Source organism: Paenibacillus ginsengarvi (genome assembly GCF_003626695.1).
GTDB classification, from domain to species: domain Bacteria; phylum Bacillota; class Bacilli; order Paenibacillales; family NBRC-103111; genus Paenibacillus_AB; species Paenibacillus_AB ginsengarvi.
The window spans coordinates 513,406-628,748 of the sequence record NZ_RBAH01000001.1 but is presented as its reverse complement, the minus strand read 5'-3'; the positions used below and the strand labels follow the sequence as shown (position 1 = coordinate 628,748).

Annotated in this window: 102 protein-coding genes and 1 other RNA gene (2 of these 103 only partly in view); 89 read left to right on the top strand and 14 right to left on the bottom strand. The window is 55.6% G+C overall.

Annotated elements, in window-relative coordinates; genetic code table 11:
- The 3 genes from D7M11_RS03220 to D7M11_RS03210 all read left to right on the top strand — a co-directional run.
- On the top strand, positions 1-121 hold the final stretch of the coding sequence (locus D7M11_RS03220) for a LacI family DNA-binding transcriptional regulator (RefSeq protein ID WP_120745683.1). Its footprint begins 893 nt before the window's first position; 121 of the gene's 1,014 nt are visible here — the last part of the coding sequence; its start codon lies off the left edge, out of view; the stop codon is at positions 119-121.
- A gap of 275 nt (positions 122-396) precedes the next feature.
- The gene (locus tag D7M11_RS03215) at positions 397-837 is read left to right on the top strand and encodes a MarR family winged helix-turn-helix transcriptional regulator (protein ID WP_120745740.1); all 441 of its coding nucleotides are present in this window, start codon (positions 397-399) and stop codon (positions 835-837) included.
- Between the two features lie 7 nt (positions 838-844).
- Positions 845-2,482: an MDR family MFS transporter gene (locus D7M11_RS03210; RefSeq protein ID WP_120745682.1), complete on the top strand. Its 1,638-nt coding sequence runs from the start codon at positions 845-847 to the stop codon at positions 2,480-2,482.
- A gap of 69 nt (positions 2,483-2,551) precedes the next feature.
- Here the strand turns inward: D7M11_RS03210 and D7M11_RS03205 are convergent, their stop codons facing one another.
- Positions 2,552-3,016 (bottom strand): YdeI/OmpD-associated family protein, encoded by a 465-nt coding sequence (locus tag D7M11_RS03205; protein WP_120745681.1) that lies wholly within the window; start codon positions 3,014-3,016, stop codon positions 2,552-2,554.
- A gap of 163 nt (positions 3,017-3,179) precedes the next feature.
- Here D7M11_RS03205 and addB point away from each other — a divergent pair, with 163 nt between their 5' ends.
- Both addB and addA read left to right on the top strand, forming a co-directional pair.
- Positions 3,180-6,743: a helicase-exonuclease AddAB subunit AddB gene (gene addB / locus D7M11_RS03200; RefSeq protein ID WP_240040928.1), complete on the top strand. Its 3,564-nt coding sequence runs from the start codon at positions 3,180-3,182 to the stop codon at positions 6,741-6,743.
- Between the two features lie 42 nt (positions 6,744-6,785).
- Positions 6,786-10,781 (top strand): helicase-exonuclease AddAB subunit AddA, encoded by a 3,996-nt coding sequence (gene addA, locus D7M11_RS03195; RefSeq protein ID WP_120745679.1) that lies wholly within the window; start codon positions 6,786-6,788, stop codon positions 10,779-10,781.
- A gap of 83 nt (positions 10,782-10,864) precedes the next feature.
- On the opposite strand, the gene D7M11_RS03190 is transcribed toward addA, so the two are convergent.
- Together D7M11_RS03190 and D7M11_RS03185 are read right to left on the bottom strand one after the other, a co-directional pair.
- A complete protein-coding gene (locus tag D7M11_RS03190; RefSeq protein WP_120745678.1) occupies positions 10,865-12,664 on the bottom strand; it encodes a putative bifunctional diguanylate cyclase/phosphodiesterase in 1,800 nt (599 codons plus the stop codon).
- A 182-nt stretch (positions 12,665-12,846) separates the two neighbouring features.
- Positions 12,847-13,752, bottom strand: a complete 906-nt coding sequence (locus D7M11_RS03185; RefSeq protein WP_120745677.1) for an AraC family transcriptional regulator — start codon at positions 13,750-13,752, stop codon at positions 12,847-12,849.
- 170 nt (positions 13,753-13,922) lie between these two features.
- On the opposite strand from D7M11_RS03185, the gene D7M11_RS03180 reads away from it, so the two are divergent.
- The 29 genes from D7M11_RS03180 to rnpB all read left to right on the top strand — a co-directional run bounded on the left by D7M11_RS03180 (position 13,923) and on the right by rnpB (position 40,549).
- Complete coding sequence (locus D7M11_RS03180; RefSeq protein ID WP_120745676.1) at positions 13,923-15,695, top strand: glycoside hydrolase family 35 protein; 1,773 nt, start codon at positions 13,923-13,925, stop codon at positions 15,693-15,695.
- A 192-nt stretch (positions 15,696-15,887) separates the two neighbouring features.
- Positions 15,888-16,694, top strand: coding sequence for a class I SAM-dependent methyltransferase (locus tag D7M11_RS03175; protein WP_120745675.1), 807 nt, complete (start codon positions 15,888-15,890; stop codon positions 16,692-16,694).
- Between the two features lie 66 nt (positions 16,695-16,760).
- Entirely contained in the window at positions 16,761-17,855 is a 1,095-nt protein-coding gene (locus D7M11_RS03170; protein ID WP_120745674.1) for a M24 family metallopeptidase, read from the top strand.
- A gap of 258 nt (positions 17,856-18,113) precedes the next feature.
- Positions 18,114-18,701 (top strand): hypothetical protein, encoded by a 588-nt coding sequence (locus D7M11_RS03165; RefSeq protein ID WP_147433383.1) that lies wholly within the window; start codon positions 18,114-18,116, stop codon positions 18,699-18,701.
- Between the two features lie 20 nt (positions 18,702-18,721).
- Positions 18,722-19,069, top strand: a complete 348-nt coding sequence (locus D7M11_RS03160) for a histidine triad nucleotide-binding protein (RefSeq protein WP_120745672.1) — start codon at positions 18,722-18,724, stop codon at positions 19,067-19,069.
- A gap of 128 nt (positions 19,070-19,197) precedes the next feature.
- Positions 19,198-19,371 carry a 30S ribosomal protein S21 gene (rpsU, locus tag D7M11_RS03155; protein WP_010491812.1) on the top strand — a complete coding sequence of 58 codons (174 nt, stop codon included), beginning with the start codon at positions 19,198-19,200 and terminating at the stop codon, positions 19,369-19,371.
- 15 nt (positions 19,372-19,386) lie between these two features.
- On the top strand, positions 19,387-19,830 hold the full coding sequence (locus D7M11_RS03150; RefSeq protein ID WP_120745671.1) for a GatB/YqeY domain-containing protein: 444 nt from the start codon (positions 19,387-19,389) through the stop codon (positions 19,828-19,830).
- Between the two features lie 150 nt (positions 19,831-19,980).
- Positions 19,981-21,369: an NfeD family protein gene (locus D7M11_RS03145; protein WP_120745670.1), complete on the top strand. Its 1,389-nt coding sequence runs from the start codon at positions 19,981-19,983 to the stop codon at positions 21,367-21,369.
- Between the two features lie 14 nt (positions 21,370-21,383).
- Entirely contained in the window at positions 21,384-22,382 is a 999-nt protein-coding gene (gene floA, locus D7M11_RS03140) for a flotillin-like protein FloA (RefSeq protein WP_120745669.1), read from the top strand.
- 40 nt (positions 22,383-22,422) lie between these two features.
- Positions 22,423-22,908, top strand: a complete 486-nt coding sequence (locus tag D7M11_RS03135) for a hypothetical protein (RefSeq protein WP_120745668.1) — start codon at positions 22,423-22,425, stop codon at positions 22,906-22,908.
- Between the two features lie 15 nt (positions 22,909-22,923).
- Complete coding sequence (locus D7M11_RS03130; RefSeq protein WP_120745667.1) at positions 22,924-24,099, top strand: PQQ-dependent sugar dehydrogenase; 1,176 nt, start codon at positions 22,924-22,926, stop codon at positions 24,097-24,099.
- 111 nt (positions 24,100-24,210) lie between these two features.
- Positions 24,211-24,489 (top strand): sporulation protein YqfC, encoded by a 279-nt coding sequence (gene yqfC / locus D7M11_RS03125; RefSeq protein ID WP_120745666.1) that lies wholly within the window; start codon positions 24,211-24,213, stop codon positions 24,487-24,489.
- A 21-nt stretch (positions 24,490-24,510) separates the two neighbouring features.
- On the top strand, positions 24,511-25,695 hold the full coding sequence (gene yqfD / locus D7M11_RS03120) for a sporulation protein YqfD (RefSeq protein WP_120745665.1): 1,185 nt from the start codon (positions 24,511-24,513) through the stop codon (positions 25,693-25,695).
- A 55-nt stretch (positions 25,696-25,750) separates the two neighbouring features.
- Positions 25,751-26,719 (top strand): PhoH family protein, encoded by a 969-nt coding sequence (locus D7M11_RS03115; protein ID WP_120745739.1) that lies wholly within the window; start codon positions 25,751-25,753, stop codon positions 26,717-26,719.
- Positions 26,720-26,754: 35 nt separating this feature from the next.
- A complete protein-coding gene (locus tag D7M11_RS03110; RefSeq protein ID WP_240040927.1) occupies positions 26,755-28,992 on the top strand; it encodes an HD family phosphohydrolase in 2,238 nt (745 codons plus the stop codon).
- Between the two features lie 15 nt (positions 28,993-29,007).
- The gene (gene ybeY, locus D7M11_RS03105) at positions 29,008-29,529 is read left to right on the top strand and encodes an rRNA maturation RNase YbeY (RefSeq protein ID WP_120745664.1); all 522 of its coding nucleotides are present in this window, start codon (positions 29,008-29,010) and stop codon (positions 29,527-29,529) included.
- The gene (locus tag D7M11_RS03100) at positions 29,526-30,227 is read left to right on the top strand and encodes a diacylglycerol kinase family protein (protein WP_120745663.1); all 702 of its coding nucleotides are present in this window, start codon (positions 29,526-29,528) and stop codon (positions 30,225-30,227) included. Before ybeY ends, D7M11_RS03100 begins: the two co-directional genes overlap by 4 nt.
- Before the next feature lie 15 nt (positions 30,228-30,242).
- Positions 30,243-30,689 (top strand): cytidine deaminase, encoded by a 447-nt coding sequence (gene cdd, locus D7M11_RS03095; protein WP_120745662.1) that lies wholly within the window; start codon positions 30,243-30,245, stop codon positions 30,687-30,689.
- 27 nt (positions 30,690-30,716) lie between these two features.
- Positions 30,717-31,610 carry a GTPase Era gene (gene era, locus D7M11_RS03090; protein ID WP_120745661.1) on the top strand — a complete coding sequence of 298 codons (894 nt, stop codon included), beginning with the start codon at positions 30,717-30,719 and terminating at the stop codon, positions 31,608-31,610.
- 149 nt (positions 31,611-31,759) lie between these two features.
- Positions 31,760-31,900 (top strand): YqzL family protein, encoded by a 141-nt coding sequence (locus tag D7M11_RS03085; protein ID WP_120745660.1) that lies wholly within the window; start codon positions 31,760-31,762, stop codon positions 31,898-31,900.
- A 30-nt stretch (positions 31,901-31,930) separates the two neighbouring features.
- Positions 31,931-32,677: a DNA repair protein RecO gene (recO, locus tag D7M11_RS03080; RefSeq protein ID WP_120745659.1), complete on the top strand. Its 747-nt coding sequence runs from the start codon at positions 31,931-31,933 to the stop codon at positions 32,675-32,677.
- Positions 32,678-32,762: 85 nt separating this feature from the next.
- Entirely contained in the window at positions 32,763-33,572 is an 810-nt protein-coding gene (locus tag D7M11_RS03075; RefSeq protein ID WP_120745658.1) for a pyruvate, water dikinase regulatory protein, read from the top strand.
- A 102-nt stretch (positions 33,573-33,674) separates the two neighbouring features.
- Positions 33,675-34,136, top strand: a complete 462-nt coding sequence (locus tag D7M11_RS03070; RefSeq protein ID WP_120745737.1) for a YaiI/YqxD family protein — start codon at positions 33,675-33,677, stop codon at positions 34,134-34,136.
- Between the two features lie 38 nt (positions 34,137-34,174).
- A complete protein-coding gene (gene dnaG / locus D7M11_RS03065; protein ID WP_120745657.1) occupies positions 34,175-36,016 on the top strand; it encodes a DNA primase in 1,842 nt (613 codons plus the stop codon).
- Positions 36,017-36,108: 92 nt separating this feature from the next.
- Positions 36,109-37,227, top strand: coding sequence for an RNA polymerase sigma factor RpoD (gene rpoD, locus D7M11_RS03060; RefSeq protein ID WP_120745656.1), 1,119 nt, complete (start codon positions 36,109-36,111; stop codon positions 37,225-37,227).
- A 124-nt stretch (positions 37,228-37,351) separates the two neighbouring features.
- Positions 37,352-38,176 (top strand): hypothetical protein, encoded by an 825-nt coding sequence (locus D7M11_RS03055; protein WP_120745655.1) that lies wholly within the window; start codon positions 37,352-37,354, stop codon positions 38,174-38,176.
- A 1-nt stretch (position 38,177) separates the two neighbouring features.
- A complete protein-coding gene (locus tag D7M11_RS03050; RefSeq protein WP_120745654.1) occupies positions 38,178-38,942 on the top strand; it encodes a tRNA (adenine(22)-N(1))-methyltransferase in 765 nt (254 codons plus the stop codon).
- A complete protein-coding gene (locus D7M11_RS03045) occupies positions 38,915-40,030 on the top strand; it encodes a Nif3-like dinuclear metal center hexameric protein (protein ID WP_120745653.1) in 1,116 nt (371 codons plus the stop codon). Before D7M11_RS03050 ends, D7M11_RS03045 begins: the two co-directional genes overlap by 28 nt.
- 107 nt (positions 40,031-40,137) lie before the next feature.
- An RNA gene (gene rnpB / locus D7M11_RS03040) (RNase P RNA component class A) lies at positions 40,138-40,549 on the top strand.
- Positions 40,550-40,686: 137 nt separating this feature from the next.
- Here the strand turns inward: rnpB and D7M11_RS03035 are convergent.
- Entirely contained in the window at positions 40,687-42,522 is a 1,836-nt protein-coding gene (locus tag D7M11_RS03035) for a S8 family peptidase (protein ID WP_120745652.1), read from the bottom strand.
- A gap of 672 nt (positions 42,523-43,194) precedes the next feature.
- Between D7M11_RS03035 and D7M11_RS03030 the strand changes: the two genes are divergently transcribed.
- From D7M11_RS03030 to D7M11_RS03020, 3 genes are all read left to right on the top strand, one after another.
- Positions 43,195-43,695, top strand: coding sequence for a YpuI family protein (locus D7M11_RS03030; protein ID WP_120745651.1), 501 nt, complete (start codon positions 43,195-43,197; stop codon positions 43,693-43,695).
- Positions 43,696-43,847: 152 nt separating this feature from the next.
- Positions 43,848-44,060 carry a DUF1540 domain-containing protein gene (locus tag D7M11_RS03025; protein WP_120745650.1) on the top strand — a complete coding sequence of 71 codons (213 nt, stop codon included), beginning with the start codon at positions 43,848-43,850 and terminating at the stop codon, positions 44,058-44,060.
- Between the two features lie 40 nt (positions 44,061-44,100).
- Positions 44,101-44,547: a hypothetical protein gene (locus D7M11_RS03020; protein WP_120745649.1), complete on the top strand. Its 447-nt coding sequence runs from the start codon at positions 44,101-44,103 to the stop codon at positions 44,545-44,547.
- 74 nt (positions 44,548-44,621) lie between these two features.
- Here D7M11_RS03020 and D7M11_RS03015 read toward each other — a convergent pair whose 3' ends face one another.
- The gene (locus D7M11_RS03015; RefSeq protein WP_120745648.1) at positions 44,622-44,816 is read right to left on the bottom strand and encodes a hypothetical protein; all 195 of its coding nucleotides are present in this window, start codon (positions 44,814-44,816) and stop codon (positions 44,622-44,624) included.
- 252 nt (positions 44,817-45,068) lie between these two features.
- Between D7M11_RS03015 and D7M11_RS03010 the strand changes: the two genes are divergently transcribed.
- The 19 genes from D7M11_RS03010 (at position 45,069) to D7M11_RS02920 (ending at position 68,128) form a co-directional block, all read left to right on the top strand.
- Positions 45,069-45,731: a lytic transglycosylase domain-containing protein gene (locus D7M11_RS03010; RefSeq protein WP_240040926.1), complete on the top strand. Its 663-nt coding sequence runs from the start codon at positions 45,069-45,071 to the stop codon at positions 45,729-45,731.
- 155 nt (positions 45,732-45,886) lie between these two features.
- On the top strand, positions 45,887-47,032 hold the full coding sequence (locus D7M11_RS03005) for a cysteine desulfurase family protein (protein ID WP_120745646.1): 1,146 nt from the start codon (positions 45,887-45,889) through the stop codon (positions 47,030-47,032).
- A complete protein-coding gene (gene thiI / locus D7M11_RS03000; protein ID WP_120745645.1) occupies positions 47,029-48,234 on the top strand; it encodes a tRNA uracil 4-sulfurtransferase ThiI in 1,206 nt (401 codons plus the stop codon). Before D7M11_RS03005 ends, thiI begins: the two co-directional genes overlap by 4 nt.
- Before the next feature lie 122 nt (positions 48,235-48,356).
- Positions 48,357-49,031, top strand: a complete 675-nt coding sequence (locus tag D7M11_RS02995; protein WP_120745644.1) for a TerC family protein — start codon at positions 48,357-48,359, stop codon at positions 49,029-49,031.
- A 327-nt stretch (positions 49,032-49,358) separates the two neighbouring features.
- Positions 49,359-51,707 carry a DUF7408 domain-containing protein gene (locus D7M11_RS02990; protein ID WP_193556081.1) on the top strand — a complete coding sequence of 783 codons (2,349 nt, stop codon included), beginning with the start codon at positions 49,359-49,361 and terminating at the stop codon, positions 51,705-51,707.
- The gene (locus tag D7M11_RS02985) at positions 51,704-52,630 is read left to right on the top strand and encodes an ABC transporter ATP-binding protein (protein ID WP_120745642.1); all 927 of its coding nucleotides are present in this window, start codon (positions 51,704-51,706) and stop codon (positions 52,628-52,630) included. Before D7M11_RS02990 ends, D7M11_RS02985 begins: the two co-directional genes overlap by 4 nt.
- Positions 52,627-53,466: an ABC transporter permease gene (locus D7M11_RS02980; protein WP_120745641.1), complete on the top strand. Its 840-nt coding sequence runs from the start codon at positions 52,627-52,629 to the stop codon at positions 53,464-53,466. Before D7M11_RS02985 ends, D7M11_RS02980 begins: the two co-directional genes overlap by 4 nt.
- Before the next feature lie 42 nt (positions 53,467-53,508).
- Entirely contained in the window at positions 53,509-55,227 is a 1,719-nt protein-coding gene (locus tag D7M11_RS36270) for an AAA family ATPase (RefSeq protein ID WP_158606400.1), read from the top strand.
- A 250-nt stretch (positions 55,228-55,477) separates the two neighbouring features.
- Complete coding sequence (locus tag D7M11_RS02970; RefSeq protein WP_120745640.1) at positions 55,478-56,467, top strand: AAA family ATPase; 990 nt, start codon at positions 55,478-55,480, stop codon at positions 56,465-56,467.
- Entirely contained in the window at positions 56,464-57,381 is a 918-nt protein-coding gene (locus D7M11_RS02965; RefSeq protein ID WP_120745639.1) for a DUF58 domain-containing protein, read from the top strand. Before D7M11_RS02970 ends, D7M11_RS02965 begins: the two co-directional genes overlap by 4 nt.
- A gap of 64 nt (positions 57,382-57,445) precedes the next feature.
- Entirely contained in the window at positions 57,446-59,413 is a 1,968-nt protein-coding gene (locus D7M11_RS02960) for a vWA domain-containing protein (protein WP_158606399.1), read from the top strand.
- On the top strand, positions 59,397-62,264 hold the full coding sequence (locus D7M11_RS02955) for a VWA domain-containing protein (protein ID WP_120745637.1): 2,868 nt from the start codon (positions 59,397-59,399) through the stop codon (positions 62,262-62,264). Before D7M11_RS02960 ends, D7M11_RS02955 begins: the two co-directional genes overlap by 17 nt.
- Positions 62,265-62,709: 445 nt before the next feature.
- On the top strand, positions 62,710-63,192 hold the full coding sequence (locus D7M11_RS02950; RefSeq protein WP_120745636.1) for a LiaF transmembrane domain-containing protein: 483 nt from the start codon (positions 62,710-62,712) through the stop codon (positions 63,190-63,192).
- Between the two features lie 413 nt (positions 63,193-63,605).
- Positions 63,606-65,447 carry a translational GTPase TypA gene (gene typA, locus D7M11_RS02945; protein WP_120745736.1) on the top strand — a complete coding sequence of 614 codons (1,842 nt, stop codon included), beginning with the start codon at positions 63,606-63,608 and terminating at the stop codon, positions 65,445-65,447.
- Between the two features lie 47 nt (positions 65,448-65,494).
- Complete coding sequence (locus D7M11_RS02940) at positions 65,495-65,827, top strand: YlaH-like family protein (RefSeq protein WP_120745635.1); 333 nt, start codon at positions 65,495-65,497, stop codon at positions 65,825-65,827.
- A gap of 39 nt (positions 65,828-65,866) precedes the next feature.
- Positions 65,867-66,307, top strand: a complete 441-nt coding sequence (locus tag D7M11_RS02935; RefSeq protein ID WP_120745634.1) for a hypothetical protein — start codon at positions 65,867-65,869, stop codon at positions 66,305-66,307.
- A 1-nt stretch (position 66,308) separates the two neighbouring features.
- Positions 66,309-66,581, top strand: coding sequence for a hypothetical protein (locus tag D7M11_RS02930; protein WP_120745633.1), 273 nt, complete (start codon positions 66,309-66,311; stop codon positions 66,579-66,581).
- Positions 66,582-66,596: 15 nt separating this feature from the next.
- On the top strand, positions 66,597-67,565 hold the full coding sequence (locus D7M11_RS02925; RefSeq protein WP_120745632.1) for an LCP family protein: 969 nt from the start codon (positions 66,597-66,599) through the stop codon (positions 67,563-67,565).
- A gap of 110 nt (positions 67,566-67,675) precedes the next feature.
- Complete coding sequence (locus tag D7M11_RS02920; RefSeq protein WP_120745631.1) at positions 67,676-68,128, top strand: pyridoxamine 5'-phosphate oxidase family protein; 453 nt, start codon at positions 67,676-67,678, stop codon at positions 68,126-68,128.
- Between the two features lie 60 nt (positions 68,129-68,188).
- On the opposite strand, the gene D7M11_RS02915 is transcribed toward D7M11_RS02920, so the two are convergent.
- On the bottom strand, positions 68,189-68,737 hold the full coding sequence (locus D7M11_RS02915; RefSeq protein ID WP_120745630.1) for a YhcN/YlaJ family sporulation lipoprotein: 549 nt from the start codon (positions 68,735-68,737) through the stop codon (positions 68,189-68,191).
- Between the two features lie 111 nt (positions 68,738-68,848).
- On the opposite strand from D7M11_RS02915, the gene D7M11_RS02910 reads away from it, so the two are divergent.
- Together D7M11_RS02910 and D7M11_RS02905 are read left to right on the top strand one after the other, a co-directional pair.
- Positions 68,849-70,180: a PhoH family protein gene (locus D7M11_RS02910; RefSeq protein WP_120745629.1), complete on the top strand. Its 1,332-nt coding sequence runs from the start codon at positions 68,849-68,851 to the stop codon at positions 70,178-70,180.
- Positions 70,181-70,442: 262 nt separating this feature from the next.
- Positions 70,443-71,687 (top strand): S-layer homology domain-containing protein, encoded by a 1,245-nt coding sequence (locus D7M11_RS02905; RefSeq protein ID WP_120745628.1) that lies wholly within the window; start codon positions 70,443-70,445, stop codon positions 71,685-71,687.
- A gap of 78 nt (positions 71,688-71,765) precedes the next feature.
- Here the strand turns inward: D7M11_RS02905 and melA are convergent, their stop codons facing one another.
- Positions 71,766-73,064 carry an alpha-glucosidase/alpha-galactosidase gene (melA, locus tag D7M11_RS02900; RefSeq protein ID WP_120745627.1) on the bottom strand — a complete coding sequence of 433 codons (1,299 nt, stop codon included), beginning with the start codon at positions 73,062-73,064 and terminating at the stop codon, positions 71,766-71,768.
- Positions 73,065-73,307: 243 nt separating this feature from the next.
- Between melA and D7M11_RS02895 the strand changes: the two genes are divergently transcribed.
- Positions 73,308-74,171 (top strand): AraC family transcriptional regulator, encoded by an 864-nt coding sequence (locus D7M11_RS02895; RefSeq protein ID WP_120745626.1) that lies wholly within the window; start codon positions 73,308-73,310, stop codon positions 74,169-74,171.
- On the opposite strand, the gene D7M11_RS02890 is transcribed toward D7M11_RS02895, so the two are convergent.
- Complete coding sequence (locus D7M11_RS02890; RefSeq protein WP_120745625.1) at positions 74,168-74,662, bottom strand: hypothetical protein; 495 nt, start codon at positions 74,660-74,662, stop codon at positions 74,168-74,170. The genes D7M11_RS02895 and D7M11_RS02890 overlap by 4 nt on opposite strands.
- A gap of 134 nt (positions 74,663-74,796) precedes the next feature.
- Between D7M11_RS02890 and D7M11_RS02885 the strand changes: the two genes are divergently transcribed.
- Positions 74,797-76,122: an ABC transporter substrate-binding protein gene (locus D7M11_RS02885; protein WP_120745624.1), complete on the top strand. Its 1,326-nt coding sequence runs from the start codon at positions 74,797-74,799 to the stop codon at positions 76,120-76,122.
- Positions 76,123-76,145: 23 nt separating this feature from the next.
- On the opposite strand, the gene D7M11_RS02880 is transcribed toward D7M11_RS02885, so the two are convergent.
- On the bottom strand, positions 76,146-77,225 hold the full coding sequence (locus D7M11_RS02880; protein WP_120745623.1) for a coiled-coil domain-containing protein: 1,080 nt from the start codon (positions 77,223-77,225) through the stop codon (positions 76,146-76,148).
- 110 nt (positions 77,226-77,335) lie between these two features.
- On the opposite strand from D7M11_RS02880, the gene D7M11_RS02875 reads away from it, so the two are divergent.
- Positions 77,336-78,457, top strand: coding sequence for a class I SAM-dependent methyltransferase (locus D7M11_RS02875; RefSeq protein ID WP_120745622.1), 1,122 nt, complete (start codon positions 77,336-77,338; stop codon positions 78,455-78,457).
- Between the two features lie 98 nt (positions 78,458-78,555).
- Here the strand turns inward: D7M11_RS02875 and D7M11_RS02870 are convergent, their stop codons facing one another.
- Positions 78,556-78,786: a DUF2626 domain-containing protein gene (locus D7M11_RS02870; protein ID WP_120745621.1), complete on the bottom strand. Its 231-nt coding sequence runs from the start codon at positions 78,784-78,786 to the stop codon at positions 78,556-78,558.
- A 285-nt stretch (positions 78,787-79,071) separates the two neighbouring features.
- Between D7M11_RS02870 and D7M11_RS02865 the strand changes: the two genes are divergently transcribed.
- From D7M11_RS02865 to D7M11_RS02820, 10 genes are all read left to right on the top strand, one after another.
- A complete protein-coding gene (locus D7M11_RS02865; RefSeq protein ID WP_120745620.1) occupies positions 79,072-79,725 on the top strand; it encodes an RsfA family transcriptional regulator in 654 nt (217 codons plus the stop codon).
- 111 nt (positions 79,726-79,836) lie between these two features.
- Positions 79,837-80,826, top strand: a complete 990-nt coding sequence (locus tag D7M11_RS02860) for a ketopantoate reductase family protein (RefSeq protein ID WP_120745619.1) — start codon at positions 79,837-79,839, stop codon at positions 80,824-80,826.
- 17 nt (positions 80,827-80,843) lie between these two features.
- Positions 80,844-81,239: a DUF3397 domain-containing protein gene (locus D7M11_RS02855; RefSeq protein WP_120745618.1), complete on the top strand. Its 396-nt coding sequence runs from the start codon at positions 80,844-80,846 to the stop codon at positions 81,237-81,239.
- A 176-nt stretch (positions 81,240-81,415) separates the two neighbouring features.
- Complete coding sequence (locus tag D7M11_RS02850) at positions 81,416-83,071, top strand: peptide ABC transporter substrate-binding protein (protein WP_120745617.1); 1,656 nt, start codon at positions 81,416-81,418, stop codon at positions 83,069-83,071.
- Between the two features lie 91 nt (positions 83,072-83,162).
- Positions 83,163-84,098, top strand: coding sequence for an ABC transporter permease (locus D7M11_RS02845; protein WP_120745616.1), 936 nt, complete (start codon positions 83,163-83,165; stop codon positions 84,096-84,098).
- On the top strand, positions 84,098-85,042 hold the full coding sequence (locus tag D7M11_RS02840; protein WP_120745615.1) for an ABC transporter permease: 945 nt from the start codon (positions 84,098-84,100) through the stop codon (positions 85,040-85,042). The genes D7M11_RS02845 and D7M11_RS02840 overlap by 1 nt, the downstream gene beginning before the upstream one ends.
- A 21-nt stretch (positions 85,043-85,063) precedes the next feature.
- Positions 85,064-86,056, top strand: a complete 993-nt coding sequence (locus D7M11_RS02835; protein ID WP_120745614.1) for an ABC transporter ATP-binding protein — start codon at positions 85,064-85,066, stop codon at positions 86,054-86,056.
- Positions 86,053-87,009, top strand: coding sequence for an ABC transporter ATP-binding protein (locus D7M11_RS02830; protein ID WP_120745613.1), 957 nt, complete (start codon positions 86,053-86,055; stop codon positions 87,007-87,009). Before D7M11_RS02835 ends, D7M11_RS02830 begins: the two co-directional genes overlap by 4 nt.
- Before the next feature lie 234 nt (positions 87,010-87,243).
- A complete protein-coding gene (bshC, locus tag D7M11_RS02825; protein WP_120745612.1) occupies positions 87,244-88,875 on the top strand; it encodes a bacillithiol biosynthesis cysteine-adding enzyme BshC in 1,632 nt (543 codons plus the stop codon).
- A gap of 32 nt (positions 88,876-88,907) precedes the next feature.
- On the top strand, positions 88,908-90,176 hold the full coding sequence (locus tag D7M11_RS02820; protein WP_120745611.1) for an adenosylhomocysteinase: 1,269 nt from the start codon (positions 88,908-88,910) through the stop codon (positions 90,174-90,176).
- Positions 90,177-90,318: 142 nt separating this feature from the next.
- Here the strand turns inward: D7M11_RS02820 and D7M11_RS02815 are convergent, their stop codons facing one another.
- The 4 genes from D7M11_RS02815 to D7M11_RS02800 all read right to left on the bottom strand — a co-directional run bounded on the left by D7M11_RS02815 (position 90,319) and on the right by D7M11_RS02800 (position 92,942).
- On the bottom strand, positions 90,319-91,200 hold the full coding sequence (locus D7M11_RS02815; RefSeq protein ID WP_120745610.1) for a phytanoyl-CoA dioxygenase family protein: 882 nt from the start codon (positions 91,198-91,200) through the stop codon (positions 90,319-90,321).
- 115 nt (positions 91,201-91,315) lie between these two features.
- Positions 91,316-92,179, bottom strand: a complete 864-nt coding sequence (locus D7M11_RS02810) for a helix-turn-helix domain-containing protein (RefSeq protein ID WP_120745609.1) — start codon at positions 92,177-92,179, stop codon at positions 91,316-91,318.
- 177 nt (positions 92,180-92,356) lie between these two features.
- On the bottom strand, positions 92,357-92,704 hold the full coding sequence (locus D7M11_RS02805) for a hypothetical protein (protein WP_193556080.1): 348 nt from the start codon (positions 92,702-92,704) through the stop codon (positions 92,357-92,359).
- Between the two features lie 19 nt (positions 92,705-92,723).
- The gene (locus D7M11_RS02800; RefSeq protein ID WP_120745608.1) at positions 92,724-92,942 is read right to left on the bottom strand and encodes a hypothetical protein; all 219 of its coding nucleotides are present in this window, start codon (positions 92,940-92,942) and stop codon (positions 92,724-92,726) included.
- A 172-nt stretch (positions 92,943-93,114) separates the two neighbouring features.
- Here D7M11_RS02800 and D7M11_RS02795 point away from each other — a divergent pair, with 172 nt between their 5' ends.
- From D7M11_RS02795 to spoIIGA, 18 genes are all read left to right on the top strand, one after another.
- Positions 93,115-94,206 carry a DUF4349 domain-containing protein gene (locus D7M11_RS02795; RefSeq protein WP_120745607.1) on the top strand — a complete coding sequence of 364 codons (1,092 nt, stop codon included), beginning with the start codon at positions 93,115-93,117 and terminating at the stop codon, positions 94,204-94,206.
- Between the two features lie 147 nt (positions 94,207-94,353).
- Positions 94,354-94,791: a division/cell wall cluster transcriptional repressor MraZ gene (mraZ, locus tag D7M11_RS02790; protein WP_120745606.1), complete on the top strand. Its 438-nt coding sequence runs from the start codon at positions 94,354-94,356 to the stop codon at positions 94,789-94,791.
- Positions 94,792-94,887: 96 nt separating this feature from the next.
- Entirely contained in the window at positions 94,888-95,841 is a 954-nt protein-coding gene (rsmH, locus tag D7M11_RS02785) for a 16S rRNA (cytosine(1402)-N(4))-methyltransferase RsmH (protein ID WP_193556079.1), read from the top strand.
- 58 nt (positions 95,842-95,899) lie between these two features.
- Positions 95,900-96,310: a cell division protein FtsL gene (ftsL, locus tag D7M11_RS02780; RefSeq protein WP_158606398.1), complete on the top strand. Its 411-nt coding sequence runs from the start codon at positions 95,900-95,902 to the stop codon at positions 96,308-96,310.
- 14 nt (positions 96,311-96,324) lie between these two features.
- Complete coding sequence (locus D7M11_RS02775) at positions 96,325-98,607, top strand: penicillin-binding transpeptidase domain-containing protein (RefSeq protein ID WP_120745603.1); 2,283 nt, start codon at positions 96,325-96,327, stop codon at positions 98,605-98,607.
- A 124-nt stretch (positions 98,608-98,731) separates the two neighbouring features.
- A complete protein-coding gene (locus tag D7M11_RS02770) occupies positions 98,732-100,657 on the top strand; it encodes a stage V sporulation protein D (protein ID WP_120745602.1) in 1,926 nt (641 codons plus the stop codon).
- Positions 100,658-100,836: 179 nt separating this feature from the next.
- Positions 100,837-102,324 (top strand): UDP-N-acetylmuramoyl-L-alanyl-D-glutamate--2,6-diaminopimelate ligase, encoded by a 1,488-nt coding sequence (locus D7M11_RS02765; protein WP_120745601.1) that lies wholly within the window; start codon positions 100,837-100,839, stop codon positions 102,322-102,324.
- Complete coding sequence (locus D7M11_RS02760; protein ID WP_120745600.1) at positions 102,321-103,712, top strand: UDP-N-acetylmuramoyl-tripeptide--D-alanyl-D-alanine ligase; 1,392 nt, start codon at positions 102,321-102,323, stop codon at positions 103,710-103,712. The genes D7M11_RS02765 and D7M11_RS02760 overlap by 4 nt, the downstream gene beginning before the upstream one ends.
- Before the next feature lie 22 nt (positions 103,713-103,734).
- On the top strand, positions 103,735-104,694 hold the full coding sequence (mraY, locus tag D7M11_RS02755; protein ID WP_120745599.1) for a phospho-N-acetylmuramoyl-pentapeptide-transferase: 960 nt from the start codon (positions 103,735-103,737) through the stop codon (positions 104,692-104,694).
- 29 nt (positions 104,695-104,723) lie between these two features.
- Positions 104,724-106,148, top strand: coding sequence for a UDP-N-acetylmuramoyl-L-alanine--D-glutamate ligase (murD, locus tag D7M11_RS02750; RefSeq protein WP_120745598.1), 1,425 nt, complete (start codon positions 104,724-104,726; stop codon positions 106,146-106,148).
- A 369-nt stretch (positions 106,149-106,517) separates the two neighbouring features.
- A complete protein-coding gene (gene spoVE / locus D7M11_RS02745) occupies positions 106,518-107,615 on the top strand; it encodes a stage V sporulation protein E (RefSeq protein WP_120745597.1) in 1,098 nt (365 codons plus the stop codon).
- Positions 107,616-107,623: 8 nt separating this feature from the next.
- Positions 107,624-108,688 (top strand): undecaprenyldiphospho-muramoylpentapeptide beta-N-acetylglucosaminyltransferase, encoded by a 1,065-nt coding sequence (locus tag D7M11_RS02740; protein WP_120745596.1) that lies wholly within the window; start codon positions 107,624-107,626, stop codon positions 108,686-108,688.
- Between the two features lie 254 nt (positions 108,689-108,942).
- Positions 108,943-109,848, top strand: a complete 906-nt coding sequence (gene murB, locus D7M11_RS02735; RefSeq protein ID WP_120745595.1) for a UDP-N-acetylmuramate dehydrogenase — start codon at positions 108,943-108,945, stop codon at positions 109,846-109,848.
- A gap of 57 nt (positions 109,849-109,905) precedes the next feature.
- On the top strand, positions 109,906-111,183 hold the full coding sequence (gene murA, locus D7M11_RS02730) for a UDP-N-acetylglucosamine 1-carboxyvinyltransferase (RefSeq protein ID WP_120745594.1): 1,278 nt from the start codon (positions 109,906-109,908) through the stop codon (positions 111,181-111,183).
- 102 nt (positions 111,184-111,285) lie between these two features.
- Complete coding sequence (locus D7M11_RS02725) at positions 111,286-112,119, top strand: cell division protein FtsQ/DivIB (protein WP_120745593.1); 834 nt, start codon at positions 111,286-111,288, stop codon at positions 112,117-112,119.
- A 359-nt stretch (positions 112,120-112,478) separates the two neighbouring features.
- A complete protein-coding gene (gene ftsA, locus D7M11_RS02720; protein WP_120745592.1) occupies positions 112,479-113,729 on the top strand; it encodes a cell division protein FtsA in 1,251 nt (416 codons plus the stop codon).
- Between the two features lie 48 nt (positions 113,730-113,777).
- A complete protein-coding gene (gene ftsZ, locus D7M11_RS02715; protein ID WP_120745591.1) occupies positions 113,778-114,908 on the top strand; it encodes a cell division protein FtsZ in 1,131 nt (376 codons plus the stop codon).
- A 292-nt stretch (positions 114,909-115,200) separates the two neighbouring features.
- Positions 115,201-115,343 carry the start of a sigma-E processing peptidase SpoIIGA gene (gene spoIIGA, locus D7M11_RS02710; protein ID WP_120745590.1) on the top strand. Its footprint extends 781 nt past the window's final position, so only the first 143 of its 924 coding nucleotides appear in the window; it begins with the start codon at positions 115,201-115,203; its stop codon lies off the right edge, out of view.

Genomic DNA, 115,343 nt, shown 5'->3' with positions numbered 1-115,343 from the left:
ACGGCGCGTGATGGATCTGATCATTCAGGAGGTACGGGGGGAAAAGAAGGGCAAGACGGCGATCGTCCTGACGCCTGAGCTGGTTGTCAGGCAATCGACCACGTTTCCGCGTAAGGTATGACGGCGAACCGGGCGATTCGCGCCAGAGGCTTTTACCGGAGGGGAAGGGCTTTCTGACGGAATCGGGTTCCATACATACGCAATCGGGAGCATGGATAAAATAATCGCATTATTCGTAAGCTCATTGCAGGTAATGGGCTTATTTTCCTGTATTCGATCGGCATAAGGGTATTGACTGCGACAAGCTACTTGCGATAAGCTAACAATTGCTTTATTAAAAAAACATTTAGTGCTAAATTATTAAGCGCTAAAGTAAGGGGATGCGAAGTGCCGGAGATGAACGGTCAGTTATTGGAACTGACGAATATGTTCAAAAGTCTGATCAAACGAATGTCCCAACTATGGAATGGTCGGATGAACGACAGCTACTCTATTACGCTGACGCAATTCCGAACTTTATACATTTTAAACACGAAGGGGCCGCAAAAGGCGGCGGAGCTGGCCGATATTTTGTGCGTCACCTCGGGCGCGATCACGGGGCTTGCCGACAAGCTGATCGCGAAACAGTTCATTCAGAGGCAGAGGAGTGAAGAAGACCGCAGGGTAGTTTATTTAAGCATTACCGATCAAGGGAAGGAAATGATCGGGCTGCTGCTGGAGGAACAGAAGGAAGTGATGTCTCTCGTATTTAAAGGGATGCACGAAGACGACGTCGCCCATTTGAAGCGATTATTTATGTTTATGCTGGATAATATCGAACAGTTCGAGAAGGAGTAGAGCGAAATTGGAGCATTTATCACATAAGCGCAAAATGACGATCATGGTCGCCATTATTGCCGCAATGTTTTTCGCCGCTATCAACCAAACGATCGTCAGTACGGCGATGCCGAGAATTATAGCGATTTTGGGCGGCATGGATTATTACACTTGGGTCATCACGATCTACATGCTGACATCGACGATTTCTACCGTGCTTGTCGGCAAGTTGTCCGACATTTACGGACGGAAACCGTTTATACTGGCCGGTATCGTATTTTTCATTATCGGCGCCTTTTTGACCGGACTTTCCAAAGATATCTTTCAATTGATAACGTATCGCGGCATTCAAGGGATCGGCGCCGGTATTATTATGGCTTCGGCCTTTACGGCGGTAGGGGACTTGTTCTCGCCGCGCGAGAGAGGCAAATGGACGGGTGTCATGATGGCCGTATTCGGCTTCTCCAGCGTTATCGGCCCTACGCTTGGCGGCTGGATCGTCGATCACATGGACTGGGAATGGGTATTCTGGATCTTCTTGCCGGTCGGCGTAATCGCCTTTATTCTCATTATGGCCTTGTTCCCGCGTGTGGATAAAAAACAGTCGGAATCGATCGACTACTGGGGCTCGCTGTTCCTGACGCTAACGATCGTACCGCTGCTGCTCGGGTTCTCTTGGGCCGGCACGAAATACGCCTGGGGCTCGGCTCAGGTGCTTGGCCTCTTCGGTTCAGCTATCGCCTCACTGCTTATCTTTATCGTTATTGAAACGAAAGTCAAAAGCCCGGTATTACCGCTTTCGCTGTTCCGCAACAGCATCGTTACGTTGTCGAACTCGATCGGATTTTTGATGAACGCGGGCATGATGGGCGCCTTGATTTATTTGCCGTTTTTCGTGCAAGGGGTTGAGGGCGTATCGCCGACATACTCCGGTTATGTGACGATGCCGATGTCGATCAGCATGGTGGTCATCAGCGCCTTCACCGGCCGCTGGATTACGAAGACAGGCAAATACAAGCGGTACGCTTTGCTCGGCATGCCGATTATGATCGCCGGCATGATTTTGATGGCTTTCATGAACAGCATTTGGCTTGCCGTCATCGCCATGATCGTTTTCGGTCTAGGCCTCGGCTTCGGCATGCCGATCTTTTCGCTTACCGTGCAAAATGCCGTCAGACCCGAACAGCTTGGCGTCGCGACCGCTTCGTCGCAGCTGTTCCGCAACTTGGGCGGAACGATCGGGATTGCGGTAATGGGAACGATTATGGCGACAAGCCTGAAACGCAGTTTGACGTCGACCGCGGAAGCGGGAGGGGGACTCGACTTCTCCAAGCTGGACCCGAAAGTGGCCGAGCAGCTCGCCGCCTTCAAAAATCCGGAAATGCTGCTGGACCAGCCGAAGCTGGAGCATCTGAAAACCACGCTGCCTGAAGCGGTTCAGCCGATTTTGACGAAAATGATCGAGGTGCTGCGCGACGCTCTTAGCACATCTCTGACGACCGTTTTCTTGTCGGGTGCGGCATTGCTCGTCGTAGCTCTTGTGCTCGTACTGTTCCTGAAGGAAATTCCGCTGCGGACGTCCAACCGGATGCCGGAGCAGGCGGGCGGAGCCGAGAAAAAAGAGAAGGAAGACGATCTTCCGGGAGCTGTCGCCAAGCAGGTGTAAGACCGGAAGCGAAGCTGGAAGAAATGAACAAGGAAGCCGCCCGAACTGGACGGCTTCCTTTCTTTTTCGTTATTTGGCCCGCTTGCCCAGCTTCAGCATTTCGACTGCTTTGGCGATCCGATTGGCGCGGGTTTCTTCTTTTTTGGCCGAAACGATCCAATCCACATATTCTTTACGGTGGGAATAAGAAAGCTTCGCAAATGCCTGGTCCGCTTCCGCATCGGCTTGAAGCAGAGCAAGGAAATCGCCCGGAACGTCGATAGTCCGCTCCTCCGTATCCGGACCAATAGTCACTTGGACCATGTCCCCTTCCGTTACGCCGGCGCTGTCGCGGATATTTTTGTTCACAACCAGGTAATGCGTACCGTCGCCTCGAGGCATAAGCGAACCTCGGATCGGGCAGCCGTTCACGGTACCGGCGACTTTGAACTGGCCGCGAGTGCCGAATGTCTGCTCGACTGAAAACGGGATCGGCACATATGTCCACGTGCCGGAGCCGGCCGGCCGGACGAGAGCGGCTTCGAATCGTATCATACGAATGCTCCTTTCGGGTTTGTCCTTGTCATGCAAAAGTATATCACAAGGAAAGCCGCGAGCCGATTCGGTATTGTTCTCCAATTGCTGCGTTCGCGCGGACAAACAAACAGAAGTATGCTAAAATGGAATATAAGAACATTTGTTTTCATACAGGAGGTCCATGATGGCGATTCGATACATACTCGGCAGGTCGGGGACAGGCAAGACGGAGCGCTGTTTGGGTGAAATCGGTCAACAGCTGCGCGGGGAGCCGGAGGGAGCCCCGCTTGTGCTGCTTGTGCCCGAGCAGGCAACGTTTCAGGCCGAGCACGCGCTTGTGTCCGCGCCGGGACTTGGCGGGTCGATCCGCGCCCAGGTGTTCAGCTTCCGGCGGCTCGCTTACCGCATCATGCAGGAACTCGGCGGAACGGCGCGCGTCCATATCGATGACAACGGCAAAAAGATGCTGCTGTACGATTTGCTGCACCAGCATGGGGATGAGCTGAAGCAGTTTCGGACTTCCTCCGACCAGGCCGGGTTTATCGACCAGTTGAACCGGATGTACGGCGAGTTTCGGCGGCACTTGATTACGCCGGACAAGCTGGAGTTGTTTTTCCGGCAGGCGGAGCAGCGGCAGGAGCCGGGGGAAGGATCGAACTTGCCGCTGGACAAGCTGCACGATCTGCTGCTTATATACAGGCGGTTCGAGGAGATATTGTCCGAGCACTACTTGGATTCTGAGCATTTGCTTACGCAGGCCGCCGACATGCTGGCGGAATCGTCCTACATACGCGAAGCGCGAGTTTGGATCGACGGTTTTTACAGCTTCAACCCCCAGGAGATGCGGTTTATCGGCGAGCTGATGCGTCATAGCGAACAGACGACGATCAGCCTGTGCGTTGATCGCGATTATGCTTCGTCCGATTCTCCCGACGAGCTCGGCTTGTTTTATCCGGCAGCGAAGACGCTTGTCCGCTTAAAGCGGCTGGCCGAGGAGTTGTCGGCCGAGCAGTCGGCCGAAGTTTTGGCGTGCGATCCGCCGGAGCGTTTTCGCCGCAGCCCGAAGCTCGCTCATTTGGAGAGTGCGCTCGAATATAGAAGCGGGAGAGCGTATCGCGGCCGACAGGCGGCGGATCGCGAGCTGGTGCTGGCTGCTGCGGTCAGCCGGAGAGCGGAGGCCGAAGGGGCGGCCCGCGAACTGGTCAGACTCGTCCGGGACGAAGGCTACCGCTGGCGGGATATGGCGATTATGGTGCGCAATCTCGAGCAGTACGGAGATGTGCTGGCGGTAACGTTTGCGGATTACGGCATTCCCTTTTTCATTGACCAGAGACGATCCGTGCTGCACCATCCCGTCGTCGAGCTGATCCGCTCCTCGCTTGAAGTCGTCGCCGGCAGGTGGCGGACCGACGCTATTTTCCGCTGCGTCAAGACGGAGCTGCTCCTGCCGCCGGAATTGGCCGAGACCGCCGCGCAATCGGCTGCTTTGCGGGATGCGATGTGCAGGTTGGAAAATTACGTGCTGGCCGCCGGCATTCACGGCTCCCGCTTTACGGAAGCGAAGCGTTGGTCGTACCGGGTCGGCTCGATGCTCGACGATGTGCAGGAAGGCGCGGCGGGGACGCCGGACGAGTCGTTTTATACGGAAATGGACGGGTTGCGACGGCTCGTTGCGCGGCCGCTCAAGCAGTTGGATGACGATCTTCGCAAAGCCGGCACCGTCCGCGATATGGCGGAATCGCTGTTTCGTTATCTCGAATCTACGCAAGCTGCGGCGAGGCTGGAGGTATGGAGCCGCGGCTGTCTTGAGGCAGGCGAAGTGGAAAAAGCGCGCGAGCATTCGCAGGTATGGGGCAGCGTCATCGATCTGCTCGATCAGATCGTCGAAATGCTCGGCGGCGAAACGATGACGGTCGACCGCTTTGCCGGAATCGTCGAGACCGGTCTGGAAAGCGCCACGCTTGGGCTCGTGCCGCCGTCGCTCGACCAGGTGCTGATCGGTACGATCGACCGGACCCGCTCCGGCGAGGTTCGCCATTTATTCGTGCTCGGCGCGAATGACGGCGTTATTCCGGCTAGGCCCCAGGAGGACGGCGTATTGTCCGAGCCGGAACGGGAGCGGATGACGGATGCGGGACTGGAGCTGGCGGACGGCAGCCGGCGCAAGCTGCTGGACGAATCGTTCCTCCTCTACAAGGCGCTCACGACCCCTTCCGATTCGCTCTGGATCAGCTATCCACTGGCCGACGAAGAAGGCAAGTCGCTGCTTCCGTCGGAAATCGTCAAGCGGCTCAGAGCGATGTTTCCGGCGCTAAAGGAGCGGCTGCTGCTGATCGATGCGCCGTCCGGCGAGACGGAAACCGCCGGCGGCGATCCTTACGAATATGCGGTACACCCCGGGAAGGCGTTATCCCATTTGGCGGTTCAGCTGCGTCAGTGGATAAGAGGCGTCAAGCCGGACGACGTCTGGTGGGAGATCTATAACTGGTTCGTCTCCCGTCCCGAATGGAGGGGCCAGGTGCAGCGAATACTGCGCTCGCTACTGTATACGAACCGCGAAGATCCGCTGCCGGATTCGATCAGCCGCGAGCTGTACGGAGAGCTGCTGAAGGCCAGCGTGTCGCGGATGGAACGGTTCGTCTCCTGTCCGTTCTCGCAGTTCGCCTCGCATGGACTTAAGCTTGCCGAGCGCCACGTATACCGGCTCGATGCACCCGATATCGGCCAGTTGTTCCACGCTGCGCTGAGCAAGATCGCACTTGAGCTTCAGCGGGAGGGCATCCATTGGGGCGCGCTGACCCCGGAGCAGTGCGACGAACGGGCTTCGCAGGCGGTCCAGGAGCTGGTGCCGCGGCTTCAGGGCGAAATTTTGCTGAGTTCCAAACGGTTCGGCTATATTGCCCGCAAGCTGAAACAAATCGTAAGCCGCGCCTCCGTCGTGCTCGGCGTACATGCCCGGCGCGGGGAGTTCGTGCCGGTCGGGCTCGAGGTCGGCTTCGGACCGGGACAGCCACTGCCGCCTCTCGAATTCGAGCTCGGTAAGGGCCGCCGGATGCAGATCGTTGGCCGGATCGACCGGGTCGATAGGGCCAGCGGCGACAAAGGCGTATTGCTCCGCATTATCGACTACAAATCGAGCGAAACCTCGCTGCGGCTCGCGGATGTGTTTTACGGCTTGTCTCTGCAAATGCTCACATATCTGGACGTCGTCATTACGCATGCGGAGAAGTGGCTCGGCACTCCGGCGATGCCGGCGGGGGTTCTGTACTTCCACGTCCATAATCCGCTGCTGCGGCGCAAAAATACGCTGAGCGAGGAGGCCGCGGAAGCGGAAGCTTTGAAACGGTTCAAAATGAAAGGGCTCGTGCTCGGCGATCCGGAAACGGTCCGGCTGATGGATCATTCGCTTCGCGAACGCAGCGGCCATTCCGAGCTGATTCCGGTCGCCTTGAAGGCGGACGGGAGCTTTTACCAAAACTCGTCCGTCGTCTCCGAGCAGCAGTGGCAAAAGCTGAGCGGTTATGTGCGCACGATGATCGCCCGCATAGGGGAGCAAATTGCCGGAGGCAACGTGGACATAAAACCGATCCGCTCGGGGGCGAAGCTCGCCTGCACCTACTGTCCGTACAAGCCGGTATGCGCGTTTGAGCCGATAACCGAGGAGAGCGGCTACAACCGGCTGCAGCGGATCGAGAAGGAAGCGGTATGGCAAGCGATCGAGAGCGCCGCGGGGGACTTGCGGTAGGCTGGGTTTCGGGTCACTGCACGATGGGGGAGGAAACAAGAGATGACAACGAAATGGGATCGGAATGGAGCGGAAACGCTGCCGGACAGACCACCCAAGCCGCCGGGAAGTACCTGGACGGACGAGCAGTGGGAAGCGATCCGTCTTCGCGGATCGGATATATTGGTGGCGGCGGCGGCCGGCTCCGGCAAAACGGCCGTGCTTGTGGAGCGCATTATTCGGCGCATATCGGATGAACGCGATCCTGTGGACGTGGATCGGCTACTTGTGGCTACCTTCACGAATGCCGCCGCCGGGGAGATGCGCGAACGCATACGCGATGCGCTGGAAAAGCGGCTGATCGAGCAGCCGGAGTCTGACCATTTGCGCAAGCAGATCGCGCTTATTCACCGCGCTTCGATTACGACGCTGCACTCGTTTTGTCTGGATGTCATCCGGCGGCATCATCAGCGCATCCGGCTCGATCCGTCGTTCCGTATCGCGAACGAAATCGAGACGGAGCTGATGCGGCAAGATATACTGTGCGATTTGCTCGAGGAGCAATACGATCAGAGCGGGGAAGACAGCCCGTTCTGGCAGCTTGCCGACGCTTATGGCGGCGAGCGGGGGGATGATGCCCTGTTTCGGCTCATCGGGCGTTTGTACGATTATTCGCGCAGCCACCCTTGGCCGGATCATTGGCTGATGGGTACAGCCTTGGCTTTTGAGCAAGCTTCCTCGGCTTCCTCTCCGGAAGGTTCGCACGGAGAAGACGAAACCGACCGATGGAAGCGGGTGCTAATGGCCGATGTCAGACTGGAGCTGCAGGGGACGGCAAGCTTGCTGGAGGAGGCGCTGCGTCTGTGCGAACAGCCCGGGGGGCCGACTCCGTACGACAGTAATTTGAAGGACGACCTGGCACAAGTCCAGTTGGCAGCGTCCGCCGCCGACCGGTCGTGGGGCGAGCTGTACGACGCGTTTGCGCAAACGGCGTTCGGCAAGTTGAACGCCTGCCGCGGCAAAGATGTGGACAAGTCGCTGCAGGAGAGAGTCAAGCAGCTGCGCGACCGGGCGAAAAAGCAGATCAACGATATGAAGGAAGAGCTGTTCGAGCGTCCGCCGGAGCAGTATGCCGCGGAAATGGCCGAAACGGCGCCGCTCGTTTTGAAGCTGGCGGAGATTGTGATCCAGTTCGGAGAAAGGTACCGGCAGGCGAAGCTGGCGAAAGGACTCGTCGACTTTTCCGACCTCGAGCATTATTGCCTCGATATTTTGCGCCACCCGGACTCGCTGCCGGGTACACTGATTCCGTCCGACGCGGCCGAGCAATACCGGGAGCAGTTTGTAGAAATCCTGCTGGATGAATATCAGGATACGAATACGGTGCAGGAAGCGATCGTCGCGCTGATCGCCCGTCCGGCTCCCGGCAACCGGTTCATGGTTGGGGACGTTAAGCAGAGTATATATCGTTTTCGCCTTGCCGAGCCCGGCCTCTTTATGGACAAATACCGGAGGTTCGAGCCTGCGGAGGAGGAGCGGCCAACCGGAGGCCGCAAAATCGATCTGGCGCGAAATTTCCGCAGCCGCCAGGAAATTGTAGACGGCGTCAACTTTGTGTTCAAGCAGATTATGACCGAACCCGTTGGAGAGATGGAATACGACGACGCGGCCAAGCTCGTTTGCGGCGCCACTTACCCGGAAATCGCCAGCGATCATGCCATCCAGCTTGCGCTGATCGACCGGGGCGGCGCTGGCGGGGAGGACGAATCCTCCGCGAGCGAAAACGAAACGGAGGATGCGGATGGAGCTGCCGATGCGGCGGCGGGCTTACCGGGCGTTAATCTCGAGCAGGAGGAGCAGCAGGCGGAAACGGCGCAGCTCGAAGCGCGGTATATCGCTTCGCAAATTCGCCAACTGATCGACGGCCATGCGCCCTATCAGGTGTATGACCGAAGCGCCGGCGGAGTCAGGCCGGTCGCTTTCCGGGATATCGTTATTTTGCTGCGGGCCACCTCCGGATGGGCGCCGGTTTTTATGGAGGAGCTGCGAACGGCGGGCATTCCCGCCTATGCTGATCTGAACAACGGCTATTTTACGGCGACGGAAGTGGAAGCGATGTACTCGCTGCTGCAGGTGATTGACAATCCGTATCAGGACATCCCTATCGCCGCTGTGCTTCGCTGCCCGATGTTCGGCCTCTCTTCGGCGGAGTTGGCCATTGTCCGCATCCGCGGGACGAAGAAGCCGTTTTATGAGGCGGTTATCGCCTGTTTGGAGGAAAACGAGGAGGAAGCTGATCGCGCGGCAGGCGGTGTTTCCGTCAATCCCGAGCTGCGATCGAAGCTGACCCGCTTCCGTGAGCAACTAGAGGGCTGGCGCGACGAAGCGAAGATGGGTTCGCTTTCCGAGCTGATCTGGCATATTTACCGGCAAACCGGCTATTACGATTATGTCGGCGGCATGCCGGGGGGGCTTCAGCGCCAGGCCAATCTGCGTGCGCTGTACGACCGGGCGCGACAATATGAGTCGACCTCGTTCCGCGGCTTGTTCCGGTTTCTGCGCTTCGTCGAGCGTATGCGCGAGAGCGGGGCCGATCTGGGCGCCGCGCGCGCTCTTGGCGAGCAGGAGGATGTCGTTCGCATCATGTCGATTCACAAAAGCAAAGGGCTCGAATTTCCGGTCGTCTTCGTCGCCGGTCTCGGCAAAACGTTCAATCAGACCGATCTGAACGATTCGTTCCTGCTTCACAAGGAGCTCGGCTTCGGTCCGGTATACGTGGATTCCCGGCTTCGCGTCGCTTGCCCTTCGCTGCCGATGCTGGCGATCCGCAGACGGATGAAGATGGAGATGCTCGCCGAGGAGCTGCGCGTCCTGTACGTGGCGCTTACGCGGCCGAAAGAAAAGCTGGTGCTTGTCGGCACGGTCAAATCGTTCGAGAAAAGCGTGCTCAAATGGGGACGGATGCTGGAGGAAAGCGGCTGGCATCTGCCTGCCCACGAGCTGGCCCGGTCTCGGAACTATCTTGACTGGCTTGGCCCTGCGCTAGTTCGTCACCCGCAAGCGTATCTCCTCAGAGTCGGAGAAGATACGGATCAGCCGTATCGGACACCGCCTGCTTTAGTGGACGACGAGTCGCAATGGAAGGCGGGGGTTGTTCCTTCAGCCGGCTTTGCTCAGGCGGCCGCTACCGTCGAGGTGCGCTTTGCCGATGACCGGATGGAAGCGGTAGCCCAGCTAAGACCGGTTGACAGCGGGAATGTACAGCGGCAAGCGGAGCTTGGCCGGCGATTCGATTGGACGTATCCGCATGAGGAGGCATCCGGCATGTTTTCCAAAACTACGGTTTCCGAGCTGAAACGGCTTGGAGAGCGTTTGTTCAGGGGGGAGGAGTCGCCAGGTCTCGAATGGCCGGATATGGGCGCTGGAACGCCCCGAACAGACCGCAAGGCGGAAGAAAGCGGCGAACAAGGCCGAGGTCGCGCCCAGATGTTTGATCTTGCAAGAAGGCCGAGCTTTCTTGGCAAACGTGGAATGACGGCGGCCGAGCGCGGCTCGATCTATCACGCGGTTATGCAGCATATATCGCTGCAGGGAGAGGTGACCGAGGAAGTCGTACGCTCTACGCTGGACCGGATGGTAGCGAAACAGCTGATTCAAGCCGAGCATCGGGACGAGGTTAGCGCCGCCATGATCGCTTCCTTCTTCCGGGAGCCGATCGGAAGGCGACTTTTGGCGGCTAAGCGGGTGCACCGCGAAGTGCCGTTCAGCTTCGCTCTTCCAGCTGAGGAGGTCATTTTCGACGCCTCTGCCGGGGAGGCCGTGCAGGGAGAGAGTGTGCTCGTGCAGGGGATCATCGACTGTTTGTTCGAGGAGAGCGGGGAGCTCGTGCTGCTCGACTACAAAACAGATGCCATCTATGGAGACCGGCTTGCCGAGCTGACAAGGCGATATGGCATCCAGCTCAGCATTTACGCAAGAGCGATTGAACAAATATGGCGCAGACCGGTTAAGGAAAAGGTGCTCTTTTTCTTCGACGGCAACCATATAACGAACGTGTAAACGAAAATCCCCGAATCGGCTGCTGCCGGCTCGGGGATTTTGTCGATAAAAGCTTCATCGAAAGGCTTCGATAGAAGCTTTTCTTAAAAATCATGCGAAAGCATCAAATCTTTTTCGGTCGTGTTCAGCATGTACCATTCCTCGAATGTTTCCGGAGGCATCGGCTTGCCGAACAAATAACCTTGCGCTTCGTCGCAATGGTGCTGCTGCAAATACAAATATTGCTGCTCCGTTTCCACGCCTTCGGCGGTTACGCGAAGCTTTAACGTTTTGGCGAGCACGATAATGGCGTTGACGATAGCTGCATCGTCGGGGTCTTGGTGGATGCCGCTAATAAAGGAACGGTCGACCTTGAGCGAGTCGATCGGGAACTTTTTCAAATAGCTTAGGGACGAATACCCTGTGCCGAAATCGTCGATCGATATTTTCACGCCCATCTCTTTCAGCTCCCGCAGCATCAGAATGTTACGTCCGACGTTTTGCATCGCTGCGCTTTCCGTAATTTCCAGCTCCAAAAACTCCGGTCTCATACCGGACTGGCGCAAGATGCGGCTAATAATGCCGGGCAGATGCTGCTCCTTGAACTGAAGCGGCGACAGGTTGACGCTGACGGACAGCCCCTTCATGCCTTCGTCCTGCCACTTCTTGATTTGCTTGCAAGCTTTGCGCAGCACCTGCTCGCCGAGCTGGGCGATAAGCCCAATTTCTTCGGCCAGCGGAATGAAGTCTCCCGGCGGAATAATGCCGAGGCTCGGATGGCGCCAGCGGACCAGCGCTTCGACGCAGACGACTTTCTCCGACTTTGTATGGATGCGCGGCTGGTAATAGACGAGCAGCTCATCCTTTTCCAGCGCCTTGCGCAGCATCGCTTCCATGGCGAAACGTTCCATTTGCGCTTCCGTTTTCTCCGGCGGCAAGTAGTACTGGTAATTGTTTCGGCCTTGCTTTTTCGCGCGGTACATCGCGCCTTCGGAGTTTTTCATCAGCGCTTCCGAGGTGGTGCCGTGTTTCGGATATAACGCGATGCCAATGCTTGTCGTGGCGTATATTTCATGAGGGCCGAGCATGATCGATTCGCTCAAGCATTCAAAAACGGCGCTGCAAACCTGGTTAACCTGATCTACATTGGATACTTGCGGGACGAGCATGGCAAACTCGTCGCCACCCATGCGCGCGAGAAAGATATCTTTGTCCAGGCTGGCGCGAAGCCGGTCGGCGACCGTCCGGAGCAGTGCATCCCCCGTATCGTGGCCCATCGTATCGTTTACATGCTTAAACTGATCGAGATCGAGAAACAGGACGGCCAGCCCTTTGCGGCTGCGCTTGGCCACGGCGGACGTGAGCCGGTCCTTGAACATTTCCCGGTTCGGCAGCTTCGTAAGCGTATCGTAATACGCCATCCTTACCAGATTATCCGAGGTGCTTCCTACCATGATGATCATGACGATGATGCCGAGCACGTTCATCATCGTGTTCAGCGAAAAGAAGTTTTGCCCCTGGACAACGGCAAGCAAGGCGATCTCGCCTACCGAGAAGGCGCATATGACGAGAGTTGTTCGGATGCCCAGCTCGGAGGCATAGAGCGGGAGCAGGAATAAGAGCAGCCATGTAGGACTGACGCCGGTATGCCATTCAGGAAGAACGTACACCAGTGTCACGATGGCCATGTCGATGAACACGATGAAAGCCAGATTCGGCATTCTAAGCAATTGGCTCAAATCGCCGACCATATAAGCCCGCTGCACTAAAAACATGGTGAACAAAATGGACATCAGGGCAAGAACGAGCAAAATGAACTGCTTCTGGCTGACAAACATTACAAACAATACCGCAGGAAAAATAAAATGCCCGAGAGCAAATACTTTTGCGTTTTTTTGGTTCATGCGATTTGGCCAGCACCTCTCGCAAAATATGGAATCCGACTGCGCCAAATAAAGGCGGAATTGGCGATCGCGTTATGTACGTATCTCCAAAACAGTATACATTATTTTCATATAATGTTCTATGAAATCGTCAAATTTTGTCGAAAAACGCGGGAAACGCCGCCCGATTCGGCTGCCACCGCTTATTCGCGTTTCGGTCTGTACTGCATCGGCGAGACACCTGTCCAGCGTCGAAATTGCCGGGAGAAATGGCTTAGCGACCGAAAGCCGAGTTCGAGCGATATATCTTCGACGGACATGCTGGTCGTTACGAGCAAAAGTTTGGCCCGGTTTTCGATCAGTCGGCTGACGTAGCGGCGGGGCGAAACGCCGTATACTTTCGTAAATGTTTTCGTGCACTGGCTGCGGCTGATATGAAGCTGATCGGCGATTTGCGTGATCGTTTGCTCTGCCGGGGCGAGTGCCATTTGCTGCAAGCGTTCCTCGACCGCATGGGCGATATCCGTCTCCAGCGCCGAAGCCGCTGACACTGGCTGCATATGCTGCGCCGGGAGAGGCTCGCGCTCCGCGACATAGCCGGTTATTTGATGAATGAGGAGCAATATGCAAGCCTGCAGCTCGATTTTCGTTGCGGGTCCGAGCCGAAGCGGGGGCAGCTTGCCGGAATGCTGCTGCGGCTCCTTCGTCATGCCGTCGCTCATCAACTGCTCGATCCGCTCCATATAACCCGGCAGCTTGGTCCGCTTCGCCTCAGACCCGGTCAGTAGACCGTAGTCTCTCGCGCTTAACGTTTTTCTCAGCTCCGGGTCGTCGATATCGAAGTGGACGTTGAAAAACGAATAGGGCGCGTCGGACGCGTTTTCCATTCGATGTTTTACTCCGGATTTGATCCAGATCCAATCTCCCTCGCGCAACGGAGTCGCCATTCCGTTCGTGTAATGGACCGCTTCGCCGCCGAAGCAGTATAACAGCTCGAATAGATGATGATGATGGTTCGGGTACGACCAGCCCGGCGGCTTGACGCCGAATCCGCAGCCCGAAATTTGCAGGGTGCTTGTCATGTTCGGGAAATACAGCTCCATGTCCATACAGCCTGTTCACCGCCGTTCGCAGTATGCTATGTCTGTATTATAGGACTGCGAGCAGTGATTGCACAAATGGTCAAAAAAACGGACGAAATGCACATGGTGCCAAACGGGACGGGCGACTATTATAACAAGAGAGAACATTTTCGAATGCGAAAGGTCGGGACGAAAACATGGCGCTTCTTGAAACGTTAAACGGACAATTTCTATATGAAGGTAAACCGCTGCAGATTTTAGCCGGCGCGATTCATTATTTCCGAACGGTGCCGGAATATTGGCGGGATCGTCTGATCAAGCTGAAAGCTTGCGGTTTCAATACGGTGGAAACGTATGTGGCTTGGAACCTGCACGAGCCGAAGCCGGGTGTCTTCAATTTCCAGGGAATCGCCGATATCGAGCGGTTTATCCGGACCGCCGGAGAGCTCGGGCTGTATGTCATCGTCAGGCCGAGCCCGTACATTTGCGCGGAATGGGAGTTCGGCGGTTTGCCGGCATGGTTGCTGGCCGACTCCGACATGCGGCTGCGCTGCTTCCATAAGCCTTTTCTGGACCGGGTAGACGCTTATTACGATGTGTTGATGCCGAAGCTGAAGCCGCTGCTGTCGACAAACGGGGGTCCGATCATCGCGGTTCAGATCGAGAACGAATACGGCAGCTACGGCAACGATACGAAGTATTTGGACTATTTACGGCAAAGTATGATAACTCGCGGCATCGATGTGCTGCTGTTCACCTCAGACGGACCTACTGACGCGATGCTGCAGGGCGGAACGGTGCCCGGCGTGCTTGCGACGGTTAATTTCGGCTCGCGGCCCGGCGAAGCGTTTGCGAAGCTAAGGGACTATCAGCCGGACGGCCCGGTCATGTGCATGGAATTTTGGAACGGCTGGTTCGATCATTGGGGCGAGCATCACCATACGCGGAATGGCGGCGATGTGGCTGCTGTACTTGAAGAGATGCTCAAGGAAAACGGCTCCGTCAATTTCTACATGTTCCACGGAGGAACGAATTTCGGTTTCTTCAGCGGAGCGAACTGCCCGTCTCCGGACGTCTATCAGCCGACCATTACGAGCTACGATTACGATGTGCTGCTATCGGAAGCGGGAGATCCGACAGACAAGTATTATGCGGTGCGCGAGGTGTTGGCCCGTTATACGGATGTGCCCGAGCTTAAGCTCCCCGAGCCGTCTGCAAAGCTGGCATACGGACGTGTCCAGATGGCGGCGAAAGCCGGATTGTTCGCCAACCTGAACGCCTTGTCGGAGCCGGTGGATTCCGTTTATCCGGTGCCGATGGAGAAGCTTGGGCAGAATGACGGCTTTATTTTGTACGAAACCCGTATATCGGGGCCGCGCCCGGCTCACGAGCTTCATTTGCAGGACGTTCGCGACCGTGCGCTTATATTCGTGGACGGCCGTTATATGGGCGTGATCGAGCGGTGGAATCCGCAAGCGAAGGTAAGCTTCGAGGTACCGAAGGAAGGCGTGAAGCTGCAAATTTTGGTGGAAAATATGGGCCGGATCAATTACGGCGCTTATTTGAAGGATGCCAAAGGGATTACGGAGGGTGTTCGCTTCGGCTACCAGTTTTTGTTTGACTGGACGATTCGTACGCTGCCGCTTGACGAACTCGGACGCCTCGACTTTACCGGAAGCGAGGATGGCGAAACGCCGGTCTTTTACAAGGGCGCCCTTCACGCGGAACAGGCTGCGGATACGTTCCTATACCTGGAAGGATGGACGAAGGGCGTCGTGTGGGTGAACGGCTTCAATCTGGGTCGTTATTGGAACCGCGGACCGCAGAAAAGCTTGTACGTTCCCGCTCCGCTGCTTCGTCCCGGGGCAAACGAAATCGTCGTATTCGAGCTGCACGGAACCGAATCGGGAGAGGTCGAGTTTAAGGCTGAGCCGGACCTGGGCAGCACGGAACCGCCGCAAAAAAACTGAACTTTATCGAATCGCTGTCACATGGCATCATCTTCCGCTTCGCTGCGGAGGGTGAGGCTTTGTGCGTTTTTTTGCGTTATTCGGTGTTTGCAGCAGTTACATTTCATCAAGGATGATGTATACTGAGTATGTGGTTCGTTATATGAAATTAAGTTTCGTTAGATGAAACAATTGTTAGGGAGAGTGCTATAAATGCCCATCGATTTTCACGACTCTCGTAACCGTTACTCCTATTCGTCCCGGAACGCCGATGAAAGCTGGGGCGAGCTTGTAAACCGTCTGGTGCCGGTTCAAGGCAAAATGGTAGCTGATATCGGATGCGGCGGAGGCATCTACTCGAAAAAAATCGCGGAGATGGGAGCTGCGGAAGTAGTCGGCGTCGATTTTTCCGCTTCGCTGCTGACGTCGGCTGCAGATAATTGCGCCGGGCTGGAGCAAGTCCGGTTTATGCAAGGCGACGCCCGGGCTGTGCCGCTGCCGGACGAATCGTTCGACATGGTCGTCGAACGGGCGCTTATTCATCATCTGAACGATCTGCAAGGGTGCTTTGCCGAAGCCTGGAGAGTTCTCCGGCCGGGCGGACTGCTGTTCGTCCAGGACCGTACGCCGGACGATTGCTTGCTGCCTGCCGGCGAGGCTCCGATTCGCGGCGCTTTCTTCGAACTGTATCCGCGACTGGCCGCTATCGAGACATCGCGGCGGCATCGTTCCGAAACGGTTATTAGCGCTATGAACGAAGCCGGATTCGGGTCCGTTGGAGAACAAAAATGGTGGGAGACGAGAAGGCGGTACGCTTCGTTTCGCGAGCTCGCGGACGACTTGACAAGCCGGCTCGGCCGCTCGATTTTGCATGAACTGACGGACGACGAGCTTGAGGCTCTAGTGCTCCACCTGCAGCAGAAGCTGCCGCACAGCGACATCGTAGAAGCGGACCGCTGGACCATATGGATCGCTCGAAAGGGAGACAACAGTTCCACATCTGAATCGGTGGTGATATAGAGGAGATTCGGGCGACGGCACCGAATACTCGAAGCAGGACGATGATCTAGGGGAGGAGCGAAAGAAATGAACGAGAACTTTTATAAGCAGCGGCTCAGTAAACTGCAAAGCTTGCTCGGGAGCACCGGGAACGATGCGATTGTCGTTGCGTCCGCAGCCAATCTATTTTACTTTACCGGCGTCTGGATCGAAGCTCATGAGAGACTGCTGGCACTGGTGGTGCGCAGCAGCGGGGAGACATGTCTCCTTGCGCCGGATCTGCACCGTGGCGAGCTGGCGGATGTCGGCTTCGACACCGTTTTTTGGCGTGACGGAGAAGATGCTTCGAAACTGCTTGCAGCCCGGTTAGAATCGTGCACGAACGTCGCCGTGGATGGGGCGTGGTCCAGCCGTCATCTGCTCGGGCTTATGAAGCATCGGCCTAATGTGCGCTGGAGCGACGGGGCTCCCTTGCTCGGAACGCTTCGTCAAGTGAAGGACGAACGCGAGCTGGAGCTGATCCGGCGATCGGCGGAAACGTTAAACCGCGTCATGAGCGCGTTTGCCCCTCGTATTCGTGCGGGCCGCAGCGAATCGGAGCTGCTGGATGAGCTGCTGGAGTTGTGGAAGCGGGAAGGCATTCGCGATTTGTCGTTCGACCCGACCGTCGCGACGGGAGCGAACGGCGCGAACCCGCACCATACGCCGGGAGATTCCGTCGTCCGCGAAGGGGATTTGATTATTATCGATACGGGCGGCGTGCTTGACAGGTATTGCTCGGATATGACCCGAACGTTTTGCGTCGGGGAACCTTCCGAGGAGCAGCGCGCCGTCTACGAGCTTGTGAAGGAAGCGCATCTAGCAGGCATACGTGCGGTGCGTCCAGGGGCGACGCTAGCGGATGTGGACCGGGCTGCCCGTTCCGTTATCGAGGCGGGCGGATACGGAGCTTACTTTGTTCACCGGACCGGTCACGGGCTCGGCATTGACGTTCACGAGGAGCCGGCCGTTCAGGCCGATAACGATGAACTTATCGTACCCGGGATGGTGTTCAGCATCGAGCCCGGCGTTTATTTGCCCGGCAAATTCGGAGTGCGGATCGAAGATATCGTTATCGTTACGGAGAACGGCTGCGAATCGGTAAACGCTGCGGTAAGCAAGGAGTTGACCGTCCTTCGCTAAGCTTTTTGGCGAACGGGCTTATTTCTGGTATGATGGATGTTAGCAATCAATACATTTTGGAGGGAGTCTCCGACTTCAATGGCTAACATTACGTATACAAATCCTTACGACACTAATGGTATAGTGGACTACTTTATGGAGAATGATGAACATCTAATAAATAATCCTGTTTTTACTGATTTTAATAATATTGTTATTTTGAAAAATAGTCTTTTTTCCGTTCTATCCCAAATCAACACCGAAAAAGAATTTCACGACATGTTAAATTACAAAAACCTGCTGTACAAGCAGCTCGTACATTACTCCGATTCGATCGAGCAGAGCGAGGAACTGAAGGAAGATTACCACGAGCTGATCGTGCATCGCATTTATATTGGGACGGAAGTCAAAATACTGAGCTGGATTTATCAGGAGATGTACGGGGGGGAGCCCGATCTCAGCAATCCGGAAAACAATTCCCCGCAAGGTTTTTTACGTTACTTGAAGCTGAACTGCAAGCCGGATGTGACGGCGCATTTTATCGGTCTTGCGCTGCGGCAGTATGTGGTTACGAAATACCCGGAAGAGGCGTTTTACGCAGATGAAGCGGCTTTTACCGGAAGCTACAACTTTTTGGCCGAGTTCGTGCTGGAAACCGATGATGTCGACCGGATCGTAAAGACGGTTGCGGAGCAGCAGGAGGAGCTTGTATGGCTTCGAGACCAGCTAATCGCCTCAGAGGAGAAGCTCCAGCAAACGCCCGATGACTCGGCAACGGCCGAAGAGCAGCAAAAGCATATCGTCAACTTCATGACGGAGCGGCTGGAGATGGAGTTTTTGTCCCAGATCGTCATCCGCTTATTTTAAGCGAAAGCAGGGGAGAGCGAGTGGATTGCATTTTTTGTAAAATCGTCAAGGGAGAAATTCCTTCCCGCAAAGTGTTCGAGAACGATCGTGTACTCGCCTTCCACGATATTCAGCCGGCTGCTCCCGTTCACGCGCTCGTCATCCCGAAGAAGCATATCGCTTCGATGAACGAGGCGGAGGAAGAGGACCAAGAGGTGCTCGGAGAGCTGCTGCTGACGGCCAAACAGGTCGCGAGGGAGCTTGGCATCGCGGATAGCGGCTACCGCCTGATCAACAACGTAGGAGCCGACGGCGGCCAAGTCGTATATCATATCCACGTCCACGTGCTCGGCGGCGACAAATTAGGCGGGTTAAACGTTAAAAATTAACCCGAACGGCCTTTGTCAAAAAGGTCATTTCGCAGGCAGGTTGACACTACGTTTCCGTATCACTTATAATGTAGTTTGATAAACCGTGTTTTCGTCTTGGACGGTCTGTTCGGAGGGAGGGAAAACTAGTGTCCGAAACTCGAGTTCGCAAAAATGAAACAATCGATGCTGCACTTCGTCGTTTTAAACGTTCCATTGCCAAAGACGGCGTCTTGGCTGAGGTGAAGAAGCGCAAACACTATGAGAAGCCTAGCGTCAAGCGTAAGAAAAAGTCGGAGGCTGCTCGGAAGAGAAAGTTCTAGGAGGATTTTGCTTTCATGAGCCTAAGCGAACGCTTGAATGAAGATATGAAGCAAGCGATGAAGAATCAAGACAAATTCAGACTCTCCGTCATCCGAATGATTCGATCGGCGATTAAAAACGTTGAGATAGATCAAAAGAAGACATTGAGCGACGAAGAGGTTCTCGATATTCTGAATCGCGAAATCAAACAACGCAAAGACTCCCTCCAAGAATTTGAAAAAGCGGGTCGGGACGATCTCGCCGAAACCGTCAAGGAAGAAATAGAAGTCATTGCCGTATATATGCCGCAGCAGTTTACTGAGGAAGAAATTCATGCTATCGTACAGCAGACCATCCAAGAAACCGGTGCATCTTCCAAAGCGGACATAGGCAAATTGATGGGCGCGTTGATGCCGAAGGTAAAAGGTCGTGCCGACGGCAAGCTGGTCAACCAGCTCGTGCAGAAGCTTCTTTCTTGAGAAATCGGACGAGCAAGCCCGATTTCGTCATTTCACCGCAAAAACAACACTCCTTTTCGGAGTGTTTTTTTGTTTGCTGAAACATGATTCCCTTTTCTGCGTAGAACAATAAGAAGATCAATAACGACTATATTGCCAAAAGGAGGAGCCATGCGAAACGTAGTTACCTCGTCTAAAAGGAGGTCCGTGCTCGTCTGGGGACTTATCGCACTCGTGCTCGCTTGCGGGGTGATGCTCGGAATCGGCGTACAGGCCGCTTCTTCGTCCGGACAGCAGACGCAAGGCGCAGCGGTCTCCGGGAAGCTCGTTTATGTTATTCCCGTGCACCAGACGGTAGAGAGCGGCTTGTACAGCTTTTTGGAGAGAGCGTTTGCAGAAGCGGCGAGCTCAGGTGCGGCCGCGATCGTGCTCGATATCGACACGCTTGGGGGCAGACTCGACTCGGCGGATCGGATCGGGAAGCTGATTCGCGGCAGCGTCGTGCCAACGACGGCGTTTGTTCACGGGCGGGCCGTATCGGCGGGCAGTTACATCGCCTTAAATGCGAATAAGATCGTGATGGAGCCGGGCGGCACGATCGGTTCGGCGGCGGTTATCCATCAGAGCGGAAAGGAAATCGATTCGGCGAAAATCATCTCCCGCTGGTCGAGCGAGATGAGGTCGGCTGCGGAGCTGCGCGGTAGGAATCCGGACATTGCCGAGGGCATGGTGAACAAACAGGTAAACGTGGACATGCCGCAGATCGGTAAAAAAGGCGGAAACGGAACGATCGTTTCGCTTACGGCGGAGGAAGCGCTTAAGGTTGGGTATGCGGATTATATGGCCGGCAGCCTGGACGAGACGCTTTCCTGGATGGGATTAAGCGGCGCTCAGAAGATCTCGTTCGAGCCCTCATTTGCCGAGAATTTGGCGAGATGGCTCGTAAATCCAGTGGTGATGACTGTGCTGCTGCTAATCGGCTTGGTTGGGATAGCCATCGAACTGCTGCTGCCCGGCTTCACGTTGCCGGGAGTCGTAGGCGCTCTGGCATTTGCGTTATATTTTTTCGGCCATTATGTGGCCGGTTTTGCCGGAATCGAGCATGTAATACTGTTTATTGCGGGCATCGTGCTGCTTGTTCTCGAAATTTTCGTGCCGAGCTTCGGGATTATGGGCATACTTGGAATTGCGGCCATTATGGCCGGAGTCGTGCTGGCGGCGTTTGATACGAAAAATGCGCTGCTGTCGCTGGGCATCGCCACCGTTCTGGCAGCCATAACCGTGACGATTGTCGCGGTCGTGTTCAAACGTTATGGCGTATGGAACAAATTCATTTTGCGGGATGAGTTGAGCGCTGACCAAGGATACGTATCGTTCGAATCGAAACATCATCTGTTCGGCGCACTCGGTGTCGCCGTCACGCCGCTGCGTCCAGCCGGTATCGTCGATATCGAGGGAGAGAAAGTGGATGTCGTCACCGAAGGCGAATACATCGAAGCGAATCGTTCCGTCATGGTGATCAAGATTGAAGGCGGCCGCGTAGTCGTCAAACAAGTATAAGGAGTTGGATGTGGATGGAGGAGTATTCCATCATTTTCGTATTGCTGATCGTGGCGCTTGCTGTAATCGTGTTATCGCTTTTCTTCAGTTTCGTTCCGATCATGCTGTGGATATCCGCACTCGCCTCCGGCGTACGCGTCGGTATTTTCACCCTGGTCGCGATGCGGCTGCGCCGTGTCATCCCAAGCCGTATCGTCAATCCGATGATCAAGGCGCATAAAGCCGGTTTGCCGATCACGGTGAACCAGTTAGAGAGCCATTACTTGGCGGGCGGCAATGTGGACCGCGTCGTAAACGCACTGATAGCCGCACAGCGGGCGCAAATCCCGCTTCCGTTCGAAAGGGCGGCTGCCATCGATCTGGCCGGCAGAGACGTGCTGCAAGCGGTGCAGATGAGCGTTAATCCGAAAGTAATCGAAACGCCGATGGTTTCGGCGGTGGCGAAGGACGGCATCGAAGTGAAAGTGCGAGCCAGGGTGACCGTGCGAGCCGATATCGATCGTCTGGTCGGCGGGGCAGGCGAAGAAACGGTCATCGCCCGGATCGGCGAAGGCATCGTTACGTCCGTTGGCTCAAGCGACACGCATAAGCAGGTTTTGGAAAATCCGGATATGATCTCGCGCACCGTACTCGGCAAAGGGCTCGACGCCGGCACGGCGTTTCAAATTTTGTCGATCGATATCGCCGACGTCGACATCGGCAAAAATATCGGCGCCCATCTGCAAACCGAGCAAGCCGAAGCGGATAAACGGATCGCCCAGGCGAAGGCGGAGGAACGCCGGGCTATGGCGGTAGCGCAGGAGCAGGAAATGAAGGCGCGTGTCGTCGAGATGCGGGCTCGGGTCGTGGAATCCGAGTCGCAGGTGCCGCTTGCGATGTCCGAGGCGCTGCGGGAAGGCAAGCTCGGCGTCATGGATTATATGAATATGAAAAATATCGATGCCGACACCGAGATGCGCTCCTCGTTCGGTAAAATGGGGCATACGGACAAAAACGACAAGGACTCCATTTAAGTAGCCCGTCAGTCATGTGGAACCGGGAGGTGAAGAGCGTATGAAGGATTTTATCGATTTTTTGTTGAAAAATATGGGGTTTATCGTAGTGGTCGGCGGCATTCTGATATCCTTACTGGCCAAAAGGACCCGGGAGATGCAGCGGCGGCAGGGAGAGTCTGGCGAGGGCGGGAAAAAAGTGAACCCGATGATGCCACCGTTCGGCGGCGGTCCCGGTCCATCAAGAGATGGCCGGCAGCTCGCTGCCGGCGATAAGGAACGCGAAAGTCGGACCGCAAGGGAGCGAGAACAGCCGAGAATCACAGTGGGACAAGCTGCTCCGTCTCCTGCCGTCGATGACAGGTTGCATCCCGCTGAACCGCTCAAGCCTTCCGCAGCAGCCGCGCATGAACCGGAAACGGGACATGGTTCCGGGGAACGGGCGGAGCTGGAGCTGAGACGGGAGGACGCGGTACGCGGAATGATCTGGGCGGAATTAATCGGTCCGCCCCGCTCGAAGAAACCTTACAGACCGAGAAACCGGTAGAGAGGACGAGCCTAGATGATACGACTGCGACAAATATCCGGCAGCATCGCGATAGCGGCGCTGCTTTTTTTTCTCACCGCTTGCGAAGCGAACAAGCCGCCTGAGGCGCAGGCCCCGAATACGCCGGTAAGCGGCAGCTCCGGGCAAACGGAAGCGTTCCCGTACAAGCCGGCCGAAGTGGTGGCGGAGAAGCTGAACGTGCCGTGGGATTTGGCCTTTGCTCCGGACGGAAGGCTGCTGTTCACGGAAAGGCCGGGGACGATTCGCGTTATTGCGGGCGGGAAGCTGCTGCCCGATCCGATGTTTACGCTCGCCCCTCCCTTTGTGAGCAAGGGAGAAAGCGGCTTGCTCGGACTGGCGCTTGACCCTTTATTTGCCGAGAACGGCTACTTGTATACGTACCATACCTACGAGTCCGACGGGGCTATGAAAAACCGTCTGCTGCGGCTAAGCGTCAAAGGCAACAAGGCCGAGCTGGATCGCGTGCTGCTCTCCGAGCTTCCAGGCCAGCAAACGCACGATGGCGGGCGAATCCGCTTTGGCCCCGACGGTAATCTGTATGTGACGGTCGGCGATGCCCAGCAGCGGGAGCTGTCGCAAAGCAAGGATAGTATGGCCGGCAAAATATTGCGTATCCGCTCCGACGGCTCGATCCCGGCGGACAATCCCGATCCCCGGTCGCCGGTGTACAGCATGGGGCACCGGAACCCGCAAGGGCTGGCGTGGCAGCCCGGCACCGGCAAGCTGTTCAGTTCCGAGCACGGCCAAACGGCCAAGGACGAGATCAATGTAATCGAGAAGGGCGGCAATTATGGCTGGCCGCTGATTGAAGGCGATCTGACCGAGGCGAAGCAGCCGCAACCCGCCGGGATCGTGCTGCGGAAACCGCTTCTCCATTCGGGCGAGACGACATGGGCACCCTCCGGCATGACGTTCGTGACGCAGGGGCCGTGGAAGGGAAAGCTGCTGGTCGCCGGTTTGCGCGGGACTCAGGTGCTGAAGCTGACGCTCACAGGCGGAGCAGACGTCCGGATAGACGCGATGGAAGCGCTGTGGAAAGGCGAATTCGGCCGGATTCGCCACGTGGCCGAAGGGCCGGACGGTTCGTTATACGTGCTCACGAATAACCGGGACGGCCGCGGCACTCCGAAACAGGACGACGACGTCATCCTGCAGTTCAAACCGAAATAAAACAAAGTCAGCTCCCGCCTCGGGCAATCCCGCCCCAGGCGGGTCTTTTTTTGCCCGAAGCCGCATATGGTGGTAAAAGCTACGGTTATATGGCAAGGAGGATCGCGATACATGCGGCAATGGAACCGGCGCTTGAGCAAATTAACGGCCAAACTTCTCGATCTCCCCCAGGATGTCGTGCTCGATCTTCCGCGATTCACGATGATCGGCAACCGCCAGCTTTATATCGAGAACCATCGCGGCGTGCTCCATTTCTCAAGCGATACGCTGAAGCTCGGACTTTCGCAAGGAAAGCTTGAGATTATCGGCAAGGAGCTCGTCATCCGCGCCATTTTGCCGGAGGAAGTATTTATCGAAGGAATTATATCGGATATCCGTTACTCGGACTGATCGAAGTAGGAGGGGTTCGCGGTGAAATCGACGCTATTCAACCGGCTGCGCGGCTACGTCCGCATCGAGCTGCGCGGCGGCCAATTGGAGAGGCTGCTGAACCGTTTGATCGAGCAACGGTTTGCTATATGGGATATACGCCGAATCGGCGGCGAAGCGGTAGAACTGCATATTTTGATCCGGGATTTTTTCAGGCTGCGTCCTTTTCTCAAGCAAACGGCAACCAAGCTGCGCATTCGCGGGCGTTTCGGCTTTCCGTTCATGCTGGACAGGCTGGGGCGGCGCAAAGCGTTTCTGATCGGCATCGTCTGCTTCTTTGTGGCGATCTTCGTGTTGTCTATGCTTGTATGGCGAATCGACGTAGAAGGCAACGAGAAAATCGCAAGAAGCGATATCGTGCAGGCAGCCAAAGAGCAGGGCATTTACCGTTTCCAATGGAAGTTTCGGCTTCCCGATTCGGACAAGCTGTCGCGGGAGCTGCTGAACAAGCTGCCGGGAACGGCCTGGGTCGGCGTCGATGTGCAAGGAACGCGCATCCGCATCAAGGTTGTGGAGTCGGCCCGCCCGGAGGACAGGCCGCTAATGAGTCCGCGTCATCTCGTCGCTTCGAAAAACGCGCTCGTTACGCAAATTTTGGCCGAAAGAGGGAAGCCGCTCGTCAAGGTGAACAGCAACGTGAACAAAGGCGACATCCTCATCTCGGGATATGTCGGCGACGACGTGAACCGGCAAACAGTCGTAGCTCAGGGGACGGTGCGAGGAATCGTATGGGAGGAAGCGAATGTGGAAATCCCGCTGACGCTGACGAGAAAGGTATACACAGGGGAAACGAAGAAACGCTCTTATGTCGTGATCGGCAATAAAGCATTGCAGGTGAGCGGCTTCGGCGAGCCTTCCTTCGCCCAGTTCGAAACGATTCCGCTGCTGCGGACGCTGCAATGGCGCAAATGGTCGCTTCCAATCGGAATGTTGAACGAAAAGTTGCTCGAATCGCGGATCGAGGAAATTCCGCTGGACCCCGAGGATGCGAAAAAAATCGCGCTGGAGCAGGCGAGGGCGGAGCTTGTGGCGGCCGCCGGACCCGAAGCGAAATGGCGCAGCGAAAAGATTATTTTGCATGAAAAGTCGGACAATGGTAAAGTTTATATGAAAGTGCTTTTTGAAATCGAGCAGCCGATCGCCATGGAACAGCCGATTGTTCCGTAAAGCCTGGCAATCGATCCGTGCCGATTTACTTCGGGGCAAAGGGACTGAGGCTTTTTTGAAGGAAACGAACCTGCTGAAAATCAGTTTGAACAGCGTGGCGGAGGGACTGGCCCTGTTCGGACCGCAAGACAAATTTATGCATCTGATCGAAAACGCCACCGAAGCGAAAATGAACACCCGCGAGGCGGAGCTCGCCATTCAGGGGCCGCCTGCGGAGCTAAAGTGGCTTGAGCAGCTGTTCGACGTGCTGCTTCAGCTTGTCCGGGGGCAGTATACGCTGACGGAACGCGATATTTTATACGCAATCGAGCTGGCGAAGGAAATGAAGGCTGACCAGCTGCTGGACTTGTTCAAGGGAGAAATCGCCTCCACATACCGGGGCAAGCCGATTCGCGTCAAAACGATCGGACAGCGGCATTACGTATCGACGATCCAGAAGAAGGATATCGTATTCGGAATCGGCCCCGCAGGTACGGGCAAAACGTACCTCGCCGTCGTGCTGGCGGTAGTCGCGCTCAAGGAAGCGCGCGTCAAGCGGATCGTGCTGACGCGGCCAGCGGTGGAAGCGGGCGAGAGCCTTGGATTCCTGCCGGGGGATCTCCAAGAAAAAGTTGACCCCTATTTGCGTCCGTTGTATGATGCACTTAACGATGTGCTGGGGCCTGAGCAGGTAGCCAAATCGCTGGAGCGCGGGCTGATCGAGATCGCTCCGCTCGCTTATATGCGGGGCCGGACGCTCGACGATTCGTTTATTATTTTGGACGAAGCGCAAAATACGACGCCGGAGCAAATGAAAATGTTTTTGACCAGACTTGGCTTCGGTTCCAAAATGGTCATTACCGGGGATAAAACGCAAATCGATTTGCCGAGAGGAACGCGTTCGGGCCTTGTTGAAGCGGAGCGCATCGTCGGCTCCATTCCCGAAATCGGCATCATTCATTTCGCCGAACAGGATGTCGTCCGGCATTCACTCGTGCAAAAAATTATTGTCGCGTATCAGCAAGATCACGAAACCAAGGGCTGATCGACGTATCGTCCGGAAGAAAGAGAGGACTGAACGTGGCTCACAACCAGCAGACTTCTGAAGGCGGAAAACAGGCGAACGTGCTTACCGGCTGGAAATCCAGTCTAAGCATCCGTCTTCTGTTGTTTGTTTTACTCGGACTTGTGTTTTATTTGGCTATGGAAGGCAGGCTTATCCCGCAAACCTACGATATCAAGGCGGGAGCGGCCAGCGAAAAAACGATTTATGCGACGAAGCAGATCGAGAACGCGATCGGCACGCAAAAAGCGAAGGAAGAAGCGGCTAGGCGGGTACAGCCCGTCTATTCCATTTTATCGATGAAAAATGAAAGCCTCGTCGATACGACCTTCGAGAAACTCAAACAAATTAATGCCGACGATCAGCTGAATACAAACGACAAAGCCAGTATATTCCGCAACGTATTTCCGACGATGTACGGCGATTACGTCACTATGCTGTCAGCCTCGATCCGGACAAGCGATCCTGCGAACGACGGGCTCCTGAACGAGGTGAAAACCGCGCTTGCCGATCAGATGTACCGCATTCCGGAAGAATTTTACTTCAAATTTCCGAAGCTGTCGAAGGAAGACCTGGACGAGATGGAGCCTGTGGCGAAAGAAATCGTCGGTCGGCTTATGAACGACCAGCTGCTGAACGCGCAAACGGCGCGGACGCGGGTGGCCGAGTTCGTCAACTCCTCCTCGTTGTCCAAACGAGAGTCGCGGGAGATGGTCCAGGAAATTGTTAGATTCGTCCTTACGCCGAATAAATTTCCGAATCAGAAGGCGACGGACGAGGCGCGGGCGGAAGCCCGGGACGGTACGAAGCCCGTTTACATTAACAAGGGCGATGTTCTCGTTCACAAGGGCGAGCTTGTTACGGAAGAGACGTATGAGCGGCTGAAGGCGATGGACTTGCTGAAGGAGAAAACGAATTACTGGCCGCAGCTCGGCCTTATGCTGCTTAGCGGGCTGTTCGTGCTTGGGCTGTTCATGTTCGTCAGCCACAGCGAGCATCCGATCCGCTCGCAAAACCTGCAGCTGCTTATGCTCGTTCTGATTTATGTGCTTAATGTGTTCGTGATGAAGGTTGTCTCGCTCGGGCCTTACGCGAATATCGGCTACCTCGCTCCCGTTGCGATGGGCTCGATGCTGATCGCGATCCTGATCGGAACGCCGCTGGCGCTTGCTTCGTCGATGGTGTTTGCGCTTTTGTCCAGCGTCATTTTTAATACGGGCGGCGAGCAATTGTTCGATTTCCGCTACGGTTTATTGGCCTTGGTCGTGTGCATCACCTCAGTGTATGCGATTCAGCAGGCGAATCAGCGTTCGTCGATTCTGAAGTCGGGCATTATGGTTTCGCTGTCCGGTGCTGTTACCGTCCTGTGCATGACATTTCTGGACAATGTATATACGCGCAGCGAAATTATGTTTTCGTTCGGCTTTACGGTAGCCTCCGGACTGCTTACGGCGGTGCTTGTCATCGGGCTGATGCCGTTTTTTGAAGTGACGTTCAGCATTTTGTCGCCGCTCAAGCTTGTCGAGCTGTCGAACCCGAATCACCCGCTGCTTCGCAAGCTGCTGATCGAAACGCCGGGCACGTACCACCACAGCGTCATGGTCGGCAATTTGTCGGAAGCGGCGGCCGAATCGGTCGGGGCGAACGGGCTGCTCTGCCGCGTCGGCTCTTACTACCACGACATCGGCAAGACGAAGCGGCCGAGCTATTTTATCGAAAATCAGATGAGCATGGGCAACCCGCACGACCAGATCGAACCGGATCTCAGCAAATCGATCATTATCGCCCATGCGCGCGACGGGGTGGAGATGCTAAAGGAGCATAACATCCCCAAGCCGATCCGCGATATTGCCGAGCAGCACCACGGCACGACGCTGCTCAAGTTTTTTTACTTCAAAGCGAAAAAGCTGCAGGAGGAAGGCGCAGAGCCGATACCGGAAGAGGACTACCGGTATCCGGGACCGAAGGCGCAGTCGAAGGAAGCGGCTATCGTCGGTATCGCCGACAGTGTGGAAGCAGCCGTACGCTCGCTGCGCAGTCCATCCATCGAGCAGATCGATACGATGGTGCGTAAAATCATCAAGGACCGGCTCGACGACGGGCAGTTAAGCGATTGCGATTTGACGCTCAGAGAGTTGGAGACGATCGCCAAAACGCTGAATGAGGCGCTGCTGGGCATTTTTCATTCGCGTATCGAATATCCGGCGGGCAGCAGTCCAGCCCAGGCCGAAACGAAGGAAGCAAAACAAGCGTAAGGGGACGTTGGATGTATGACGCTTAGTCTGGAATGGACGAACGAACAGGAAGAGATGGAAATTGGCGAGTCGCTGATCGGGATGCTGGAGAAGCTGCTGAACCTGGCCGCCAAAGCGGAAGGGATCGAGGACGGCGAGGTGGCGCTCAGCTTCGTGACCGACGAAGCGATTCAAACGCTGAACCGCGAATACCGGAATATCGACAAGGCGACCGACGTGCTGTCGTTTTCGATGCTGGAAAGCGTGGAAGGCGAGCCCGAGATCCGTTACGAAGATGAAGACGAGTATGAGTCGGATAACGGGAGCGAAGAGGAAGGAGCGCCGTTTGCCGAGCCGCTTGGCGATATCGTCATTTCCGTGCGGCGCGCGATGGAGCAGGCGAACGAATACGGTCATTCCCTCGAACGGGAGATCGGCTTTTTATTCGTTCACGGCTTCCTGCATTTGATCGGCTACGATCATGAGAACGAAGAAGCGGAGCGCCTTATGTTCGGCAAGCAGGAAGCGGTGCTCCTGGAGGCGGGACTGACGCGGTGAGAGATGTCAAAAAGTTTCGCAGAAGCTTCCGGTATGCGTACGAGGGGCTGAAGCATTCGTTATCGACGCAGCAAAATATGCAGTTTCACTTTTTCGTAGCGTTTATTGTGCTCATACTCGCTTTATTGTTCGAGCTGCCAAAGACGGAAATATTGTTTGTTTTGCTGTCGGTTACGCTTGTCATCGTCTGCGAGCTGATCAACACGGCGGTTGAGAAAGCGGTCGATCTGGCGATGCCGGATCGGCACCCGCTGGCCAAAATCGCCAAAGACGTAGCTGCGGCCGCCGTTCTCGTATCGGCGGTTTTTGCCGCTATTGTCGGCATGGTCGTTTTTTACGAACCGATCGATCGCCTTATCAGCCGTGCCGGCACCGGCGAAACGGTGTTAACGCCCGGTCTGATCTGGACGCTGATTAGCCTGGTGGCGCTGACGATCGTTGTCGTGCAAACTCGTTTTTCCGATCGCCGCATACCGCTGAGACCGAGTTTGCTGACGGCCGTTTCGTTCGCCATCTCGACGTGGATCGCTCTGCTCACCGGCAAAACGCTAATCGCGCTGCTCGGCTACAGCTTGTCGATCCAGCTTACGTTCGTGCTGTACGATAAACGAAGCAGGCAGCTGCCGGCACTCGCGATCGGAGCGATTATCGGCACGATTATGACCGTACTTGCCTATTTCATGATTCGGAATTTCTAGAACGGAGGGCTGCCCATGAATGGACAATATCAGCCGGACCGTGTGGCGGCCGATTTGATACGCCACGCGCTCATCGCGCGGGAGAGGGCTTACGCGCCTTATTCCCGTTTTCGCGTAGGAAGCGCGCTGCTGGACAAACAAGGGAACGTGCATTACGGCTGCAACGTGGAAAATGCCGCTTACGGGCCGACCAATTGCGCCGAACGAACGGCGCTTTTTCGCGCCATCGCGGACGGACAGGCGCCCGGAAGCTTTGTCGCGCTTGCGGTGGCCGGAGACACGGAAGGGCCGATATCGCCCTGCGGCGTTTGCCGGCAAGTGATGTTCGAGCTTTGCGCTCCGGGCATGCCCGTTTATTTGACCAATCTGAACGGGGATGTAGCGGAGACGACCGTATCCAGTCTGCTGCCCGGAGCGTTCGGACCGGCGAATTTGGCATCCGATCCGGAGCCGTCCCCTTAATTTGCAATCCAAACTGTGGAGGCTTACATGACCAAACATAAATCAGGCTTTGTCGCTATCGTCGGGCGGCCGAACGTAGGAAAATCGACGCTGCTTAATCAGGTGATCGGGCAAAAAATCGCCATCATGTCGGATAAACCCCAAACGACGCGCAACAAAATTCACGGTGTGTATACGACCGCACAGATGCAGATCGTGTTTCTCGATACGCCGGGCATTCACAAGCCGAAGTCCAAGCTTGGCAACTACATGATGAAGGTAGCGGAAAATACGTTCCACGAGGTGGACGCGATCCTGTTTCTCGTAGACGTGGCCGAAGGCATCGGCGGGGGCGACCGCTTCATTATCGAGCGGCTGAAAAACGTCAAAACGCCGGTTATTCTCGTGCTGAACAAAATCGACCAGGTGCATCCGGAGGCACTGCTTCCGGTAATCGTCGCTTACAAAGATTTGTACGAGTTCGCCGAGATCATCCCTATCTCCGCTTTGCAAGGCAACAACGTCAACACGCTGCTGGAGCAGGTCGGCAAATATTTGCCGGAAGGCCCTCAGTATTATCCGGCCGATCAGGTGACCGACCATCCGGAGCAGTTTATTATCGCCGAGCTGATCCGGGAGAAGCTGCTGCATGCAACCCGGGAAGAGATTCCGCATTCGATCGCGGTCGCCATCGAACAGATGAAGGTCGAGGAGAACGGCATCGTGACGATCGGCGCGGTTATTTACGTCGAACGCGATTCGCAGAAAGGAATCATTATCGGCAAACAAGGCGCGATGCTGAAGGAGGTCGGCCGCTTGGCCCGCCGCGATATCGAATCGCTGCTCGGTTCGAAAATTTTTCTCGAGCTGTGGGTAAAGGTAAACAAAGATTGGCGCAACCGCGAGCACGTGCTGAAAGATCTCGGATTCCGCCACGACTAAACCCCCTACAGGGACCCCGGAATATATGAAACGATGGTACGCCGCCGGGTTCATTGGCCTAGCATTTTTTACATGGGATACAGTTTGCCCGGCGCGCTCATCCTAGGGAATATCAATCGAAATATTTCCTCATAGAAAGGATGATACGCATGCGTGACTTTTCGTGGAAGTATTTTACGATAACTGGCGACGTGGAATCGTACTTGCTTTATAAAGAAATGGATCAGACTGCCGAGATGCCCGACGAGGAGGAGAACGCCGCTCCGGATGAAGCGGAGCTGACGAACTGATCGATTAGGGATGGGGAGAAGGCGTTACGAATGATCGTTAGGGTCGAAGGGATCGTAATTCGCAGCATCGATTATGGGGAAGGTAACAAAATTTTGACCGTTTTCTCCAAAGAAGCGGGCAAAATCAGCATGATGGCCCGCGGCGCCAAAAAGGTCAAAAGCCGCCATGCCGCCATCGCGCAATTATTTACGTACGGCGAATTCATCTGTTATAAAAGCGGCTCGATGGGAACGCTGAACAACGGGGATATATGGAACGCCTATAACCGGCTAAAGGACGATATCCACAAAACGGCCTACGCGGCTTACCTAATGGAGCTGACCGATCGGATGCTTGGGGAAAACGAGCGCAACGCCCCGTTGTTCGAGCAGCTCAAAGCGTCGCTCGACGCGATTGACGAAGACAAAGATCCACAGATCGTCACGAACATTTACGAGCTGAAAATGTTATCGATCGCCGGTTACATGCCAGTGTTTGGCGAATGCGTATCGTGCGGCTCGAAGGAAGGAACGATGACGGTTAGTATTTCGCTCGGCGGCACCGTTTGCGCGAGATGCCGGCATACCGACCCGGGCTCAATCGCCGTATCGGAGACAGCGCTGAAGCTGCTCCGTTTGTTTTTGCACATGGATATTCGCCGTCTCGGCAAAACGGAAGTGAAGGAAACGACCAAGAAACAGCTCAAGCAAATTATCCGCCAGTTTTTGGACGCCCATGTCGAGATCAAATGGAAGTCGCGCAGCTTCCTGGATCAGATGGATAAATATGGAATATAATACTAACATACACCCGGTAACGGGATTTTTTTGTCGATAAAGCATTTTTCTGGGGTTGTGGAGTTTCTAATAAGGAGCGACGAATATGAATAAATTGATCCCAAAACCTATCGTTTATGTCGTATCGGATTCGGCGGGCGAGACGGCGGAATCTGTACTGAAGGCGGCAGCCATCCAATTTCACCCGAACGTCGTGGAAGTTCGCCGCGCTCCTTATGTAAGCGGCAAGGAAGGCGTCGATCTGATCGTTACCGAAGCGGCCAAGTCGCAGGCGATTGTCCTGTTTACGCTCGTCGTTCCCGAGCTGCGCGATTATTTGATCGCTCAGGCGCGCAAGCGGAAGGTGATCTCGATCGATCTGCTCGGACCGATCATCGCGACGCTGGAGAAGGCGTTTAATCGCGAGCCGCTGCATCAGCCCGGACTAATCCATCAATTGGACGAGGAATATTTCAGAAAAGTGGAAGCGGTTGAATTCGCCGTCAAATACGACGACGGGCGCGACGCGACCGGCATCCTGCTCGCAGACATTGTGCTGGTGGGGGTATCCCGCACGTCGAAGACGCCGCTGTCTATGTATCTCGCGCACCGGATGTTCAAGGTGGCGAACGTGCCGCTCGTTCCGGAGCTGCAGCCGCCGGAGCAGCTGTACACCGTATCGCCGGACAAAGTAATCGGGCTTGTCATCGACCCCGAGAAGCTGAATATGATCCGCAGGGAAAGACTGAAAAGCCTTGGGCTCGCCGATAACGCCATGTATGCGCAGATGGACCGGATCAACAAGGAACTGGCCCACGCCAGAAACGTCATGTCGCGCGTAGGCTGCAAAGTGATCGACGTCTCCAATAAAGCGGTAGAGGAAACGGCCGGCGTTATCCTCGGCATGTTTCGGTAACAGCGTAGACTTAAGTAAAAACGAAAACAGAAAGCAGGATTTTTTGTTTTTTCATCGTATATAATATTACGGTATAGACACTAGAGGAAATTGGTGGTAATCATCGGGTTCAAAATTATCGTCGATGCGGACGCTTGTCCGGTCAAATCCGAAATTGCGGATGCCGCAGCTCGATTCGGCGTCCCCGTTGTCATGGTCGCATCGTTCGACCATCGGCTGGAGGCGCGGGACGGGGTGACGATCGTTCAGGTGGACCGGTCGGATCAATCCGTCGATCTGTATATTGCCAACCGTATAGCGGCGGGGGACGTACTCGTAACCCAAGATTTCGGTCTCGCTACGATCGGTCTCGCCAAGCGGGCGATAGCGATTTCCAATCGCGGTCAAACATACACCGACCGTACGATCGATTTCCTGCTCGAGAACAGGCACGAGCGCGCCAAGCAGCGCCGGGGAGGCAAATACGGCAAAGGGCCCAAGCCTTTTACCAATGAGGATCGGCAATCGTTTCTACAATGTTTGACAAAAGTTTTAATCGCGTTGCAGGAAAATGGGACGAATTAGCGAATAGTATTACTGTACTTTTACAAAGGGTGATTAGGATGAGTAGCGGACATATTCCGGAACACATCATCGAGGCAGTCCTAAAGCACCATGACATCGTGGAAGTAGTCGGCAAATACGTCCATTTATCCAAAGCCGGCCGCAACTTGAAAGGACTTTGCCCGTTTCATTCGGAGAAGTCGCCTTCGTTTAACGTCAATCCTGAGAAGCAAATATACAAATGCTTCGGCTGCGGCGTTGGCGGGCACGTGATCCGCTTCATTCAGGAAATCGAAGGGTACTCTTTCGGCGAAGCGGTAAGGCATCTGGCCGATGATGCGGGTATCGCGTACGTATGGGAGCAGCAGACGCCGGAGCAGGCGGAGCGGCAGCACGAGAAAGATCAGATCGTGAAGGGACACGAGTTCGCTGCCAAGCTGTACCACCATATTTTGCGCAACTCGGCCGAAGGCAAACCGGCGCTCGAATATTTGCGGGCTCGAGGATTTACCGATACGCTGATCGAAACTTTCCAAATCGGCTTCGCACCAAATCGCTGGGACGTTCTCGCGCAATATTTGGAGCAGCGGAAATTCCCGCTGCCGCTGATGGAGAAAGGGGCGCTCATCGCGCCGAAGTCATCGGGCGGCGGATACGTCGATAAGTTCCGCAATCGGATCATGTTTCCGATCCAGGACGCGAGAGGCAGTGTCATCGCTTTTGCCGGACGGACGCTTGGTGCCGATCAGCCGAAATATTTGAACAGCCCGGAGACGGCCCTGTTCCGCAAAAGCCGGCTGCTGTACAACTTTCATGCGGCGCGCGCCGAGATGAAGCGTCAAGGCCAGGTCGTGGTGTTCGAAGGATACGCCGACGTGATTAAAGCGTGGATGGCGAGAGTCCATAACGGAGTGGCGACGATGGGAACAGCGCTAACCGAGGAGCACGCTTTGCTTCTTAGGCGCTCGGCCGAGCGGGTCGTCATTTGTTACGACGGCGACGATGCAGGCCAGTCTGCAGCCTACAAGTCATTGCATATACTGGAGAAGGCGGGTCTAGACATTAAGGTGGCGGTGCTGCCGAATCGGCTTGATCCGGACGAATATATCGATTCGTTCGGCCCGGAGCGATTTCGTAGTGATATCGTGGAAGAAGCCGTACCGCCGGAGAAATACAAGCTGATTCACTTGCGCAAAAATTTCAATCTGCAAGAGGGGGAAGCGAAGCTTCGTTATGTAAGAACGGCGATCCGCGAAGTCATTGCGAATATCCCCGCCCCTACCCAGCGCGAACATTATTTGAAGGAACTCGCTTCGGAATTCAGCAGCACTTCCTCGTTCGAAACGATGAAGCAGGAGACGAACGAAATCCGCGAGCAGCTCCAAAAAAAGCGCTCTTCCGGGGATAATAACGACTTTTCGTGGAATACTGTAAGGAATGACGGGGGCGACAGCGTTCCGCTTCCGAAGCTAAAACCGGCCTACGACAAGGCGGAACGGCATTTGTTATACGTGATGATGCAGGATAAGGACATATCGGCTCTCGTGCAGGAACGGCTCGGAGACGCATTTAACGATGAAGCTCACGCAGCGTTGGCTGCTTATTTATATGCCTACTATGCGCAAGGAAGCGAGCCGGATGCGAACAAGTACATGACCTCTTTGCAGGATGACGCGCTTGAGCGGCTGGTCAGCTCGATTTTGATGACCGAGTCGGGTCAAGGCATAAGCGAGCAGGTCATCGAGGACTACTTGATGCAGATCGACAAGCATCGGCAGCAGCAAGCGATTGAGCGTCTGGTGGAAGAACGGATACAGAGAGAAAAGTCCGGCGACAGTATAGGCGCCGCGCGAATCCAGCTGGAAATACTCGCCCTGAACGGCAAGTTGCAAAAGAGATAATAGCCCTAACAATAAACTGTAAGCGGTGCTACTTGGTTCGGTTACGAAAGAGGGGACCGCCTAATTATTATTAGGGAGGAGGGAGCTTGGATATGGCGAACGATCAACATACCGAATTGGAGACGGAACTGACGCTGGAACAGGTGAAAGATCAACTGATCGAGCTCGGGAAGAAGCGTTCTTCGCTCACCTATAAAGACATCATGGAGAAACTGGCTCCATTCGATCAGGATCCGGATCAGATGGATGAGTTTTTTGAGCACTTGTCCGAGCTCGGTATCGATGTAAGCAACTCCTCGGAAGAAGATGAAATGACGCCCGGTCAAGACGACGAGCACGACGAGTTTCATCTGGACGACGATCTGTCGCTGCCTCCCGGCATTAAGATCAACGATCCGGTTCGTATGTATCTGAAAGAAATCGGTCGCGTACCGCTGCTCTCGGCCGATGATGAGATCGATTTGGCCAAACGGATCGAGCAGGGCGACGAAGAAGCGAAACGGCGGCTGGCGGAAGCGAACCTCCGGCTCGTAGTCAGCATAGCGAAGCGTTATGTCGGCCGCGGGATGCTGTTCCTCGACCTGATTCAGGAAGGCAATATGGGGTTGATCAAGGCGGTTGAGAAGTTCGACTTCACCAAAGGATTCAAGTTCAGCACGTATGCCACCTGGTGGATTCGCCAAGCGATTACTCGCGCCATTGCCGACCAAGCCCGGACGATCCGGATTCCGGTTCATATGGTGGAAACGATCAACAAGCTCATCCGGGTTTCCCGACAATTGCTCCAGGAGCTCGGCCGAGAACCGCTTCCGGAAGAGATTGCCAAGGAAATGGAGCTTAGCACCGAAAAAGTCAGAGAAATTATGAAAATCGCGCAGGAGCCGGTTTCGCTCGAAACGCCGATCGGGGAAGAGGACGACTCGCATCTGGGAGACTTCATTGAGGATCAAGAGGCGCTTGCGCCGGCTGACGCGGCAGCCTACGAACTGCTGAAGGAACAGCTGGAGGACGTGCTCGATACGCTTACGGAGAGAGAAGAAAACGTGCTCAGGCTCCGGTTCGGACTCGACGACGGACGGACAAGAACGCTCGAGGAGGTCGGCAAAGTGTTCGGCGTTACGCGCGAACGCATTCGCCAGATCGAAGCGAAGGCGCTCCGCAAGCTGCGTCACCCGAGCCGAAGCAAGCGGCTGAAAGATTTTCTTGAATAAATAAAATAAAACTGCCGGAGACCTTTCTGTATCGAAAGCTACAGCAAGGTCTTCCTTGAATTTAACCCGAATCGCTAGTCGTATGATAACCCTCATTTCCTTGGCCCGGAGGTTACCTTCCTGAATGGAACAGGAGAAACGGAAAATTATTATATATGAAATCGAGCAGTGGCGCAGAAGCAAGCTGCTTCCCGAGCATTATTGCGATTTCTTGATGAATCTGTACGATGCGAAGCCGGCCGACAAAGATTTCAGCGTACTTGGCGTTTCCAAAAATGCAATCCAGAACAGCAACTGGAAAGTTTGGCTGCTCGGATGCGTTTTGTCGGCGTTGATCGCTTATATCGTGTTTCATTTTAACGCTTTTCGTTTTCCATTGCAAATTATGTCAGTTGTGCTTGTTGTTGGGATTTGCTACGGGTTCGGTTTTAAGTATGCGCGCAAAGCGCCGATTATCGGTTATGCTCTCGTCGGACTCGGCTCGATTGCGCTGCTTGGCGCGGGCTTTTATTTGCTTCGCTTGCACGACATGAACGAACCTTCCATAGCGCTTGCGTATGTAGCGTTTTGCAGCATGATCTGGATTGTGATCGGACTGCTTGCCCGTATGGGATTGTTTCATTATTGCGGCTGGAGCGGACTCGTACTGGTATACGCGTATTTGCTGCATGAGCGGGTTGAGCTCGGATGGATCGGAGCCCAGCTAAGCTGGCTGCCGCTTTGCGTACTGTTTTGCTGGTTGGGCTGGCTGCTCCATCGGGCGAGCAAGTCGGCGGGAGCCGTACTGCTGCTGGTCGGTTTTACGTTATGGTGGATGCCGGAACTTTATGGCATGTACACGGGGGAAATAAGCGGGACGCTGATTCAACTGCTGTTGCTCTGCAAGCTGATAACGGCTGCAGCCCTACTGTTCGGCTTACGAAAAAAATGGATTGAGTGGGTTTTCTGATATGGTCAAATTATCGAAAAGATTACATACGATTGCCTCCTATGTGCCGGAGGGAGCCAAAGTAGCCGATATTGGCTCGGATCACGCGCTGTTGCCAGTATATTTGGCGCAAACCGGACGTGTTGCCTATGCGGTAGCTGGCGAAATTAACGACGGCCCATTCGAAGCCGCAAGCAAACAAGTCAAAGAGGCTGGGCTCGGCTCCGTCATTTCAGTTCGACAAGGCAACGGGCTGGCTGTTATAGACGAACATGAAGTCGACGTGGTTACAATCGCCGGCATGGGCGGGGCGCTCATCGTCTCGATTTTGGAGGAAGGAAAGCCGAAGCTGGCCTCGGTACGGACGCTGGTTTTGCAGCCGAACGTGGCGGAGGATCAGGTGCGCCACTGGCTCGTAAGGAATGATTGGGTCCTGCATGACGAAACGGTGCTGGAGGAAGACGGCAAGTTTTACGAAATCTTATGCGCCTATCGCCACCCAGATGCCGCTTCCGCCAACAGGGAACTATATCGCCCGAAACGGTTGGGCGAGGGACTTATAGTCGAGTCCGTCGAACTGGCGCGCTACGGCCCGCTGCTGCTTACGCGCGGCGATGCCGCCTTTTACGACAAATGGAAATCCGAGATCGAGAAAATCAGCCATATCATCGCGGGCATGACCCGGGGAGGTACGGAAGCTGCCTATAAGCGGCAGCAGGAGCTTCTTGCAGAACGTGAACGCATAGAGGAGGTACTCTCTTGTTGGCAAAAGGTCAAACCGTCGTAGCGCTTATGGAGCGGCTGGCGCCTAAGCATATAGCCGTGCCGGATGACAAAATCGGTCTGCAGCTAGGCTCCCTGCGCAAAGACATAAGTACGGTGCTCGTGACGCTGGATGTGACGGACGAGGTCGTGGACGAAGCGATCGCTCTAAAGGCGGAGCTTATCATAGCACATCATGCGATCATTTATCGCCCGCTTTCGCACCTGCAAACCGATACGCCTGCCGGACGCTTGTACGAGAAGCTGATCAAGCACGACATAGCCGTATACATCGCGCACACGAATCTGGACGTAGCGGATGGCGGCGTCAACGATATGATGGCGGAAGCGCTCGGGCTGACCGTGACCGGGCATTTGGAGGACATTCATACCGACAAGCTGAAGAAACTCGTCGTATTCGTTCCCGAATCGCTTCAGGAGCCGGTGCGCGAAGCGATGTTCGCCGCCGGTGCTGGAGCTATCGGTCATTACAGCCATTGCAGCTTCAATATTTCGGGTACCGGCACCTTTTTGCCGCAGGAGGGCGCCGATCCGTTTATCGGCAAGTTCGGAAAACTGGAGCGAGTGGCCGAGGTGCGGATTGAAACGATCGTGCCGGCCAGCGCCGAGAAAAAAGTTGTTCAGGCAATGCTCAAGGCGCATCCTTACGAGGAGGTTGCTTACGATTTGTATCCGATGGATCTGAACGGGCGCACGTTCGGACTCGGACGGGTCGGGAAGCTGCCGGAGGCGATATCGCTTTCCGCTTTCGGGGAGCATGTCAAGCAAGCGCTTGACGTTCCGTTCGTGCGTGTCGTCGGTGTCCCGGATAAAGAAATTCGTAAAGTGGCCGTGCTCGGCGGTTCCGGCAGCCGTTATGTGCGGCACGCGATATTCGCCGGCGCCGACGTGCTTGTCACCGGGGATATTGACTACCATACGGCACAAGATGCGCTTGCCGCAGGGATCGCTATTGTCGACCCCGGTCACAACGCGGAGAAAATAATGAAGGCCGGTGTGGCGGCGTGGCTGCAATCCCGGCTGACAGAGCAGAAGTCGGCTACGCGCGCGGTCGCATCCGCTGTCGATACGGAAACTTTCAAGCTGCTGTAAAGACCGGAAAGCAGACCTATGGCAAATTTCGCAGCATTCTCCTGTTCAGGCAGAACATACGGGGTTGCAGGAAGCGGCTTCGTCCAGTATACTAGATACAGTTTCGGAAAGTTTGACAGACAATCGCCGGTGCTAACGCACGGGAGGAAAGTCCGGGCTCCGCAGGGCAGGGTGCTGGATAACGTCCAGTCAGCGCAAGTTGAAGGATAGTGCCACAGAAATGGACCGCCGATGACGCCGCAAGGCGAACAGGCAAGGGTGGAACCGTGGTGTAAGAGACCACGAGGGGATAGGGTGACTTATTCCCTGGTAAACCCCACTTGGAGCAAGACCGAAGAGAACGTGGCGGACGGCTATGCCGGTTCCGCAGCCTTTGCCCGAGGTGCGTTCGGGTTGGTCGCTAAAGTCCGGCAGCAATGTCGGACGTAGATAGATGATTGTCACTTCAACGGTGGGAGGGTTGTGGTGCCCGTTACGACCACCAGAAGGACAGAACCCGGCTTACGGCAAGCTTTCCGCATGCCACACTTTATATCAATGCCAAACATGACAAGGCGGCCCGCCAGGGCCGCCTTTCGGTTTAAGTTTTGGGGCTCCCCGCAAAGTAATTGGAAAATGCTTCGAAGCCTGGGCTCCACTTTGTGGGGTATTAAATCCTATTTCCCCTTGTACTTCAGCGCGAGACGGTCCGCTTCCCGCTCGAACCATTGCGGCCACAGCGTTAAAGCTTCGCGCGATTGCGCCGCCTGCGACAATGCCTCTACAATGTCGATCTGCCCGTAACCGAAATATTTGTCTTTGCCGCTATCGCCCAAGTCGATGGCCGTTTTGCGCATAATTTCCATCACTTCGGTATTTTTGAGCAGCGGATTGGCTGAACGGATCAAGGCCGCGAGCGCCGTCACATGGGGGCTGGCCATGGAGGTGCCGGACAGCGCCGCGTAGTGATTGTCCGGGTACGTGCTGGCGATATTAACCCCCGGGGCCGCTACGTCGATATAGTCGCCGTAGTTGGAGAACGACGCCTTCTGCTTGTTCGAATCGGTTGCGGCAACGGCAAATACTTCGGGATAAGCGGCCGGATAACCGGGGCGCTCCGTATTGTCGTTGCCGCTTGCCGCGATCAGCACAATATCCTTATCGTAGGCGTACTTGATGGCATCGTGCAAAAATTGCGAATCGGCGTAGTTGCCAAGGCTCATATTGATGACTTTGGCGCCATGATCCGCAGCCCATATAATTCCCTGGGCAACTGCATATGTGCTACCGGCGCCGCTCTCGTCAAGAACCTTGACCGGCATAATTTTGTTATACCAAGATATGCCCGCAACACCTTCGTCATTGTTCACAAGCGCCGAAATAACGCCTGCCACATGTGTGCCATGCCCGACATCGTCCAGCGGCTCGGCGCCTTTGTTTACGATGTTCATACCCGCCACTGTGCGGCCTTTCAAGTCCGGGTGGTTCAAGTCCACACCCGTATCGACAACCGCGACGAGGACGTCTTCGCTTCCGCGGTTCACATCCCAGCCGGGAATCGTCTCGATCGCGGGAAGGTTCCACTGGTACTTGGCAAACAGCTTGTCGTTCGGTTCTATCGCTTCATTAGTCATGTACAGAAAATGGGGCTCGGCAAATTCGACGTTTTTGCTTTGGAAATAGTTCATAAGCTGCTTCGCTTCCAGCTTTGTCGATTCGAATACATACGTATTGCCGACTTTTTCCGTATGAACCGCGTCGATATCTTTGCGATACTGCTCCAGCTCGCCGGGCGTCGGTTCATTCTGAAACTTGACGACGATCTGATTGACATGATAATGGCTTGTACCCTCGTTGTCTTCGGGGTGATCGACTTTGACGTCCTCCAGCGTTTTCGAATCGACGGATTCGATTTTCCACCGTTTGTCGCTCGGATACGGAACGAGGCGCAAGTTTTTGCGCTGATCGATGGCTACCTTATGCAGCAGATCCTCGTGAATGATGCCGATTAGCGACATCTCTCCGCCTTCGGACAGCTCGCCCATCACGATATATTGCTGCTCGCCTTCTCCGATTTTGGCGGATTGATAAGGTTTGCCGGCCTGCACTGATTTTCTCGCATCGACAAGAAGGGGCGCAAGCTGCGGGACCATCGGCTCGGGGATATGACCGGAAAAAGCGGTGTTTTTGTCCGCCTTGAGGCCGCTCCATTCCAAATATTTCATATGGCTGTGCTCCCGGCGCACTTCGTCCAGCACGGACTTGACATCGCCCCGCGTTCCGATGTTTAATTGATGAAGTGCCTGCTTGAAATCGAGCGAGCATTGCGTGCGGCACATCTGCTCCGTCATTTTTACGTTTTGTTCGAGCATCGATTGTTTGATCGACATTTCATGCGACGGGGACGGATTTTGCGTGTCCGGTACGTGTGGAGCTTTGCTTCGATAAATCGCCGTAACGATGAACAACGCGAAAACGGCAATGAGGGAAGCGGATGCGAGTCTTTTCCACATAATAAGGCGTCCTCCTTGTATATATGATGTTAAGGTGAGACAGGACGGGTGGAATTATGCATCGCGTTTTTTGCTTCCCGGAATTGGTCTTCAGGCATGACCCGTCTTATCGTTAAAGAATGTTTAAGTTCGGTAAAGCGTTAAAGCGAAACGAAATACGACTTTCTTTACCAAGAAAAACTTCTGCTGGTTAGGGGTCCCCGCAAAGTAGTAACAATAGCTTTTATCGAAGAAATTCGGGTGATGGGCATCCGTGTTCCAATTGAAGCTATTGTTGCGAGAGCAGCAAGCTGCTCCGACGGAATGTGCTTCGTAGCTTTTCTTCACTTTGTGGGGTACAGTCGCGGTCGCTCATCCATGAAGTACGTCGATAGACGTTTTTCTTATCGTTAAAGAAAGTTTAAGTTCGGTAAAGCGTTAAAGCGAAACGAAATACGACTTTCTTTACCAAGAAAACTTCTGCTGGTTAGGGGTCCCCGCAAAGTAGTCGGAATGTGCTTCGTAGCTTTTCTTCACTTTGTGGGGTACAGTCGCGGTCGCTCGTCCATGAAGTACGTCGATAGACGTTTTTCTTACTTTTGCGAGCGAATTATGGTACGATAGTAATAATCAGGGTAGTGAAAACGGGTTCGTTCGCGAACCGTTCCGACATATTGGAGGAGGTTAGTCAAGATGACAACGGGCCAAGTGAAAAATTTATGCGAAACGACCCGGACCAAATTAAAAGAAGCAATCGCCAAAATGGAGCTTTTCCTGAACCATTACAGCATGCCCCAGCTTTTGACCGAGAGCGATCCTGCGATGGAAGAGTTTTACCGCGGCTATTTGTCCGATATGAGACATCTGCTCGTTTTTTGCGAAGTAGCATACGAGAAATTGGGCGGCAGCTTGCGCCGTCCGAATTTTAATGAAGAATTCGCCGAACGCACTTTGTACGATGTTTACCATAACTGCGTAAACGGCTTTTATTACCCGCAGAATGAATGCTACTCCGAAGACGGACGATATGCCTATACCGGTCAGGATGCGATCCGCTTCCGCAAAAAGCCGAGCCGCGAAGCCCGCAATTTGACGATCGAGCTGTCCAAAATTTTCGAGGAATTGCGCGAAGACTTAACTTATTACGAAACGGATTATATGACTCAGCGCAGAATGCAGGGCGAACGCGTGTAACGTGGAACAAGCCTACATTATGGAAGCTTTATGGAAAGATGCGGATGCCCGCATCTTTTTTGCGTTTTGAGATTAGTTTGCCCGGTTCCCCAGCCGCCCCCTCGGATAAGTCCCAACCAACGCGGGTATATTGTGAGTGGAGGTGATGTGCAGTGGCAAAGCCACTCGTGAAATGCAGCGTTTCGAACTGCGCATATTGGGGCGAGAACAATAATTGCCAGGCGGACGCGATCATGATCGACATCGACAGCCATGCTAAAGCGTCCTTCGATGAAGAATTTGCCGGAGAATCGTTCGACTCCGATCATAAAGACCGGGCGCCTTCATCCTCTGTAACATGCTGCCATACGTTCAAGCAAAAATAATGTGTGCTTATGACAATCGTAACCAGGGAGGGAAAGCCAAGTGAACGAAAACCGGTTTGACGAATACGAGGAAAAAGGGTTCGGAACGGGCGCCGAGAAGTTGGACAACCCGAACAACCGGGAAGTGCGGCGAAACGGAAGTGTGGAAGGATTCGACGAGGAGTTCGGCGCCGAGGTTACGCCCGCAGCCCCGATGATGCTCGGACAAGCGCCTGCCCGTCCGAACGAGGATCTTGGCCTGGAACGGGCCGATTACCGTGATACCGAAGTGGACGATACCGTAAAAGGCGGACAAACCGTCGGCTGGATTGGACTTGTGCTTGCGATTGCTTCCATGTTTATATACCCGGGAGTGATGGGGACGGCAGCGATCATTCTGGGCGTCATCGCTTATATGCAAGGAAGCCGGGCGCTCGGAACCTGGTCGGCCGTTCTAGGCGGTATTGCCCTTATCGCTTACTACGTACTTGTTCCTTATTATACGTAAATCAGCTGCTGTCCAAAAAAACGCAGCGTCTTTCCGATCGGGAAGGGCGCTGCATTTTTTTGCATAAATGTCCGCTATTTATCGGATGACCGGGCTATTTGTCTGACGAACAGCTGAATGACGGCTACGACACCGGTGTCGACCAGCGCGGCTAGGAAGGCCAGAGCGACCCAATTGGCATTGCCCAGCGAGTAATAAAGCAAGGCGTGAGTTGCAGCCAGTAGTACGAAGGCCCATAACAGATTGATTCGGTTAAACCACTCCAGCATCGAGTCATCCCCTTTTTTGTCAGTAAGCGCAATCAAAAAGTGGCGCCTACTATTGTATGGATCGCGTTTTGTTCCGCATTACGCACCATTATGCTCCAAAAAAGGCAGCCCTATTCGACCGAAGGATGGCGGGCAATTTCGCAAAAATGCCACAAATGGCTCGAACGTACTGTTCGTTCGGAGCAAAACGGTGTACAATATAGGTTGAATCATAACGAAGCGAGGTTCACGATGAGCATAGATCCGAGGCTAATGACACAGCTGTTAAGGCTTCAGTTCCAATCCGGCGACCCGCTGTCGCCCCGGAGCTCGAAGGAGAATAGCGGTGACGACTTTTCCGCGCTGCTGGAATCGCTGCTGACCAAAGGGGAAACGGCTTCGGCTTTAACGAGCGCCGCGCCCGCGTCCGGAAATTCGCCCTTAGGACTCCCGCTTTCCGCCTATACGATGAACGGGGCACTACATAGCCTGCAGCAGCGGCGGTATACCGCGTCCCCATCCTCCAGCTACGATACGATCGTCGAAGAGGCGTCCGAGCGGCACGAAGTCGAACCGGAGCTGATCAAGGCGGTTATTCAGTCCGAATCGTCGTATAATCGCTACGCGGTTTCGTCCGCCGGCGCCAAAGGGCTGATGCAGCTGATGGACGAGACGGGCCGCAGCATGGGAATAAACGATCCGTTCGATCCGGCGCAAAATATCGAAGGAGGCACCCGCTACTTGAGCGGGCTGCTGCGAAAATACGGCGGTCATGAGGCCGTAGCTCTGGCAGCGTACAATGCGGGACCGGGGCGAGTCGACCGGCTTGGCATTCGGACCGATGCAGAGCTGAACGAGAAGCTGCATCTGCTTCCTGCGGAAACGCAGAAGTATGTCAGTAAAGTGCTGGAGCGCAAACAGCAGCTCGTTCTCTGACAGGGACTCACCTGGAAGCGGAGTGAACCCGAATACGAACCATGAACCCCTGATATCAACGCACGATCAATGCCGCTAGCAGCAAACGGCGTTGATCGTCTTTTTTGGGCCATATGGGGCGGGCACGACAGATAAATAAAGGGAGTCTGACAGCTATGCTATACTTCGATCACGCTGCAACGACCCCGCCTTACGATTCGGTCATCGAAGCGGTTGGAGAAGTAATGGGCCGGCATTTCGGCAATCCTTCCTCCATCCATCGGATCGGCATCGATGCCGAACGGCTGGTAACGAAAGCCCGCGACGTTATGGCGAAGGTGCTGCGTGCAGAAGCAGAAGAGATCGTTTTTACGTCCGGCGGCACTGAAAGCAATAATATGGCGGTTGTCGGTAGCGCCTTGCAGCATTCGGGGCGCGGCAAACATATCATCACGTCCGCCATCGAGCACGCTTCCGTATACGAATGTTTTCAGCATCTGGAACGGCTAGGCTTCGAAGTGACCTACATTCGTCCGGATCGCAGCGGCATCGTACGCGCTTCCGAAGTGGAGGCGGCGCTTCGGGAAGATACGATACTCGTTAGCGTCATGCATGTGAACAACGAGATCGGCACGCTTCAGCCGATTGCGGGCATCGCCGAAGCGATCAAGCGGCATTCCCGCGCTTTGTTCCACGTAGATGCGGTTCAAAGCGTGGGCAAGCTGCCCGTATATCCGCTGCAGCTTGGCGTCGATCTTTTATCAGCCTCTGCGCATAAATTCCGCGGTCCGAAGGGGACCGGTTTTTTGTACAAACGCAAAGGCGTTAGGCTGCAGCCGCTGCTGATCGGCGGCGGACAGGAGGAAGGGCTCCGGTCCGGAACGGAAAACGTACCGGGCATTGTCGGCATGGCAAAGGCGCTGCGGATGGCGGCGGAAAACCGGGAAGCCGCCTTCGGCATAGTAACGGCTTTGCGCAAACGGCTTTTGCAGCGCCTGGCGGAAATACCCGAGCTGCAAGTTGTCGGCTCGGCGAACGATTCGGAAATGGCGCCGCATATCGTCGGCCTAACGGCCCACGGGTTCAAAACGGAAGTAATCGTCCATGCTATGGAGGATCGCGGCATTTGCCTGTCCACTAAATCGGCTTGCTCGTCGGGCGAGGACCGGCCAAGCCGCGTTTTGCTGGCGACGGGTTTGGATAAGCAGGCGGCTTCCGGCGGGCTTCGAATAAGCTTGTCGGCCGAGCATACATTGGAACAAATAGACAAACTCGCAGATGCATTACAGGACACGATTCAAAGTTTGAGGAGGTTCCGGTGAGAACAGACGTCATTTTGCTTCGCTTCGGCGAAATTATGCTTAAAGGAAGAAACCGGGCCCGGTTTGAGAATCAGATCGTGCAGCAGATCAAAAGAGTGCTAAAGCCGCTTGCGAAAGCGGAATTGCATAAGGAATCGCACGGCCGCATGTATGTCGAACTGAACGGAGAAAGTTACGAGGAGGCGCAGCAAGCGCTGAGCAAAGTATTCGGCTTGCTTTCGATTTCACCGGCGATCAAGGTGGCTCCCGAGCTTGCCGCTCTACAAGAGGCGGCGCTGGTGGAAATGAACCGGTATCCGGAAAAACCGAAGACGTTCAAGGTCAGCGTCCGGCGGGTTAATAAACAATTTCCGCACGATACGTACGAAATGCATGATCTTCTCGGCGGGCATATTTTACAGCATGTGGACGGCCTGAAGGTCGACGTGAAACATCCCGAGCTAGAGCTGCATGTGGAAATCCGCAACCGCGATTCGTTCGTTTATTCGAAAAAGGTGGCCGGTCCGGGCGGGTTCCCGCTGGGCAGCAACGGCAAGGCGATGCTGATGCTGTCGGGCGGGATCGACAGTCCGGTTGCCGGGTATTTGGCGATGAAACGGGGACTGCGGATCGAAGCGGTGCATTTTCACAGCTATCCGTATACGAGTGAGCGTGCGAAGCAGAAAGTAATCGACCTCACCCGGGTGTTGGCCGATTATGCCGGTTCGATTCATCTGCACCTCGTCCCGTTTACCGAGATTCAAACAAAATTGAAGGAATCGTGCCGAGACAATCTGATCATCACGCTTATGCGCCGCGCCATGTACCGCATCACGGAGCAGCTGGCGGAGAAACGAGACGCGCTCGCGATTGTCACCGGTGAAAGCCTCGGCCAGGTGGCCAGCCAGACGTTGTCGAATATGAACGTCATTGGCCGGGCGGCCGAAATTCCAGTGCTGCGTCCTTTGGTTACGATGGACAAATTGGAAATTATCCCGATCGCCGAGACGATCCGGACGTTTCCGATCTCGATTTTGCCTTACGAGGATTGCTGTACGCTGTTCGTGCCGAAATCGCCTTCGACGAATCCGAGCCTGAAAGTGGTGGAGCGTCAGGAGGCGTGGATGGAATGGCTGCCTGAAGCGATTCGCGAAGCGGTCGAGAAGACGGAAATCATGCTGATCAAGCCCGAGGAGAAGTCGGAAGAGGACCATTTGTTCTAACGGAGGGGAGTGCGGCCGAAGGGAAAGAGGTTTCGCGCTCCTTGCCATGAGGTAGACCCGAGCGATTATGCCGGCTTTCGCGGTGTTCCGCGTCACTTTTATGCATGCAGGAGGCTCACTTTATGCTGGATTGGTTTTTATTATTTTTGCAAATTATGCTGATCAACATCGTGTTAAGCGGCGACAACGCCGTCGTCATTGCGCTTGCCAGCAAAAACTTGCCGGTTCACCAGCGGAAGCAGGCGATATGGTGGGGGGCGTTCGGAGCGATCGGGCTTCGCCTCATTCTTACGGTCATTGCCGTTTACTTGTTAAGCGTTCCTTACATTCAAGCAGCCGGTTCGTTCCTGCTGCTCTGGATCGCCATCAAGCTGCTCGCCGACGACGACAGCCATGCGCACGTCAAGGAAGCGTCCTCGCTAGGCAAGGCGATATGGACGATCATCCTTGCGGATTTCGTCATGAGCCTCGATAACGTTCTTGCTATCGCCGCCAAAGCGCAAGGCAACATTCCGGTCATTATTCTCGGGATCGGGCTGAGCATTCCGATCATTATATGGGGAAGCACGCTTGTGATGAACCTGCTTACAAGGTTCCCGATTCTCGTTTATGTCGGAGCAGGCATACTTGGTTACACCTCGGGCGAGATGTTCGTCAGCGATGAAAAAATGCAGGACTTCGTGCTTCATCATAATGCAACGGCGCATTGGATGATTCCGATTATTACGACGATCCTCGTCATTGCTGCAGGATTCATTTGGAAAAAAAGAGCGCATTCGGCGAGCAAGCCTGCCTGATAGCAAATCGAATCGTTTTTACCCAAGTCAACCTCCGGTTTCCCGGCAGGTTGATTTTTTTGTATGTTCGGGGCTCCCCGCAAAGTATTTGGAATGATCGATTCCCCCGAAAGTGACGTGAGCCTCTGTAGCTTAATCCTATTACTTTCGGGGGAGCCCCCCAGCTTCAAAGCCTAGGCTCCTCTTTGTGGTTATGTTGGTATGACGGCGCATGTAACCTTTTAAAACGAAGATCGTCTATAATGAGGGAGAAAGCTACGTTGCGAAAGAGAGGTTCTGAGAGTGAACATTCGGAACAATACGCGGTTGCCATGGTCACGCTGGATCATGGCTGTGCTTGTATTTGTCGTCCTGGCTGCGGGGACGACCTTCTTCGGGAGCGGAAAGGCCGGAGCCGAGAAGCAGCCGCTGGAAATTAGCGTCGATTACGGCTTTGAGGGGAAAATGAAATTCGGACGCTGGTTTCCCGTCAAAATGACGATTACGAATCCGGGCGAAGACGTCTCGGGGGACTTGACGGTACGGACAGCCGGCGATAACGGAAAAAGCGTCGTGTATACGAAACACGTCGATCTGCCCAGGCAGAGCACGAAAATCGTCTGGTTCACTTTGCCTGGTAAGATGATGAGCAAGAAAAACAACGTCGTACAGTTTTATGCGAAGTCGGTGGAGAAGGGCGCGGTCGTCCCGTTTGTTCAAGGGCAAGTGTTTCTCGAAACGAAGCTGCTTTCGTCCGATACGCTGATGGTTGGGATTATGGCGCGCGACCCGGATACGCTTAATTTTTTGTCGCTGCTTGCCCAGAAAGGGTATGAGGTAAGCACAGTGAAGCTTGGCGGAAACGACTTCCCGTGGGAATCGGCCATGCTTGACACGCTGGACGTGATCGCGCTGAACGACGCACCTGTCGATACGTTGAAAGCCGAGCAGACTAAGGAAATCGAATCTTGGGTCGAAAGAGGCGGCAAGCTCGTTCTCGCCGGGGGAGCAGGCTATTCGAAAACGGCGGCGCCGTTTCAGGCGATTAGTCCGGTTGCCGTGAACGGAACGGCGTCGGTATCGGAGCTTTCCGAATTTGCTCAGGCGACCGGCAAAGGGCTGGCGCTCGGAGGTCCGTTTACCGTGTCCAAAGCGGAGGTCAAATCCGGAGAAGTGTTGTTTGCGGAGGCGGGAATCCCGCTTGTCGTAAACAGGTCTTACGGCCAGGGCTCCGTTACGTATGTGGCGTATGACCTTGTGATGCAGCCCGTCGCATCGTGGGGCGGCAATCCGCAAATATGGGAACGCATCCTGTACGGCGCCGGCGCGATGGCGGCCGGTAACGGGGTATACCGCCAGCCGGGCGATCTGTGGGAAATGAACAACGCGCTCGAAGTGTTCCCCCAGCTTGTTCCGCCGGCGTACAGCTTGCTCACTCTGCTCTTTTTGGCTTATGCGGTTTTGGTCGCTCCGGCCATGTACTTCGTGCTGAAAAAATTCGACCGCCGCGAGTGGGCATGGTTCACCATTCCTTCGGTCGCCATTTTGACGAGTTTGATTATCTATGGCATCGGCGCTTCCGGCAGAGGGGGGACGCTCGTGCAAACGCTTGGCATTAACGTGCTTTCCGGCTCCGGGACCGCGGCTCGCACGGAAGCGTCGTCCGTATTCGTGCCGAGCGGGGGCAGCTACAAGCTGGAATGGAGCGGCAAACGCAATATTTCCTCGCTTATTCTGAATGACGGCGGCGGATTGCCATCCGGAGAGGCGGATATGATTGTTCGTTCCGACCCGGATAAAACGGTCGTATCCTTTGCCAACGTCCCGTATTGGTCCGTCCGTAAAGTGGTATCCGCCCAGGAAGTGGACAAGCAGGCCGGTAAATTCGAGTACACGCTGCGTTTCGACGGAAACGGCGCCAAAGGGGAAGTTACGAACAGTACGCCGCACAAACTGTACGAAGCCGGCATTTTCATCAACGGTCAATGGATAAGGATCGGCGACATGCTCCCGGGCGAGAAAAGGCCGGTTCAGGTGCCGCTCGGCAGCACGATGAATCGAAACGACGACCAATGGGGCAATCTGATATTCCCGTACTCCGGCAGGCAGGATATGATGCAGCGCGAACGGTCGCTTTTAAACAGCTTCTCGCAGAACAAGGCGAACGGACGAACGAGCCGTTCTCCACTCAGTATGTATATCGTAGGCTTTGCCAAATCGAGCGATACACTCTTCAAAATCGAAGGAAAAGACGTGCAATCGGAGCGGATCGACCTGCTCGTGCAGCCGATTGAGCCCGATTACGTTCAAGGCAACCGGCTGTCTGTTCCGTCCGGCGTCATTTTGCCTTATATCGAATCGAGCAATGCGGCCAACCAGGGGATGCCGAGTAACGGCGGCGTAGATATGGGCAACGGAGACATAACGCTGCTATATGCGCTTCCGGTGCGCGCGGGGCTGCAGTATGAAAAGATCACTCTCGATATAGCGTCTCAGCAGCAGTTCAAGATCGATCTGTGGAACGGTAAAAGTCAAGCCTGGGAAAACGTTCAGGGCGGACAAATCGTGCTGGAGAAAGAAAAAATCGCCGAGGCGCTCACAGGAACGAACGGAATCCGGCTCAAGGTGACGAACGACCAAAGTATGAGGCGGTTTACGTATCCGGCGCTTAGTGCGGAAGGGGCTGTAAAGCAATGATCGAAATACGCGGGCTTACCAAAAGGTACGGCACCTTTACGGCGCTCGATCATTTGGATATGACCATTGCCAAAGGAACCGTATTCGGCTTCGTCGGTCCGAACGGCGCGGGCAAATCGACGACGATGTCCATTCTCGCGACGCTGCTGCTGCCGACATCCGGCACGGCCAAAGTCGGAGGCTTCGAGGTCACCGAGCACCCGAAGGAGGTCCGCCGCCTGATCGGTTATATGCCGGACTTTTTCGGTGTGTACGATAATTTCAAGACGACCGAGTATTTGGACTTTTACGGCGCGAGTTACGGTATTCCCCGCGCGGAACGACTGAAGCTCATTCCGCAGCTGCTGGAGCTGGTCAACTTGAGCGACAAAGCGGATTTTTACGTCGATTCGCTGTCGCGCGGAATGAAGCAGAGGCTTTGTCTGGCCCGCAGTCTCGTCCATGACCCGGAGCTGCTCATTCTCGACGAACCGGCCTCGGGCCTCGACCCGAGAGCGCGCATCGAGATGCGGGAAATTCTCAAGGAGCTCAAGACGATGGGCAAAACGATTATCATCTCCTCGCATATTTTGCCGGAGCTGGCGGAAATGGTCGACGAGATCGGGGTTATCGAAAACGGCGTGCTGCTGGCCCAGGGCAAAGTAACGGACATTCAAGAGAAGATGCGTGCCAGCCGGGTGCTGCATATTCGCCTGCTGGATCGCGAGGAGGAGGCGGTCGCGTTCCTCAAGGAGCTGCCGCTCATTACGCTTGTGCTTCGCGACGAGCTCGGCGTTCACGTTCACTTCGGGGGGCGCGACGAGGAGCAGTGGGAGCTGCTGAAGCTGCTCGTTTCCGGAGGCTACAAGGTGCTGTCGTTTAATGAGGCGCAGACGAACCTCGAGGACGTATTTCTGGAAATTACGAAAGGGGTGCGGGCATGACAAGCTGGAGGCAGAAATGGATCAATCCGGTGCTCGAAAAGGAATTCCGTCTGCGCATGCGCACGATCCGTTCACCGCTTGCGCTGCTGGCGTATTTGGTCGTCATCGGCTTGCTGGCGCTCGGATACATTTTTATGGAAATGCATAACCGCGGAGCGCGCGGCTTTACGCCGGAATCGAGCCGCGTCCTGTTCTACTTCTTGAGCGGAGCACAGCTTGTGCTCGTCTGCTTTATGGCGCCCGGCTTGACGGCCGGGGTTATTAGCGGCGAACGCGAGAAGCAGACGCTGAACATTTTGCTGACGACGCAGCAATCGTCGACGACGATCATTCTGAGCAAGCTGGTCTCGGCGCTCAGCTTTATGTTTCTGATCGTATTCGCCACGCTTCCGGTATACAGCATCGTTTTTTTGTTCGGCGGCATCTCGCCGGCTCAGCTCGTAGCCGTATTCGGATTTTATTTGCTCGTCATGGTGGCGCTCGGCTCGGTCGGCGTGTTGTTCTCGACGTTGCTGAAAAAAACGGTCGTTTCGCTGATTGTAACGTACGGAGTCGGTTTATTCCTGTATGTGTTCACCGGACTCGCGGCGATCTTCCTGATGGCGGTGACGAACGGGTCGGCCCGGGTGCTGTCCGGCGTGCTGGTGAGCATCAATCCGCTAGCGGCGATGATCAGCATTTTCGAGCCTAACTTTTCGAACGAGTTTTTTAACGGGGGATTGGACGGCCTGAAGCTGTGGCATTTATTCGTTCCGGTTCATTTGTTGATGGCGGTGATTCCGGCTTGGCTCGCGATCCGTTTTTTGCGGCCGCGCCGTAAAGTCCAAACGGCGTAAACGTACGGGTTTTACAGATCGTGAAGGAAGGAGTGAGGGCCGGTGCCGATCGAAACGCTGGAAGATGCTATCGCCAAAGTGCGCAAAAGGCTGATGGTCCTGCGTATGCTGAGGCTTGTTCTGTCAGGCCTGATTGCTGGCGCGGCGGCGGCTTGTCTGCTTGCGCTGCTGGGCCGTTTCGCGCCGATTCCATCTTACCGCTATTGGGCGCTCGCCTTGCTTGCTGCAGGCGTGCTCGCGGGCGTGGCGTTTGCAGCAGCCCGGCGGCCCGGAGAGCGTGAAGCCGCACTCGAGATGGACCGTCAAGGGGGACTCGAGGAGCGGGTCGGCACCGCGCTGGCTCATCGCGGCGAGGAGACGCTTTTCGCCCGGCTGCAGCGGGAGGAGGCGGTCCGCCATGCGGCGGCGTTCGCCCGGGATGCTGCAAAGCTTTTGCCCGTCCCGCGTTATCCGAGGCGGCTTGGCTCGCTGGCGGGACTAGCCGCAGCGCTCGCGGTGCTGCTGCTGTGGCCGAACCCGATGGACGATCTGAACCGGAAGCGGCAGGAGGAGAAGCAGCAAATTGCGGAGCAGGTAAGCCTTGTACGCGATATGCGCGAGGAGCTTGAATCGCGAAAGCTCCCTTCGCTCGAGCTGGATCAGATGAAGCGTGAGCTGGACGCGCTGGAGCAAGGGTTGAAGGAAAGCGGTACGGGCAAGGAAGCGCTGGATCAGCTCGAGCGTGCAATGAAGAAGCTGAAGGAGCAGGAGGAACGGCTGCAGAAGGAGCTGAAGCTGGCCGAGCAATGGGCGAAGGCTTGGGAGGCCAATCCCGCGTTGCAAGAGCTTGGGCGAAAGCTGGCAGCCGCGGACCGCGCAGGGCTGGAAGCGGCGCTGGACGGCTTGCGCGATCAGGTGCAGGCGATGACGCCGGAACAGAAGCAGCAGCTTGCCAAGGCGCTCGCGAAGCTGGCGGAGACGGCTGAGTCGCCGGACGCGGAGGCGGAGCGCAAGCTGAAGGAGGCGCTGGCGAGCCTCGCGGGCGAGGCCGGAAGCGAAGGCGGGCTGAGCGAGCAAGCGATGAAGGAGCTAGGCGAGGCGATGGCGCAGGCGATGGACGAGCAAACGGCGCAGCGGCTGCTTGCCGCTCAGGCCGGGCAGCTTGGCGGGCAGATCGCTCAGGCCGGGCTGGCGGCCGCGCAGCAGCTGGCGGCGCAAGGCGCGGCGATTTCGCCGGCCTGGGGCGCGAACGGCCTTGCCGCGGGCATGGCGTCCGCAGCGGGGACGCCGGTGGCCGGCGGCGCGGGCGCAGGCGCAGGAAGCGGAGCAGGTGCGGGAGCCGGAAGCGGCACGGGCGCGGGTAGCGGAGCAGGCGCAGGAAGCGGAGCGGGAGCAGGGGCCGGGAGCGGCACGGGCGCAGGGAGCGGCTCAGGAGCGGGAGCCGGGAGCGGTGCAGGGACGGGAGGCGGAGCAGGCGCGGGTAGCGGGGGAAGCGGCGCGGGGACTGGCAGCGGCTCGCGCAGCCTCGTCACGACGCCGAGGGCGTCCGCGGGAGCCAGCGGCAGTGCGCCCCAGTCCGACGCGGGCCCGGTGCAAGGCAGTGGCGGCGACGTGCTGCAAGGAGGCTCGGCCCCGGCGATGGACAGAGCGTCCCGCCCGTACGAGGACGTTTACGCGGAATACGAGTCGGAAGCGGCCAAATCGCTTGGCCGATCGCAGCTTCCGCAGTCGATGCAGCAGCTCGTCCGCGACTATTTTACGGAAATTCAGCCTAATCGGTGAATGGGCAGTCCGCCGTAGCGGAAAAAAATGCCGCTATCCGCCAATTTCCCGAATATTTACCGGAAATAACGGAGCTGAATTCCGTTATTTCTACCTTGATCGGGCTTAATAGGCAAAAAGCAGCGGATTAACGGAAAAAATTTCCGCTAACAAGTTGCTGGAGCGAGAATGTAATCGTCCATAACGTACCGCAGTTCCGTTAACACATGGAAACGATCGATTCAGGAAAAAGCAGATTGGAGGAACTACTATGATCGATGCCAAACAGCAGCTGGAGCAGCAGCTCGCCGAAGTTGCGGCGATCAGGGAGCAGATCGGCCGCGTGATCGTCGGCCAGAAAGATATCGTGGAGCAACTGCTCTGGTGCTTGTTTGCCGGCGGGCATGCGCTGCTCGAGGGGATTCCGGGGCTCGGTAAAACGATGCTCGTTCGGACGATCGCGGATACGGTCGATCTCAGCTTCTCGCGCATTCAATTTACCCCCGATCTGATGCCTGCGGATATAACGGGCACCAACATTATTCAATTCGGCGGGCAAGGGGAAACCTCGTACCGGTTTCAGAAGGGGCCGATCTTCGGCCATCTCGTGCTCGCCGACGAAATAAACCGGGCAACGCCGAAAACGCAAAGCGCGCTGCTGGAAGCGATGCAGGAGAAAACGGTAACCGTAGGCGCGGAAACGTACCAGCTGCCGAAGCCGTTTTTCGTCCTTGCGACGCAAAATCCGCTTGAAAACGAAGGCACGTACCCGCTGCCGGAAGCACAGCTTGACCGGTTCTTGCTCAAAATCGTCGTGTCCTATCCGACGAAGGAGGAGCTGAAGGAAATCGTGCTCCGTACAACGTCGCCGACATCGGTGCAGGCGGCCAAGGTGGCGGACGGTGAAGCGATCCTGCGTATTCAGGAAACCGCAAAGCAAATCCTCGTAGCGGACGACGTCCTCGATTATGCGATCCGGCTGCTTATGTCAACCCATCCGTCGGAGCCGGACGCTCCGGAGTCGGTGAAACGTTACGTTCAGTTCGGTTCGGGACCGCGCGGCATTCAATCGATCGTGTCGCTGGCGAAAGTGCGCGCCTTTTGCGCGGGAAGGCTGAACGTCTCGTTCCACGATGTCGAGCAGGTTTCGATTCCGGCGCTGCGCCACCGGATTTTCCTGAATTTTGAAGGTCAGGCGATGGGGATGTCGACGGACGCCATTCTGCGCGACGTATTGGCCGTTATGGAGAGAAAACGATGAGTGCGGAGCCGCTACTGCTCGATTCCGAAACGCTGCTTCGGCTGGAGCAATTGACGCTTGCGGTCAAAACTCGCATTCGCGGCTCGATGCAGGGGAAGCGCAAATCCAGGCAAAAAGGAGCATCGCTGGATTTTTCCGACTACCGGCTGTACGCTCCGGGTGACGATATACGTCAAATCGACTGGAACGCCTACGGCCGCAGCGGCAAACCTTTTGTCAAGCTGTTTCACGACGAACGGGAGCAGCATGTCCGTTTGTGGATCGACGCTTCGGGCTCGATGCACACCGGCGGTTCCGGGGGGGCTGTGGACGGGGGCAGCAAACTGCTCCATGCCAAAAAGCTGGCCGCCTGCATCGGCTATATGGCGCTTGCGGGTTACGACCGGGTAAGTGCCGGCACGTTCTCGGAGCGTGTAACCGCATCGCTGCCGGCGATGCGCGGCAAAGCATCGGCCCAGCGGCTGTTCCGTTTTTTGGCGGAGGCGGGGACGGAAACGGGCCAAACGGCCGGCGATATTGGGAAGGCGCTCGCAGAGCCCGGAGCGCTGCCGAGACAGCCCGGCATGACGTGGATTTTTTCGGACTTTTTATTCGAATCCGGCATTCGGGAAACACTGCAAATGCTGCTGGCGGCGAGACAGGAGGTCGTCGTTGTTCAGGTGCTCTCTTCTGATGAGCTGGATCCGTTTTTCAGCGGCGATCTGCGGCTTGTCGATGTGGAAACCGGCGCGGGCAAAGAAGTGGCCATGTCCGGCAAAGTGGTGAAGGCTTACAAAGAAGCGCTTCATGCCTACACGCATTCGCTTCGCGGCTTTTGCCACGAACGGGGAATCGCCTATGGCCTGGCGCCCACGAATGTTCCCGCGCTGGAGTGGATCGGGACGACGATGCGTGGAATGGGCGTGCTGCAATAAGGACGCCGATTCGGCGTTGTCCGCCATGTAAAGTACCAAGTTTGCCCGGAAGGAGGTGTGGGGATTGCACTTCGATTCGTTATCCGGTCTGTGGTTCGGCTTATCTTTGCCTGCCATCGTCCTGATGTACTTGTTCAAACGCAAATATATCGACACGCCGGTATCGAGCCACATGCTCTGGAACCGCGTCCTGAAAGACATGGAGGCGAATCGTCCGTGGCAAAAGCTGCGAAACCGGCTGCTCATGCTCGTGCAGCTGCTTGCGGCCGCTCTGCTTGTGCTGTCCATCATGCAGCCATGGGTATGGGCGAACCGTTCGGCGAAGGCGCACGTAGTTGTCGTGCTCGACCGTTCGGCCAGCATGACGGCGAACATAAGCGCGGCGGAAGGCGAGCCGTTATCGAGACTGGAACGCGCGAAGCGGGAAATCGGCGATTGGGCGAGAGGCGAAGGGAAGAATAGCGCCATCACGCTTGTTACGATGGGCGGGCAGGCCGACGTGCTGCTGTCGCGGGAAACCGATTCCGCCAAGCTGCTCGAAACGCTGAGCCAGATCCAGCCGGACTATGGCAAGACGTCGTATAAGGAAGCGATGTCGCTCGCCGCGGCTCTCACTCGAAACGATCCGGAATCGGAAGTACGGTTGTTTACGGACGGACAGTTTGCCGAGTCGGTAGCGGGACTGGCCTTTGCCGTGCCGGTTTCGGTACACCGGACTGCCGGTTCGGAGACGAAGGCGGATGGCAACGTCAGCATCGCCCAATTCGGTGTCAAAACGGACCGGCAGGCAAGCGGAGGATCGGCGGTCACTGCCGTCGCCACAGTCAAAAACTGGGGAGAAACGGTCCGCGAAGTCGACGCTGCTTTATATGCCGGAGCCGCGTTGTCCGAAGTCAAGACAATTCGCGTCGAACCTGGCAAGACGGTTTCCGTCTATTTCGAGCATGCGGCGAACGCAGACTGGTACAAGCTGGATATCGGAACGGACGATACGCTGCTGGCGGATAATGTCATGTATGCCTTTCCCGAAGGCGAGCGGCCTCGGAACGTGCTGCTCGTAGGCGAAGGGAATTTGTTCCTGGAGAAGGCGCTTCAGCTTGCCGGAGCGGAAGTGGCGAAGCTGGCGCCGGACGGGGTCGAAGCCTTTATGCGGTCGATGAAGCCGGATCGCGAGCCCGATCTGATTGCCGTCGATTCGGTAGCGGACGGTGCGCTGACGTCGGAGCTATGGCGCAAGTGGATGGCGACGAGACCTGTTCTCTTCATCCGCTCAGGATATGCGGGGGAGGAGACGCCCGTGCCGGCCGGACCGCTTACGATCGAAGAGCATCCCGTCACCCGGTATTTGCAGCTTCAGGATACACATGTCGCTTCGGCACTCCGGCCAACCGGGCTGACTTGGGGGAAACCGGTCGTTTCCGCGAAAGACGTTCCGCTATTATACGCCGGGAGCGAAAACGGCCAGCCTAGGCTGCTTGTTGCGTTTTCCTTGCAGCAGAGCGATTTTCCGCTGCGGACGGAGTTTCCGGTGTTTGTACAAAATGCGCTCGCCTGGCTGACCGCTGCTAACGGGGGAAGCCTGGGCCGTGCCATAGCCGGCGAGCACAAAGAAATCGCGATGTCTGCCGGCTCCGCATCCGCCGAATGGGTCTCTGTCCACGGGGAAAGCGCGGCGATGAAGGCGGAGATGCAGGAGGGACGGCTGTCTGCCGTCCAGACGATTCCGGTTGTTCCCGGCTTGTACCGGCTTGAGGAAAAGGACGAGGGGAGCAGGGTCGTCCAAAGCCGCTGGCTCGCCGTAACGGCGGATTCGCGAGAATCGGGAAATGCGGCTGCGGAGCTGGATTTCAAGCAAGCGGTCGGCGAACAGTCTGCCGGAATGAATGCCGGCCAAGATGACGGACAGGCGCAGTCGGTCCCGATTAACGATACTAACGCTGCGCATTACGAACTGTGGCGATGGCTCGTTCTGCTTGTTCTCGCCGTCGTCATTTGGGAATGGGGGGTGTACCGCCGTGGGACTGCAGGTTAAATATGTATGGCTGCTTCTTCTGCTCGTTCCGGCGGCAGGATACACGTACTGGGTATGGAGATCGGCAGCGCATTTGTCCGGCTGGCGCAGGCGTTTCGTAGTCGGGCTGCGCAGCGCTTTGCTGCTGCTGCTCGTTTTGTCGCTTGCCGGGCTGCAAAGCTATACCGTAGTAGAGCGCAAGGCGGTAGTATTCGTTGCCGACCGTTCGGACAGCATGACGGATGCGTCCGTTATAGCGGAATGGATTCGGCAAACGGCCCCGGCGAAAGCGGAGCGGGATGCAGCCGGTGTCATATCGGCCGGGCTGGACGCGGCGATCGAAAAAAATACCGATATGGCAAACGTGGACAACTTCATCTTCGGAACGAAGGTCAACACGGAATTTACCCGGCTGGATGAAGCGCTTCGGCTCGCGGAAACGATGATGCCGGGCGACGCCTCGCCGCGTATCGTTCTGCTGTCGGACGGCCGGGAAAATGTCGGGGATCTGCTGCGGCAAGCAAAGCTGCTGAGAGACAAGGGCATCCCGATCGACGTAGTCCCGCTTTCGTCCAAAGAGCGCAAGGACGCTTCGGTCGATTCGCTCCGCATCCCGGAGAAGCTGTATCAAGCGGAGCAGTATGCGCTGGAGGTGAACGTGACGAGCACGTTCAAGGGCGCTGCCGAGCTCCGCCTGTACGAGGACAACCGTGAAATCGCGAGCCGCTCTATCGAGCTGGAGCGCGGCCCGAATCGGTTTGTGCTGCCCGGGCTTGCTAAGGAGCAGGGGCTTCATCGTTACCGGGCCGAGCTGTATGCGGACGGCGACGAAGTATCGGCGAACAATGCGGGGTACTCGTTCAGCCGCGTATCCGGGCCTCCGAAGGTGCTGCTCGTGGAAGGAAACGACGGAGCCGCGCAAAATTTGGCCGCCGTGCTCGAGTCCGGCCTTATTCCGTACGACAGGGTATTGCCGGAATTGATGCCGAAAGAGTTTGCCGATTATACGGCGTACGATTCGATCGTGCTGGCCAATGTGGCGGCCACCCGGATGTCCGGCGCTCAGATGGAGATGGTCGAGCAAGCCGTTCGCGACTACGGCATCGGCCTCGTTATGACCGGAGGGGAGGACAGCTTCGGACTTGGCGGCTATTTCAAAACGCCGATCGAGCGGGCGCTTCCGGTTTACATGGATTTACGCGGCAAACGCGAGGTTCCGTCACTGGCGCTTATGCTGGTCATCGACAAATCCGGCAGCATGAACGGCGAAAAGATGCAGCTGGCCCAGGAAGCGGCCGCGCGAACGGTAGAACTGATGCGGGAAAAAGATACGATCGGCGTGCTGGCCTTCGATTCTTCGCCGTGGTGGGTCGTGGAGCCGCAGCAGCTCAAGGACCCGAAAAAGGTAACGGAGCAGATCATGTCGATAGCGGCAGACGGCGGAACGGATATTTACCCTGCGGTTGAGCAGGCGTATGAGAAGCTTAGGAAAGTGGATGCCCAGCGCAAGCACATTATTTTGCTGACCGACGGGCAATCCGCTACGAACCAGAGCTACGAAGCGCTTGCGGCCGAGATGGTGAAGAACAATATGACCCTGTCCTCCGTCGCGATCGGCGATGGAGCGGATACACAGCTGCTGGAGCGGATTGCGCAGCTGGCAAAAGGCAGGTATTACTTTACGAACGACCAAAGCACCGTACCGGCCATATTCAGCCGTGAAGCGGTACTGGTTTCCCGAACGTATATCGTCGATCAGCCGTTCGTTCCCTCCGTAGGGCAAGCGGCGGAATGGGATTCGATGTTCTTAGGAGGGCTGCCGCGGATCAACGCCTACATCGCGACAACGCCGAAGGAGACGGCCGAGGTGGCGCTGGCCAGTCCCGAGCCGGACCCGCTGCTCGCGAGATGGCAGTACGGCGCGGGTAAAACGGTGGCTTGGACGAGCGATTTGACCGGGCAGTGGTCGGGCGATTGGGTAAAATGGAGCAAGTTCCAGGACGTATTCAGCCGGATAGTAAAATGGACGTTCCCCCAGTTTCAGGCTTCGCCGCTCGAACTGACAAGCCGTTTGAACGGCAATACGGTCGTGCTGGAAGTCCGCGGCGGCGGCGACAATGGAGAAACCAAGTACGAAGGCGACTGGGTGGCGACGATTACCGACGAAGAATTGAACCGGACCGAAGTACCGCTAGAGCCGACCGTACCGGGCGAATTCGTAGGGGAGCTGCCTATAACGAAGCCTGGCGTTTATTTGACGCAAATCGCGGCATCGTCGCCGGAAACGCCGGATGGCAAAGGGATCGGAATCACGACCGGCTTCGTCGTTCCTTATTCCCCGGAATACCGGATCGGCGGTACGGATGACGGTCTGGACAAGCTGAGCCGGCTGGCCGAACTGACAGGCGGCCGGGTGCTGGACGTTGCCCGACCCGAGGACGCCTTCGCCGGCGCCGCCGCGCCGAAGAAGCAGGTGCGCGACTTGTCTCGCGCCCTGCTCATCGCGGCGCTCGCGCTCTGGCTCGCGGACATCGCGGCCCGCCGCCTCCACGTGCCGTGGCGCCGGCTAGCGCTCGCCCTCTCGCCGCGCGGCGCTCGCCGTCCGCTTGCGGACGGCTCCGGCTCCGCCACGCTCGAGCGGCTGCGCTCCCGCGTCGCGCCTGCCGCCGCGGCTTCGCCTCCGCCGGCCCGCCCGGCCCCGGCCGCCGCTCCCACGCCGCACTCGCCGACTGCCGCCGCAGCGCCGGCCTCGCCGCCAGCCAGCCCCGCCGCTTCACCGCCCGCGTCTCCGCCGTCTGCGGCTCAGTCGGCGGACGGCGAGGCGGACCGGCTCGGCCGCCTGCTTGCGGCGAAGAAACGCCGCGAGCGGTAGCACCGCTGCGCCTTGGCCTGACTTCGCCTATATAGGCTTTGGCTTCCTTGACTTTGCCTAGCTTGGCTGCACCATCACTGGCTGTGCCCTTAGCTAGCTCCGCCATCACCGGTTGTGCCTTAACCTGGCTTTGCAATTACCGTCTGCGCCTTAGGCGTCTCTCGCTGTTGCCGGCTACTCCTTAGCCCTGCGCCTTGCAGCACATCTCCATCGCTGCCGCGCCTCTGGCGTGTGCTGCACAACGCACCGCCAAACCTGCCCATCTGCGACGCTATGGCTCGCGGCATGGTCCACGAGGCTCGTTCCGATGCGAAAGGTAGCATTTTTTGTCTGATTTCGTTACAATGAAAGCAGAGTCGCAATTCGAATGAGGAAGACTTGGCATTATAGAAAGGTAGCTGCGGGTTTTCCGCAGCTCCGACGTTGTATCGGGAGGGAGCGCCTTTTGTCCAAAAATCGGTATTCGGTCGGCTTGATCATTGTAATTGTTGGAATCATTTTGCTGCTTGGCAAGCTGGGCGTGTTCGGATTTGTATGGGGCCTGTTTTGGCCAGTCTTTGTTTTAGCACCGGGGCTGCTGCTTCACTTTTTATATTTCAACCGCGTGCTGCCTTCCGCCGTTCTTATTCCGGGCGGCATTCTGGTGACCTGTTCGATTTTGTTTTTCCTTTGTACGATATTCGGTTGGAGCCTGATGGCTTATATATGGCCCGGTTTTATTTTTGCGATCGCGGTCGGGTTATACGAGTTTTATACGTTCGACAAGTACAGCCCGCGCGGCACATTGATGGCGGCGGTTGTACTGGCCATCCTCTCCGGCATTTTGTTCGGCGTGACGATCTTGTTTACGGTAGGCATTTATTTGATCGCCCTCGTTCTGATCGGCGTTGGCGCGTATATCATTTTCGGCAAACGCCGCTCCTGGTGAGCGGCGTTTTTCATTATCTCGAAACGCGGCTCCCCTTAATGGAAACTTAAGATGTGCGTTTGTTGCATTTTCAAGCTAAAATCGCTATAATTCAGAATGTGTCAAAGCGTCGGCGCGATAGTCCGACGCTTATTTTGAGCGTTGCAGGAAGTTTAAGCTCGCTAAAGCGTTAAAGCGAAGTGCGACTTTCTGTACCAGGAAAAGCCACTGCTTATGCAGGGGCGTTCATCGTGGAAAAGGCTTCGTTTAGAAGCTTTTCTTGTCAAAGAGAAGCTAACGGGTGCCATACGTCCCGTTTGTCCGATAAAGAGCTGGTCATTTATCGCACGATAGACGTTTTTCGTGAGAAAGGCTTCGTTTAGAAACTTTTCTAATAACTTTATAGGCAACAAGAAAGGATGAACTTGGATTTTATGCATGCCAGAGACAAAATACGCAACATCGCTATCATCGCTCACGTAGACCATGGGAAAACAACGCTCGTTGACAAGCTGCTTCAGCAATCCGGCACTTACCGGGACAACGAGGCGGTACAGGAAAGGGTCATGGACTCCAACGATCTGGAGCGCGAGCGGGGCATTACGATTTTGGCGAAAAATACGGCCATTACGTATAAAGACTTTTTTATCAATATTGTCGATACGCCGGGACACGCCGATTTCGGCGGCGAGGTAGAGCGGATCATGAAGATGGTCGACGGCGTGCTTCTCGTCGTGGACGCGTTCGAAGGCTGTATGCCGCAAACGAAATTCGTACTGCGTAAAGCGCTCGAGCAAAATTTGACGCCGATCGTCGTACTGAACAAAATCGACCGTCCGAACGCCCGTCCGACGGAAGTGGTCGACGAAGTGCTCGACCTGTTTATCGAGCTCGGGGCGAACGACGAGCAGCTTGATTTTCCGGTTGTTTACGCTTCTGCGCTGCAAGGGACGTCGAGTCTTAACGCCGAACAGCAGGATGAGAACATGCAGTCGCTGTACGAAACGATCATCAGCCATATTCCGCATCCGACGGAGGATACGGAACAGCCGCTGCAATTCCTCGTCACGCTGATGGATTACAACGAGTATATGGGCCGTATCGCGATCGGCCGGATTAACCGGGGGACGGTTCGCCAGGGCCAAGTCGTCGCCGTTATGACCCGCGAAGGCGCGGTCAAGCAGGCCCGGATCGAGAAGCTGTTCGGCTTCCAGGGCTTGAAGCGGATCGAGATCGAGGAAGCGGGAGCCGGCGATATCGTGGCGATCGCGGGGATCAAGGACATCAATATCGGGGAAACGATTGCCGATCCTACGCAGCCCGAGGCGCTGCCGGTGCTGAAGATCGACGAGCCGACGCTGCAAATGACGTTCCTCGTCAACAACAGTCCATTCGCGGGCAAGGAAGGCAAATGGGTTACGTCGCGGAAGCTGCGCGAACGTTTGTTCAAGGAATTAGAGACGGACGTATCGCTGCGGGTGGACGAAACCGACAGCCCCGACGCTTTCATCGTATCCGGACGCGGCGAGCTGCACCTCGGCATCTTGATCGAGAACATGCGCCGCGAAGGGTTCGAGCTGCAAGTATCGAAGCCGGAAGTTATCGTCCGGGAAATCGACGGCGTGAAGATGGAACCGATCGAACGTCTGCTTATCGACGTGCCTGAAGACAGCATGGGCGCGGTAATGGAAAGCCTCGGCACCCGCAAGGCGGAAATGATCAACATGGTCAATAGCGGCACCGGCACGGTCCGTCTGGAGTTTTTTATTCCGGCTCGAGGCTTGATTGGGTACAATACGCAATTTTTGACACTGACTCGCGGGTACGGCGTCATGAACCATGCGTTCGAGCAATACGGTCCTTATGCCGGCGCGAACGTCGGCGGTCGTCACCAGGGCGTGCTTATCTCCTTCGAAACCGGAGTAGCTACGACGTACGGCATTATGTCGATTGAAGACCGAGGCATCCTGTTCCTGAATCCCGGCGTTGATGTGTACGAGGGGATGATTATCGGCGAGCATACGCGCGATACCGATCTGGTTGTCAACGTTTGTAAAGAGAAGCAGTTGACGAACATGCGCGCGTCCGGCAAGGACGAAACGTTACGGCTGAAGACGCCGCGGGTGTTCTCGCTGGAACAGGCGCTCGAATATTTGAACGAAGACGAATATTGCGAAGTGACGCCGAAATCGATCCGTTTGCGCAAAAAAGTACTAAACAAAGGCGAGCGGGAAAAAGCGGAAAAAATGCGTAAAGTGGCCGAAGCGAACGTGTAACGTTCGCTCGGCCTTTCCGCTCATTCGGGTCAAGGGAGGCGCGTGAAGTGCAGCAATGGCTGTTCGACCATCCGTGGATTACGTACATTTTGATTTTCGTATTTCTCGTTTACATCTACAATAAAGTATTCCGCATGAGAAAGCTGCCGCTGCTGAAAGATTTGGTCATTTATTTGACGATCGCCGTTGGCGCTTTCATCTTGCTGCTATTCCAGCTCGACCTCGAGCTGCCGATCGTCATTAGCCTCGGCGTGGCCGTTGCTCTGATGTTAACCGTACGCATCCGCTACTGGATGATCGAGCGGGAGAACCGCAAAAACGGGCAGGGCAAACCTCCGGGCGATCAAGGCCAACAACCTGGCGCGACGGACCATGTGTAACGGAATAGCCGAAAGCCGGGACGAAAGGAGAGGGAACGTTTGCCCCGATACTGGCTCACTCCGATTGTAAGCGGGACTCCGGTTACGCTCGGCGGTGAACGCATCCTCTGCTCGTCCGAACTAGCCGTAGCGGAGCTTCAGCGGCTGCTGAAGCTGGCCGGTGGAAGGCTGGTGCCGTTCAAGGCCCATCTGCTTGCTGCCGGCGACGAAGCGGAAGCGACCTGCGGGACCGATCGCTTGCCGTTCGATTTGGCTACTCCGGTTGACATCGTCTTCGATGGAGAAAGGCTGAGTCTCTCTCACTGCGGACAAACGATGCTGGACAAGCTTTCGGGTTTGCGTAACGCGGACGAGGCGTTCGCGGCTGCGGAAACGTATGCGGCTTCCGGAACCCATCCGGAGGCTGCTTCTTGGATCGCCGCTATACGCCGCTGGTGCAGCGCTGGCTGGAACGTAATCCTGTTGAGGGAGGAACCGTAAGATGAAGCTGCAGGACGCTTTATTCAATTGGCTGCAAATCCGTCTCGTTGCCGACGCGAGGCAGGACGATAATGCCGCCAAAGAAACGGAATCGTTTTTTGCGGAAATACTTCGGGACGATCATAAGCTGGAAGACGTCCGCATTGCCGCCATCGACGAAACGATGGTGCATGTCCGGTACGAGCAGGAAGGCAAAACGAAGCTGCAAATGTTTGACAGGGAGCATGCGGAGCAGCTGCTGAGCGACATCGCAGCCAATCCGAAATACAATTGAAAGTGGTGACTTGTTGTGCCGTCTACCGCTTTGCCGCCTGTTCATCCGAGGCGCCCTCCCAAAAAAAGGATTAAAAAAACGATTTGGTTCATCATTTTCGTTATTATCATCGCGGTTATTGCTTACGGGGCCTACTTACTTTACAAAATCAACTCGGCTATCGACAAAGTAGGCGCTCCGGATTCGGCGGCCGTAACCAAGCCGGTAAGCGACAATCCGGTAACGGTGCTGCTGCTCGGCCTCGATTCGAGACCGAAAAGCGCGAGTCTCAATACCGACGTTATTATGGTAGCCTCGTTTAATCCGGCGCGAAAAACGGCTTCCGTCGTTTCCATCCCAAGGGATACGCTTATCAAAGTAAGCGGCTATTCGCAGCTTAAGGCGAACGCGTATTACGCCGCTTTTCACCAGGCGAACAAAGCGACCGCGGACAAAAAGACGAAGGAGCTGTTCGGTAAATATTTGAGCGTCCCGATCGATTATGTCGCCCGGATCGACTTCAAAGGGTTCGAGGATATCGTCGATCAATTGGGGGGCTTACAGCTCCAGGTCGATATGAATATGTGCTACACCGACAAATGGGACGGGACTAATATCCGGCTGACCGAAGGCTCCCATTTATTAAACGGCAAGCAGGCGCTCGACTTTGTCCGCTACCGCAAAGGCAATTGCCAGAACGCATCCGAATCCAACGACATCGAGCGCAACGAGCGCCAGCAGCAGGTGATCGGCCAGATGGTCGCCAAGCTGAAATCGGTCGAAGGCGTGCTCAGGCTCGGCTCGGTTATCGAATCGGCCAGCGGCAGCGTGGAGACGGACATCCCCGCTTCGCAAATCAAAAGCTTTATCCGAACATATATGGGCATCGATCGCGATAATATAAAATATGTTCATCTCACGGGAGAGTGGCAGAGCCCCTATATTTACATCCGGCCGGATGAACTGAAACAAGCGGTAGCCGCCTTGCAGGAGCAGCGGAAATAACATCGACCGCGGCAGCGGTGCCTGCGATGCCAAGTTTTGCGGTCTATGGCTGACAACCCCGGCAATATGTTATACTGGTACCAAGCCGTTACTTTCAGGAGGACTATGTCATGGCTGAAACGATTACCGCTTTGTCGGAGCAGCAAATGCTCGCGCTGCAAAACGAGAAGCTCGTTTTGCTCGCAACCCTGGATAGCGAGTCCGGTTTTCCGAGCGTAAGCGCGATTTCCTGGGTGTATGCCGACCGGTTGACGCATATTCGTTTTGCGATCGACCAGCGGTCCCGCATTGTAACGAATATAAACAAGCATCCGCAAGTGACATTGACGTTTTTTGGAGAAGGCAAAGTTAATTGCGTATACGGTAATGCCGCCGTAGTGGCCGAAGCGCTGGAGGGCGTTCCTTTCAAGCTGGCTTGTTACGATGTGGCTGTAGAAGCGGTTCGGGATGCGATGTTTTACGGCTCCCGCATTTCTGCCGAGCCCGAATACGAGAAAACGTATGACAAGCGTGCAGCGGAAAAGCTGGACGGACAAGTGTTTGCAGCCATGAAAAAAGCCTAGTTCCGATGGAACCGGGCTTTTTGCGTCTTTTTTCGGTCATTTTCGGCCTAGCGGGGAATCTTACAGTTCCTTTCCGCCCATCTGATGAGCATCGTCGGTCCGTGCCGGCGGGTTGCCCTGCGGCGTAATGTCTTTCGGGATTTGCGGAACGATACGGCCGATCATATCGGCGAGCTCCTCGGCAAAACCTGCGATCGGGCGCCCCTGGCGCACGGCTTCGCGAATTTCGGCAATGCGGCCCGCCATATCGACGTCGGCGGTAACAAACGCATGTACGCCGTACGGATCTTTGCGCAGTGCCTCCGCAACCGAGTATTTAATCACATCGACCCGGCTCCGCTCCAGATGCGGCTCGACATTGATGCCGACTATGGCCGTATTGCCGAGAATGACGCATTTGGCACTCTGCACTTGGGGAATGCTTGCTGCCAGTGTTTCAAGCCGCTGGGTAACTTCCTGTTTATTACGGATTTCCGGCTTTGCCGGTGCCGTTTGCTGTACTTTAACTCGGTTTTGCCCATCCGGAGAGGGGGAAGCTCCATTGTGCGGCGCTTTGCCGCAGCCGCCGATAACTGCAATCGCAAACGCGAGGACAACGACTTTTCGCATCTGATCAACGCTCCTATTCTCAGCACCTGAATTAGCCATATGGTTAGTTTGTCCGTTTCGTTTTCGAATATGTACAGCTACAGCCATTAGCCAAGCCGGGAGGGGACGCTCTTGAAAAAAATTTACGTACTGGATACGAATGTCCTGTTGCAGGATCCTGACGCCGTCTTCGCATTCGAAGACAACGAAGTGATCATTCCCGCAGTGGTGCTTGAGGAGATCGATTCGAAAAAGCGCAATGCCGACGAAATCGGGCGCAACGCCCGGACCGTATCGAGGCTGCTCGACGGTCTTCGCGAGAAAGGAAGGCTGCACGACGGAGTCGAGCTGGAACGAGGCGGCAGCATCAAGGTGGAGCTGAATCATCGAAGCTTTCATAAATTGCAGGATCTATTTGGAGAAATAACGAACGATAACCGCATTCTTGCGGTCGCGCTCAACTACCATCTGGAGGAGCAGAGCCAGGAGCAGCCGAGACCGGTCATCCTCGTCAGCAAAGATACGCTTGTGCGGATTAAGGCGGATGTGCTGGGCATTACGGCCGAGGATTATTTGACCGACCGGGTCGTCTCTTCGACCGACCTGTATCCCGGTAATTTGACCTTGCGCGTACATCCCGGCATTATCGATAACTTTTACAATACGAGATATTTGCCCGCCGCCGATTTGAATATCGGCTACAAACTCCATCCGCACGAGTTCGTCATCCTGCGCGACGAGCTGGGCACTTCCAAATCAGCGCTGCTGAAGGTGAATGCGGAAGCGAAACGGCTGGACCCGCTGTTTCTGAGCAACGAGCCGATCTGGGGCATTGGGGCACGCAACGTGCAGCAGCGAATGGCGCTTGAGCTGCTGCTGAACGACGACATTCCGCTCGTCACGTTAACCGGCAAGGCGGGAACGGGCAAGACGCTGCTCGCTCTGGCCGCCGGGCTGATGAAGATTGAAGACGAGCGCAAATATAAAAAGCTGCTGATCGCCCGGCCGGTTGTGCCGATGGGCAAAGACATCGGCTATTTGCCCGGCGAGAAAGACGAGAAGCTGCGGCCATGGATGCAGCCGATCTACGACAATCTGGAGTTTCTGTTCGATACGAAAAAAGCGGGCGATATCGAGAAAATACTCGCCGGCATGGGCAGCATTCAGGTCGAGGCGCTTACCTACATTCGCGGCCGTTCGATTCCAGGGCAGTTCATCATTATCGACGAGGCGCAGAACCTGTCCAAACACGAGGTGAAAACGATCGTCTCGCGCGTAGGGGAAGGAAGCAAAATCGTGCTTATGGGCGACCCCGAGCAGATCGACCATCCTTACCTGGATGCCTATAGCAACGGGCTTACGTATGTGGTTGAGCGGTTTAAGGACCAGAGCATCGCCGGGCATATTAATCTGGAACGCGGCGAACGGTCGCATTTGGCCCAATTGGCCGCCGATTTGCTATAGCCCGACACAGGAGAAGAAACGGAGAAAGGTCCGCGATTGTCGCGGGCTTTTTTCGTTTTCGAAGGGGCGAAAGTCGAAAAAAGTCGAAGAAAATATTGGAAATCGGTGAGGATTTGGTTGCATAGCCGAAGCGGCCGGCTTCGTTCTTCTCACCCTTCCATATTAGGCCGTTCGCCTGTTTTCAACTCCTTCGCATTCCCGATATGATTCTAGTTGATTTGATTATGCAGGGCAGGACATCTACCGGAGGGGTCATTCAACTATGAATCGCGTTACAGCTATCGTACTTGCTCTTGTTATTGCTTTAGGCTTGCAGCCCATTCAGCGGGCCGCTGCGGAGGCGGCCGTCGAATCGGGTCGATTTTCCGATACGAAAGGGCATTGGGCGGAACCCACGATCAACCGGCTCGTTGATCAAGGCATTCTGGACGGCTACCCGGACGGCACGTTCCGGCCGGACGAACCGGTATCGGCCGATCAATTTTTGAAAATTTTGCTGCTGAGCTTCACCGAGAAGCACCCGAACGGCGAGCGCAGCTGGAAGTCTTCTTTTTTGAACAGTCTGAGCCTTTCGAACCAGAACCTATTACGGCAAGATTACCGGGGATTTTCGTTCGCGCCGAGCACGATCGGTTATTGGGCAAAGCCTTATATCGACTTGGCGGCCGACCTGCATCTGATCGAGCCGAGCGAAATACCGGACTTCAAGCAGAAGCTGAACCGCGAGCAGGTGGCCGAGCTGCTGTATTACACGCTGAAGGAAACGGAATATTTGGAGGACGCGGACTACAGCCGCAAGCTGGCGTCATCGATCGGCGATTTGCGCAGCGCCAGCGACCGGCAGATGAAGTTTGTCGCAGAATCGTTCGCGAAGGGCATTATGGAAGGATATCCGAACGGTTACTTCGGCATCGGCGTAGCGGTGACGCGGGCGGAGTCGCTCACGATTGCGGAACGGCTGACCGACAAAAACAAACGAATCGCGACCGCGGCATCCGCAGCCGGCCAGTATGCGGTCGTTGTGCCCACGAAGGACGGGGGTTATAAGCGGCTACTGTTCCCGAACGAGCTGATGAAGACGGCGTATACGGTTATGGAGAATGCCGGTAAGCTGCGCGGGACGAACTACGATTTGACCGAGACGACGCTGCGGCTGTTTAAGGATGCGGATACGAAAGCTAAGGCGCTTTCGCTCACTAACGGGACAAGCGAAGCCCATAACGAAGCGTCTTTGTGGCTGGAGCCGAAATACAATACATACGGCATTACGCTGCGGGTGGAGGATGGCGCGCTTGCCCGCAACCGGGAGCCGATCAAGCTGTTCGTGAATCATATTTTCGGCTACGAGGCGGCGAAATTCGATGCCTGGTTCGAAGCGATGTACGGCAAGGCGGAGAAAACGAAACCGTTCGAGGAGCAGTTCGCCACGATCGGAAACTACACGGTGGAGGCAAGCTCGCCGGACAACATGGCGCTCGTGTTCTCCATTGTGCCGAAAGCGAACTAGCCGACTATCAAAAAAGAAAGAAGCTGCCTCTCGAATCACAGGCGATCCGAGAGGCAGCTTCTATTTGTACGGGCTTCTTTAGTTAAACTTCGGCAGCCAGTCGCCATGAGCTTCGATCAAAGCGTCGCAAAGCGCGACGGTGTCGTCGATCGAAAGCTCGGCCGACGTATGCGGGTCCAACAGCGCGGCGTGATAAATATGTTCCTTTTTGCGCGTGCGGGCCGCTTCGATCGTCAGCAGTTGCGTATTGATGTTCGTTCGGTTCAGTGCGGCGAGCTGCGGCGGCAAATCGCCCACATACGTCGGTGTGATGCCGTTGCGGTCGACGAGGCAGGTGACCTCGACGCAAGCTTCCTTCGGCAAGTTCGTAATGAGCCCTGTGTTCATGACGTTGCCGCCGATGCGGAACGGGTTGTTCGTTTCCATCGCTTCCATCATGTAAGATGCGTATTCGTGGGAACGGTTGTGCGTCAAGTTTGTGTTGTTCACAAGCTCTTCGCGCATCGTCTTCCAGCGTTCGATCTGGCGAATGCAGCGGCGCGGATATTCGTCGAGCGGAATGTTGTAACGCTCGATCAGCTCCGGATAATTGCGTTTGATGAAGTACGGATGATACTCGGCATTATGCTCCGACGACTCGGTTACGTAGTAGCCGAAACGGAACATGAGCTCGTAACGGACCATATCGTTGTGCTTTTCTTTTTGTCTTTCCGCCGCACGGCGTTTGATTTCCGGATACAGGTCCACGCCGTCCTTCGTTACTTCCAGCAGCCAAGCCATATGGTTGATCCCGGCGATTTTCCATTGAACGCCTTCAGGATCGATGCCGAGCGGCCTGAACAGATGCGGAACGCAAGCCTGTACGCTGTGACACAGGCCGACGGTTTTCACGCCGCCGTCCGTATTCATCACGTTGGTGAGAACGGCCATCGGGTTCGTATAGTTGAAGAACCAAGCGTCCGGGCAAACTTCCTGGATGTCCTTGGCGAAGTCGAGCATAACCGGAATCGTGCGCAGGTTGCGGAAAATGCCGCCAATGCCGAGCGTATCGGCGATCGTCTGACGCAGACCGAATTTTTTCGGAATTTCGAAGTCCGTAATCGTACACGGATCGTAGCCGCCTACCTGAATGGCGTTGACGACATATTTGGCGCCGCGAAGCGCTTCCTTGCGGTCGGCATAAGCGACGATGCGGCAAGTGCTGCCGGCGGTCGCCTTCAGGTTGTTCAGCATGTTTTCGGAATCTTTGAGCCGAACCGGATCGATGTCGTGAAGCGCAATCTCGAAATCTTGCAGAGCCGGGGTCATCATAACGTCGCCCAGTACGTTTTTGGCGAAGACGGTGCTGCCGGCACCGATAAATGTAATTTTGGACATTGGATTAGCTCTCCTCCCAAACGGGTTCTTCTGATCGAAGCCATTCGATGAACTTAAACTTTCTATAACGATCATAACGGGCAGGCCGTAAAATGAATATGGAGAAATGCGAGTTGGGTATGGAACATTGCGGCTTCATCGGCGAATACGCAAAGGTCACTATTGATTTGTCCGGGCGCATCGTATTCAATAAAGAAGAGACAGAAGCCGTAATATAGTCAAGGAGAAAGGGCGTATTCGCATATGGAGAAACGTTCCTCGTTAGCAGTTAATCCCGAGCCCGGCAGTGGGGAATTGGTCGCTCTGTTCAGCGGCCGGGAACAGACGCTTTCCGGTCACAACGTCGGGCCGCAGGTGCATGACTATTATTTGGTGCATCACGTTATGACGGGAAAAGGCGAATTTCAATTTATGGGGCGTACGTACGAGCTGGGAGCAGGGGACAGCTTTTTCATTTTCCCGGGTGATCTGTTCCGCTATACGGCGGACAAGGACGAGCCGTGGTCGTATCGGTGGGTCGGCTTTCGCGGGGACCGGGCCGAAGAGCTTTTAAGCAAAATGGACATTACCCGTCACCGGGCGGTAGCGAGGCCGCTCAAGCACCGCAAGGCGGCTGTGCTGTATCATCACATGGAGTGTATGCTTGCCGAAGGCGGGGAAGGCTGCGATCTGCGAAGCGGGGGCCTGCTGCGAATGCTGCTGGCCGAATACGGACGAAACCGAGGGGCCCAATCGGAAGGTACGCACGGCAAGCAAAGTCCGATCGAGCAGCAGGTAGAGCGGACGATCCGCTGGCTGACCGTGCAATATTCGCAGCCGCTCTCCATCGAGGAAATATCCCGCTCGCTCGGTTACAACCGGACGCATTTATCGAAAATGTTCAAGATGTACACCGGCATGACCCCGGTTCACTTTTTGCTGAAAATCCGTATGGAGCGGGCCAAGCTGCTGCTTCGCGAGCCGCTCACGGTGGAACAGGTGGCCGCTTCGGTCGGCTTCTCCGATCCACTTTATTTCTCCAAGCAGTTCAAGAAATGGTTCGGACGCTCGCCGACCGAATACCGGCAGGACGCTTATGGCAGGACGATCTATGATTGCAACGATTAAGCGTCTCCGTAGACGAATTCCACAGTGCAGCGGTACGCCTTGGCAATGCCCCGGATCAAGTCGTTAAGCGAACGGTCGGTCAAGAACAACCGCTGCCCGTTCGCGCCGAATCTCGCAATGACATGCTCACTCATCTGCGCCTCCGCCTGTCCGGGCCCGGCGTCCGCTCCCGCCGACTCCAGCTTGAATACCGCGCACAAGTACCCGTATGCATAAGCGGCTCCCGATGCGGCGATAAAGCCGTAATCGGGAAATAGCTGCGTCGCCTCCGCTTGGCCCGGCAGCCTCAGCAGCTCGAACGCCTCGTATTCGACTCCGTGCCGCTCCAAAACCGCAATCGCCGTATCGCGTTCCTCCGCCGTGTTCACAATAAGCAGCTCTCTATCGCGGTCGATCGGTGTAATCGCCGCTGCGAGCGCTTCCTCGTACCCGGTATCATCGTCTGCCGCTATATCCTTTGGCAGAAGCGCTTCCACGCCGTATTTCAACATCCCCATCCCCTCCTTTACGCAATATTTTAACAAGAAGCTGTTCACGAAAGCGCTTTTTTGATGTAGTATTATTAAAAATAAGTCTTTTGCACTAGCAACGTTTTCGCCACTGCCGATTTGAAGGAGGAGAAGCTTTGTTCCGCCATAAATATTGGCTGCTGCTTGCCGCTGCCGTTTGTTTCGCTATTATCTTAATCTCGGGCTTGTTCAGCGGAACGGGACGCCATTCGAAGCCGAACGCCGGAGAAGGAAGCCTGGCGGACGAACCGATTCCCGAGGCGGGAGCGATCCAGAAGCGGTTAAGAATGGCCGTATCGATGCAGTCCAAGGAATTCGCGCTGCTGCAGCAGCTCAAGGAGCAGTATCAAACGGCACATCCTGGTATCGAGGTCGTTCTCGAAAATATGCCGGATGAAACCGTATACGCGAAATTGAAAAAGGCGGCACAGCTCGGCGAGGCGCCGGATGTGATGCTGCTTGACAATAATTGGCTGAGCGAATTTGCCGCGCTCGGATATTTGCTGCCCGTCGATTCGATGCTGACAACCGGTCTGCAAGCGGAGCAGATGGAGCAGGCTCTTGCGCAGGTGAAGTGGAACGGGTATTTATGGGGCGTCCCGAAAAATTTGGACGCGTATGTGGTCGTCTACAATGCGAAACGGTTGAACGAGCTCGGCGAGAAGCCGCCGGCCACGACGGAAGAGCTGATCGCGCTACATAAGCAAACGCACAGACCCGACGAAGGCAAATACGGCGTTTATTTCGACGCGCCGGACGGCCGTTCCTTTTTGAGCCTTGTCCGCATGTTAGGCGGCGCCAAAACGATATCCAAGACTTCTCCTGCGGAGTTGTCCGACCCGGCCGTGCTGAAATCGCTGGAATCGTTTCTGTTCCCGCTGTCCGATAGCGGGAAGGACGATGGCAAAACGCTGAGCCGTTCGTTCCCGCAGGAAGGCGCGACCTGGAAGCCGTGGGAGCAGTTAAACCAAGGGAAGCTGGTCGGATACATTACGAAATTTTCCGATTGGAAGATGAACGATTCCGCGGCGGTCGTGATGGACAAAATGCCGCTGCCAAAGGATGAAGCGATCTGGAAAGGGCCCTGGCTGACGGGCAACAGCTTCGCCATTTCCGCCAAATCGGAATCCGGCAAGGAGGCGTTCGAGCTGATTCGCGATCTTGCCTCGACCGGAGCGCTGCTCAAGTTTTGGAACGCGGGTGGAGGACTGCCTGCTCAAGCAAGCATGTATCCCGCGATCAAAAACGACGCGGCGTTTAAAACGGTTGCCGGCTATATCGACATGGACGATGCGCTTCCTGCCGCACCGCAGCGGGCGAAGCAAATGACGGTGCTGCAGACGTTGCTCGAGTCGCTTTGGAGGGGCGAAGTCTCCTTTAAAACGTTCATGGACAGGACGACGACGGAATGGAATGCGATTCGAACGGCGGCAGCCAAATAGGGCGTTTTTTCGCGACGCCCGGCTTACAGCCCGATTTTGAGAGCGATTGTCATCGTGCCTGTCGCGATTTTTACTTCGGTAGCCTGAATGAACGGGGCGAGCTTGGTCGGATAAAAGGAGAGATCGTACCGCTTCTCGAGCGACTTGGCGGTGCTTTCCGGCATCGCGTAGCCGTTAAAGGTCAAGCTGTCGATTGTAAAACGGACGGCGTTATTCGGCTTGTTTTCGATGATATAGCGGCCTTTGATCGAAATGGCGACATTGCCGGACTTGCCGCCCGCCATTATCGCGTTATCTTGGAACGAGAACGAAAATCCTTCGAGCGTTTTGCTTTTTTGCTGCAAGAAGCGGTTCAGCTGTTCGTCTCCGATCGTTACTTTCGGCGCCAGCCCTTTAATCGAGATCATGCCGCTGTTCTGGCCGAGCAGTTCCGGCAAATGCTGCATCGCCTCCGATAACGAGGCGAAATATTGCTCGAACAGCGGAAGGCCGCGTTCCTCCCACGAAGTCCGGAGCGCGTTCATTTCTTGCTCCAACTGCTCACGGTTTTTGCTTGCGGCCAGCAGCCGGTCGACTTCTTCCTGGGCTTGGAGCCTTTTTTCTTTTTCGGCTACAAAAGCAGCCTTCGTATCGGCCAGCAGCCGGCGGTCGGTCTCCAGCTTTGCTTGCTCCGTTTTGTAGGTTTGGTAGCGTTGTTTGTAATCGTCGATCGTTTGGCGATCGTTATCCAAAAGCGTCTGCAATTGCTCCCACACATACAGCGCATCCTGGAGCGAACGGACGCCGACGAGGGCAAGCAGCAGCGACCGCCGCTCTCCCGTATAATAAGACCGGATTACTTTTTCGGTTTTTTGCTGTTGTTCCTCAACGAGCTTGGCCGACTGTTTGACTTTGCCGGACGTCTCCTCGATTCGCTTGTCCAGCAGCTTCTCTTCACCCGACAGACGCGCGATTTCGCGGTCGAGCTCGTACATCGTAAGGCTTTTCTCCAGCAGTTTCGTCTTCGGTTCGGGTTCGGGCTGGGCCGTAGCCGTCAGTGCCCCGAGAGGCAGCAGCAAACAGCCGAGCCCGATCATGATCAGGTAAAGCAGCCGTTTCCGCATCGGCCTTCCCCCCTGTCCCATCCGTACTAAATGTATCGGCGGAAGGGACGAAATATGCTAAAATCATCTTTGGAGATTAGCTGGAAACCTTATCAAAAAGGAGCATCCCAATGACTCGTATGCCGAATAACGCCTCCGGGGCGATAACGGAAGCGATCCGTTCGGATATCGAACGAAGTCCGAACCGGGCTATCCCGTTTCGCGATTATATGGAGCTTTGCCTGTATCACGACCCGCACGGGTACTACAACCGCTCCGAGGCGAAAGTCGGCAAGGACGGCGATTTTTATACAAGCGTTTCGATCGGTACGATTATGGGGGAAATACTCGGCGCTTACCTGGTCCGTCTCGCTTCCCGGTTCGAGGGCAATCGTCCGCCGAAAATCGCGGAGTGGGGCGGCGGAACCGGCCGGCTTTCGCGTCTTGTGCTGGATACGATCCGCAAGAGAGCGCCGGATTGGTACGATAGGCTGGACTATATGATGGTGGAACGGAGTCCCTATCATCGAATGCGGCAGCTTGAGGAGCTGGGGGAGCATCGGTGCGTTCGTTTTGCCGGGCCGGACGATTGGCTCAGCGAAGCGGATGGAAGCCCGCTCCTCGTGTTCTCGAACGAACTCCTTGACGCCTTTCCGGTGCACCGTATCGAACGCAAGGACGGCAAGCTGCTTGAATGGTACGTCGGCTGGGACGAGCCCGGCAGTTGCTTCAGGACGGTGCTCCTGCCTCTTGACCCGGATGGAGCGGCGGCCGCGTATATCCAGCGTGAACGTATAACGATTCGCGAAGGGCAGTGGATCGAGGCGAATCCGGCCGCTTCCGACTGGATCGGGCGTATGGGCGCCGCCATCGAACGGGGAGTGCTCGTCACGATCGACTACGGAGACGTTGCGGAAGAGCTGTATGCCGCACACCGGATGAGAGGGACGTTCCTGTGCTACCGGAATCATCAGGCTTCGGACGATCCATACGTCTGCCCTGGCGAGCAGGATATGACGTCCCACGTCAATTTTACGGCGTGCTTGCGTGCAGGGCGGGAAGCGGGGTTTCAGGCAGATTCGCTGCGGACGCAGAAGCAGTTTTTACTGGATGAAGGCGTGCTGGAGCTGCTCGTCGCCCATAGCGGGACGGACCCGTTCGGCCCCGAGGCAAGGCGGAACCGGGCGGTGCGCCAGTTGCTGCTGGGCGATTCGATGAGCGAATTGTTTAAAGTGCTCGTACAAATAAAATAACCCCGCAAAAAAACAAAAAAGGTGATTCCACCGGTTATGTAAGACTGGCTCCGGTTGGATCACCTTTTTGCGTATGAGTTCCTGTCTTCATACGGAACTTAAACTTCCATCTGGAAGAACGACCAGTACGTAAATCCAAGGAAGGAGAGAACCATATATCCCCAGAAAAGCATAATATACGTACGTTCGGACAAATTCATATAGCCCAGGACGACGAAAGCGGTGGTTTGGAAAAAGAACAGCAGCGCCATCTCCTTCATGTCGCCGGCCAGCGCCATCAGACCGATCGCGAGCGTCCAAAATCCGAGCACTCTGAACATGCGTGCCATGAATAACTCCCCCTCTCTGCTTAAAACTCTCGTGTGCACAAAATCCTAATGTCCATTATAACCGCTACCTTTTTAAAAAGTAAACGACCATTCGTGACGAAATATCAAACTTTTTATGACGGAGCCTGTAGCGGGACAATAGTAGCTTAACCTTCGGCATCGAAAAACATGTATGAGCGGTCAAAAAAATGGTAATACCAAGTAGTATCAAATAGATTCTATGAAATCTAGTTTGGGCATAGAGATAAGTAGTGGCGATTTCAGTTTGTTGGGAGGTTTTGGTACATGACTGCGGTTAGACAAGATGCTTGGAGCGATGAAGACGATCTGATCTTGGCCGAGGTGACGCTTCGCCATATTCGCGACGGCGGCACGCAGCTTGCTGCATTCGAAGAGGTAGGCGAAAAGATAGGAAGAACGGCTGCGGCGTGCGGCTTCCGCTGGAACAGCTGCGTTCGCAAAAAATACGAAGCCGCCATTTCGATCGCGAAAGTGCAGCGGCAAAAAAGAAGCCAATACCGGAAAAACGGGGTCGCCGGTTCATCCGTTTCGTCAGTGGCTTTAATGGAATCCGGTGAAACGGCCGGGTCCGGCAAACACGACGGCGTTACCGAGGAAACGATTTCAATCGATGCCGTCATTCGCTTTTTGCGCCAGTGGAAAGGAACCTATCAGGAAATGAGCCGGCATATTAAAGCGCTGGAGAAGGAGCTTAGGGAGAAGGACGAAGAACTGGGCGAGCTGCGCCGGGACAAAGAAAATCTCGATAAGCAGATGAACAACGTGCAAACCGATTACCGGGTCGTCAACGACGATTACAAGGCGCTCATTCAAATTATGGACCGCGCCCGGAAACTCGCATTTCTCGCGGAAGAGGAAGAAGAGCAGAAGGCTCGTTTCAAAATGGATGCGAACGGAAACTTGGAACGGATCGATTGAGCGGCGGGAAAACTCCCGCGGAGGAAAATAGGGAAAGCTTGCCGAACTAAGGAAGACGGCAGGCTTTTTTTGCATTCATAGGAGCCCAACAAAGGCGGGGAGAATCGTTACATGAACATCATATGCATCGGGGCAGGGGCGATCGGCATGCTTGTAACGGCAAGGCTTGCGCTGGCAGGCGCGAATGTGCTTCTCGTTACGCATTCCGAAGAGCAGGCTTTGCTTCTGAACAGCGGCGGCCTTAACCTGCTTGAAGGGCCTACGGACAATCCCGTAAGCGTGAAGGCAATCTCGTACGGGCAACTTGCGGCAAACGGCGGAACGGGGCAAGCGGACTGGGTGCTGCTGACCGTGAAGCAGAAGCATATTACCCCTCCGCTGCTGGACATTGTGAGCCGGATAGCGGGAGACGAAGGGCATGTGTTATGTTTCCAGAACGGGATCGGGCACGTCGAGCGTATAAGCCGGCATGTGTCCGCAGAGCGCATTTTTTTGGCGGTAACGACGGAAGGCGCCCGAAAGCTGGGGCCAAACAAGGTGGCCCATACCGGAGCGGGGACGACGTGGATCGGCCCAGCGGCGCCGAAACCGAAGTTTTTGACGGAAATGGGGCAAAATCGTCAAAATTTGATCGTACATTCGCTGCGGCAAGGAGGATTTCAAGTTTTGCCGTCGAACCAAATGAATGAGCTCGTATGGAACAAGCTACTGATCAACTCCGTCATCAACCCGTTAACGGCTTTGCTGCGTATCCGCAATGGCGAACTGCCTGCGGCCGGGGAGCGTATCGAACTCATGCGCCTACTGCTGAACGAAGGAATCTCGGTCGCAAAAGGTCTCGGCATTCGCGTAAGGGACGATGTCTGGGAGCAGGTGCTGGATGTATGCCGCAATACGGCGAATAACCATTCGTCGATGCTGCAGGATGTGCAGGCCGGTCGTTCCACCGAGATCGAGTGGATTAATGGTGCGATCGTGAAACAGGGTTATCTTCTGCACATACAGGTGCCGGTCAGCGAAACGATCTGTCGATTAATCAAAGCCGCCGGGCCTTCGGGTGACAACCATACGGCGGAAAACGAGCTCGCTTCAGGAGACTGATTTCCGGGTGGTGCCAGTTGAACGGTTTCGTTAACGTATTGATACATATTTACGCGTTTTCCGCAGCGGTGCCCTTTTTATGGTTTTTCGTGCTGTGGATCGGAGTTTACTTATGGAGTCGGGACGGCAAAAGAGCGACCAAGCTGGCGATGGATGTAACGACGCTGCTGCTGATCGGCTCGGTTTCCGTCTTGTTCGAAAATTTGTTCGGCAGCCGGTTCGGATTTTTCCTGATCCTGCTCTTTTTCCTGATCGGATACGGGCTGCTCGGAAACTTCCAATACAAAGTAAAAGGGAAAATCGATAACCGGCGCATTATTCGGCTGCTTTGGAGATTCGGTTTTTTGACACTGAGCGTCGTATATTTGGTGTTTTTGTTTATCGGCCTAGGCAAGTCGATCTTATCGGTTTAGACGGACGAGAATAAGGAAGTATTTAAAAGCTGCCAAGCGAATCCAGGGGATTCGTTCGGCGGCTTTTTTTGCCTTGTAACGTCATGCGAAAAGCCCAAAACGTACATATTCGGGAAAAGCCCAGGGAACGCTAGTGGCAAGGAGCACCACTACAGCACCACGGGAGGAACAGGTCTATGGTTCGATCAATAAAGGGCAGCGCTATCGTCTTTGTCACCGTTTTACTTGTCTGGACGACCCTGCTTGCCGGCTGCGCCAAAAAATCGAATACAGGCGGCGGAGCGGGAGCGGCGGAGCAGAAGCTGCGGATGCTGATCGCCTCCGAGCCGCCGTCGCTTGATCCGGGACTGGCCCAGGATAACAACTCGTCAACCGTGCTACGCCCGATTTACGACGCTTTGACTCGGCTCGACGAGAAAGGAGAGCCGAAGCCTGCGGCTGCCGAGAAATGGGATGTGTCGGCGGACGGCTTGAAATACACCTTTCATCTTCGCTCGAACGCCAAATGGTCAAACGGCGATCCGGTTAAGGCGAGCGATTTCGAATATGCTTGGAAGCGAGCGCTCGATCCCGCAATGACTCCCCCGGCGCCTTATGCTTACCAGCTGTATTACTTGAAAAACGCCGAGGAATACAATACGAAAAAAATGACTGACGCTTCGCAAATCGGCGTGAAAGCAAAGGACGACTTCACGCTTGATGTCGAGCTGAAGTCGCCTACGCCGTATTTTTTGAGCCTCGTTTCCTTCTATACGTACTTCCCGCTGAACGAAAAAGCGGTCAAGGCGAATCCGGCGTTTGCCGCCGAAGCGAATACGATGGTGACGAACGGCCCGTTCCTGCTGAAGGAGTGGAAGCATAACGACTCGCTTACGCTGACGAAAAACCCAAACTATCATTCCGCCGCCGACATCAAGCTGACGGAAGTGAATATGAAAATTTTGAACGACGCCGGCACGATGCTTAATATGTACAACACGAACCAGATCGATTGGGCGGGGCGTCCGACGAACGAGTTTCCGGTCGATCAGCTGCCGAAGCTGAAGCAGGATAAAAATATGAACCTGCAAATCAAAGGCATCGCCTCTACGTATTATTACGAGTTCAATACGAAAGCGGAGCCGTTCGATAACGCGAAAATTCGCAAGGCGTTCTCGTTGTCCATCGACCGCAAGTCGATCGTCGACAAAATTACGCTCGGCGATCAGACGCCGGCGCACGGACTCGTGCCTCCTGGCATCCGCGGCGAAACGAAAACGTTCCGCGAGGAAGTGAAGGACGATTACTTCAAGGACGATGTCGCGGAAGCGAAAAAGCTGCTCGAAACCGGACTGAAGGAGAAAGGTTACGCGAAGCTTCCGGCCGTCACACTTATTTATAACAAAAGCGAGGCGCACAAAAAAATCGCGGAGGCCGTCGTCGACATGTGGCGGCAAAACCTTGGCGTCGATGTGAAGCTGGAGGTTCAGGAATTCGGCGTCTACATCAAAAACCGTCAAAACGGCAACTTCCAGATCGCACGGGCAGGCTGGGGAGCCGACTACAACGATCCGATGACGTATATCGACCTGCTGCAGACGGGCGGGGGCAACAACAACTCGAAATATTCGAATCCGGAATACGATAAGCTAATCAAGGATACGTACGGCACGTCCGATCAAGGGAAACGGATGAAGACGATGGCGCAAGCGGAAAAAATGATGATCGCTGATATGCCGATCGCGCCGATTTACTATTACACGGGCATCTGGGCGCAAAAGCCGTATGTGAAAAATGTGTTCGTCGATTACAAGGGCGACGTCGACTTCATACACGGCTATATCGAGAAGTAAACGGAGGGACGGCAAAAAATCGGGGTATACGGCTTATATCCCGATTTTTGCAATTCCCGCAGCTGTCCAAGTTCAGTTTGGAGGTGCGGCATTGGCGCGTTATTTGCTTCGAAAATTCGTATTCGTGGTCGTTTCCTTGTTCGTTTTGGCAACGGTCACGTTTTTCCTGATGAAGGCGATACCGGGCGACCCGTTCTTGTCGGAGAAGGCGGTTCCGCCGGAAATCAAGGCCAACCTGATGGCGTATTACGGCTTGGATAAGCCGCTGTTTCTGCAATACGTGGAATATATCAAGCACGTGCTGTCTCTCGACCTCGGCATGTCGATGAAATGGCAAAACCGTTCGGTCAATCAAATTATTAACAGCGCGTTCGGCTACTCGTTCCGGCTAGGTCTGTGCGCCGTTATCGTCTCCGTGCTGATCGGCGTCGCTCTTGGTACGGTTGCCGCGTTGCGGCACCGCCGGCTGATGGACAGCATCGCGATGATTGTGGCGGTGCTCGGCGTTGCAGTGCCCAGCTTCGTTATGGCAACACTGCTGCAATATGTGTTCGGTGTGAAGCTGCCTCTGTTTAATGTGGCCGGCTTGAACGAGCCGCTCGACTATGTGATGCCGACGCTAGCCCTCGCCTTTATGCCGATCGCGTTTATCGCTCGGCTGATGCGTTCGAGCATGCTCGAGGTGCTGCAGTCGGACTTTATGAAGACGGCGAAGGCGAAAGGTTTATCCGGCGGCGCGATTACGGTCCGACATGCGCTGCGAAACGCCATTTTGCCGGTCGTCACGTATCTCGGCCCGCTCGCTACGAGCGTCATTACGGGTTCGGTCGTCATCGAGAAAATATTCGGCATACCTGGGCTCGGCAAATACTTTGTGGAAAGCGTGGAAAATCGCGATTATACGCTCATTATGGGGCTGACGCTGTTTTACGGGGCTTTGCTTATGATATCGCGATTTTTGACCGATATCGCTTACGGCTTGGTCGATCCGCGCATTCAGCTGTCGGGCGGAAAGGGGAAAGCTTGATGAAGGAATATACGGCAGCAGGCTCACCCGAGCTGCTTACCCCTGATCTGTTTATCCCGCTGGACAAGGACAGGCAGCGAGGAGACAAAGTGGTGCGGGAAAGCTTGTCGTCCTGGAGGGACGCCTGGCAGCGGCTTCGTTCCAATAAGCTGGCGATGACCGGTCTCGTCGTCCTCATCCTGCTGGCGGTTATGGCTATCTTCGGACAGCAGATGACGCCGTACAACTATTACGCCAACGACTTGCAGCATACGAACGAACCGCCCTCCGGCGAGCATTGGTTCGGTACGGACGATCTGGGGCGGGATATGTTCGCCCGCACGTGGATGGGGGCATCCATATCGCTGCGGGTCGGCTTGTTCGCCGCCCTGATCGACCTGCTCGTCGGAGTCGTATACGGGGGCGTTATGGGCTACTTCGGAGGAAAAGTCGACGAGGTCATGAACCGCATATCCGAGGTGCTCGATTCGATCCCGTATTTGCTGATCGTCATCCTGTTCGTCGTCGTTTTCGAGCCGAGCATGTATACGATCATATTGGCGCTTGTCGTCACCGGATGGATCAAGATGGCCTGGATCGTCCGCGGGCAGATCATGCTGCTAAAAAATCACGAGTACGCGCTCGCATCCAGGTCGCTTGGCGCAGGCTTCTTCCGCATTCTGTTCCGGCATTTGCTGCCGAACGCGTCCGGGCCGATCATCGTCACGCTGACGCTGACCGTGCCGCAAGCGATATTTTCCGAGGCGTTCCTCAGCTTCCTCGGACTTGGCGTCAACTCGCCCGCCGCCTCCTGGGGGACGATGATCTCGGATTCGCTCTCCTCGTGGATGTACTTGCCTTGGCGGCTATTTTTCCCGGCCGTTCTGATCAGCTTGACGATGTTTGCGTTTAATGTGTTCGGCGACGGGCTGCGGGACGCCTTCGATCCGAAAATGCGAAAATAAATGGGCAGGCGGAGGGGACTTATGGAACCGATTTTGGACGTGCGCGATTTGAAAGTGTCTTTCCGCGTGCGCGGCGGGGAGGTTCAGGCGGTGCGCGGCGTGAGCTTTCAGGTGAACAAGGGCGAAGCGGTGGCGATCGTGGGCGAATCCGGCAGCGGCAAAAGCGTCACCGCGCAAACGATCATGCGGCTCATTCCGTCTCCGCCGAGCGTGATCAAGGACGGCTCCATCCGGTTTATGGGGGAGGAGCTGCTGACCAAGTCGGAGAAGGAGATGCAGCGTATACGCGGCAAGCATATCGGCATGATTTTTCAGGACCCGATGACTTCGCTGAATCCGACCATGACGGTGGGCCGGCAAATTACCGAAGGTCTGATCAAACACCAGAACATGTCCAGTCAGTCGGCGAACCGCAGGGCGGTGGAAATGCTGAAGCTAGTCGGCATTCCGAACCCCGAGGACCGGGTAAGACAATATCCGCATGAATTTTCGGGGGGGATGCGCCAGCGGGCGATGATCGCCATAGCGCTTGCCTGCAACCCGGCGATGCTGATCGCAGATGAGCCGACTACAGCGCTTGATGTGACGATTCAGGCCCAGATCATGCAGCTGATGAAAGATTTGCAAAAAAACCTCGGGACGTCCATCGTGCTTATTACTCACGATCTGGGCGTCGTGGCCGACATGTGCGACAGAGTGATCGTCATGTATGCCGGCAAGGTCGTGGAAACCGGGACGATCCGGGAAATATTCAAACATCCGAAGCATCCGTATACGCAGGGACTGCTCCGCTCGCTGCCGCGGATCGATCAGCGCAAGGACGAGCCGCTCATTCCGATCTACGGGACGCCGCCCGATCTGATCAAGCCGCCGGCCGGCTGCGCGTTTACCGACCGGTGCGAGCATGCGATGCACGTATGCGTTCTTCACGATTACGAGCTGTTCCGCGAAAGCGACACGCAGCTCGTTCGCTGCTGGCTGATGCATCCTTTGGCGAAGGAGGCGGCGAGATGAGCAGTCCGCTCATAGAAGTACGCAACCTTAAGAAATACTTCGATCTGGGCAAGGGCCGGCTGCTGAAGGCGGTGGACGGTATCAGCGTTTCGATTGCGCAAGGAGAGACGCTCGGCGTAGTCGGCGAGTCGGGCTGCGGGAAATCGACGGCGGGGCGCACGATCCTGCGGCTGTACGAGCCTACGGACGGCACCGTCCATTTTAACGGCACGAATATTTATTCGCTTACGGGATCGAAGCTGAAGGCGCTGCGGCGCGACATGCAGATGATTTTTCAGGACCCTTACGCGTCGCTGAATCCGCGGATGACCGTCACGGATATTATCGGGGAAGCGCTCGATATTCATCATCTGGCGAACGGCCGCGGCGAGCGGAAGAGACGGGTGGAAGAGCTGCTCGATCTGGTCGGCCTGAATGCGGATCATGCTACTCGCTATCCCCATGAGTTTTCGGGCGGCCAAAGGCAGCGGATAGGCATCGCGAGGGCGCTGGCGGTCAATCCGAAGTTTATTATATGCGACGAGCCGATCTCGGCGCTGGACGTGTCGATTCAGGCGCAAGTCGTCAACTTGCTGCAGGATCTGCAGAGGAAGATGGGCCTCACCTATTTGTTTATCGCGCATGACTTGTCGATGGTGAAACATATTAGCGATCGCGTCGCCGTTATGTATTTGGGGAAAATCGTAGAGATCGCTCCCAGCGAAGAGCTGTATGCGCATCCGATTCATCCGTATACGAAAGCGCTGCTGTCGGCGATCCCCATACCCGATCCGGATGTGCAGGAGGGGCGGGAAAGAGTCGTGTTAAGCGGCGATTTGCCGAGTCCGGTAAACCCTCCGAGCGGCTGCCGCTTCCGAACGCGCTGTCCGCTCTCTTCCGATATATGCGCCAAGGAGGAGCCTCCGCTGAGGGAGACGAGAGAGGGGCATTCGTCAGCGTGTCACTTTGCTTAATTCGGCAAAGACCCGGTTCGTCAGCTTAGGCGGTAATTCCGTTAAAGCTCCTAACGTGCACCTTTCCGGCACACCTCGCATAGGATGAGCGCTATGCGAGGTATTTGCGCTTTTCCTGCGCCGTGCGACAGCACTTTGACGAATATTGTCCTTCCGTGTACAATCGTATTGTGCAAGTAGCCTACTGCGACATTACTGGTGCAGACCGATACATACAAACGAAGGGGTTGCCGTATGAGAGTCGAAACGTTCCGGCAAAAACCCGCGCAGCCGATAACGCGGGACTACATCTATGAGTTTTCATCCGTAGCTTCCCTGTACGAGTATAATCCTTGGAGCGAAACGAGCGACCGTGAACGCGCGGAGTGGCTCGATCGCGAAGCAAGACCCCAGGCGGATCGGGATGAGCTTGTGCGCACGCTGCTCGCATATAACGAACAGATCGGGAACGGCGCTGCCGCGGCGAGCCATATCGAGGCGCTGCGCGACCGGAATACACTGGTCGTGACAGGGGGCCAGCAGGCGGGCCTGTTCACGGGACCGCTGCTCGTCATGTTCAAGGCGATTACGGTGATTAACGAAGCGAGGCAAGCCTCGGAGCGTTTGGGCCGAAAGGTGATTCCGCTGTTCTGGATTGCCGGCGAGGATCACGATCTGGATGAAGTCAATCATACGTTCGTTCTGAATGAAACGCTTGCCGCGCAGAAGATCAAGCTTGGGGCCGGCCCGGACAAGAAATCGTCGGTCAGCCAGTGGAGCGTGCCGCCTGAAGCGTGGGAGGATGCGCTCTCGCAGCTCGAGCAGGTGCTCATGAACACGGAGTTCAAGCCCGAGCTGATGGAACGCATTCGCGCCATCACGAGCGCTTCGGATACGCTGACGGAACAATTTGCGAGGACGATGGCCTGGCTTTTCGGCGAATTCGGTCTTGTGCTCATCGACTCCGACGATCCGCAGCTGCGCAAGCTGGAAGCGGACATGTTCCAGTCTATCGTCCGGCGGCAAGGCGAACTTGACGACACCCTGCTTCGCGCCAAAGGCCGGCTGGAAGATCGCGGTTACAAGGCGCAGGTGGAGCTTCAACCGGGACAAGCGCATTTGTTCGTTTATCACGAAGGCGAGCGACTGCTGCTCGGCAGGCAGGGCGAGCGGTTTACGGATCGCAAAGGGGCCGCTTCCTTTACGGAGCAGGAGCTTCTCGAGCTGGCGGAGCATACGCCGGAGCGGCTGAGCAACAATGTCATGACCCGGCCGCTCATGCAGGACTATTTGTTCCCGGTGCTTTCCGTCGTGCTTGGTCCTTCGGAAATCGCTTATTGGGGACTGCTTCGCGAAGCGTTCGGCCTGTTCGGACTGAAGATGCCGATTCTGGTGCCGAGGTACGAATTTACGCTGCTGGAAGGCACGATTCAGAAGCAGATGAACAAGTTTGGTCTCCAGTTCGAGGATGTCGTGCTCCGTCTTGATGAGAAGCAGGAGCAATGGCTTGCTGCCCAAGGCTCGATTCAGGTGGAAGAACTGTTCGCTGAGGCGAAAACCAAATTCGCAGAGCTTTATGCGCCTGTCGTAGCTTCGGTCGCCGGGATTAATCCGGGCCTTGGCAAGCTGGGCGAAACGAACCGGCAGAAGATTGTCGAGCAGATCGAATTTTTGGAAGCGAAGGCGGCCGAAGGATTCCGGGCACAGCATGAATCCGCTTTGCGCCATTGGGAGCGCATCCGCATGTCGGTGCTGCCGGGCGGCAAGCCGCAGGAACGCGTGTACAACGTGTTTCAGTATGTAGTGAAATACGGCGGCGGCTGGCTTCGCGAATTGGCGGGAACGCCTCTCGACCGCGACGGCAGTCACCATATCGTATATTTTTAATTTTTACCATTCGCGAGGAGGCATTATTGAATATGAGTTCAAGCGCAAAAGAACGCAGCATTATCGCCGATCCGGCACTGGCTCCGGACGGACATTTGAAGATCGACTGGGTGCGGGCTCATATGCCGGTATTAAACCGGATTCGGGACCGCTTCGAAAAAGAGCAGCCGTTTAAAGGGCTGAAAGTAGCGATTTCGCTTCATCTGGAAGCGAAAACGGCTTATTTGGCCAAAGTCGTTCAAGCCGGCGGCGCCGAAGTAACCATTACCGGCAGCAACCCGCTGTCCACCCAGGACGACGTCTGCGCGGCGCTTGTCGAAGACGGCATTACCGTATTCGCCAAATATAATCCTTCTCCCGAGGAGTATAAAGAGCTGCTCATCCATGCGCTTGAAACGAAGCCGGACCTCATTATCGACGACGGCGGCGATCTGGTCACGATTTTGCACTCCGAGCGTCAAGACCTGCTTGCGGGTGTTCGCGGCGGCGCGGAAGAAACGACGACCGGCATTTTGCGCTTGAAGTCGCTTGAGAAAGACGGCAAGCTGAAGTTCCCGATGGTAGCCGTTAACGATGCTTTCTGTAAATATTTGTTCGACAACCGCTACGGTACGGGCCAATCGGTGTGGGACGGAATTAACCGCACGACGAACCTCGTCGTTGCCGGCAAAACTGTCGTTGTCGTCGGCTACGGCTGGTGCGGCAAAGGCGTGGCGATGCGCGCGAAAGGTTTGGGCGCCAACGTCATCGTTACGGAAATCGACGCCATCAAGGCGGTCGAAGCGTACATGGACGGCTTTGCGGTTATGCCGATGATCGAAGCGGCTAAAGTAGGCGATTTCTTCGTAACGGTAACGGGCAACCGCGATGTGATCCGCGGCGAGCACTACGAAGTCATGAAGGACGGCGCGATTTTGTCGAACGCCGGTCATTTCGACGTCGAAGTGAACAAGCCGGAGCTTGAGGCGTTGTCCAAGTCGAAACGGACCGTTCGCCGCAATATCGAGGAGTATGAGCTGAAGGATGGACGCAAAGTGTACGTGCTGGCGGAAGGACGCCTCGTCAACCTGGCAGCGGGAGACGGACACCCGGCGGAAATTATGGATATGACGTTCGCGCTTCAGGCGATGTCGCTGAAATATGTCAACGACCAGTACAAAGCGATCGGCAGCAAGGTCGTAAACGTACCTTACGAGCTTGACGAGGAAGTAGCCCGCTTCAAGCTGGAATCGCTCGGATTCGGCATCGATTCGCTCAGCGAGGAGCAAAAAGCTTATTTGGACAGCTGGGCCGAGCATTAATTCTGCGTGTTATTCGGAGATGATCCCCCGCAATGTGGAGTGTAGCTTCAAAGCTTATACAAAATACTTTGCGGGGATCCCCGAAAATGATAAGAACCTCATCCTGCCAGGATGGGGTTCTTTGCTTTTTATCGGCGGCTCTTCAGCACTCCGCATTCGTCCATTCGTTCGTAAAGATTCTTTTGTACTCGGCGGCCGTCAGTTTGTTCGCCGATTCCGGCGCGTAATGAAACTGAAGCGCCCGACGCCGCTTGACCGAGAAGTTGGGCGGAGTGCCGTGGTGCAGCAGTCCGGAGAAGAACAGCGCTCCGCCAGGCTGAAGCGGTACAGCGACATCGCGCTCGACAAGTACGCTGCTGTCGCACAGCTGCCAATCGCGCACGGCGTAATGAGGAACGGCGCCGTCGCGATGGGAGTATGGAATTACATGCATACAGCCGTTATCGAGCTCGGCCGGATCAAGCGCGATCCAGATGCCGATAACCGACTTGTCGTAGGCGAGCGGCCCATAGGCCATATCCTGATGCCACGGTTTCTCCGCCCCGCCCGTGGGCGGCTTTAGGATCGCCTGATCCTGGGCGAGCTTGGCTCCTTCGCCGAATAAACGGTTCAAGGCGGCCAACATGCCTTCATGGGCGGCGATCGCTTGCAGCCGCGGCTCATGCTTCACATAATCGTACACTTTTCGCGCCGCAAGCTCCCTCTCCTCATCCGTGCGCAGCACCGCTTTCGGCTTCACAAACTGCACCTTGGAGCCTTGCGAACGATCGTATACGATGTCCATCAGCGCTTCCAGCGAGCTGCGGATCTCCGTCTCATCCAGCAGCTTGTCAACCACGAGATATCCGCGCTCCCAAAATAACGAGACATGCTCTTCCGTTAAGTCGGCGAGCGAAGGGATACGTTCCGATTCAACGCAGTCGTACCGGTATAACGTTCCGGCGATTTGCTTCGCGAGCTGCTCCTCTTCCGTATTCTCGTACGAATGCAGCGTGCGCGTCTCGGTACCCGTTTTTTTCGTCATTCACAGTCAGCCTCCCTATCGTTCGATTTGAATTTATCATAACGGATAAGGGCCGACCGAAGAATGAAGCGATGACGGTTTTTTTTATACTGAAGCCGATACGGGCCGTTGTTCGTTACTTCTGTTCCGCAGGCCCGTGGGCTTTGGCAGGCTCCGACCCCCATTTGTAAGCGGAAGGGGGAGCGCCGTAGCGCATCTTGAACTGCTTGCTGAATAAATAGACGTTTGCGTATCCTAGCGATTCGGCCACTTGCGAAACGTTCATCGTCGTTTCCATCAGCAGATGAAGCGCTCTTTCCAGGCGCACATCGGTCATATACGTCTTGATCGAAGTGCCGGTATGCTGCTTGAACAATAGACTCAAATATTCGGCGGACAGCTGCACATGTTCCGCGAGCTCCTCGCGCGTCAAGCGGCGTCCGGCGTCTTCCCGGATGTAGCCGACGACTCTGGCGATCGTCTGTTTTTGCTTGCTTGCCGCGTACGATTGCCCCTCCTGCTGCTTGCGGAATAGATGGAGAAGCAGCTGTTTCATAGCGAGGGCGAACTCGGCATCGGGCCAGGGCCCCTCCTCGTACAGCGTTTGCAGCAGCCGGTTCAGCAGCATTTCGCTGAAAAGCGTATCGGTTACCTGCGTATGGCGTCCAGGCAGTGCGTCATCGGGAAGACGGAAGCCGGTAGCGCCGTCGGTCATATCGAAATGGATAAAAATAACGGTCAGCCGGTCTTCCGGATCTTGAACGGCTTCCGGCTTGTCGCCCGGCCGGAGAAGAAAGCAGCTCCCTTTGCGAACCGGGTAACTACTTCCGTCAACGCGCATCGTGCCCTTCCCTGCGACAACGTACCACAGATCGTAATCGTTCAGCGGCTGCTGCGGACGCCAGTGCCAGGCCGGCTCGCAGCGCGCTTTGCCTGCGTTGCGGCTGCGCACGAGAGAGCAGGAGAGCAGCGGAGAAAACTTCGGCGAATGATTGTTCAAAAGCTATGCCTCCCGAGGCTAATATTCGAATATATTCATTATTCCGAATATGTCGGCGGTTGTCTATCTTAAACGGCATAACGGCACCGCAGCGCAAAAAGGCCCCGAAACATCGCTTGATGCGATACGGGGGGCCGTTATACTTTTCATAATTTCCGAGCCGAGAGAAACACTGTCTTATGTTTGAGGGGAATCTTGTTCGATCGCTTTGGACTGTTCGCCGATAGCTCCCATGTTCGCAATCGTTTCCTTCGTTTCGTCCGTGCCGAGGTCATATAGGACCCGGTAAATCTCTGTGAGCGAGTAGTCGTAGTAGTCGCTGTCGGAGTCCTGATGGTACGGCAGTCCGGGCATATGGGCGCGAACCGCCAGAGCGTTATCGGCATCGCTCAGTTCACCGAATCGCTCCAGCAATAAATCCACTTCCTGCTCGGTTGCGACGATTTCGAACTCATAGGCGGCATCGCCCTGATTTTCAAGTACGGAGCCGGCCTGCACCGACACGTAATACGTTTTTTTGTCCACCTGTTTCGTCCTCCCCGGATTAAGAATATAGCATCAGTATGGCGGCGCCGATAATGATGACAATCGGAAACAGCACGTAGGCAATTAAGACCGGATTGGCCAGAAAAGGGTGCTTGGCTGTCGTGTCGGACGCGTTATGGTCATAAACGCGCTTATGCTGCCGTCTGCCGACCGCAATCGTCAGAACGAGCCCGACGGCCGTGATCAGGATCAGGAGCCAGGCGAGCGTGTTAATCATAAGAAAAACTCCTTTGGTCCAAATGGTTGTCCTCTTTGTTATCCCCAAGCGGCTGCTCCGTTTATGCATAATTCCGCATTTTTCGTAAGTTTTCTTTCCATAATATTGCAACTATTCCGAATGCTTCGGCGTCTGAAGAGGTGAACCTTTCCAAAATAAGGGGGCACGGGTCATGGCGATGGTACAAAAGAAAAGCTGGGCGGCGATACTTGCCGGCAGTATGCTGACTGCGGCGATGCTGACTGGATGCGGCGCAGCCGCAAAAGACGAAGGCAGTTCCTCCTTGGCGGCGGTAGAAAAGGCGGACTCGGCCCCGGCGAAGAGGGAGGCTCCCGCGGGCGGAGGGGCAAGCAGCGGCAGCAGCCAAACATCCTTATCGAATCAGGCGGCGCCGGCAGAGCGGACGACGGTGGGGGGAGGACCGGCTCCCGCGGCAACGGGCGGCTCGGGAACAGGAACGGGGATAGCGGCGGAAGCGCCTGCGGGACGGCAAATTATTTACAAAGCGAACGTGACGATGGAGGTTGCCGATTTCGCGAGTGCGAACACGGACATAAACAACCGGATTCATTTGGCGGGCGGTTATTTGCTGCAATTTTCCGAGAACCAAACCGATTACGAGAAAAGCGCCACCCTTGTCGTAAAGGTGCCGGCCGGCGGCTTCAACCGGTTTTTGGCCGAGCTTGAGAGCGCCGAGCACAAGTCGATTCAGCGAAGCGTGCAGGGGCAGGACGTATCCGAAGAATTCGTCGATCTGGACGCCCGTCTGAAATCCAAGCAAGCCGAGGAAGCCAGGCTGCTGGACTTTATGGGCAAAGCAACGAAAAGCGATGAGCTCGTCGCTTTCTCCGCACAGATCGGAAAAGTGCAAACCGAAATCGAACAACTAAAAGGCAGAATGCGTTATTTGGAGCAAAACGTCGCGTATTCGACCGTAGAAATCAGACTGTATCAAAAAATCGCTAAAGCGGGTTTAAGCGGTAACCAAGACCAGACTCCCTTCGCCGCCAAACTGTCGAAGGCGCTTACCGGCAGTTCGAATGTGCTGATCGTAATTTTGCAGGGCCTTTTAATCGTCCTGGCGGCAGCCCTTCCGGTGCTCGTCGTTGCTGCGATTATCGGCGTTCCGCTTTATATCCTGTACCGGAAGCGGAGAGCGAACAGTATGCGGCAGCAGGAGCGGGCGAGACAGATCCGATTGCAAAATTCGGCTGCCGCAGGGGAAGAATCCGACGCGGAGCGGAAGCAAAATGGGGCGGAATAAATCGCGATAGCCTGATTTTAAACAGATTTGTGAACATATTTTCAAAAATCTTGCCTAAACAAGGCAGGATTTTTTTTTTGTTTGCCGAATTACAAGTTCAGAGTGGTGGAAAGTGGGTGAATGTGGGGAGAAAGGGGGGCCAAGTAGATGTTCATGGGGGAATATCAGCACTCGATCGATGAGAAGGGTCGAATGATCGTTCCCGCCAAGTTCAGGGAATCGCTTGGAGCCCAATTCGTCGTCACCCGCGGACTCGATAACTGCTTGTTCGTTTACCCGCATGCGGAATGGACGGTACTCGAGCAGAAGCTGAAAAGCTTGTCGCTGATGAAAGCAGACGCCCGCGCCTTTACCCGTTTCTTTTTCTCCGGGGCGACGGAGTGCGAGCTGGATAAGCAAGGCCGGATCAACATCCCGAACAACCTGTGCGAATACGCGAAGCTCGTCAAAGATTGCGTCGTGCTCGGCGTTTCCAACCGGGTGGAGATTTGGAGCAGAGAAATATGGGAACACTACTTCAAGCAGTCGGAGGAATCTTTCAACGAAATTGCCGAGAAGCTCGTGGACTTCAACTTTGATCTATAAGTTTTGTTTTTTAGTTTCACGTTAAGCGAGCATAAGCGACACAGCTTCGATATAGGACTTATCCGGATGAACGATGGACAACAGGAGGACTACAGATTGTTTGAGCATGTAACCGTATTGAAGGAAGAGTCGGTAGAGGCGCTGCATATTCGCCCGGACGGCATCTATGTGGACTGCACGATGGGAGGAGCCGGACACAGCTCGCTGATCGCTTCGAAGCTGGGGGAGCGAGGCAAGCTGATTGCGTTCGACCAAGACGATATTGCGCTGGACAACGGGAAAATCCGGCTTGCTCCGTACGGCGACCGCGTACATCTCGTGAAGAGCAATTTCCGTTATTTGCGCAGCGAGCTGAAGCGGCTTGATTTCGTGCCGCAAATGGACGGCGTGCCGCAAGTGGACGGCATTTTGTTCGACCTCGGCGTGTCGTCGCCGCAGCTTGACGAAGCGGAGCGCGGCTTCAGCTACAATCACGATGCGGAACTGGACATGCGCATGGACCGCGATACGGATCTGACCGCTGCGGATATTGTAAACGAATGGAGCGCGGACGAAATCGCCCGCATTTTGTTTGAATACGGCGAGGAGAAGTTTTCCCGCAAAATTGCCCGGCTGATCGAGGAAACGCGCAAAACGACCAAAATCGAAACGACCGGGCAGCTGGCGGAACTGATCAAGGAAGCGATTCCTGCAGCAGCCAGACGAACGGGCCCGCATCCGGCGAAGCGAAGCTTTCAGGCGCTCCGAATCGCAGTCAACGATGAGCTTGGCGCGTTCGAGGATTCCGTCAAACAAGCGATCGCGTGTCTAGCTCCGGGAGGAAGGGTCGCCGTTATTACGTTCCATTCGCTGGAGGACCGGATATGCAAGCATGAGTTTGCAAGGCATGCGCCCAAGTGTACGTGCCCGCCGGATTTCCCAGTTTGCGTCTGCGGCCGTAAGGGAGATCTTGCCCTTGTTCACCGCAAGCCGATTGTGCCGTCGGCTGCCGAGCTGGAGGTTAACCCGCGCGCAAGATCGGCCAAGCTGCGTGTCGCGGAGAAAATGTAAAACGTAATGCACAAAGCCAGTAGATATGGGGGAACGCCCGAAGGAGGATGACACACGAATGTCGGCATACATCAACGGTAACTTGGCGATTGAGCAAAAACCAGTCAAAAAACCGAAACAGAAACCACCGCAGGAAAAGAAAAAAATCGTCGTCAAAAGGAAATCGATTCCGGTTCAGGAGAAGCTGTTGTATTTGTTTACCGTCATCGTGTGCGTTATGGTGGCGGGCGTTATCATTTGGCGTTATGCGCAAATCTATGAACTCAATACGAGGATGCAAAAAATAGAGAGTCAAATCAAAGTGCTGCAGCTCGAGAACAACAAGCTGAAGCTGGAAATTACGAAATACCAGGACCCGAAGAGGCTGCTCGATCAGGCGAAGGCGATGGGACTCGTTCCGAACGAGGAACTGAACCAGATTACGAAAACGGTGCCGAATAATGACCCGCTTGCCATGAAAAAAGAATAAGAGGTACCAAGCATATGACTAAAAAAGTAAAGCTTCGCACCTTATGGATAGGGGGATTATTCACCCTATTTTTTATTGTCCTTATCGGTAAAATGTATATGGTCCAAATCGTAGACGCATCCGAACTGATCAAGAAGGCGCAGGAAATGTGGGAGCGCAACCGGACGATTCAGCCGGTTCGCGGCATGATCGTCGACAGGCATAGCCAAGTGCTGGCGGAGGACGGGCCGTCTTATACGGTCGTGCTCAATCCAAAAATTATCGACTCGCTCAAAAACGGACGCGAGATCGTAAAGCCGTTGTCCGCGATTCTCGGTAAGCCGGAGGCGGAACTGCTGGAGCTGATGGCGAAGAAAAAAGAAGACGGCACGCTCTCGACTTGGGTCGAGGTACGAAGCGAAGGCTGGAAAATCGATGTGGAGACGGCCGACAAAATCGCGACGGAGCTGAAGCTGACGATGCCGATCAACAGCCAAAGCAATTTGTACACGCATGGGGTATATCTGGAGGAGTCGCCGAAGCGTTATTACCCGGGAGGCAGTTTGGCTGCGCATGTGCTCGGGTATTTCGACAAGAACGGCAAGGCGGTCATGGGGCTTGAGGCGGCATACGACGATCTGCTCAAAGGAAAACCCGGCTATATTGTGACCGAGAAAGACCGGATGGGCTACGAGCTGCCCGATGCCAAAGCGAGCTACGAGCCGGCCGAGGATGGCAAGACGCTGCAGCTTACGATCGACAGAAACATCCAGTCGTATCTGGAAACGGCGATGGAGCGTTCGTTTGCGGAGTTTAAGCCGAAAAGCTTGACCGCGATCGCAATGGACCCGAAGACGGGCGAAATTCTCGGTCTCGCCAATATGCCGACATTTAATCCGTCCAAATATTGGGATGCCAAGCCGGAAGCGTTCCGCAATACGGCCATTTCGTCGCAGTTCGAGCCGGGCTCGACGTTTAAGCTTGTGACGCTCGCAGGCACTGTGGAAGAGGGATTGTTCGACCCGAACGACAGATTCAAATCGGGCTCGATCAAAATATACGACCGGACGTTGAAAGACCACAATAACGGCGCAGGCTGGGGGACGATTACATATCTGGAGGGACTGAAGCGGTCTAGTAACGTGGCGTTCGTGAAGCTCGGCTACGAGAAGCTGAAGCCGGACAATTTCGTGAAGTATATTAACAAGTTCGGCTTCGGGCAGAAGACCGGAATCGACTTGCCCGGAGAAGTGAAAGGGCTGGTGCGGTTTAATTATCCTGTCGATTACGCGACAGCCACGTACGGACAGGGCGGCGTATCGGTTACGGCCATTCAGCAGATTGCGGCTTACGGCGCTGTTGCGAACGGCGGAAAAATGATGCAGCCGCATGTCGTAAAAGCGATTTTGGATCCGAAAACGAACGAGCCGGTTCAAACGTTCGAGCCGCAAATGGTCAGCCAGGTCGTTTCCCCGCAGACGGCAAGCAAGGTGACGGAATATTTGGAGCAGGTTGTGTCCGGCGAGTTCGGCACCGGTAAAAATGCGGCGATAGAAGGCTACCGCGTCGCGGGGAAAACCGGTACGGCCAATATCGTTATTAATGGCAAATATTCGGAAGATCAGTGGGTCATTACATTCGTCGGGTACGCTCCGGTTGAAGATCCGAAGATCGTCGTGCTCGTGCAAGCCGATCAGCCGGATCTGCACGGCAACTACCATAACGGCGGCCTTGTCGCCCCAGTCGTTTTCAAAGAAATCATGTCGCAAAGCTTGCGTTATATGAACGTCAAGGCGACGGTGACGCAGGAGCTCTCTGGCGTCGAGAAGAAGCTGACCGCTCCGGATTTGTCGGGAAGAACGGTGGCCGATGCGAAGAAAGAGCTAGGCAATCTCAAGCTGAAGTACGATTTGCTCGGCAAAGGCGCGAGCGTAATCGCCCAACTTCCGGCAGGAGGTACGGAAATCGGCCAGAACCAACGAATCTATTTGTTGACCGAAGAGAAGGAAGGTGTCGATCTGCCCAACCTGCAGGGCAAATCGCTCCGCGACGCGCTCGCCATCTGCTCGTTCATGAAGGCCGATTGTCAGGTTAGCGGCGAAGGTTATGTCGCCGCTCAAACGATCGTGCCGTCAGAAGATCAGATGAAAGTTAGTCTGCAGCTAGTACCGTGGAACGATCTCGAGAAGGCCAAGGCGGAAGCGGCGAAGGTCGCCTTGCAAAACCAGCAGACGGCCGGAAAGTCGCCGCAAAACGGGAACGGGCAAACCGGCGCGACGCGCACACCGTCCGGCACTCCGCCCAAAACGAAGCCATAAAGCTTGTTCTAACCCCCTCACCCAGCGAATAGCTATGTTATGAAACACTCTAGGCGCGATCAAAAACTATTACTATTTTGATCGCGCCATAGCTATCGGATTAGGGTTCGGAGGGGGTAGAATCGTGAAAGTATCCAGTGTAACGGTCAGACGCAGACTTGTAATCGCCCTGTTTTGCAGCGGAATTATTTTTGTCGCGCTTATAACCCGGCTTGCCTATGTCCAGCTATTTATCGGAAGCGAGCTTGCGAGAAAAGCGGAAGATTTATGGCGCCGGGAAATCCCGTTCGCCGCTAAACGCGGCGAAATATGGGACCGCAACGGCGTGCGGCTTACGTATAACATCAGCTCTCCGTCCATTATGGCGATACCGGCCCAGATCGAGGATGCGCGATCGACTGCGGCCGCGCTGGCCCGTGTGCTGGACATGGGCGAAGACGACGTCTATAAAATGATTACGAAACGCGAGTCCAGCGTGTATATACGCCCGGGCGGCCGTAAAATATCCGAAGACAAGGCGGCGGAAGTCCGCAACCTGAACTTGCCCGGCATCAAGGTCGCGGAGGACAATAAGCGCTATTATCCGTTCGGTACGCTGGCCTCGCATATACTCGGTTTCACCGGAATCGATAAAGGGCTGACGGGAGTCGAGGCGGTGTACAACAGCGAACTTGCCGGCATTAACGGCAATGTTTCGTTTTTGGCCGACGCCTCGGGCGGCGTCATGCCGAACTCCTCCGAACATTACCGCGCGCCTCGCGACGGCTTGAACCTGCAGCTCACGATCGATAAGAACATTCAATCGTATCTGGAGCGGGAGCTCGACCAGGCGATGGTTCAGCATCAGGCGAAAAATGCGATTGCGATTGCAATGGACCCGAATACCGGCGAAATATTGGGCATGTCGGCAAGGCCGACTTACGATCCTACAAATTTTTTGGATTACCCGAGTGAAGTGTATAACCGGAACTTGCCGATCTGGATGACGTACGAGCCCGGCTCCACGTTCAAAATCATAACGCTTGCCGCCGCTCTGGAAGAGAAGAAGGTAGACCTGCAGCGGGATACGTTTTTCGATCCTGGCTTTGTCGAGGTTGGCGGGGCAAGGCTGCGCTGCTGGAAACGGGGTGGCCATGGAAGCCAGTCGTTTTTACAGGTCGTGGAGAACTCATGTAACCCCGGTTTTGTCGCCCTGGGACAGCGGCTCGGCAAAGAAACGCTGTTCGACTATATTCGCCGGTTCGGCTTCGGCCAGAAGACGGGAATCGATCTCGGCGGCGAAGAAAACGGCATCATGTTCAAGTTGTCCAAGGTCGGCCCGGTCGAGCTTGCCACGACAGCGTTCGGCCAAGGCGTATCCGTAACCCCGATCCAGCAAATTACGGCCGTATCCGCAGCCGTGAACGGCGGTAAACTATTCACGCCGCATGTCGCCAAAAACTGGTACAATCCGGAAACGGGGCAAGTGGTAAAAGAAATTAAGTCCGAGCTTGTCCGCCAGGTGATCTCGGAATCGACATCCAAGCAGGTGCGCGAGGCGCTGGAGAGTGTTGTCGCGAAAGGAACAGGGCGCACGGCGTTTATTGACGGCTACCGGGTAGGCGGCAAAACCGGTACGGCGCAAAAAGTAATTGGCGGACGTTATTCGCCCGATGAGCATATCGTCTCGTTTATCGGCTTCGCCCCAGCCGACGACCCGAAAATCGTCGTGTACGTCGCGATCGACAATCCCGTCGGCATTCAATTCGGTGGCGTCGTAGCCGCTCCAGTCGTCAAAAATATTATGACCGATGCGCTCCGGTATATGGGCGTGGAGCCGCGCAAGGACCAGCTCGAGCGGGAATACCGCTACGGGGAAACGAAAGTGGTCGAAGTGCCGGATCTGATCGGACATACCGTCAGCGATATTTACGAAGATATGAATATGAACTTCCGTCTCGAGAAGTTCGGCAGCGGCGACGAAGTGATCAGTCAGGCACCGAAGGGCGGAGAACGGGTGGAGCAGGGCAGCACGATCCGCATCTACATGGGCAAGCACCCGGAATCCTGATTACGACTGAACCCCACAAAGTGAAGATAAGCTACGAAGCGTATTCCGATTACTTTGCGGGGACCCCATTCGATCAAAAATGGTTTGCGTATACCGTGTGTTCAAACGGTAAAGTGTCAATACTGGTAACACTTTAATGAACCGGAATTTTCCAATACGACTACAGATGAGGTGTCATCATGCGGCTAGAGCAGCTCGCTTCGCTATTCATCGGAGCCCGGATTTCCGGCGATCCGTGTACCGTCGTGACGGGCATTCAGACAGATTCGCGCAAAGTGCGCCCGGGTGATCTGTTTCTGTGCATTCCCGGCTTCGTCAGCGATGGTCACGACTTTGCGGCGAAGGCGGCAGAGGCGGGTGCCGCTGCGCTCGTTGTAGAGAGAGACGTGCCCGGGGAGCTCCCCAAGTTGTTTGTGAAGGATGCCAGGTACGCAATGGCCGTTATCGCCTGCGCCTTTTACAACTATCCGAGCCGGGAGCTGAAGCTGATCGGGGTGACGGGGACGAACGGCAAAACGACGACGAGCTCGCTGATAGAGTTCATCTTGCGGGACCAGCGGTACCGGACCGGGCTGATGGGCACGATCAGCATGAAAATCGGCGACGATTGGTTTGAGGCCGAACGAACGACGCAGGAAGCGTCGGATTTGCAAATGAATCTGCGCCGGATGCTTGACGCCGGGGCGGATTACGCCGTGATGGAAGTGTCCAGCCACGCGCTCGAGCTGGGCCGGGTGAAAGGCTGCCGGTTCCGCACCGCGCTGTTTACGAATTTGACCCAGGACCATCTCGACTTCCACCAGACGATGGAGCGATACAAAGCGGCAAAAGGATTGTTTTTCTCCCGGCTCGGCAACGCGTTTTCCGGCGATCCGGACGAAACCGCATTCGCCTTGCTGAACGCAGACGACGAAGCTTCGGCTGATTACGCCAAGCTTACAAGCGCTCAGGTCATTACGTACGGTCTCGGAGAGAACGCCGATGTGAGGGCGACCGATATCCGCATGACCTCCAAAGGAACGCGTTTTACCGTCACGGCGTTCGGCGAGCGTGCGGATATTACGATGAAGCTTGTAGGCAAGTTCAACGTATACAATGCGCTCGGGGCCATTTCATCAACTTTGATCGAGAAGATTCCACTTCCGCTCATCGCGAATAGCTTAGAGAGGGTAAGCGTCGTTCCGGGACGAATGGAAACGGTCGGGGATGATAGCGACTACCTGGTCATCGTCGACTATGCGCATACTCCGGACGGACTGCTTAAGGCGCTCGAGACGATCCGCGAATTTTGCGAAGGACGGATTATTACCGTATTCGGCTGCGGAGGCGATCGGGACCGTTCGAAGAGGCCGATCATGGGATCGATTGCAGCCCGCCACAGCGACTATGTCATCGTTACCTCCGACAATCCGAGATCGGAAGAGCCGGAGGCGATCCTTCGGGAAATCGAGCCGGGCATCGTTCGTGAAGGACTTAGCGCAGAACGCTACGAGCTGATCGCCGATCGGCGGGACGCCATCTATAAAGCAGTTGAAATGGCAAGCCCACGCGATGTAATATTAATTGCGGGAAAAGGGCATGAACCAATCCAAATCGTGGGCGGCGTCCATCATCATTTCGACGACCGGCTTGTTGCCCAGGAAGCGATAAGGGGTAGATCGAAGTGATGATTCGCAAGTTCGGCGAAATCGCCGAAATGGTAACGGGAACGGCAGTGGGCGGCGAAGCGGCGATGCTTGTTCGCGGCGTGTCGAAGGATACGAGGACGATCGAGGCCGGCAATTTGTACGTTCCGATTATCGGGGAGCGATTCGACGGGCACGATTATGCGAAGGAAGCGTACGACCGGGGAGCAAGCGCAACGTTGTGGCAGCGCGATCGCGGTGAGCCGCCGGCAGGAGTGCCGGCCATTATCGTCGACGATACGCTCGCGGCGCTTCAACAGCTTGCGGCGCGGTATCGCGAGCAGCTGCCCGTACGCATTATCGGCGTTACTGGCAGCAACGGCAAGACGACGACGAAGGATATGATAGCGGCCGTGCTGGCCGAATCCTATAACGTGTTTAAGACGGAAGGGAATTTGAACGGCGATATCGGTTTGCCGCTGATGATATTGCGCATGGACGAAAGCACGGAGCTGGCGGTGCTCGAGATGGGCATGCGCGGTTTTGGCGAAATCGAGCTGCTGACGCAGATTGCAAGGCCGGAAGTCGCGGTCATTACGATGATCGGCGAGGCTCATCTGGAGCGTCTTGGCTCACGCGAGGGCATTGCCAGGGCGAAGCTGGAAATTGCGGCTGGACTGCGCAGCGGCGGGGTACTCGTCTATAACGGCGACGAGCCGCTGATCGAGAAGCTGCTGCCTGCGGCGGCCAAACCCGATTCGATGTCGTGCGTTCGCTTCGGGACATCGGATCAGAACGATTTGCAGCTTGGCCGTGTCGGGATCGAAGCGGACGGCTCCAGCTTCACGGTAGGTTCTTCGCAGGAGCCTGTGTACCACATTCCGCTGCTCGGCCGCCACAATGCGGTTAATGCACTGGCGGCCATCGCCGTCGGCCGCCATTTCGACCTGACGCCCGAAGCGATTGCCAGCGGATTGCGCAAGGCTCAGCCGACAGGAATGCGTATCGAGAAGCTGCAAGCACCGACAGGCTTGACCGTTTTGAACGATGCGTACAATGCCAGTCCGGCTTCGACCCGCGCTTCGCTCGAACTGCTGGGGGAACTGACCGGATACGGGCGGAAAATCGTCGTGCTCGGCGACATGCTGGAGCTTGGCGGCGAAGAGGAGCAGTTTCACTGGGAGATCGGCGAGTTTCTCACGCCGGACCGGTACGATTATGTATTTGCGTACGGACCGCTGTCCGTCCATATGGCGGAAGCGGCGCGGCTCTCTTTTCCGCCGGAGCGGGTCAGATGGTTTGCGGACAAAGAAGAGCTGGCGCAGGAAGTCGCATCGGTTGCCGCTCCGGAGGATATCGTGCTCGTTAAGGGCTCCCGGGGCATGCGGCTGGAGGAAGTCGTCCATAAGCTTATGACGTTACAACTATAGAAGGGAGGGGGAACCGACCGTCATGGAAATGAAAGTGATCTTGTTTACAATGGGAGCCGCCTTTTTGCTCGCGCTCATTTTGGGCCCGATTCTGATCCCGATTCTGCGGCGTCTCAAATTCGGCCAGCAAATACGCACCGACGGTCCGCAAGGGCATTTGAAAAAAGCGGGTACCCCCACCATGGGCGGCATCATTATCATGCTCGCGTTATCGATCGCGTTTTTGCGATTTACCGATATGACGGCGGACAGCGTCATTCTGCTGATCGCTTCGCTCGGTTACGGGCTTGTCGGATTTTTGGACGATTATATTAAAATATTGTTTAAACGGTCGTTAGGCCTTACCGCCAAGCAAAAGCTGTTCGGTCAGTTGTTTTTTTCCGCCGTCGTATGTTACCTTTTATATCGAAGCGGTCATACGACCGATCTGGCGATTCCGTTCACCGATTATTCGATCGAAATCGGCTGGTGGCTGTACGTTCCCTTCGTCGTCATCATGATGCTGGGGATGTCCAACGCGGTCAATTTCACCGACGGTTTGGACGGCTTGCTGGCCGGCACGAGCGCGATCGCATTCGGCGCGTATACGATTATCGCGATGGTGCATTCGGAGATGGAAACCGCTATTTTCTCAGCCTCGATGGTAGGCGCGGTACTCGGCTTTCTGGTATTTAACGCTCACCCGGCCAAAGTATTCATGGGCGACACGGGATCGCTCGGCATCGGCGGAGGACTCGCGGCGGCGGCCATCTTGACGAAGTCGGAGCTGCTTATTCTGGTGGTAGGCGCGGTTTTCGTCGTCGAAATGCTGTCGGTCGTCATTCAGGTCGTCTCGTTCAAAACCCGCGGCAAACGCGTATTCCGCATGAGCCCGATTCATCATCATTACGAGCTGGGCGGCTGGTCGGAGTGGCGGATCGTCGTTACGTTCTGGTTTGCCGGACTCGTATGTGCAGGACTAGCGCTGTTCAACATCAATTAGCAATTGTGGAAGGTGGGGAATGCATACTTATGAATCATCCCGAGTTATACCGCGGCGAGGAAGTTGTCATACTCGGCCTCGCCAGAAGCGGTGTGGCGGTGGCGAAGCTGTTCCACGAGTACGGCGCGGCCGTAACGGTAAACGATAAGAAGGATCGTTCTTTATGCCCTGAAGCCGACGAATTGACGGCTCTGGGTATTTCTGTTCTATGCGGGAGTCATCCGGATACGCTGATTCATCCGGGCGTGAAGCTTGTTGTGAAAAATCCCGGCATTCCGTACACGATTCCTCCTGTGCAGGATGCGCAACGGCTCGGCATCGAAGTCGTCACCGAGGTCGAGGTGGCGGGTTACATATGCAAGGCGCCGATCATCGGGATTACCGGTTCGAACGGCAAAACGACGACGACGACCTGGGTCGGGCGAATGCTCGACGAAGCAGGTCTAGGACCGATTGTGGCGGGAAACATTGGGCGTGCTCTGTGCGAAGCGGCCGTCGATGCGACGGAGTCGAATCGGATGGTCGTCGAGCTTAGCAGCTTTCAACTGAAAGGAACGGTTCATTTCCGCCCGGCGATCGCTTGCCTTCTGAATGTATGCGAGACTCATCTCGATTACCACGGCACGATGGAAGATTACATCGCCTCGAAGGCGAAGCTGTTTGCGAACCAGACGGCACAGGACGTTGCCGTGCTGAACTGGGACGATGCGGAATGCCGCGTTATCGCGAAGCAGGCGAAGGCGAGACTGATCCCGTTCTCGACCCGCGAGCGGCTTGGACAAGGCGTTTACTTGGAGCCCCCTTTGGCGTCGCGGGATGCTGCTTTGTCAGACGGCCAGTGGATCGTCTATAAGAACGAAGAGGGTGTAGAGGTCAAGGTGCTGCCAGCCAAGGAGCTCGGCATTCCAGGCGTCCACAATGCGGAAGATGCGCTTGCCGCCATCGCCATAGCATTTGCCGCCGGAGCCGGACTTGAGCCGGTCCGCAAAGCGCTGCGCGAATTTCGCGGCGTCGAGCACCGGCTGGAGCTGGTGCTGGAGCGGGACGGAATCGTCTATTACAATAACTCGAAAGCTACCAATTCGTTTGCCACGATGATGGCGCTGAAGTCGTTCGAGCAGCCGATCGTGCTCATTGCCGGAGGACAGGACCGCAAGTCGGAATTTACCGACCTGCTTCCCTATTTGAAGCGGCATGTGAAGGCGGTCGTCGCGCTGGGCGAAACGAGAAATAAATTCGCGAGATTGGCAGAAGAAGCGGGGATTAGCGCGGTCAAAACGGTCGATACTGGGAACAGTGCAGCCGAAACGCTGGAACAAGCGGTTCGCGAAGCCCGTTCCTTCGCGGGGCCGGGCGATGTCGTGCTGCTCTCGCCGGCTTGCGCCAGTTGGGATATGTTCGAATCTTATGAGATTCGGGGACGCATGTTTAATGAGTCGGTGCATAAGTTGTAGTAAGGGCTTGTTTTATCGGCTGGACGAGGACCGTGAACGAAAAAAGGCTCCACCGGGTTAAAAGCAAAAGCGAACAGGAAGCGTGGAAGTCAGGAACGAAAAGTACGCTGCACCCGCTCTTGAAATCGTGTCCTTGGAATTGGTGTTATGCGGTTAGGACACGATTTCAAAGGCGGGACGTAAACTTTCCGCTGTACTTTTTCATTCCTTTGGTAGCTCAGTTCGCTTTTGCAGCCCGTCGGAGATTCGTTCACAGCCTCAGTGACAGACGCTGCAAGCAAGCCCGAGAGAGGGTAGGTAGAGAAGAGAGAGCCGATTAAGCGGCTCAAACTCCAATCCGCCGCCCCCGTCTATGGAGGTTATGCGGCGATGTCGAAGATGCGTTCGTTCCCCGACCCGTGGATTCTAGTATCCACGCTGATCATTTTGACGTTCGGCGTTGTAATGGTATACAGCGCCAGCGCGGTTCTAGCTTTTCACGATTACGGCGATTACTTCTATTATTTGAAAAGGCAGCTTATATTCGCCCTTCTCGGCGTAGCGGCGATGTTCGTTACAATGAACGTCGATTACTGGGTATGGAAAAAGTATGCAAAGGTCGGGCTTATCGTCTGCTTCGCGCTGCTCGTCATCGTGCTTATCCCCGGCATCGGGGTCGTACGCGGCGGCGCGCGCAGCTGGCTCGGCATCGGCTCCTTCGGCATCCAGCCCTCGGAGTTTATGAAGCTCGGCATGATTGTGTTCCTGGCCAAGCTGCTGAGCGAGGAGCAGTCGAAAATTATGCAATTTACACGCGGCCTGCTGCCGGCGCTCGGACTGATCGGCGTCGCCTTCGGTATGATTATGCTCCAGCCGGACCTCGGAACGGGAGCGGTGCTGGTCGGCGCTTCGCTGCTGATCATTTATACCGCCGGCGCGCGTCTGTCGCATTTGGCTTATCTCGGGCTTGTCGGACTGGCCGGTTTTGTCGGCTTGATTGCGGCCGCTCCTTACCGTTTGCAGCGCATTACCGCCTTTCTGGACCCATGGAAAGACCCGCTAGGCGCGGGTTATCAGTCGATTCAGTCGCTGTATGCGATCGGGCCGGGGGGACTGGCCGGACTCGGGCTAGGAATGAGCCGGCAAAAGTACAGCTACTTGCCGGAGCCGCAAACGGACTTTATATTTTCCATCATCGCCGAGGAGCTCGGTTTTATCGGCGGCGCGACCATACTGCTCCTGTTCACGCTGCTCGTCTGGCGCGGGATGCGGACGGCGATTACCGCCCCTGATACGTTCGGCAGCCTGCTGGCCGTCGGAATCGTCGGCATGGTCGCGGTGCAGGTCATTATCAACATCGGGGTCGTCATCGGCATGTTCCCCGTTACCGGCATTACGCTGCCGCTAATTAGCGCGGGAGGCTCCTCGCTCACGCTAATGCTGACCGCCATCGGCGTTCTGCTTAATATTTCCCGCTATGCGAGGTGAGCTTCCACATGAAATCGATCATCTTCACCGGCGGCGGTTCTGCCGGGCACGTCACTCCGAATTTGGCGCTCATCGCCAGACTCAAGGAGCACGGGTGGCGGATCGAGTACATCGGCTCGGCGGACGGCATCGAAAAATCGATTATCGAAAACGCCGGCATCCGCTTTCACGCCATCTCCTCCGGCAAGCTGCGCCGGTACTTCGATCTCAAAAATTTTAAAGATCCGTTCAAAGTAATGAAAGGCGTCTGGGACGCCTATCGTCTTATACGCAAGCTGAAGCCGGATGCCGTCTTTTCCAAAGGCGGCTTCGTGTCCGTTCCGGTCGTTATGGCCGGCTGGCTGAATCGGGTGCCCGTGCTCATCCACGAATCGGACATGACCCCGGGACTGGCGAACAAGCTTTCGATCCCGTTCGCTTCGCGCATCTGCGTCACCTTTCCGGAGACGATATCGCATCTGTCCGGCAAACGGACGGAATGCACCGGGCTGCCGATTCGCGACGAAATGCTGCGCGGCTCCGCGATCAAAGGACTTCATCTATGCGAATTCCACAAGCAGAAGCCCGTCTTGCTCGTTATGGGGGGCAGCCTCGGCTCCAAAGTAATTAATGAAGCGGTGCGCGGCAGCCTGAAACGGCTGCTGGAGCGGTTCCAAATCGTCCATTTGTGCGGCAAAGGCCATCTCGATCCCGAGCTGGCCGGCGTTCGCGGCTACCGTCAATTCGAATTCGTGACGACCGAGCTTCCCGATCTGCTGGCGATGGCTGATGTAGTCGTTTCCCGCTCTGGCTCCACTTCGATTTTCGAGTTTTTGTCGCTGCGCAAGCCGATGCTGCTCGTTCCGCTTTCGAGAAACGCTTCGCGCGGGGATCAGATCCTGAATGCGGAGTCGTTCCGCGCCCAAGGCTTCAGCGAGGTGCTGGAGGAGGAGCGGATGACACCCGAGACGCTTGCCGAAGAGCTGTTCCGTCTGTACGACCATCGCGAAGCGTATATCGAGCGGATGAAAGCTCATTCGAATCAGGACAGCATAACCCGGATCATCGGCCTTATCGAGCAATCGGCAGGCTGAAGCGCCGAGGCATAGTCAAGCGGCGTCCATCTCCCGCTGCCCGCGTATCCGCCGATCTAGGCGTTTGTCACACATCCCGGCGGTTCACATACTATACACTATAACCGTGACATATACCGGGAAACCGCGGAAGCAGCTGCGGAAAAAATGGCCGTTTTTTCTTAAGATGTTCAGACTTGATGCGTTGCCCGAAGGGTCTGCAGGCGTTCGGCGATCAACTCTCAAGTCCCCGATTTTCTTGAAGGAGGTTCCCTATGCACCAGGTTATACAACAATTGCTTGCGGCCGGTATAGGCCAGGTTCATCTGGATGAACCGCTCGCTCCGCTCACGACGTGGAAAATCGGCGGTCCCGCCGACGCTCTCGTCATTCCGGACGGAAAAGAGCAGCTTGCGGAAACCGTGCGCATTTTGCATCGTTCCGGACTGCCTTATCTTACGATCGGACGCGGCTCGAATATGCTCATATCCGATAAAGGCGTGCGCGGAGTCGTGGTGAAGCTCGGCAAAGGGCTCGATTACATCCGTTTCGACGGCAGCTTCATAACGGCCGGGGGAGCGGTGTCGCTGATCCCTTTATCCAGAATGGCGAGCAAGCAGGGATTGTCCGGACTCGAGTTCGCCGGCGGGATTCCAGGTTCCGTCGGGGGAGCCGTCTACATGAATGCGGGGGCTCACGGCTCGGATATGTCACGTATTCTCAAAGAAGCCGAAATTGTACTGGAAACCGGGGAAACGGTTCGTTTGCGAAACGAGGAGATGGAATATGCTTACCGTCATTCGCTGCTTCATTCGCGTCCGGGCATCGTCACGGAAGCCGTACTTGAGATGAGGCCGGGCGACCGGAAATCGATCGAGGCCGTTTATGCCGCGAACAAGGAACGCAGGCTGAAAACGCAGCCGCTGCATCTGGCCAGCGCCGGAAGCACGTTCCGCAATCCGGAAGGTCATTATGCGGCGAAGCTGATCGAGGAGGCCGGACTTAAGGGGTACCGTGTCGGCGGAGCGGAAGTGTCGCCGCTGCATGCCAACTTCATTATTAATACCGGCGGCGCGACAGCGAATGACGTGTTGGGGCTGATGGAGCACATCAAGCAAACGGTGAACGATACATTCGGAGTGAAGCTCATTCCGGAAGTGTTGTTCGTAGGCGAGCCATAAAACGAACAGAACGTTTCCCCGGCCTTTCGGACGCAGGCTTTCGGGAGGGTATATACATTGGAGAAGCTGGTTATCGAAGGCGGGGTACCATTATCGGGCAGCGTCTCGATTCATGGCGCCAAAAATGCGGCTTTGCCGATTCTTGCGGCGTGTACGATGGCGCCGGGCGTGCACCGGATCGGGAACGTGCCGGATTTGCTGGATATTCACGTCATGCTGGACATTTTGCGCGCCTTGGGATGCAAAGCGGAGCTTGCGGGAGATGTCGTCTCGCTGGAAACTTCGCTGGCTAACACCTCGCATGTTCCCGAAGAACTGATGAAGCAGATGAGGTCTTCGATCTTTTTGATGGGGCCGCTGCTCTCCCGCTTCGGTCAAGTCCAGGTTTATCAGCCGGGCGGCTGCGCGATCGGGGAGCGCAAAATCGATTTGCACCTGAAGGGGCTTCAGGCGCTCGGGGCGACGATCGAAGAGTCGGGCCATATGATTACGTGCCGCGCGGACCGGTTAAAAGGGGCGGACATTACGCTCGATTATCCGAGCGTCGGCGCTACGGAAAATATAATGATGGCCGCGGCGCTCGCAGAAGGCATTACGACGATATCGGGCGCGGCCCGCGAGCCGGAAATTCAAGATTTGCAGCATTTCTTGAACGCGATGGGCGCGAACATGATCGGCGCGGGCACGGACACGATCACGATCGAAGGGGTCGATCGGCTGCTCCCCCGGGCGTACCGGATCATCCCGGACCGGATCGTGACGGGAACGCTTATGGTTGCCGCTGCGGTAACGAGAGGCAGCGTTACGCTCGAGAACGTGTGCCCGGCCCATCTGACGAGCGTCATCCACGTTCTGAAACGCGCGGGTGTTCAAATCTCGGCCCGCGATGATATAATGACCGTAAGCAATGCCTCGCGGCCGAAAGCCGTGGAGAGAGTCATCACTTCGCCTTATCCTTCTTTTCCGACCGATCTTCAAGCGCAGATGATGGTATTTCTGGCGCTTGCCGAAGGCACGAGCGTCATCAAGGAAACGGTGTTCGAGGGACGTTTCAAGCATGTCGACGAATTGGCCCGCATGGGTGCGGATATCCGTGTCGATCACAGCAGCGCGTATATTCACGGCGTGTCGCGATTGTACGGGGCTACGGTCGAAGCGACGGATTTGCGGGCGGGCGCCGCGCTTGTGATCGCGGGTCTTGCCGCCAGCGGCAAAACGGTCGTTGAGCAGGTGCATCATATCGATCGCGGATATGACCGGATCGAACGCATATTCGAGCGGCTCGGCGCCAAAATCGAACGTTATATTCCGATACGTCAGTTAAAAGTGCCGTAAACTAACGACGCATATTTCGCCCGAAAGGTCCCCTTCTTGCTTAAGGAAGGGGATGTACGGCGTTCCAATACCGTGTTAGTACGAAATGGAGGGGTAAAGCTCTTGCAAGAAAGAATGCCCGTGCTCCGCGAAGAGAAACCAAGATCCCGCAGCAGCCGCAAACTAATCTATTTCCTGCTGCTGTTATTCGTAACGCTGCTGGCCGTTCTGTTCTTCCGTTCCTCCTTAAGCAAAATCGCCAGTATCGACATCGCTGGCAACAAAGTGCTGACGGCCGAGGAAATCGGACAAGCCGCCGCGATCGCCATCGGAGATAACTTTTTCGGCTTCCGTTCCGCAGCCGTCGAAAAGCGGGTTCATGAGCTGCCCGCCATCGAAAACGTAAAAGTAAGCAAAAAGTTTCCAGGCACGCTTCGCATTACTGTTGAGGAATATCCGCAGGTAGCTTTTCAGATCCGGCCTACGGGCGAAAAGGAAATGCTGCTGTCGAACGGACTGGTGCTGCCGGTGACCGACAAGCATGTAGTCGTGGACAAGCCGATCTTGTCCGGCTGGAGGGAGGACGACCCATGGAAAAAGACGCTGTGCGAAACGCTGCGCCGCATATCGGATAAAATGCTGGCCGAAATATCCGAGATCCGGCCTTCGCCGACGAATACATACGAGGACAAAATCAAGATGTATACCCGGTCCCAGTTCGAGGTGTATACAACGGTCACTTATTTGCCTTCCAAAATCCAATACCTCGAAGAGATGATCGACCAGATGGCGGACAAGGAGACCGATTCCGGCGTGCTGGAGCTGCTGGAGGCCAATACCCATATTCCGTTCGAGCTGTATTACGGCAAGCCGCAGGATACGGATGCGAAAAAGAACGGCTCCGCCGCCGGCGGACAAAAAACAGGTTCGTCGGACCAGCAAAAAAAAGGGAACTGAGTCGAATGATGTAAGGGAAGACCGCTTTCGCCGAGCGGATGACGAGCCGTTCCCTTCCATCTCGGCCATCGTTCGAAAGAGGCGAGTCTTATGCCTCTTTTTGCCGTGTTTACTTATAGGTTTGGGTCCAGCAGCCTATGAAAAAATACTACTCATTCGTTATAAGAAATGATAGAATTATAATTATGGGATCGTATAGGCTCCTTTAGGCAATCCATGCAGATTGGCAACGATTGGATGGCTTCCAAAGGTAAAAAAATTGTGAAAAAAAGAGGGAAACTATAAACCGTGTGGAATATGTACAAAGGTGTTTTATATATGATCGCCAACCATAAGGAATACGTAGGAGGTGCCAAAGGTTGAGCAGCAATGACATCATTGTGAGTCTGGACATCGGTACGTCCAAAGTGAGAGCGATTATCGGCGAACTGAATAACGGCGCCATTAATATAGTGGGGGTCGGTTCGGCCGACTCGGAAGGCATACGCAAGGGAGCCATCGTTGATATCGATCAGACCGTTCAATCGATTCGCGGCGCGATCGATCACGCCGAACGGATGGTTGGGATTCAAATATCGGAAGTGTATGTCGGCATAGCCGGTAATCATATCGCTTTGCAGACGAGCCATGGAGTAGTCGCGGTTTCGAACGAAGACCGCGAAATCGGGGAAGAAGACATCGAACGCGTATTGCAGGCTGCAAAAGTTATAGCGCTTCCTCCCGAGAGGGAAATTATTGGCGTCGTGCCGAAGCAATACGTCGTTGACGGCTTGGAGGGTATTCAGGATCCTAGAGGCATGATCGGCGTTAGGCTGGAAGTGGAAGCCACGATCATCACCGGCGCAAAAACGTCCAATCATAATTTGCTCCGCTGCGTAGAGAAGTCGGGACTTCGCGTATCGGGCGTCGTTCTCATGGCGCTGGCCTCCGGGCAACTCGCTTTATCCAAGGACGAGAAAACAGTAGGAACCGTACTCGTCGACATCGGCGCGGGCGCGATTACGATTGCCGTATTCGAGGAAGGCAGCCTGTGCGCGACCTCGACGCTGCCGATCGGCGGAGAGTACATAACGAACGATATTTCGATCGGCCTCCGCACCCAGCTCGACATTGCGGAGAAGATCAAGCTCAAATTCGGCTGCGCGATCGTCGAGGATGCGGCCGCCGATCAGGTATTCAAGGTGAACCGGATCGGCAGCAACGTCGACAAGGAGTTCTCCCAGATCGACCTGGCGCAAATTATTGAACCGAGAGTTCAAGAAATTTTTCAACTGGTCCGTGCCGAAGTGCAGCGCATGGGATATGTCGATATTCCGGGGGGGTACGTGCTGACCGGCGGCTCCATGTCGATGCCGGGCATGCTGGAAATTGCCCAGGCCGAGCTGGAGAATTCGGTTCGGCTGGCGGTTCCCGATTTTATCGGGGTGCGCGATCCCGCCTATACGAGCGGCGTCGGCATCGTTCATTTCGTCTCCAAGTATGCGCGTCAGCGTCCTGGCGGGGCAACAGTCAAGAAGCTTCCGACCGTTTCCAACAAAAAGCCTTCCAAAGACCATAATAAACCCGGACTGTTTGAGCGAATCAAAAACTATTTAAGTGAGTTCATTTAACTCTCGCTGCAAAACGAACACGAGCACCCCGAGGAGGATAAAACGTTTATGTTTGAAATCGATGTGGAGTTAGAATCGCTGGCCAAAATCAAGGTAATCGGCGTCGGCGGCGGCGGGAGTAACGCGGTTAATCGAATGATCGAATTCGGCCTGAAGGGCGTGGAGTTCATAACGGCCAATACGGACGCGCAAGCGCTGCAGACGGCAAAATCCGACATTAAGGTGCAGCTCGGCGAGAAATTGACTCGGGGTCTGGGCGCCGGAGCGAATCCCGAAGTGGGTAAAAAGGCGGCTGAAGAATCGCGAGACTTGATCGTTAATGCGCTGCGCGGCGCCGATATGGTGTTCGTCACCGCCGGAATGGGCGGGGGAACGGGAACCGGAGCGGCTCCGGTTATCGCGGAAATCGCCAAAGAATGCGGGGCTTTGACCGTTGGTGTCGTTACCCGGCCGTTTACGTTCGAAGGACGCAAGCGCGCGAACCAAGCCGAACAAGGCATTCTCGCTTTCAAAGAAAAAGTGGACACGCTTATCGTCATTCCGAACGATCGGCTGCTCGAAATTATCGACAAGAAAACGCCGATGCTCGAGGCGTTCCGCCAAGCGGACAACGTGCTTCACCAAGGCGTTAAAGGCATTTCCGACTTGATCGCGGTACCAACCCTTATCAACCTCGACTTTGCCGACGTCAAGACGATTATGACCGAACGCGGCTCCGCCTTGATGGGCATCGGCATCGCCACGGGCGAAAACCGTGCGGCCGAAGCGGCCAAAAAGGCGATTATGAGCCCGCTTCTGGAAACGTCGATCGACGGCGCGCGGGGCGTTCTCATGAACATTACAGGCGGCGCCAACCTAAGCTTGTACGAAGTCAACGAGGCGGCCGACATCGTCGCTTCCGCGTCCGATCCGGAAGTGAATATGATATTCGGCGCCGGTATCGACGACAAGTTGACCGAAGAGATTATGGTTACCGTAATCGCAACCGGTTTCGAGCATCGACCAGCGCAAACGCAGCCCCAGCGGCGCGGCGGAGCGCCCGGTGCAAGCGGCGGTGAAGTCGCCGACAAAGCTGCTACCGGAGGCGTACGTCCTTTCGGCAGCCAGCCGGCGGGCGACCAGCTCGACATACCGACGTTTTTGCGCAATCGCGGCAAAAACAATCCGACAGGCCGTTAATAACATTCATTCTGCAAACCAGACAATTCCATTAAACCGGGGTTGTCTTTTTTGCGTTTTCCGACTTTTCACGCGGTGCAAAAGCGACTAAAGGCGTAACCGATTCGCTAAAAAAAGACGCTGAAGGATGACAAGTTTAGACAGACTTTGAAATATGCTTACTATATACTAAAAACAATTTCACGGAAAAGAGACGTTCGTATCTAGCAGATGAACTTCGGGTAACTTTTGCCGGTGCGCTTCAGCGATATCGTCGCGATAGTCCGATTGTGTGCAGGCGGGAGGAGCGAGAGTGGTCGTTTATCTGGATCTGATCTTCCTGGCCAATCTGCTGATTGACGGTGCGATCCTGTCCGTCACGGCGCGTATTCGTCACGTCCGGCCAAGCCTGTGGCGAATACTCGCATCGGCAACGCTTGGCGCTTCTTACGTCGT

Coding starts and splice junctions, on each gene's coding strand:
- D7M11_RS02795 (WP_120745607.1), top strand. CDS start 93,115: ATGGCGATGGTACAAAAGAAAAGCTGGGCGGCGATACTTGCCGGCAGT.
- D7M11_RS03035 (WP_120745652.1), bottom strand. CDS start 42,522: ATGTGGAAAAGACTCGCATCCGCTTCCCTCATTGCCGTTTTCGCGTTG.
- ftsZ (WP_120745591.1), top strand. CDS start 113,778: ATGTTTGAAATCGATGTGGAGTTAGAATCGCTGGCCAAAATCAAGGTA.
- cdd (WP_120745662.1), top strand. CDS start 30,243: ATGAATGGACAATATCAGCCGGACCGTGTGGCGGCCGATTTGATACGC.
- D7M11_RS03130 (WP_120745667.1), top strand. CDS start 22,924: ATGATACGACTGCGACAAATATCCGGCAGCATCGCGATAGCGGCGCTG.
- dnaG (WP_120745657.1), top strand. CDS start 34,175: ATGAGTAGCGGACATATTCCGGAACACATCATCGAGGCAGTCCTAAAG.
- D7M11_RS03015 (WP_120745648.1), bottom strand. CDS start 44,816: ATGCTGGAGTGGTTTAACCGAATCAATCTGTTATGGGCCTTCGTACTA.
- D7M11_RS03050 (WP_120745654.1), top strand. CDS start 38,178: ATGGTCAAATTATCGAAAAGATTACATACGATTGCCTCCTATGTGCCG.
- addA (WP_120745679.1), top strand. CDS start 6,786: ATGACAACGAAATGGGATCGGAATGGAGCGGAAACGCTGCCGGACAGA.
- D7M11_RS02865 (WP_120745620.1), top strand. CDS start 79,072: ATGACTGCGGTTAGACAAGATGCTTGGAGCGATGAAGACGATCTGATC.
- D7M11_RS03030 (WP_120745651.1), top strand. CDS start 43,195: ATGACAACGGGCCAAGTGAAAAATTTATGCGAAACGACCCGGACCAAA.
- D7M11_RS03085 (WP_120745660.1), top strand. CDS start 31,760: ATGCGTGACTTTTCGTGGAAGTATTTTACGATAACTGGCGACGTGGAA.
- D7M11_RS02850 (WP_120745617.1), top strand. CDS start 81,416: ATGGTTCGATCAATAAAGGGCAGCGCTATCGTCTTTGTCACCGTTTTA.
- D7M11_RS02765 (WP_120745601.1), top strand. CDS start 100,837: ATGCGGCTAGAGCAGCTCGCTTCGCTATTCATCGGAGCCCGGATTTCC.
- D7M11_RS02740 (WP_120745596.1), top strand. CDS start 107,624: ATGAAATCGATCATCTTCACCGGCGGCGGTTCTGCCGGGCACGTCACT.
- D7M11_RS02800 (WP_120745608.1), bottom strand. CDS start 92,942: ATGATTAACACGCTCGCCTGGCTCCTGATCCTGATCACGGCCGTCGGG.
- D7M11_RS03205 (WP_120745681.1), bottom strand. CDS start 3,016: ATGATACGATTCGAAGCCGCTCTCGTCCGGCCGGCCGGCTCCGGCACG.
- D7M11_RS02860 (WP_120745619.1), top strand. CDS start 79,837: ATGAACATCATATGCATCGGGGCAGGGGCGATCGGCATGCTTGTAACG.
- D7M11_RS02820 (WP_120745611.1), top strand. CDS start 88,908: ATGAGTTCAAGCGCAAAAGAACGCAGCATTATCGCCGATCCGGCACTG.
- D7M11_RS03175 (WP_120745675.1), top strand. CDS start 15,888: ATGCCCATCGATTTTCACGACTCTCGTAACCGTTACTCCTATTCGTCC.
- D7M11_RS02995 (WP_120745644.1), top strand. CDS start 48,357: ATGCTGGATTGGTTTTTATTATTTTTGCAAATTATGCTGATCAACATC.
- D7M11_RS02905 (WP_120745628.1), top strand. CDS start 70,443: ATGAATCGCGTTACAGCTATCGTACTTGCTCTTGTTATTGCTTTAGGC.
- ftsL (WP_158606398.1), top strand. CDS start 95,900: ATGTCGGCATACATCAACGGTAACTTGGCGATTGAGCAAAAACCAGTC.
- typA (WP_120745736.1), top strand. CDS start 63,606: ATGCATGCCAGAGACAAAATACGCAACATCGCTATCATCGCTCACGTA.
- D7M11_RS02930 (WP_120745633.1), top strand. CDS start 66,309: ATGAAGCTGCAGGACGCTTTATTCAATTGGCTGCAAATCCGTCTCGTT.
- melA (WP_120745627.1), bottom strand. CDS start 73,064: ATGTCCAAAATTACATTTATCGGTGCCGGCAGCACCGTCTTCGCCAAA.
- D7M11_RS02920 (WP_120745631.1), top strand. CDS start 67,676: ATGGCTGAAACGATTACCGCTTTGTCGGAGCAGCAAATGCTCGCGCTG.
- D7M11_RS02775 (WP_120745603.1), top strand. CDS start 96,325: ATGACTAAAAAAGTAAAGCTTCGCACCTTATGGATAGGGGGATTATTC.
- D7M11_RS03190 (WP_120745678.1), bottom strand. CDS start 12,664: ATGAACCAAAAAAACGCAAAAGTATTTGCTCTCGGGCATTTTATTTTT.
- D7M11_RS02965 (WP_120745639.1), top strand. CDS start 56,464: ATGAGTGCGGAGCCGCTACTGCTCGATTCCGAAACGCTGCTTCGGCTG.
- spoVE (WP_120745597.1), top strand. CDS start 106,518: ATGTCGAAGATGCGTTCGTTCCCCGACCCGTGGATTCTAGTATCCACG.
- D7M11_RS02815 (WP_120745610.1), bottom strand. CDS start 91,200: ATGACGAAAAAAACGGGTACCGAGACGCGCACGCTGCATTCGTACGAG.
- D7M11_RS03180 (WP_120745676.1), top strand. CDS start 13,923: ATGGCGCTTCTTGAAACGTTAAACGGACAATTTCTATATGAAGGTAAA.
- D7M11_RS03075 (WP_120745658.1), top strand. CDS start 32,763: ATGAATAAATTGATCCCAAAACCTATCGTTTATGTCGTATCGGATTCG.
- D7M11_RS03135 (WP_120745668.1), top strand. CDS start 22,423: ATGAAGGATTTTATCGATTTTTTGTTGAAAAATATGGGGTTTATCGTA.
- D7M11_RS03185 (WP_120745677.1), bottom strand. CDS start 13,752: ATGGACATGGAGCTGTATTTCCCGAACATGACAAGCACCCTGCAAATT.
- D7M11_RS03215 (WP_120745740.1), top strand. CDS start 397: ATGAACGGTCAGTTATTGGAACTGACGAATATGTTCAAAAGTCTGATC.
- D7M11_RS02985 (WP_120745642.1), top strand. CDS start 51,704: ATGATCGAAATACGCGGGCTTACCAAAAGGTACGGCACCTTTACGGCG.
- D7M11_RS02980 (WP_120745641.1), top strand. CDS start 52,627: ATGACAAGCTGGAGGCAGAAATGGATCAATCCGGTGCTCGAAAAGGAA.
- mraY (WP_120745599.1), top strand. CDS start 103,735: ATGGAAATGAAAGTGATCTTGTTTACAATGGGAGCCGCCTTTTTGCTC.
- D7M11_RS02830 (WP_120745613.1), top strand. CDS start 86,053: ATGAGCAGTCCGCTCATAGAAGTACGCAACCTTAAGAAATACTTCGAT.
- D7M11_RS02970 (WP_120745640.1), top strand. CDS start 55,478: ATGATCGATGCCAAACAGCAGCTGGAGCAGCAGCTCGCCGAAGTTGCG.
- D7M11_RS03145 (WP_120745670.1), top strand. CDS start 19,981: ATGCGAAACGTAGTTACCTCGTCTAAAAGGAGGTCCGTGCTCGTCTGG.
- D7M11_RS03005 (WP_120745646.1), top strand. CDS start 45,887: ATGCTATACTTCGATCACGCTGCAACGACCCCGCCTTACGATTCGGTC.
- D7M11_RS03165 (WP_147433383.1), top strand. CDS start 18,114: ATGTTAAATTACAAAAACCTGCTGTACAAGCAGCTCGTACATTACTCC.
- D7M11_RS02890 (WP_120745625.1), bottom strand. CDS start 74,662: ATGTTGAAATACGGCGTGGAAGCGCTTCTGCCAAAGGATATAGCGGCA.
- ybeY (WP_120745664.1), top strand. CDS start 29,008: ATGACGCTTAGTCTGGAATGGACGAACGAACAGGAAGAGATGGAAATT.
- D7M11_RS02875 (WP_120745622.1), top strand. CDS start 77,336: ATGACTCGTATGCCGAATAACGCCTCCGGGGCGATAACGGAAGCGATC.
- era (WP_120745661.1), top strand. CDS start 30,717: ATGACCAAACATAAATCAGGCTTTGTCGCTATCGTCGGGCGGCCGAAC.
- addB (WP_240040928.1), top strand. CDS start 3,180: ATGATGGCGATTCGATACATACTCGGCAGGTCGGGGACAGGCAAGACG.
- recO (WP_120745659.1), top strand. CDS start 31,931: ATGATCGTTAGGGTCGAAGGGATCGTAATTCGCAGCATCGATTATGGG.
- D7M11_RS03150 (WP_120745671.1), top strand. CDS start 19,387: ATGAGCCTAAGCGAACGCTTGAATGAAGATATGAAGCAAGCGATGAAG.
- rpoD (WP_120745656.1), top strand. CDS start 36,109: ATGGCGAACGATCAACATACCGAATTGGAGACGGAACTGACGCTGGAA.
- D7M11_RS03170 (WP_120745674.1), top strand. CDS start 16,761: ATGAACGAGAACTTTTATAAGCAGCGGCTCAGTAAACTGCAAAGCTTG.
- D7M11_RS02835 (WP_120745614.1), top strand. CDS start 85,064: ATGGAACCGATTTTGGACGTGCGCGATTTGAAAGTGTCTTTCCGCGTG.
- D7M11_RS02840 (WP_120745615.1), top strand. CDS start 84,098: ATGAAGGAATATACGGCAGCAGGCTCACCCGAGCTGCTTACCCCTGAT.
- D7M11_RS02895 (WP_120745626.1), top strand. CDS start 73,308: ATGGAGAAACGTTCCTCGTTAGCAGTTAATCCCGAGCCCGGCAGTGGG.
- murD (WP_120745598.1), top strand. CDS start 104,724: ATGAATCATCCCGAGTTATACCGCGGCGAGGAAGTTGTCATACTCGGC.
- D7M11_RS02990 (WP_193556081.1), top strand. CDS start 49,359: ATGGCTGTGCTTGTATTTGTCGTCCTGGCTGCGGGGACGACCTTCTTC.
- D7M11_RS02915 (WP_120745630.1), bottom strand. CDS start 68,737: ATGCGAAAAGTCGTTGTCCTCGCGTTTGCGATTGCAGTTATCGGCGGC.
- yqfC (WP_120745666.1), top strand. CDS start 24,211: ATGCGGCAATGGAACCGGCGCTTGAGCAAATTAACGGCCAAACTTCTC.
- D7M11_RS03010 (WP_240040926.1), top strand. CDS start 45,069: ATGACACAGCTGTTAAGGCTTCAGTTCCAATCCGGCGACCCGCTGTCG.
- D7M11_RS03055 (WP_120745655.1), top strand. CDS start 37,352: ATGGAACAGGAGAAACGGAAAATTATTATATATGAAATCGAGCAGTGG.
- D7M11_RS02880 (WP_120745623.1), bottom strand. CDS start 77,225: ATGCGGAAACGGCTGCTTTACCTGATCATGATCGGGCTCGGCTGTTTG.
- D7M11_RS02870 (WP_120745621.1), bottom strand. CDS start 78,786: ATGGCACGCATGTTCAGAGTGCTCGGATTTTGGACGCTCGCGATCGGT.
- floA (WP_120745669.1), top strand. CDS start 21,384: ATGGAGGAGTATTCCATCATTTTCGTATTGCTGATCGTGGCGCTTGCT.
- mraZ (WP_120745606.1), top strand. CDS start 94,354: ATGTTCATGGGGGAATATCAGCACTCGATCGATGAGAAGGGTCGAATG.
- murB (WP_120745595.1), top strand. CDS start 108,943: ATGCACCAGGTTATACAACAATTGCTTGCGGCCGGTATAGGCCAGGTT.
- bshC (WP_120745612.1), top strand. CDS start 87,244: ATGAGAGTCGAAACGTTCCGGCAAAAACCCGCGCAGCCGATAACGCGG.